General features: G+C 65.3%; 99 protein-coding genes (2 of these 99 only partly in view). 43 read left to right on the plus strand and 56 right to left on the minus strand.

Annotated elements, in window-relative coordinates:
* Nucleotides 1-892, minus strand: the start of a protein-coding gene (gene msbA / locus E4487_RS09395) for a lipid A export permease/ATP-binding protein MsbA (RefSeq protein ID WP_150607856.1). The gene continues 938 nt to the left of window position 1, outside the view; 892 of the gene's 1,830 nt are visible here — the first part of the coding sequence; the start codon lies at nt 890-892; the stop codon falls past the left edge of the window.
* A 35-nt stretch (nt 893-927) separates the two neighbouring features.
* Here msbA and E4487_RS09400 point away from each other — a divergent pair, with 35 nt between their 5' ends.
* Nucleotides 928-1,542 carry a lipopolysaccharide kinase InaA family protein gene (locus E4487_RS09400; RefSeq protein WP_175253205.1) on the plus strand — a complete coding sequence of 205 codons (615 nt, stop codon included), beginning with the start codon at nt 928-930 and terminating at the stop codon, nt 1,540-1,542.
* On the opposite strand, the gene E4487_RS09405 is transcribed toward E4487_RS09400, so the two are convergent.
* The 15 genes from E4487_RS09405 to glnE all read right to left on the minus strand — a co-directional run bounded on the left by E4487_RS09405 (nt 1,512) and on the right by glnE (nt 19,352).
* Nucleotides 1,512-2,348, minus strand: coding sequence for a lipopolysaccharide core biosynthesis protein (locus E4487_RS09405; protein ID WP_175253206.1), 837 nt, complete (start codon nt 2,346-2,348; stop codon nt 1,512-1,514). The genes E4487_RS09400 and E4487_RS09405 overlap by 31 nt on opposite strands.
* Nucleotides 2,349-2,350: 2 nt before the next feature.
* Complete coding sequence (locus E4487_RS09410; protein WP_175253207.1) at nt 2,351-3,451, minus strand: O-antigen ligase; 1,101 nt, start codon at nt 3,449-3,451, stop codon at nt 2,351-2,353.
* 91 nt (nt 3,452-3,542) lie between these two features.
* The gene (locus E4487_RS09415; RefSeq protein ID WP_218952900.1) at nt 3,543-4,292 is read right to left on the minus strand and encodes a glycosyltransferase family 25 protein; all 750 of its coding nucleotides are present in this window, start codon (nt 4,290-4,292) and stop codon (nt 3,543-3,545) included.
* A gap of 9 nt (nt 4,293-4,301) precedes the next feature.
* Complete coding sequence (locus tag E4487_RS09420; RefSeq protein WP_175253208.1) at nt 4,302-5,564, minus strand: capsule biosynthesis protein; 1,263 nt, start codon at nt 5,562-5,564, stop codon at nt 4,302-4,304.
* A gap of 7 nt (nt 5,565-5,571) precedes the next feature.
* The gene (locus E4487_RS09425; RefSeq protein ID WP_175253209.1) at nt 5,572-6,708 is read right to left on the minus strand and encodes a glycosyltransferase; all 1,137 of its coding nucleotides are present in this window, start codon (nt 6,706-6,708) and stop codon (nt 5,572-5,574) included.
* Entirely contained in the window at nt 6,695-8,449 is a 1,755-nt protein-coding gene (locus E4487_RS09430) for a carbamoyltransferase (protein WP_175253210.1), read from the minus strand. The genes E4487_RS09425 and E4487_RS09430 overlap by 14 nt, the downstream gene beginning before the upstream one ends.
* A gap of 12 nt (nt 8,450-8,461) precedes the next feature.
* Nucleotides 8,462-9,907: a lipopolysaccharide kinase InaA family protein gene (locus E4487_RS09435; protein ID WP_152487745.1), complete on the minus strand. Its 1,446-nt coding sequence runs from the start codon at nt 9,905-9,907 to the stop codon at nt 8,462-8,464.
* The gene (locus E4487_RS09440; protein ID WP_150607840.1) at nt 9,907-10,650 is read right to left on the minus strand and encodes a lipopolysaccharide kinase InaA family protein; all 744 of its coding nucleotides are present in this window, start codon (nt 10,648-10,650) and stop codon (nt 9,907-9,909) included. Before E4487_RS09440 ends, E4487_RS09435 begins: the two co-directional genes overlap by 1 nt.
* Nucleotides 10,647-11,381, minus strand: a complete 735-nt coding sequence (locus E4487_RS09445) for a lipopolysaccharide kinase InaA family protein (protein WP_175253211.1) — start codon at nt 11,379-11,381, stop codon at nt 10,647-10,649. The genes E4487_RS09440 and E4487_RS09445 overlap by 4 nt, the downstream gene beginning before the upstream one ends.
* Nucleotides 11,381-12,187 (minus strand): lipopolysaccharide core heptose(I) kinase RfaP, encoded by an 807-nt coding sequence (rfaP, locus tag E4487_RS09450; RefSeq protein WP_175253212.1) that lies wholly within the window; start codon nt 12,185-12,187, stop codon nt 11,381-11,383. Before rfaP ends, E4487_RS09445 begins: the two co-directional genes overlap by 1 nt.
* A complete protein-coding gene (locus E4487_RS09455; protein ID WP_037054916.1) occupies nt 12,184-13,308 on the minus strand; it encodes a glycosyltransferase family 4 protein in 1,125 nt (374 codons plus the stop codon). Before E4487_RS09455 ends, rfaP begins: the two co-directional genes overlap by 4 nt.
* A 9-nt stretch (nt 13,309-13,317) precedes the next feature.
* Nucleotides 13,318-14,322: a lipopolysaccharide heptosyltransferase I gene (gene waaC, locus E4487_RS09460; RefSeq protein ID WP_037054920.1), complete on the minus strand. Its 1,005-nt coding sequence runs from the start codon at nt 14,320-14,322 to the stop codon at nt 13,318-13,320.
* A gap of 2 nt (nt 14,323-14,324) precedes the next feature.
* Complete coding sequence (gene waaF, locus E4487_RS09465; RefSeq protein ID WP_175253213.1) at nt 14,325-15,368, minus strand: lipopolysaccharide heptosyltransferase II; 1,044 nt, start codon at nt 15,366-15,368, stop codon at nt 14,325-14,327.
* A 61-nt stretch (nt 15,369-15,429) separates the two neighbouring features.
* A complete protein-coding gene (locus E4487_RS09470; RefSeq protein WP_037054925.1) occupies nt 15,430-16,353 on the minus strand; it encodes a branched-chain amino acid transaminase in 924 nt (307 codons plus the stop codon).
* A gap of 56 nt (nt 16,354-16,409) precedes the next feature.
* Nucleotides 16,410-19,352, minus strand: coding sequence for a bifunctional [glutamate--ammonia ligase]-adenylyl-L-tyrosine phosphorylase/[glutamate--ammonia-ligase] adenylyltransferase (gene glnE, locus E4487_RS09475; RefSeq protein WP_175253214.1), 2,943 nt, complete (start codon nt 19,350-19,352; stop codon nt 16,410-16,412).
* Nucleotides 19,353-19,623: 271 nt separating this feature from the next.
* Between glnE and aceE the strand changes: the two genes are divergently transcribed.
* Both aceE and aceF read left to right on the plus strand, forming a co-directional pair.
* Nucleotides 19,624-22,269, plus strand: a complete 2,646-nt coding sequence (gene aceE / locus E4487_RS09480) for a pyruvate dehydrogenase (acetyl-transferring), homodimeric type (protein ID WP_047592756.1) — start codon at nt 19,624-19,626, stop codon at nt 22,267-22,269.
* Nucleotides 22,270-22,280: 11 nt separating this feature from the next.
* The gene (gene aceF / locus E4487_RS09485) at nt 22,281-24,254 is read left to right on the plus strand and encodes a dihydrolipoyllysine-residue acetyltransferase (RefSeq protein WP_175253215.1); all 1,974 of its coding nucleotides are present in this window, start codon (nt 22,281-22,283) and stop codon (nt 24,252-24,254) included.
* A gap of 170 nt (nt 24,255-24,424) precedes the next feature.
* Here aceF and E4487_RS09490 read toward each other — a convergent pair whose 3' ends face one another.
* Nucleotides 24,425-24,931 (minus strand): hypothetical protein, encoded by a 507-nt coding sequence (locus tag E4487_RS09490; RefSeq protein WP_175253216.1) that lies wholly within the window; start codon nt 24,929-24,931, stop codon nt 24,425-24,427.
* A 166-nt stretch (nt 24,932-25,097) separates the two neighbouring features.
* Between E4487_RS09490 and E4487_RS09495 the strand changes: the two genes are divergently transcribed.
* From E4487_RS09495 to E4487_RS09510, 4 genes are all read left to right on the plus strand, one after another.
* Nucleotides 25,098-27,803: an EAL domain-containing protein gene (locus E4487_RS09495; RefSeq protein ID WP_175253217.1), complete on the plus strand. Its 2,706-nt coding sequence runs from the start codon at nt 25,098-25,100 to the stop codon at nt 27,801-27,803.
* A 50-nt stretch (nt 27,804-27,853) separates the two neighbouring features.
* Nucleotides 27,854-28,507 (plus strand): peptide-methionine (S)-S-oxide reductase MsrA, encoded by a 654-nt coding sequence (gene msrA / locus E4487_RS09500; protein WP_175253218.1) that lies wholly within the window; start codon nt 27,854-27,856, stop codon nt 28,505-28,507.
* A 15-nt stretch (nt 28,508-28,522) separates the two neighbouring features.
* Nucleotides 28,523-28,720, plus strand: coding sequence for a putative motility protein (locus tag E4487_RS09505; RefSeq protein ID WP_134676063.1), 198 nt, complete (start codon nt 28,523-28,525; stop codon nt 28,718-28,720).
* A 61-nt stretch (nt 28,721-28,781) separates the two neighbouring features.
* On the plus strand, nt 28,782-30,035 hold the full coding sequence (locus tag E4487_RS09510) for an HD-GYP domain-containing protein (protein WP_175253219.1): 1,254 nt from the start codon (nt 28,782-28,784) through the stop codon (nt 30,033-30,035).
* 69 nt (nt 30,036-30,104) lie between these two features.
* Here the strand turns inward: E4487_RS09510 and E4487_RS09515 are convergent, their stop codons facing one another.
* Together E4487_RS09515 and E4487_RS09520 are read right to left on the minus strand one after the other, a co-directional pair.
* A complete protein-coding gene (locus E4487_RS09515; protein ID WP_037049794.1) occupies nt 30,105-30,959 on the minus strand; it encodes a 23S rRNA (adenine(2030)-N(6))-methyltransferase RlmJ in 855 nt (284 codons plus the stop codon).
* Nucleotides 30,960-30,985: 26 nt separating this feature from the next.
* The gene (locus E4487_RS09520) at nt 30,986-31,873 is read right to left on the minus strand and encodes a LysR substrate-binding domain-containing protein (RefSeq protein ID WP_175253220.1); all 888 of its coding nucleotides are present in this window, start codon (nt 31,871-31,873) and stop codon (nt 30,986-30,988) included.
* A 94-nt stretch (nt 31,874-31,967) separates the two neighbouring features.
* Between E4487_RS09520 and E4487_RS09525 the strand changes: the two genes are divergently transcribed.
* The 10 genes from E4487_RS09525 (at nt 31,968) to E4487_RS09570 (ending at nt 46,954) form a co-directional block, all read left to right on the plus strand.
* Complete coding sequence (locus tag E4487_RS09525) at nt 31,968-33,158, plus strand: YbfB/YjiJ family MFS transporter (protein WP_175253221.1); 1,191 nt, start codon at nt 31,968-31,970, stop codon at nt 33,156-33,158.
* Entirely contained in the window at nt 33,149-34,201 is a 1,053-nt protein-coding gene (locus tag E4487_RS09530; RefSeq protein ID WP_175253222.1) for a nitronate monooxygenase family protein, read from the plus strand. The genes E4487_RS09525 and E4487_RS09530 overlap by 10 nt, the downstream gene beginning before the upstream one ends.
* A gap of 121 nt (nt 34,202-34,322) precedes the next feature.
* On the plus strand, nt 34,323-36,128 hold the full coding sequence (locus tag E4487_RS09535) for an acyl-CoA dehydrogenase (RefSeq protein ID WP_175253223.1): 1,806 nt from the start codon (nt 34,323-34,325) through the stop codon (nt 36,126-36,128).
* 215 nt (nt 36,129-36,343) lie between these two features.
* A complete protein-coding gene (locus E4487_RS09540; protein ID WP_037049802.1) occupies nt 36,344-38,089 on the plus strand; it encodes a potassium/proton antiporter in 1,746 nt (581 codons plus the stop codon).
* A 114-nt stretch (nt 38,090-38,203) separates the two neighbouring features.
* Nucleotides 38,204-41,554 carry a mechanosensitive channel MscK gene (gene mscK, locus E4487_RS09545; protein ID WP_037049805.1) on the plus strand — a complete coding sequence of 1,117 codons (3,351 nt, stop codon included), beginning with the start codon at nt 38,204-38,206 and terminating at the stop codon, nt 41,552-41,554.
* 18 nt (nt 41,555-41,572) lie between these two features.
* Nucleotides 41,573-43,036 carry a protein adenylyltransferase SelO gene (gene selO / locus E4487_RS09550; protein WP_037049807.1) on the plus strand — a complete coding sequence of 488 codons (1,464 nt, stop codon included), beginning with the start codon at nt 41,573-41,575 and terminating at the stop codon, nt 43,034-43,036.
* A 177-nt stretch (nt 43,037-43,213) separates the two neighbouring features.
* Entirely contained in the window at nt 43,214-45,004 is a 1,791-nt protein-coding gene (locus E4487_RS09555; RefSeq protein ID WP_175253224.1) for an SLC13 family permease, read from the plus strand.
* 59 nt (nt 45,005-45,063) lie between these two features.
* Nucleotides 45,064-45,498, plus strand: a complete 435-nt coding sequence (trxC, locus tag E4487_RS09560; RefSeq protein ID WP_037049812.1) for a thioredoxin TrxC — start codon at nt 45,064-45,066, stop codon at nt 45,496-45,498.
* Between the two features lie 92 nt (nt 45,499-45,590).
* On the plus strand, nt 45,591-46,034 hold the full coding sequence (locus tag E4487_RS09565) for a PaaI family thioesterase (RefSeq protein ID WP_037049813.1): 444 nt from the start codon (nt 45,591-45,593) through the stop codon (nt 46,032-46,034).
* 122 nt (nt 46,035-46,156) lie between these two features.
* Nucleotides 46,157-46,954, plus strand: coding sequence for a universal stress protein (locus tag E4487_RS09570; RefSeq protein ID WP_037049814.1), 798 nt, complete (start codon nt 46,157-46,159; stop codon nt 46,952-46,954).
* 42 nt (nt 46,955-46,996) lie between these two features.
* Here the strand turns inward: E4487_RS09570 and E4487_RS09575 are convergent, their stop codons facing one another.
* Entirely contained in the window at nt 46,997-47,767 is a 771-nt protein-coding gene (locus E4487_RS09575; protein ID WP_037049815.1) for a ParA family protein, read from the minus strand.
* Nucleotides 47,768-47,912: 145 nt separating this feature from the next.
* Between E4487_RS09575 and E4487_RS09580 the strand changes: the two genes are divergently transcribed.
* Nucleotides 47,913-48,344, plus strand: a complete 432-nt coding sequence (locus tag E4487_RS09580) for a hypothetical protein (protein WP_037049817.1) — start codon at nt 47,913-47,915, stop codon at nt 48,342-48,344.
* A gap of 35 nt (nt 48,345-48,379) precedes the next feature.
* Here E4487_RS09580 and hemE read toward each other — a convergent pair whose 3' ends face one another.
* From hemE to E4487_RS09605, 5 genes are all read right to left on the minus strand, one after another.
* Nucleotides 48,380-49,447 carry a uroporphyrinogen decarboxylase gene (hemE, locus tag E4487_RS09585; protein WP_175253225.1) on the minus strand — a complete coding sequence of 356 codons (1,068 nt, stop codon included), beginning with the start codon at nt 49,445-49,447 and terminating at the stop codon, nt 48,380-48,382.
* A gap of 104 nt (nt 49,448-49,551) precedes the next feature.
* Complete coding sequence (cynS, locus tag E4487_RS09590; protein WP_037049821.1) at nt 49,552-49,992, minus strand: cyanase; 441 nt, start codon at nt 49,990-49,992, stop codon at nt 49,552-49,554.
* Nucleotides 49,985-50,893 (minus strand): ABC transporter ATP-binding protein, encoded by a 909-nt coding sequence (locus E4487_RS09595; RefSeq protein WP_150607788.1) that lies wholly within the window; start codon nt 50,891-50,893, stop codon nt 49,985-49,987. The genes cynS and E4487_RS09595 overlap by 8 nt, the downstream gene beginning before the upstream one ends.
* Before the next feature lie 4 nt (nt 50,894-50,897).
* On the minus strand, nt 50,898-51,734 hold the full coding sequence (gene ntrB, locus E4487_RS09600; protein WP_047591924.1) for a nitrate ABC transporter permease: 837 nt from the start codon (nt 51,732-51,734) through the stop codon (nt 50,898-50,900).
* The gene (locus tag E4487_RS09605) at nt 51,734-53,101 is read right to left on the minus strand and encodes a CmpA/NrtA family ABC transporter substrate-binding protein (protein ID WP_150607786.1); all 1,368 of its coding nucleotides are present in this window, start codon (nt 53,099-53,101) and stop codon (nt 51,734-51,736) included. Before E4487_RS09605 ends, ntrB begins: the two co-directional genes overlap by 1 nt.
* Nucleotides 53,102-53,368: 267 nt before the next feature.
* Between E4487_RS09605 and E4487_RS09610 the strand changes: the two genes are divergently transcribed.
* Nucleotides 53,369-55,291 carry a sigma 54-interacting transcriptional regulator gene (locus tag E4487_RS09610; protein ID WP_037049828.1) on the plus strand — a complete coding sequence of 641 codons (1,923 nt, stop codon included), beginning with the start codon at nt 53,369-53,371 and terminating at the stop codon, nt 55,289-55,291.
* Here E4487_RS09610 and E4487_RS09615 read toward each other — a convergent pair.
* The 10 genes from E4487_RS09615 to E4487_RS09660 all read right to left on the minus strand — a co-directional run bounded on the left by E4487_RS09615 (nt 55,276) and on the right by E4487_RS09660 (nt 69,710).
* A complete protein-coding gene (locus tag E4487_RS09615) occupies nt 55,276-56,694 on the minus strand; it encodes an FAD-dependent oxidoreductase (protein WP_175253226.1) in 1,419 nt (472 codons plus the stop codon). The genes E4487_RS09610 and E4487_RS09615 overlap by 16 nt on opposite strands.
* 118 nt (nt 56,695-56,812) lie before the next feature.
* The gene (gltB, locus tag E4487_RS09620; protein ID WP_175253227.1) at nt 56,813-61,261 is read right to left on the minus strand and encodes a glutamate synthase large subunit; all 4,449 of its coding nucleotides are present in this window, start codon (nt 61,259-61,261) and stop codon (nt 56,813-56,815) included.
* A gap of 239 nt (nt 61,262-61,500) precedes the next feature.
* Complete coding sequence (locus E4487_RS09625) at nt 61,501-63,075, minus strand: SPOR domain-containing protein (protein WP_175253228.1); 1,575 nt, start codon at nt 63,073-63,075, stop codon at nt 61,501-61,503.
* 10 nt (nt 63,076-63,085) lie between these two features.
* Nucleotides 63,086-64,189: a 3-dehydroquinate synthase gene (gene aroB / locus E4487_RS09630; protein WP_175253229.1), complete on the minus strand. Its 1,104-nt coding sequence runs from the start codon at nt 64,187-64,189 to the stop codon at nt 63,086-63,088.
* A 51-nt stretch (nt 64,190-64,240) separates the two neighbouring features.
* Entirely contained in the window at nt 64,241-64,759 is a 519-nt protein-coding gene (aroK, locus tag E4487_RS09635; protein ID WP_134676110.1) for a shikimate kinase AroK, read from the minus strand.
* 5 nt (nt 64,760-64,764) lie between these two features.
* Nucleotides 64,765-66,876, minus strand: coding sequence for a type IV pilus secretin PilQ (gene pilQ / locus E4487_RS09640; RefSeq protein ID WP_175253230.1), 2,112 nt, complete (start codon nt 66,874-66,876; stop codon nt 64,765-64,767).
* A gap of 56 nt (nt 66,877-66,932) precedes the next feature.
* Nucleotides 66,933-67,457, minus strand: coding sequence for a type 4a pilus biogenesis lipoprotein PilP (gene pilP, locus E4487_RS09645; RefSeq protein ID WP_175253231.1), 525 nt, complete (start codon nt 67,455-67,457; stop codon nt 66,933-66,935).
* On the minus strand, nt 67,457-68,077 hold the full coding sequence (gene pilO, locus E4487_RS09650) for a type 4a pilus biogenesis protein PilO (RefSeq protein ID WP_175253232.1): 621 nt from the start codon (nt 68,075-68,077) through the stop codon (nt 67,457-67,459). The genes pilP and pilO overlap by 1 nt, the downstream gene beginning before the upstream one ends.
* Nucleotides 68,074-68,646, minus strand: a complete 573-nt coding sequence (gene pilN / locus E4487_RS09655) for a type 4a pilus biogenesis protein PilN (RefSeq protein WP_175253233.1) — start codon at nt 68,644-68,646, stop codon at nt 68,074-68,076. The genes pilO and pilN overlap by 4 nt, the downstream gene beginning before the upstream one ends.
* Nucleotides 68,646-69,710, minus strand: coding sequence for a pilus assembly protein PilM (locus E4487_RS09660; RefSeq protein ID WP_037049850.1), 1,065 nt, complete (start codon nt 69,708-69,710; stop codon nt 68,646-68,648). Before E4487_RS09660 ends, pilN begins: the two co-directional genes overlap by 1 nt.
* A 184-nt stretch (nt 69,711-69,894) precedes the next feature.
* Here E4487_RS09660 and E4487_RS09665 point away from each other — a divergent pair, with 184 nt between their 5' ends.
* Entirely contained in the window at nt 69,895-72,303 is a 2,409-nt protein-coding gene (locus E4487_RS09665) for a penicillin-binding protein 1A (RefSeq protein WP_373921513.1), read from the plus strand.
* A gap of 84 nt (nt 72,304-72,387) precedes the next feature.
* Here E4487_RS09665 and E4487_RS09670 read toward each other — a convergent pair whose 3' ends face one another.
* The 4 genes from E4487_RS09670 to rpmE all read right to left on the minus strand — a co-directional run bounded on the left by E4487_RS09670 (nt 72,388) and on the right by rpmE (nt 76,232).
* Nucleotides 72,388-73,656: a malic enzyme-like NAD(P)-binding protein gene (locus E4487_RS09670; protein WP_037049853.1), complete on the minus strand. Its 1,269-nt coding sequence runs from the start codon at nt 73,654-73,656 to the stop codon at nt 72,388-72,390.
* A gap of 103 nt (nt 73,657-73,759) precedes the next feature.
* Entirely contained in the window at nt 73,760-75,196 is a 1,437-nt protein-coding gene (locus E4487_RS09675; RefSeq protein WP_175253235.1) for a M48 family metalloprotease, read from the minus strand.
* Nucleotides 75,193-75,993 (minus strand): thermonuclease family protein, encoded by an 801-nt coding sequence (locus E4487_RS09680; RefSeq protein WP_175253236.1) that lies wholly within the window; start codon nt 75,991-75,993, stop codon nt 75,193-75,195. The genes E4487_RS09675 and E4487_RS09680 overlap by 4 nt, the downstream gene beginning before the upstream one ends.
* A gap of 26 nt (nt 75,994-76,019) precedes the next feature.
* Nucleotides 76,020-76,232, minus strand: coding sequence for a 50S ribosomal protein L31 (rpmE, locus tag E4487_RS09685; RefSeq protein ID WP_003459015.1), 213 nt, complete (start codon nt 76,230-76,232; stop codon nt 76,020-76,022).
* A 158-nt stretch (nt 76,233-76,390) separates the two neighbouring features.
* Here rpmE and E4487_RS09690 point away from each other — a divergent pair, with 158 nt between their 5' ends.
* The 10 genes from E4487_RS09690 to E4487_RS09735 all read left to right on the plus strand — a co-directional run bounded on the left by E4487_RS09690 (nt 76,391) and on the right by E4487_RS09735 (nt 89,249).
* The gene (locus E4487_RS09690) at nt 76,391-78,610 is read left to right on the plus strand and encodes a primosomal protein N' (RefSeq protein WP_175253237.1); all 2,220 of its coding nucleotides are present in this window, start codon (nt 76,391-76,393) and stop codon (nt 78,608-78,610) included.
* A 136-nt stretch (nt 78,611-78,746) separates the two neighbouring features.
* A complete protein-coding gene (gene argS / locus E4487_RS09695) occupies nt 78,747-80,486 on the plus strand; it encodes an arginine--tRNA ligase (protein ID WP_175253238.1) in 1,740 nt (579 codons plus the stop codon).
* On the plus strand, nt 80,487-81,161 hold the full coding sequence (locus E4487_RS09700) for an SPOR domain-containing protein (RefSeq protein ID WP_037049868.1): 675 nt from the start codon (nt 80,487-80,489) through the stop codon (nt 81,159-81,161).
* Nucleotides 81,162-81,256: 95 nt separating this feature from the next.
* Nucleotides 81,257-81,787: an ATP-dependent protease subunit HslV gene (hslV, locus tag E4487_RS09705; protein WP_037049870.1), complete on the plus strand. Its 531-nt coding sequence runs from the start codon at nt 81,257-81,259 to the stop codon at nt 81,785-81,787.
* Nucleotides 81,788-81,830: 43 nt separating this feature from the next.
* The gene (hslU, locus tag E4487_RS09710; protein ID WP_037049871.1) at nt 81,831-83,171 is read left to right on the plus strand and encodes an HslU--HslV peptidase ATPase subunit; all 1,341 of its coding nucleotides are present in this window, start codon (nt 81,831-81,833) and stop codon (nt 83,169-83,171) included.
* 93 nt (nt 83,172-83,264) lie between these two features.
* On the plus strand, nt 83,265-83,636 hold the full coding sequence (locus E4487_RS09715) for a gamma-butyrobetaine hydroxylase-like domain-containing protein (protein ID WP_037049873.1): 372 nt from the start codon (nt 83,265-83,267) through the stop codon (nt 83,634-83,636).
* 296 nt (nt 83,637-83,932) lie between these two features.
* Nucleotides 83,933-85,612 carry a class II poly(R)-hydroxyalkanoic acid synthase gene (phaC, locus tag E4487_RS09720; RefSeq protein ID WP_037049875.1) on the plus strand — a complete coding sequence of 560 codons (1,680 nt, stop codon included), beginning with the start codon at nt 83,933-83,935 and terminating at the stop codon, nt 85,610-85,612.
* A gap of 144 nt (nt 85,613-85,756) precedes the next feature.
* Nucleotides 85,757-86,614, plus strand: a complete 858-nt coding sequence (gene phaZ / locus E4487_RS09725) for a poly(3-hydroxyalkanoate) depolymerase (RefSeq protein ID WP_037049877.1) — start codon at nt 85,757-85,759, stop codon at nt 86,612-86,614.
* 216 nt (nt 86,615-86,830) lie between these two features.
* Nucleotides 86,831-88,513 carry a class II poly(R)-hydroxyalkanoic acid synthase gene (gene phaC / locus E4487_RS09730; RefSeq protein ID WP_037049879.1) on the plus strand — a complete coding sequence of 561 codons (1,683 nt, stop codon included), beginning with the start codon at nt 86,831-86,833 and terminating at the stop codon, nt 88,511-88,513.
* Between the two features lie 121 nt (nt 88,514-88,634).
* The gene (locus tag E4487_RS09735; RefSeq protein WP_037049882.1) at nt 88,635-89,249 is read left to right on the plus strand and encodes a TetR/AcrR family transcriptional regulator; all 615 of its coding nucleotides are present in this window, start codon (nt 88,635-88,637) and stop codon (nt 89,247-89,249) included.
* Nucleotides 89,250-89,326: 77 nt separating this feature from the next.
* Here E4487_RS09735 and E4487_RS09740 read toward each other — a convergent pair whose 3' ends face one another.
* The 3 genes from E4487_RS09740 to E4487_RS09750 form a co-directional block, all read right to left on the minus strand.
* Complete coding sequence (locus E4487_RS09740) at nt 89,327-90,175, minus strand: phasin family protein (protein WP_175253239.1); 849 nt, start codon at nt 90,173-90,175, stop codon at nt 89,327-89,329.
* 10 nt (nt 90,176-90,185) lie between these two features.
* Nucleotides 90,186-90,632: a phasin family protein gene (locus tag E4487_RS09745; protein ID WP_037049887.1), complete on the minus strand. Its 447-nt coding sequence runs from the start codon at nt 90,630-90,632 to the stop codon at nt 90,186-90,188.
* Between the two features lie 210 nt (nt 90,633-90,842).
* Complete coding sequence (locus E4487_RS09750) at nt 90,843-91,118, minus strand: polyhydroxyalkanoic acid system family protein (protein ID WP_037049889.1); 276 nt, start codon at nt 91,116-91,118, stop codon at nt 90,843-90,845.
* Nucleotides 91,119-91,265: 147 nt separating this feature from the next.
* On the opposite strand from E4487_RS09750, the gene ubiE reads away from it, so the two are divergent.
* From ubiE to E4487_RS09795, 9 genes are all read left to right on the plus strand, one after another.
* Nucleotides 91,266-92,036 carry a bifunctional demethylmenaquinone methyltransferase/2-methoxy-6-polyprenyl-1,4-benzoquinol methylase UbiE gene (gene ubiE / locus E4487_RS09755; protein ID WP_047587328.1) on the plus strand — a complete coding sequence of 257 codons (771 nt, stop codon included), beginning with the start codon at nt 91,266-91,268 and terminating at the stop codon, nt 92,034-92,036.
* Nucleotides 92,036-92,653 carry an SCP2 domain-containing protein gene (locus tag E4487_RS09760; protein ID WP_175253240.1) on the plus strand — a complete coding sequence of 206 codons (618 nt, stop codon included), beginning with the start codon at nt 92,036-92,038 and terminating at the stop codon, nt 92,651-92,653. Before ubiE ends, E4487_RS09760 begins: the two co-directional genes overlap by 1 nt.
* Nucleotides 92,650-94,233, plus strand: a complete 1,584-nt coding sequence (gene ubiB, locus E4487_RS09765) for a ubiquinone biosynthesis regulatory protein kinase UbiB (RefSeq protein WP_175253241.1) — start codon at nt 92,650-92,652, stop codon at nt 94,231-94,233. The genes E4487_RS09760 and ubiB overlap by 4 nt, the downstream gene beginning before the upstream one ends.
* A gap of 70 nt (nt 94,234-94,303) precedes the next feature.
* A complete protein-coding gene (gene hisI / locus E4487_RS09770; RefSeq protein ID WP_175253242.1) occupies nt 94,304-94,702 on the plus strand; it encodes a phosphoribosyl-AMP cyclohydrolase in 399 nt (132 codons plus the stop codon).
* The gene (locus E4487_RS09775) at nt 94,695-95,027 is read left to right on the plus strand and encodes a phosphoribosyl-ATP diphosphatase (protein ID WP_037049903.1); all 333 of its coding nucleotides are present in this window, start codon (nt 94,695-94,697) and stop codon (nt 95,025-95,027) included. The genes hisI and E4487_RS09775 overlap by 8 nt, the downstream gene beginning before the upstream one ends.
* Before the next feature lie 30 nt (nt 95,028-95,057).
* Nucleotides 95,058-95,291 (plus strand): twin-arginine translocase TatA/TatE family subunit, encoded by a 234-nt coding sequence (gene tatA / locus E4487_RS09780; RefSeq protein WP_037049905.1) that lies wholly within the window; start codon nt 95,058-95,060, stop codon nt 95,289-95,291.
* Between the two features lie 3 nt (nt 95,292-95,294).
* A complete protein-coding gene (gene tatB / locus E4487_RS09785; protein ID WP_175253243.1) occupies nt 95,295-95,636 on the plus strand; it encodes a Sec-independent protein translocase protein TatB in 342 nt (113 codons plus the stop codon).
* A complete protein-coding gene (tatC, locus tag E4487_RS09790; protein WP_037049910.1) occupies nt 95,633-96,427 on the plus strand; it encodes a twin-arginine translocase subunit TatC in 795 nt (264 codons plus the stop codon). The genes tatB and tatC overlap by 4 nt, the downstream gene beginning before the upstream one ends.
* Entirely contained in the window at nt 96,424-97,134 is a 711-nt protein-coding gene (locus tag E4487_RS09795; RefSeq protein WP_175253244.1) for a 16S rRNA (uracil(1498)-N(3))-methyltransferase, read from the plus strand. Before tatC ends, E4487_RS09795 begins: the two co-directional genes overlap by 4 nt.
* Before the next feature lie 49 nt (nt 97,135-97,183).
* Here the strand turns inward: E4487_RS09795 and E4487_RS09800 are convergent, their stop codons facing one another.
* A complete protein-coding gene (locus E4487_RS09800) occupies nt 97,184-97,771 on the minus strand; it encodes a TetR/AcrR family transcriptional regulator (RefSeq protein ID WP_175253245.1) in 588 nt (195 codons plus the stop codon).
* An 89-nt stretch (nt 97,772-97,860) separates the two neighbouring features.
* Between E4487_RS09800 and E4487_RS09805 the strand changes: the two genes are divergently transcribed.
* Nucleotides 97,861-98,358: a DoxX family protein gene (locus E4487_RS09805; protein ID WP_175253246.1), complete on the plus strand. Its 498-nt coding sequence runs from the start codon at nt 97,861-97,863 to the stop codon at nt 98,356-98,358.
* On the opposite strand, the gene dtd is transcribed toward E4487_RS09805, so the two are convergent.
* Both dtd and pip read right to left on the minus strand, forming a co-directional pair.
* Nucleotides 98,321-98,758 (minus strand): D-aminoacyl-tRNA deacylase, encoded by a 438-nt coding sequence (gene dtd / locus E4487_RS09810; RefSeq protein WP_175253247.1) that lies wholly within the window; start codon nt 98,756-98,758, stop codon nt 98,321-98,323. The genes E4487_RS09805 and dtd overlap by 38 nt on opposite strands.
* Nucleotides 98,755-99,726 carry a prolyl aminopeptidase gene (gene pip / locus E4487_RS09815; RefSeq protein WP_037049918.1) on the minus strand — a complete coding sequence of 324 codons (972 nt, stop codon included), beginning with the start codon at nt 99,724-99,726 and terminating at the stop codon, nt 98,755-98,757. Before pip ends, dtd begins: the two co-directional genes overlap by 4 nt.
* A gap of 186 nt (nt 99,727-99,912) precedes the next feature.
* Here pip and E4487_RS09820 point away from each other — a divergent pair, with 186 nt between their 5' ends.
* A complete protein-coding gene (locus E4487_RS09820) occupies nt 99,913-100,350 on the plus strand; it encodes a hypothetical protein (RefSeq protein WP_037049920.1) in 438 nt (145 codons plus the stop codon).
* A gap of 37 nt (nt 100,351-100,387) precedes the next feature.
* Here the strand turns inward: E4487_RS09820 and E4487_RS09825 are convergent, their stop codons facing one another.
* From E4487_RS09825 to E4487_RS09855, 7 genes are all read right to left on the minus strand, one after another.
* Complete coding sequence (locus tag E4487_RS09825) at nt 100,388-100,930, minus strand: lipocalin family protein (RefSeq protein ID WP_150607730.1); 543 nt, start codon at nt 100,928-100,930, stop codon at nt 100,388-100,390.
* A gap of 12 nt (nt 100,931-100,942) precedes the next feature.
* Nucleotides 100,943-101,194 (minus strand): lipoprotein, encoded by a 252-nt coding sequence (locus tag E4487_RS09830; RefSeq protein ID WP_047590086.1) that lies wholly within the window; start codon nt 101,192-101,194, stop codon nt 100,943-100,945.
* 71 nt (nt 101,195-101,265) lie between these two features.
* Complete coding sequence (locus E4487_RS09835) at nt 101,266-101,880, minus strand: DUF924 family protein (RefSeq protein WP_037049927.1); 615 nt, start codon at nt 101,878-101,880, stop codon at nt 101,266-101,268.
* Between the two features lie 3 nt (nt 101,881-101,883).
* Nucleotides 101,884-102,891 carry a class 1 fructose-bisphosphatase gene (locus tag E4487_RS09840; protein ID WP_037049929.1) on the minus strand — a complete coding sequence of 336 codons (1,008 nt, stop codon included), beginning with the start codon at nt 102,889-102,891 and terminating at the stop codon, nt 101,884-101,886.
* A 62-nt stretch (nt 102,892-102,953) separates the two neighbouring features.
* Nucleotides 102,954-104,624, minus strand: coding sequence for a histidine kinase N-terminal 7TM domain-containing protein (locus E4487_RS09845; protein ID WP_175253305.1), 1,671 nt, complete (start codon nt 104,622-104,624; stop codon nt 102,954-102,956).
* 194 nt (nt 104,625-104,818) lie between these two features.
* Nucleotides 104,819-106,162 carry a DUF3999 domain-containing protein gene (locus E4487_RS09850; protein WP_175253248.1) on the minus strand — a complete coding sequence of 448 codons (1,344 nt, stop codon included), beginning with the start codon at nt 106,160-106,162 and terminating at the stop codon, nt 104,819-104,821.
* Entirely contained in the window at nt 106,159-109,794 is a 3,636-nt protein-coding gene (locus E4487_RS09855) for a DUF2339 domain-containing protein (RefSeq protein WP_175253249.1), read from the minus strand. The genes E4487_RS09850 and E4487_RS09855 overlap by 4 nt, the downstream gene beginning before the upstream one ends.
* Nucleotides 109,795-110,103: 309 nt before the next feature.
* Here E4487_RS09855 and E4487_RS09860 point away from each other — a divergent pair, with 309 nt between their 5' ends.
* A complete protein-coding gene (locus E4487_RS09860) occupies nt 110,104-110,499 on the plus strand; it encodes a YkgJ family cysteine cluster protein (protein WP_037049937.1) in 396 nt (131 codons plus the stop codon).
* Between the two features lie 7 nt (nt 110,500-110,506).
* Here the strand turns inward: E4487_RS09860 and E4487_RS09865 are convergent, their stop codons facing one another.
* The 4 genes from E4487_RS09865 to choX form a co-directional block, all read right to left on the minus strand.
* Nucleotides 110,507-110,983, minus strand: coding sequence for a thioesterase family protein (locus tag E4487_RS09865; RefSeq protein WP_175253250.1), 477 nt, complete (start codon nt 110,981-110,983; stop codon nt 110,507-110,509).
* A 112-nt stretch (nt 110,984-111,095) separates the two neighbouring features.
* The gene (locus E4487_RS09870) at nt 111,096-112,061 is read right to left on the minus strand and encodes an L-carnitine dehydrogenase (RefSeq protein WP_175253251.1); all 966 of its coding nucleotides are present in this window, start codon (nt 112,059-112,061) and stop codon (nt 111,096-111,098) included.
* A 105-nt stretch (nt 112,062-112,166) separates the two neighbouring features.
* Complete coding sequence (locus E4487_RS09875) at nt 112,167-113,054, minus strand: 3-keto-5-aminohexanoate cleavage protein (protein ID WP_037049944.1); 888 nt, start codon at nt 113,052-113,054, stop codon at nt 112,167-112,169.
* Nucleotides 113,055-113,152: 98 nt separating this feature from the next.
* Nucleotides 113,153-114,085: a choline ABC transporter substrate-binding protein gene (gene choX / locus E4487_RS09880; RefSeq protein WP_037049947.1), complete on the minus strand. Its 933-nt coding sequence runs from the start codon at nt 114,083-114,085 to the stop codon at nt 113,153-113,155.
* Between the two features lie 213 nt (nt 114,086-114,298).
* On the opposite strand from choX, the gene E4487_RS09885 reads away from it, so the two are divergent.
* On the plus strand, nt 114,299-115,060 hold the 5' portion of the coding sequence (locus tag E4487_RS09885) for a GlxA family transcriptional regulator (RefSeq protein ID WP_134676134.1). 189 nt of this gene lie beyond the right edge of the window; 762 of the gene's 951 nt are visible here — the first part of the coding sequence; it begins with the start codon at nt 114,299-114,301; its stop codon lies off the right edge, out of view.

A 115,060-nucleotide genomic window follows, 5' to 3' on the forward strand; every position in this document is an offset into this window, starting at 1 on the left:
CCGCCGACGAATCGCCGCGCAACCACAGGACGAGGAACATCAATACGGCCATGGCGCTGTAGATCACCAGTTGCAGCGATGGCGTATAGACGGCGCCTGTGCGGACCATCTTCAACTGCTTGCTCCGGTTCTCCTCGCTGGCATCGAAGAAGCGCTGTTTCTCGTAGTCTTCGCCACCGAAGCTGCGCACCACGCGATAACCCTGGATGCTCTCGGACGTCACATGCGTGACGTCGCCCATGCTGGTCTGAATCTTCTTGCTCTGCTTGCGAAACTTCTTGCTGGTACTGGTCACCATCAGGCCGATGATCGGCAGGATCGCCACCATGACCAGGGTCAGCTTCCAGTTCATCCACAGCAGCGTGGCGAACAGGAAAATGACCGTCATCCCCTCACGCACCACGACCTTGATCGCATCGGTGGCCGCACCGGTGACCATGGTCACGTTATAGGTGATCCGCGAGATCAGGTGCCCGGAGTTGTGGTTATCGAAATAGCGATTGGGCAGGGTTAGCAGGTTGTTGAACAGCGCGATACGCAGGTCCTGCACCAAGCCCATGGAAACCTTGGCCAGATAGTAGTTGCCCAGGAAGGAGCCGATCCCTTGCCACAGCGCGATCAGGACGATCAGCAGGGGCACCGCCTGCAGCAGCTTGAGATGCGCCAGCCAGGGCGCATGCTCGAGCATCCAGGGCACCCCGTCGAACAGGCTGGCCTCGGGGTTGGACAGACCATCGACGAAATACTTGAGGATATAGCCCAGCATCGGCTGGGTGGAGGCAAAAACCAGAAAGCCAAGAATACTGATGGTGAACAGGCCCCAGTAAGGAACCACGTAGCGCAGCAATCGCAGATAGACCTTCGTACTGGATTGCTGGGTAGAATTGACCATTCGATAAGCCCCGTACGACTGGCTAGAGAGATGAAATGCGGATTGTAACAGCGAACGAATTACAAGACTGGCTGAGCCAGGGGGATGTGCTGGAAAAAGACAGCCATGGCCCCAAGGTCATTCGCCTGCCGGAAGGCGAACTGCTGAAGATATTCCGCAGCCGGCGCACTCCGCTGCTGGCCCGCTTGCGTCCCGACGCTCTGCGCTTCGCCGAACGTGCCAGCCGCCTGCAAGCATTGGGCATCCAGACTCCACGGATTTGCGAGTGCGCCTGGATCGACAAGGACAAGATCATCAGCGCCTGCCTCTACCAACCCCTGCAGGGCCAGCCGCTGGACCAGCTGTTCCGCAGTCAGCGCAGCGAGTTCGATCTGCTGCTGCCACAGCTGGCCGCATACATCCTCAAGCTGCACCGCCTGGGCATCTACTTCCGCTCGCTGCACCTGGGCAATATCCTGCGCACGCAGGAGGGTGACTTCGGCCTGATCGATTTTCTCGATCTGCGCTTCAAGCGCCGTCCGCTGGGACGCATGCTGGTGCGCCGCAATTTCACTCATTTGCAGCGCTATCTGCAGCGGCGAAAAGTCGAGAATTTCCCCTGGGATGAACTCATGCGCCACTACGACGAAGCGAGCAGATCGTCCAGCTGATCCAGGCTCAAGCGAGGAACCAGGCTCGCAGGCAGGCGACTGTCGTTGGACAGTGTGAACATCCGGTAGTCCTCACAGACCACGCGCTCAGCGACCAGTTCGAAGCTGGGTAGGATGTAGTCGACGTAGTCCTCATCGAGTCGGCTGGGCAGCGCCGCATCACCCTGTTCGTAGAAACGCCCCTGCCCCCCCATGTCCAGCCCGACCAGGACCACGTTGCGAAAGCCGAGGTGGTAGGCCAGCTGCATGGCCGCGTAGGGAATGGTACGTCCGCCGAAATACCCCTTGGTCATGTTGCGGCTGAAACCGATGCGATTGGGTTTCTGCCGCAGCAGTGAAAAGCGGCACTCCAGATCGGGATCCTTGCGCACGCTCCATGCATATCGGCGATCGGACAATACCGCGCCATCCAGGGGCCGGTTGGTACGCCGCATCACGCAGACCGAGTGCCCCTCGATGGCTTCTGGAGCAGACTCCAGCAGCACTTCAAGCGCCCCGGTACCGAGCGCCGCATGCTCGGCCAACTCGATACCCTGACGCACCAGCGGGAGGCGCAAACGTACGAATCCGCGATCATCACAGAGGTAGAACAGCGGGCGAACACCCGCTTCGGCAAACCGCACGATGGAGCCGTTCACCGCCACCATCGGCACATGCCGGTAACGCTCGAGCGGGAAATCGGCGGCCGACGGTCCGGAGGCCAGCACGATCAACGTGCCCGAGTACTTCCCACGGCACGCCTCGAAGGGTTTCCCGTCATCCCAGATTTCGAGCAGACGCTGCTTGAGCAAAAGGCTGTTGTCCATATCTAGCCCCTTTGCTGGCCTGAATCCTGGCGCTGCAAAGCGACCCATGCCATGCACAGGAACAGCGGCAACCACAGGCAGAACCACTCCTCACGGGGTTTCACCCAAGGCCCCACACCGTCGGTGAACAACGCCAGCATGGCGAAGCAGAGCAAGGTGCAGAGCATGCGCCCGAATCCTGTATCCCGAGCCTGCCATGCCTTGATCAGCGCCAACCCGTGGAGCAGCAGCCAGGCGAACAAACCGGGCAAGCCCAATACCACGGCGATGTGCAGATAGATATTGTGGGCATGCTCGTAGGACGTGTGCAGAGCCTCCACCGGCAACAGGTAAGGCGTGCCGAAGCCCAGCCCCAGCCAAGGGCTGGACTCGATCTTGAGCAGCGCCTGGGCCATCAGCTCGGGGCGGTAGGAGAAACCGCGCTGCAGCACAAGCTCGGGGAACGCCCAGAGCAACGACGCCACAGCGACGATACAGCCCAGGCTCAGCAGCCATTGCCAACGCTGCCCGGACCACAGCGGCGATATCAGCAGTACCAGCAAGGCAGCGACCCACGGCCCTTTGGACTGGCTGAGCACCAGAATGGCGGCATAGCCCAGAAACGCCATGAACCAGAGCCCACCCTGCAACGGGTGCGGCAGATGACGCCGCAGATAGAGCAGCAGGATACCCATGACGCCGAATAGCTGGGCGCCGAGGATGGGGTGATTGACCAGGGCTGTACCGACAGCCCGTTCAGAGAAGCCTCGCCCCTCAACGCCATAGAACATGATCAGGCTTGCCCATGCCAGCATACCCACGAGCAGCGCCGACAGCGCCAGCAGACGCCAGAGCAGCACTGGCGCGATGCAGGCCAACGCCATCAGTGCATTGGCCGCCAGCAGCACATAGAGGAATATCTTCAGTTCCTTTGGAGCGACAGGCACGCCCGCCCAGGTGAAGGAGAGCGCCGACCAGGCTCCGAACACTATCAATACCGCGCTCATCGGCTGCAACCACGCACGGATGACGCGCGCGTCGCTGAGCAGGGCCAGGACGCCTGGCACCCAGAACAACAGGATCACGCCCTGCTGATAAAGCTTGCTGGTCGGCAGCAGCAGCATGCCGACCAGCCACCACAGCAGCCCGGCTCCCAGCCAGGTCTTCAGCCACCACTGCTTCTGCACGACTACCTGCATCACCGAACCTGTCCGATCAAAATGCTGCATAACGAATACGACTCCACAGACGACGCAGCGCTTTGCGTGTTTTGAACTCAGGTTTACGCTCCACGGCCTCGATATCGCTCATGTCCAGCAAGCGCTGATAGGCCAGCACAGGCGTGACCAGAAAGCTGCGAACCTCTGGATGCAGGGTTTCGGAGTAGTACCAGTCGATCGGCAGGCCCGAGCCCTCTGCCTCATCGAGAATGCGCTGATACAGACGCTCGTGTACCAGATATGCGTGTCCGAGCCGGATGCGTCCGGCATCCAGCAGGTTTGCGGAGAAACGGCGCAGGCGCCCGCCTTTCTTGTAGGTTCCGCCCAGGTAGAGCATGTCCCAATCGTGCGACTGCATCTGCCTGGCCACACGCCGCAGCACCGGTAGGCTGTAGGGCTCGAATTCACAGTCATCCTCGAGGATCAGCACATGTGGCCAGCCGGACGCCTGAGCAAGACGAATGATGCCCAGATGACTCTGGGTACACCCCCAGGTCGAACGCAGCTTGGCGGCCAAACGTTCGCTGTCGCCATCGACACGCTTGAGAAAGTCACGCAGGCCGGCCAACTGTGGCTGCTCGACAATGTCCGCCGGCGGCCGCACTGCGGAGAAACGCTGGATGTTGCCGTTCACGCCCATCCGCTCAAATTGCGCCTGCATGGCGGCCCAGCGATCGGTACGCGAATCCAGGTTTATCACCTGGACATGTTCGAAGAAGGGCCAGCGCTCTGCTACTTGGGTCAAAATCCGCTCCTAGAGGTTGGCAGGGTGTGCTTCAAGGGTGACAGTCCGGAGCTCCGCTGACAGTGAATTGCCGTCATGCAGCCGCTGCAGCGCATCCAGTGTGCTGGCGAGCCCGCCCGCCCCGTGCGCCAGGTGGAACTCGGCAAAGGCTCGCGACTGCTCCAGCGCCTGACCGAAGTCAGCTTCGATGCCCAGCAGACGCCGCTCGAGCTCATCCTCGGTGCGAATGACCGGGCCGAAGAAGCGCTGTTGCTGAAAGATGTCCTGCTGCCCGCCCAGGTCGACGCAGAGCACGGGGCGTCCAGCCAAGGCGGCCTCGATCACGGCATTGGAGAGGATGTTCACCACTACCGAAGCTCGCTTCAACGCCGCTGCCAGGCTGCAGTCGGCGCCGAGCAGTTCGACATTGGCAGTCGCTTGCACCACGCCCTGCCAGAAAGGTGCCTGGCTGCGCGGATGCGGCTTGACCAGAACCCGGTACTCGGGATGGCGGCGCGCCCAGCTGGCCAGCAGAGCGTAGGTCTGCTGATAGGCCGATTCCTTTTCCTTGTCCGGGCCCACGCCCAGAATCAGCAGGGTGCGAGTGGCCAGGTCCGGCGCAGGCATCACATAGCTATCGTCGATCATGTGCGAGCCCACCAGCACGGCAGTCGAGCTGCCGAAGCGCAACGTACGGGCCTGCAGAGCCTCCAGCGAACTCTGGCCGAACAAGAAGTAATAATCGTAGTCGTTCATGCCCAACCGGCGTGAGCGTTCTACCGTGGTGGCATGGGCCAGGTGCACCAGCAAGCCACCGCTGGCAGCGAGCGCGAGACGCAGAAAAGGCGCGTACAGACTGCCGTTGCGGTCATTGAGCAGGACACGCGGCTGATGATGTTGCACGAGCCATTCGGCATGCGCGGCCATGCCGAAGTATCGGGTTGGGACGGCATGGCGCGGCCTCTTGAGCAGGCGTTCCCGCAGGATCGCCCTGGGCGGGCGCAAGGCCGTTTCCAGCAGGTGATAGCCACGCCCCCGTACCCCCTCGATCAGCAGCTTCTTGCGCTGGAAGGCGATAACCTTGGGAGCGGACTGCAGCAGCAGGAAATCGCAGGAGTCGACCTCGACGGACGACGCCAGGCGGTACTTCGCACGCAGGCCGAACCACCAGTCACCCAGTGCCTCACGCGCGAACCTCAGGGCACTGCCGAGCAGGCTGTGGCGCTCGCGCAACAGCCTCCAGCGATATCGGTCCAGCGCACGGGCTTTGACGGCCCAGGGGTTGAGTGTCATATCGATCTCAGTAAAGCATCGCCCGCAACGACGGCAGGGACCAGAAACGTTCACGTACAACCGCATCGCTGAATCGCTGCTGCAAGTGCACGTGCATGCGCTCGCGCAACGCTTGCAGGTCGCCGATCCGTGCCTGACGCCCAAGCACCTCCGCCAGTTCGCTGGCAGCGCCGAGTGGAAACAGCTCGCCCACCTCCCGCAGCACTTCGCTCCCGCCACCGCAATCGGTGCCGACCACCGGCACGCCAGCCGCCATCGCCTCCAGCAACACCATGCCGAACGGCTCGTGGTCGGAGGTCAGGGCGAACACGTCGAACGCCTTGAAATAGCGCCGGCCGTTGGCCACCTGGCCAAGAAAGCGCACGGCATCGCCGACACCCAGTTCGGCTGCCAGGGCCTTGAGCTGGGCCTCCAGCCGGCCACTGCCCATGATCGCCAGCAAACTGCCGGCCGGCAGTTGCGGCAATGCCTGGGCGAAGCCGCGAATCAACGTGGCCTGGTCCTTGTCCGGATGCAGGCGACCGACGTTGCCGACCACCCAGGCATCCGCCGGCAAACCCAGATGCTCGCGAGCCTGCTCGCGGGAAACCTGTTCGGCCTGCACGGCCGCGATGTCGATGCGGTTGTACAGGGTCTCGATACGCTCGGCTGGCCAGGAGGGCAGGCAGGCGCGCATGTCGTCGCGTACGGCGTTGGACACGCCGAGCAGGCTCAGGCGCTTGCGCAAGCAGTTGGCGAACAGCTGCCGGGAGCGCCGCTTGTAGTCGCCGAACGCATGGTGCACGCCGATCACCGGCAACGCACTGCCCAGCAGCGCGACGTAGATCGGCTTGAAGCGGTGCGCGATGCACAGGGCGAAGTCGCGCGAGGCCGCGACGCGGCGGAAATCACGGATCGCCCCCAACTTGAGACCACGGACCTGCGCGCTGGAATAGTCGAGGAAGATCACCTCGTCGGAGGCCGAGCCGCGCTCGACCTCGGCCGAAGGCGCGCCGGTCAGGTAGACGGTGCAGACCTTGTACGGCGTGCCCTTGAACAGAACCGCGTATTGCCGCGCGCAATCCAGAAACGGGCCGTCATAGCCGTGACAGAACTGCAGGACCCAGCGCTGCGCCGGGCCCGGGGCCTGTTCAGATGCCGTCATACCAGTCCTTGCCGTCCTTGACCACGAGGATGTCTTCCATGATCAGGTACTGCAGGTCCGAGCCGTAGAACATGTTCAGGGCATCGGTCGGCGAGCAGATCATCGGCTCGCCGCGACGGTTGAGCGAGGTGTTCAGCGACACACCGTTGCCGGTGAGCTTCTCCAGCTCCAGCATCAGGTCGTACCAGCGCGGGTTGTACTGGCGCTCCAGCACCTGGGCACGCGAAGTACCGTCTTCGTGCACCACTTCACCCACACGCTCCTTCCACTCTTCGTTGACCTCGAAGGTGAAGGTCATGAACGGGCTCGGGTGATCGACCTTGAGCATCTTCGCCGCCACGCTGTCGAGCATCGACGGGCAGAAGGGTCTCCAGCGCTCGCGGAACTTGATCTGCTCGTTGATGCGATCGGCGACGCCCGGCACGCTCGGGCAGCCGATGATCGAACGCCCGCCGAGGGCGCGCGGACCGAACTCCATGCGGCCCTGGAACCAGGCCACCGGGTTGCCGTCGACCATGATCCGGGCGATGCGCTCCGGGGTGTTGTCGATGCGTTTGAACACCGGCTGGTGCGGGTGCCTGGCGCAGGCGGCGATGACGTCTTCGTTGGAATAGGAAGGGCCGAGGTAGACGTGCTCCATCTTCTCCACCGGTACGCCACGCTGGTTCGACACGTAAGCCGCCGCACCGACGGCGGTCCCGGCGTCGCCGGAAGCCGGCTGCACGAACAGCTCCTTGACGTCGTCGCGGGCGATGATCTTCTGGTTCAGCTTGACGTTCAGCGCGCAGCCACCGGCGAAGGCGATCTTGCCGGTTTCCTTGAGGATGTCGCCGAGGTAGTACTCCATCATCTGCAGTGCCAGCTTCTCGAACAGCGCCTGCATGCTGGCGGCGTAATGGATGTAGGGGTCGTCGGCGATGTCGCCCTCACGCTTCGGCCCGAGCCACTCGATCAGCTTGGGCGAGAAGTAGTAGCCCTTGTCGTTTTCCTTGTAGCGGCGGAAACCGATGACGTTGGCGTACTCGGTGTTGATGATCAGCTCGCCATTCTCGAACTTGGCCAGGCGCGAGAAATCGTACTTGGCGGCATCGCCGTAGGGCGCCATGCCCATGACCTTGAACTCGCCGTCGAGCATCTCGAAACCGAGGTATTCGGTGATCGCGCCATACAGGCCGCCGAGCGAGTCCGGATCGAAGAACTCCTTGATCTTGTGGATCTTGCCGTTCTCGCCGTAGCCGAAGAAGGTGGTGGCGTACTCGCCCTTGCCATCGATGCCGAGGATCGCGGTCTTTTCCGTGAAACCCGAGCAGTGGTAGGCACTGGAGGCGTGCGCCAGGTGGTGCTCGACCGGCTCTATCTTGACCTTCTTCAGGTCGAAGCCGAGCTGCACCAGGCACCACTCGATACGCTTCTTGTAGCGTTTGTAGCGGCGGTTGCCGAACAGGATCGCATCGAGGGCGCGATCCGGCGCGTAGGCGTAGCGCTTGGCGTACTGCCAGCGAGCCTTCTCGAAGATGCTGATGGGGGCGAAGGGAATGGCCACCACATCGACGTCAGAGGGCTTGATACCCGCCTGTTCCAGACAGAACTTGGCCGACTCGTAGGGCATGCGGTTCTTCGCATGCTTGTCGCGCACGAAGCGCTCCTCTTCCACCGCCGCGATCAGTTTGCCGTCAATGTACAGCGCGGCGGAGGGATCGTGACTGAGGGCGCCGGACAGGCCGAGAATGGTCAGTGCCACAGGTTTGAGCCTCTAATTCGGGCAGGTGCCGGGCACCTGCGGTAAACGTTGGTCGAGCAACTGGTGCAAGGCGGAGTCCGCCGGCCAGTTGCGCAGAAAACGGGCGCGGTCGCGGGCATAGGCCCGAGCGAAGCTGCGCGCACTGCGATGTTGACGCATGGCATCCAGGTCGATCAGCGACCAGGCGCCCTGCACCTCATCCCAGAACAGGTTGTGCCCCTTGAAATCGCCATGGCTGATGCGTTCACGCAGCATCGCCGCGAACAGTCGATCCAGCGCCAGCAGCTCGATTTCCGGGGGCGTTGCCTGCTGATATGCCTCGAAACGCGCGATTATATCCTGCCCACCACAATAGTCGGTAATCAGGTACGCACGTCCACGCAGCCAGCACCAGCGGCGCTCGATTACCGCCAGCGGCGTCGGCGTGACGATGCCCAGCAACTGCAGGCGATTGCCCTCGCGCCAGCTGTGCCAGGCACGGCTCGGACGCCAGAAGCGCTTGAACCAGTGCAGCAGGTTCTTCACGTTGTAACGCTTGACCACCAGCGGCCTGCCATCGACATCGACGCGCGCCACCGTGGCCGCGCCACCCGTCTTGTAGATATGCCCGCCCTCGATGCGTGCATCCAGCTCGGCCAGCAGCGGCTGCAGGGCCGGCTCGGCCTCACGACGTAGCACGCGCAGGCCGAAGGCGCCAATGCGCGCGGTGAACAGGCTGCACTCACGCGCCGCCTTTCTCAGGTAGTCACGCAGGCGCCAGCGGCGCACCTTGGCCACCTCGGCCTGGAGCATCTCCAGCGGCAGCGCGTGTTCGCCATTGGCCAGCAGGTAATGGATCAGCAGCTCCTCGAGGCAGGGCTCCAGCTCGGCTGGCAACTGGGCGAAGAACACTCCCAGGTTCTCCAGCACACGCGCCCGCGACAGCGGCTGGCCAGGCGTCTCGGCGCACACCCCGCCGCCGTCGATCAGGTACAGGCTGCCGTCATGACGCAACAGGTTGTCCAGATGCAGGTCGGCCTGCCACAGGCCTTGCGCATGCAGGCTGCCGACCGTCGCCAGCGCCTCCCCCAGCACCGCCTGCTGCGCATCCGTAAGCACCGGTTCGGCGGCGACGGCCTGCCAGGCCGACCACAGGCTTTGCGCCCCCGAGAGATACTCGAACAGCAACCAGCCGCCCTGCCCCTCGACGAAGCCATGCGCCAGCAGCGCCGGCGTCGGCAGCCCCTGCCCGGCCAGCAGGCGGGCGCCATCCAGCTCGCGCTGATAGTGGCGCTGCGCGCGACCACCAACCAGCAGCTTGGCCAGCACCTCGCGCCCTTGCCAGGTGGCCACGCCCACGTAACGCTGGCCCGGCAGCACCCGCAACCACTCGCTCACCTGCACGGTGGTATCGGCCATCTGCACCTGCAGCGGCAGTGCCGGCGTGCGTCCAGCCTGGCTCAGGTCCCGCAGCGACATCAGCGTGCCTCCTTGTAGCGCTTGCGCGCTTCCAGCTGATGCCACCAGGTGTCGACGCTGTCACTGTGGCCCAGGTACGCCGCCAGCAGGGTGCGGACGTTCGCCTCGCTCCAGACGCTCGCACGACGCAGCAGCGGTTCCAGGTCCTTGATCCGGTCGCGGCGGCCGAAAAGCAACGGGCGGGTCTTCTCCAGATCGATCAGTTGCGCATCGAAACCGCCCCCCTGCTCACGCAGGAAGATGTGCTTGGGGTAGAAGCAGCCATGCATCTGCCCTGCCCGGTGCAGGACGCCCGCCAGGTCGCCCGTGGCCCGTAGGATCGCATTCTGCTGCGCCGCACCCAGCGTCGGCCATTGCGCCAGCCAGCTGTCCAGATCCTGCCAGCCGTCCAGCGCACGCGTCAGCAGGATCGCGCGGCGCTCGCCGGGCATGCGCCGCTCGCCGAAGAAGGCGGCCTGCAACGCCGGAATCGCCAGCTCGGCGTAACGACGGATGTTGCGGAACTCACGGGCGAAGGTCGGCTCTCCCCATGGATGCAGGACGCTGCGCGTCAGGTGGTTGCTCTGCCGCTTGAGGTAGAACGCCCGCTCACCCAGGTCCAGCCGATAGACGCTGCTCCAGCCGCCCCGCTCGGTATTCGGTTCATCCACGGCCTCCAGCTTCAACGCCCAGAGCGCATCGAAACTGGCCAGACCATGCTGCTCGAGCAGCGCGCGATCCTGCTGCGAGACGAAATCCGTCATTCCCTACCCTCGAAAAATTTCAGCACCTGACGCAGGCGCCGCTTGTCGCGTGCGCCGAGGCGGTCACGGCCACGGTACTGCAGATAGAAACGCAGGCGCTGCGTTCGCGACAGCACGCGCTTGGCCACCTTGTCGAGGCAGGCCAGGTCCTTGACGATGCGATAGCGCAGCAGGGGCCCCCACCAGAAGCTGCCGGTGGGACAGTCGATGAAGAACAGCTCGGCCTTCTCGTTGACCAGCAGGTTGCGCCACTTCAGGTCATTGTGGGTGAAGTGGTGATCGTGCATCACCCGGGTACTGGCTGCCAGCTGCCGGCTGACCTCCCTGACCCAGGCGCCATCCTGCAGCCGCGAGTCACCCTGCTTGGCCATCAGCGCGAGGTCCTGGGTGTTCTCCAGCTCCCGGGTGACCAGCGCGCCGCGCACGAACGCGCCGGCGTTGCGCTCCAGGCCATGCGCGACGATCGGCGCCGTGGGAATGCCCCACTTGGCGAAGAGCTTGAGGTTCTGCCACTCCGCCTTGACCCTGGGCCGGCCGAGATAACGGCGCAGGCCCTTGCCTGCGCCCCAGTAACGCTTGACGTAGAAACGTACGCCCTCACGCTCGATCCGCACGACCTCGGACAGAGGGTCCTTGGTCAGTCGCTCCCCCTCGATCGCGAACACCGCCGCCAACGAACCGAAGTCCTTGGACAGGCCCTGATAGTCCCTTGCCAGGTTCCAGCCAGCCATCAGAGGGCATCTCCATAGCGCTGCTTGCGCTCATACAGTTTCGCCGCCTTGCGCTCCAGCCAGGCGAGCAGGCGCGCTTCGTCGCGCAGCACCTGGCGCAGCGGGCGCTGGAAGTAGGTGCGCAGGAAGCGCAGCTTGTCGCGGCGGGTCAGACCGATGTCCAGAGCCGAGAAATACAGGGCAGCCAGGTCCTTGTCGCGCCAGCGGCGCGGGGTTCGCTCGCGCACCTGGGCACGATGCAGGTCGATGACCGACAGGCGCAGGTCGCCCGCCTGGATCGGCCGGTCGGTGTGCAGCAGGAAGTGGCAGATATAGCAGTCGCGGTGATTGACCCCGGCACGGTGCATGGTACCGGTCATCTGCGCCACTTCACGGATCAGCGCCCACTTGAGTTCGGGCCGGGGTGGCTGCTGCACCCAGTTGAGGCTGAGCTGCTCCAGATCCACGGTCGGCGCCAGCTCCTCGGTGATGATGAACGAGTGCTGGCGCGCCGGGTTGCTGCCGCGCTCACCGTAGGCCACCGCCGTCATGGTCGCCACGCCGGCTTCGCCGAGGCGCTGGATCGCCTGCCACTCCTGAGCGGCACCCAGTACGGGGGCCTTGGCAGTCAGCAGGTTCTTGACGATCTCGCCCCAACCGATGCCGCGATGGATCTTGACGAAATAACCGCGTCCGTCGACTTCGGTGCGCAGCGTACGGCGCCCCTCCAGCTCGCGGTAGACCTGCCCCTGCAGCGCCTCGACGGCAGCGAAGGCGTCACGGTTCGCCCACAGGCGCTTGAAGGGTTCGGCGAGAATCAGCTTCACGGGCACCTCGGGGCCAGAATCACATCCGCAGCCTTCTGCGGCATGGAATAGAGGTCGGCACTGTCGGCATAGGCCAGGCCGTTGCGCCCCCAGAACGCGCGGCGCTCGGGGTCGGCCAGCATGTCGGCCAGGGTACGATTGAGCCGCTCCTGCTCGAAGGGGCTGGGCAGCACCCGCCCGCAATCGGCCTCGGCGATGTAGTGGGCGTAGCCACAGACATCGGTGACCAGCACCGGCAGACCGGAAACCAGCGCCTCCAGCAGCACGGTGCCGGTGTTCTCGTTGTAGGCCGGATGGATCAGCAGGTCGGCACCGAGCAGGAAGCGCGGGATGTCGCTGCGCCCCTTGAGTATCTGCACCTGATCGGACAGGCCCAGGGCCTTCACCTGCAGCAGGAACGGCCTGGGGTCGTCCTGGCCGATGGCGATCAGCCGGGTGCGCTTGCGCAGCTCCCGCGGCAGCGCGGCCAGCGCCTTGAGGCTGCGGTCCAGGCCCTTGGTCTTGAACCCCGAACCGATCTGCACCAGCAGCAGGTCGTCGTCGCCCAGCTGAAACTCGCGGCGGAAGTCCGCACGCATCTCGGCGGCGTTCGCCGGCGCCCGGCGATCCTGGGCAATACCGGGTGGCAGCAGGTGGAAACGCTGCAGCGGAGTCTTGTAGTGCTTGATGAACAGGGGCTGCTGCACCTCGGAGATCATCAGAATCTCGGTCTTCGACTCCGGCGCGAATACCGCGCGTTCGTAGTCGGCGAAGTGCTTGTAGCGCCCCCAGCGCCGGTAGATCGGATTGCGCAGGGTCTGCGCCTTGTCCTCGAAGCAACCATCGGCGGCGTAGTAGACGTCCAGCCCCGGCATCTTGTTGAAACCGATCACCCGGTCGACCGGATCACGCGCCAGGTCGGCCTGCAGCCAGGCGCTGAACTTCTCGTTGCGACGGTGATTGAACAGTGCCCGCACCGGCGCCACGCGCACGTCGAAGCCTGCGGGAGTCTCGCCTTCCCAGATCGGGGTGTAGACACGAATGGCGTGGCCGCGCGCCTGGCACTCCAGGGCGATGCGCATGAAGTCACGCTGAAGCCCGCCGAACGGGAAGTACTTGTAGAGAACGAAGGCCAGCTGCATAGCCGCTCCTTAAAGGGTGCCAGGAGGCGCCAGCAGCAGTGCCTCCAGTTCCAGGCCGACACGCTCGGCGCCCAGGCCGTCGAAGCAGGGCTTGTCGCGATCACCGCTGCCCGCGCCTGGGCCACTGGCACACAGATGAATCTGGCCACGGCCATAGGCGCCGACCTTGCCCGGCAAGGTCGGCCCGTAAAGGGAAATGTTGGGCACATCCAGCGCCGCCGCCAGGTGGCCCAGCCCGGTGTCGACGGACACGCAGGCACTGGCCCCGGCGATCACCTTGGCCACTCCGGCCAGGTTCAGCTTCGGCAGCACGGCCGCATGCGCGAGCCCGGCGGCGATGCGCTCGGCACGCGCCTTCTCGGCCTCGCTCCCCCAGGGCAGGCGCACCGCCCAACCCAGCTCGTCCATGCGTTCGGCCAGTGCGCGCCAGTCGGCCTCAGGCCAGTGCTTGCTGGCCCAGGTGGTGCCGTGGAGAAACACCAGATAGGGCGGCGCCACAGCGTCCATCAGCGCCGCTCGGTCGAGGCCGTAGTCAGCGCTGCCCGATGGCAGTGCATAACCCAGCGCCTTGGCGAACAGCTGGCGCACCCGTTCCAGGGCATGCTGGTCCTTGGCCACCGCGTAGCGACGGTCGTAGAAGCGGCTGGCCAACGGCTCCCGCGCCGAATCACGATCCAGCCCGGCCACGGGGGCCTGCACATAGCGTGTCAGCCAGGCGCTCTTGAGCAGCCCCTGGGCGTCGATCACCAGGTCGTAGCGGGTCTCGCGCAGGCGCTGCTTGAAGCGTGCCCACTCGCCACTGTGCCAGGTGCGCAGCGGGTGCTTGCGCCAACGGCGGATGGCCACCGGAATCACCTGGGCCACGGCCGGATGCCAGGCGGGAATCTCGGCGAAGCCTTCTTCCACGACCCAGTCGAAGCGGATACCGGGGATGGCGCGAGCCGCATCGGTCAGCGCCGGCAGGGTGTGTACCACGTCGCCCAGCGACGACGTCTTGATGATCAGTACCCGCAAGATCAGTCGCCCTCGACCAGGGTCAGGGTTTCACCGACCAATCGATCCAGCGCCTCGATCACCGGGCGCGGCTTGAGTTCGCGCAGGCAGTTGTAGTGCCCGTAACGGCAGGTACGTTCGAAGCAGGGGCTGCATTCCAGGCCCAGGCGGACGATCTCGACACGATCGGCCAGGGGCGGGGTGAAGCCTGGCGAGGTGGAACCGTAGACGGCCACCAGCGGGCGATTCAGTGCCGCGGCCACATGCATCAACCCGGAGTCGTTGGACACCACGGCGGTGGCGGCGGACATCAGGTCGATGGCCTCGGCCAGGCTGGTCTGCCCGGAGAGGTTGCTGACTTCCTCGCGCAGCCCGGGGATCAGGCGCATGCGGATGTCTTCGCCACCGGCATGGTCGTTCTTCGAACCGAACAGCCAGACCTGCCAGCCCTGGCGGATCTTGACCTCGGCGACCTTGGCGTAGTGCTCCGCCGGCCAACGCTTGGCCTCGCCGAACTCGGCGCCAGGGCACAGCGCCAGCACCGGACGATCCAGCTGCAGACCGAACTTGGCCAGCGCCTCGCCACGGCTGGCCTCGTCGATCACCAGGCGTGGCTGCGGATAGGGCTGCGGCAGCTCGGCGCCGGGCTCGAAGGCCAGCGCCATGAAGCGCTCGATCATCAGCGGATAGCGCGCCTTGTCCAGCGTGCGGATATCGTTGAGCAGGCCATAGCGCATCTCGCCCTTCCAGCCCGTGCGCCTGGCGATGCCGGCGAACCAGGGCACCAGGGCGGACTTCAGCGAATTGGGCAGCAGAATGGCCTGGTCGTACTGACCGGCCAGCGACTTGCCGATGCGTCGACGCGCGCCCAGATCGAGCACGCCATGGCCCAGCGGCAGGCTCAGCGCCGCACGCACCTCGGGCATGCGCTCGAGTATGGGCCGGCTCCAGTCCGGCGCCAGCACGTCGATCTCGCATGCGGGATGACGCTGCTTCAGGCACTGGAACAGCGTCTGCGCCATCACCATGTCGCCCACCCAACTGGGCCCAACGATCAGTATCTTCATATCCTTTCCAGAAACGACCGGGGAGGCTCAGCGCCTCCCCGTCATAGCCCAGATGACCGGCTTACTTGACCCGCGTACGCCACTCGGCGTGCGCACTGGTCTTGCCGGTTACCAGGTCGAAATAGGCTTTCTGCAGTTTTTCGGTAACCGGGCCACGACGGCCGATACCGATCTGACGGCCATCCACTTCGCGGATCGGCGTGACTTCGGCGGCGGTGCCGGTGAAGAAGGCCTCGTCGCAGATGTACACCTCGTCACGGGTGATGCGCTTCTCGACCACCTTGATACCCAGCTCGTCGGCCAGGGTGAGGATGGTGTTGCGGGTGATGCCGTTGAGGCAGGAGGTCACCTCCGGGGTGTACACCACACCATCCTTGACCAGGAAGATGTTCTCGCCCGAACCCTCGGCCACGTAGCCTTCCGGGTCCAGCAGCATGGCCTCGTCGGCGCCGCCGGAAATCGCTTCCTGCAGGGCCAGCATCGAGTTGATGTAGTTGCCGTTGGCCTTGGCGCGGGTCATGGAGATGTTGACGTGGTGACGGGTGTAGGAGCTGGTGCGCACCTTGATACCGGTCTGCAGGGCTTCTTCGCCCATGTAGGCGCCCCAGTGCCAGGCGGCGACGATCACGTGCACCTTCAGGCCGGCGGCACGCAGGCCCATGCCTTCGCTGCCGAAGAACACCATCGGGCGCAGGTAGGCGCTTTCCAGGCCATTCTCACGCACGGCGGCGCGCTGCGCCTCGTTGATCTCTTCCTTGGAGAAGGGGATCTGCATGTTGAAGATGTGCGCGGAGTCGAACAGGCGATCGGTGTGCGCCTGCAGGCGGAAGATCGAGGTGCCGTCCGGCGTGTTGTAGGCGCGCACGCCCTCGAACACACCCATGCCGTAGTGCAGGGTATGGGTCAGCACATGGGTAGTCGCTTCGCGCCACGGTACCAGTTCACCGTCGTACCAGATCACGCCATCACGGTCGGACATCGACATCTTGCCTGCTCCTCAATTCGCTTCGCGGTTCGATCATTCGTACGGCCCTGCGGCCATCAACCCAGTTCCAGCTGACGCCACAGCCGCATCACGGCGTGGCGCTCATCCTGGAACTGATCGCCCGGCACCACCCCGGGCTGCTTCTGCAGCGCCTGGCGGTGAGCGGCCGAGCGGTAAACCTTGTAGACCTCGCGGAGCAACCCGGCATCTTCCGCCGACATCAGACCGACCCTCTCGAGCCCCTCGAGGATGCGGATGTTGTCGGTGAATTCAAGCAGTTGCGGGTGTTGCCACGACCAGGCCAGAGCCGCGTATTGCACCATAAATTCGATATCGACGATACCACCGGCATCCTGCTTCAGATCGAAGGAGCTCGCCGCATCGAAGGCGTTTTCCCCGGTGCCGGCCGCCGTGGCGCGGGTACCGAGGTTGTCGCGCATCTTCGCGCGCATCTCGCTGACTTCGCCGCGCAGCGCGACCACGTCACGCTGGCGCCCGAGCACCTCGGCGCGCACGCGGGCGAACTCGCCCGCCAGGCGCGGGCAGCCCACCAGCACCCGCGCACGGACCAGCGCCTGGTGCTCCCAGGTCCAGGCTTCGTTTTCCTGGTAACGCTGGAAGGCCCCCAGCGAACTGACCAGCAGCCCGGCCGCGCCGGATGGACGCAGGCGCATGTCCACGTCGTACAGCGCGCCGGACGTGGTCTGGGTCGTCAGCAGGTGGATGATGCGCTGCCCCAGCCGGGTGAAGAACTGCGCCCCGTCGATGGGCTTGGCGCCGTCGGTCTCGGCCTGCGGGTCGCCGTCATGGATGAACACCAGATCCAGGTCCGAGCCATGGCCGAACTCCAGGCCGCCGACCTTGCCGTAGCCGACGATGATGAAATCCGGATCGCAAGGCGTGCCATCGGCACGCGACGGGCGGCCGTGGCGCTGCACCGTGTGCTGCCAGGCCAGCGCCAGCACCTGATCGAGAATCGCCTCGGCCAGCCAGGTCAGGTAGTCCGACACCTTCATCAGCGGCAGCGTACCGGCGATCTCCGACGCCGCCACGCGCAGGCTGTGCGCCAGCTTGAAGTGGCGCAGCGCTTCCATCTGCTGTTCGAGGTCCTCCTCGGGAATACGGATCAGCCGCTCGCGCAGCTCGGCGGCGAGCTCCGGCGCCAGCGGCGGCGAGTACAGCCGCCCCTCGTTGAGCAGTTCGTCGAGCAGCAGCGGGAAGCGCGCGATCTGCTCGGCAATCCACGGGCTGGCCGCACACAGGGTGATCAGGCGCTCCAGCGCGCCGGGGTTCTCGCTGAGCAACACCAGGTAGGCGGAACGCCGCGCCACCTTTTCCACCAGCGGCAGCACGCGCTCCAGCACCAGGTCGGGGCTGTCGTGCTCGATGGTCTGGGCCAGCAGGCGCGGAATGAAGGCATCCAGCCGCTCACGCCCGAGGCGCTGCATGGCCCGCACCTGCGGGCCATTGCGCAGGTCGACCAGGCGCCGGAAGGCCGCTCCGGCCTCGCCGAACCCGGCCTCCTGCAACTGCTGCACGGCGGCCTCCTCATCCAGCGCGCCTTCCCAGAGCGGCAGCCATTCGGCGCCGACACAGGCCTCGCTGCCCTGCGCCTCATCCTCGTCGGGATCGGCGATCACCTGCTGGAAGTGCCACTCGATGCGCCCACGCCAATGCATCAGGCGCTCGTGGAAACTCGCCCAGTCGGCGAAGCCCATGATCGCCGCCACGCGCGCCTGGTCGAGCGGGTCCGCCGGGAGCATCTGCGTCTGCCGGTCACCGATGCCCTGCAGGGCATGCTCGGCGTAACGCAGGAACTCGTAGCCCTCCTTCATTTCAGCGACCACCGCCGGCGGCAGGTAGCCCTGCCCCTCCAGCGTGGCCAGCACCTTGAGCAGCGGTCGCTGCTGCAGGCTGAGATCGCGCCCGCCATGGATCAGCTGGAAGGCCTGGGCGATGAACTCGATCTCGCGGATACCGCCGGCGCCGAGCTTGATGTTCTCGCTCATGCCCTTGCGCCGCACCTCCTGCTGGATCAGCTGCTTCATCGAGCGCAGTGCCTCGATGGCGGAGAAGTCCAGGTAGCGGCGATAGACGAAGGGCCGCAGCATCTCCAGCAGCTCGGCGCCCGCCTGCTGGTCACCGCCGACCACGCGCGCCTTGATCATCGCGTAGCGCTCCCAGTCGCGCCCCTGATCCTGGTAGTACTGTTCCAGGGCATTGAAGCTGAACACCAGCGCACCGGACGAACCGTAGGGGCGCAGGCGCATGTCGGTACGGAAGACGAAGCCGTCGACGGTGATCGCGTCCAGCGCCTTGATCAGCTTCTGCCCCAGGCGGATGAAGAACTCCTGGTTGTCCAGCGGGCGCTTCACGCCCTCGGTCTCGCCGCCCTCCGGGTAGCCGAAGATCAGGTCGATGTCCGAGGACAGATTGAGCTCGTGCGCGCCGAGCTTGCCCATGCCGAGGATGACCATGTGCTGCGCCTGGCCGCTGCGCCGGCCGGTCGGGGTGCCGAACTGCTCGCAATGGCGCGGATAGAGCCAGTGGTAGGCCAGGTCGATGCAGGCGTCGGCCAGGTCGGAGAGGTCGCGGCAGGTTTCGCCGAGCGCCGCCTGACGGCTGAAGTCACGCCAGATGATGCGCAACTGCTGGCGGCTGCGGAAGCGCCGCAGGCAACGCCCCAGCGCCTCCTCATCGGCACAGTCGGCCAACAGCGCCTGCAGCTGCTGACGCAGCTCGCCCGGCGCCAGGCTGCGCTCCAGCTCCCCCGACTCGGCAAGCGCGCTGAACATCTGTGGATCACGCTGCGCCTGCTCTGCGACGAAATCACTCAGGGCCGCGACCTGTCGCCAGGCGTCATGCCGCGCCTGCGGCCAGGCGGCGAAGCGCGCAGACAGCCCCTCATGCTCGGCCAGCGCGGCCTGCAGCGACTGCTCGGCGCGTTCGGACAGAGCGATCAGGGAAGGGGGCAACTCGACCAGCAACGGCAGGCTCATGGTCTATCCTTTTGGCGGACTGCCGGACGCACGGTGCAAACGCCCGGAACCCCGCTCCTGCGGGGCACGCGCGGCCGGCAGCGCCGCGAATTGTAGTTTTACTACTAAAGAATTGTATCCAGAGGGCTGAATCCGCCGTCGAAATGTAGTAAAACTACAAGCGGCCGGTCCTACCCCCGGTAAATCCAAGAATTTCAACTTGCCCGCCCAAAAAGCCGGCGAGACCCAACTGGCCTCCGATTCTGGAAGCCTTTCCGCCCTGGAGCAAGCCATGCAAGACCTCGATCCGATCGAAACCCAGGAATGGCTGGACGCCCTTGAATCCGTCCTTGACCGTGAGGGTGAAGACCGAGCCCATTACCTGATGACCCGTCTGGGCGAGCTGGCCACCCGTAGCGGTGCGCAACTGCCCTACGCGATCACCACGCCGTACCGCAACTCCATTCCGGTTACCCATGAAGCTCGCATGCCCGGCGACCTGTTCATGGAACGCCGCATCCGCTCGCTGGTGCGCTGGAACGCCCTGGCCATGGTGATGCGCACCAACCTGGACGACCCGGATCTGGGCGGCCACATCTCCAGCTTCGCCTCCTCGGCGACGCTCTATGACATCGGTTTCAACTACTTCTTCCAGGCCCCGACCGACGAGCACGGCGGCGACCTGGTGTTCTATCAGGGCCACGCCAGCCCTGGCGTCTACGCCCGCGCCTTCATGGAAGGCCGCATCGACGAAGACCAGATGAAGAACTTCCGTCGCGAAGTCGACGGCAAGGGCCTGTCCTCCTATCCGCACCCCTGGCTGATGCCGGACTTCTGGCAGTTCCCGACCGTATCCATGGGTCTGGGCCCGATCCAGGCGATCTACCAGGCGCGTTTCATGAAGTACCTGGAAGCGCGCGGCTTCATCCCGGCCGGCAAGCAGAAGGTCTGGTGCTTCATGGGCGACGGCGAGTGCGACGAGCCGGAATCCCTCGGTGCCATCTCCCTGGCGGGCCGCGAGAAGCTGGACAACCTGATCTTCGTCATCAACTGCAACCTGCAGCGCCTCGACGGCCCGGTTCGCGGCAACGGCAAGATCATCCAGGAACTCGAAGGCGTGTTCCGTGGCGCCCAGTGGAACGTCAACAAGGTGGTCTGGGGCCGCTTCTGGGACCCGCTGTTCGCCAAGGACAAGGACGGTGCCCTGCAGCGCCGCATGGACGAAGTGGTCGATGGTGAATACCAGAACTACAAGGCCAAAGACGGCGCCTACGTACGCCAGCACTTCTTCAACAGCCCCGAGCTGCAGGAGATGGTCAAGGACCTCTCCGACGACGAGATTTGGAAGCTCAACCGTGGCGGCCACGACCCGTACAAGGTCTACGCGGCCTACCATCAGGCGGTCAACCACAGCGGCCAGCCGACCGTGATCCTGGCCAAGACCATCAAGGGCTACGGTACCGGCGCCGGTGAAGCGAAGAACACCGCGCACAACACCAAGAAGGTCGATGTCGACAGCCTGCGCCAGTTCCGCGACCGCTTCGACATTCCGGTCAAGGACGAAGAGCTGGAGAACCTACCGTTCGTTCGTCCGGAGCCGGGCAGCCCCGAGTACAAGTACCTGCACGAGCGCCGCAACGCGCTGGGCGGCTTCGTACCGCAGCGTCGCCAGCAGAGCTTCAGCATCCCCACCCCGCCGCTGGATACCCTCAAGGCCATCCTCGACGGTTCGGGCGATCGTGAAATCTCCACCACCATGGCCTTCGTGCGCATCCTCGCGCAGCTGGTCAAGGACAAGGAACTCGGCCAGCGCATCGTCCCGATCATTCCGGACGAGGCCCGTACCTTCGGTATGGAAGGCATGTTCCGCCAGCTCGGCATCTACTCCTCGGTCGGTCAGCTCTACGAGCCGGTCGATAAAGACCAGGTGATGTTCTACAAAGAGGACAAGAAAGGTCAGATCCTCGAGGAAGGCATCAACGAAGCCGGCGCCATGAGTTCCTTCATCGCCGCAGGCACCTCGTACTCCTGCCACAACCAGCCGATGCTGCCGTTCTACATCTTCTACTCGATGTTCGGCTTCCAGCGTATCGGCGACCTGGCCTGGGCCGCTGGCGACAGCCGCACCCGTGGCTTCCTGATCGGCGGCACCGCCGGTCGTACCACCCTCAACGGCGAGGGTCTGCAGCACGAAGACGGTCACAGCCACATGCTGGCGGCGACCATTCCCAACTGCCGCACCTACGACCCGACCTACGGCTACGAGCTCGCTGTGATCATCCGCGAAGGCATTCGCCAGATGACCGAAGAGCAGCAGGACGTCTTCTACTACATCACCGTGATGAACGAGTCCTACCAGCAGCCGTCCATGCCGGAAGGTGTCGAGCAAGGCATCATCAAGGGCATGTACCTGCTCGAGGAAGACAAGAAGGAAGCCGCGCACCACGTGCAGCTGCTGGGTTCCGGCACCATCCTGCGCGAAGTCCGCGAAGCGGCGAAGATCCTCCGCGACGAGTTCAACATCGGCGCCGATGTGTGGAGCGTCACCAGCTTCAACGAACTGCGTCGCGACGGCCTGGCCGTGGAGCGCAGCAACCGCCTGCACCCGGGCCAGAAGCCCAAGAAGACCTACCTCGAAGAGTGCCTGAACGGTCGCAAGGGGCCGGTCATCGCCTCCACCGACTACATGAAGCTGTTCGCCGAGCAGGTTCGTCAGTGGGTCCCGAGCAAGGAATACAAGGTCCTGGGCACCGACGGCTTCGGCCGCAGCGACAGCCGCAAGCAGCTGCGCCACTTCTTCGAAGTGGACCGCAACTGGGTCGTGCTGGCCGCCCTGGAAGCCCTGGTAGACCGTGGCGAGATCGAAGCCAAGGTGCTGGCAGATGCCATCGCCAAGTTCGGCATCGACGCCGATAAAGCCAACCCCCTGGACTGCTAAGGAGCGTAGCGATGAGTGAGTTGATTCGCGTACCCGACCTCGGCGGTGAAGGCGAGGTCATTGAACTGCTGGTGAAGGTCGGCGACCGTATCGAAGCCGACCAGAGCGTACTGACCCTGGAGTCCGACAAGGCCTCCATGGAAGTGCCCTCGCCCAAGGCCGGCGTGATCAAGGAACTGAAGGTCAAGATCGGTGATCGCCTGAAGGAAGGCGACGAGCTGCTGGTGCTGGAAGTCGAAGGTGCCGCGCAAGCGGCGCCTGCGCCGAAAGCCGCGGCAGCTCCGGCCGAGGCCCCGAAAGCGGCCGCTCCGGCTGCTGCCCCGGCGGCTGCGACCAGCAGCAGCGTGCAGGACGTGCACGTGCCGGACATCGGTTCCGACGCCAAGGGCAAGGTCATCGAGATCATGGTCAAGGTCGGCGACCGCATCGAAGCCGACCAGAGCCTGCTGACCCTGGAGTCCGACAAGGCCTCCATGGAAATCCCCGCGCCGGCCGCCGGCGTGGTGGAAGCACTGCTGGTCAAGCTGGATGACGAGATCGGCACCGGCGACCTGATCCTCAAGCTCAAGGTCGAAGGCGCCGCCCCGGCTGCCGCAGCGGCTCAGCCGGCTGCCGCGAAAGCCGAAGCCGCTCCCGCTGCTGCTCCGGCAGCGGCCGCCGCGCCGACCGGCAGCAGCGTGCAGGACGTGCACGTACCGGACATCGGCTCCAGCGCCAAGGGCAAGGTCATCGAGATCATGGTCAAGGCCGGCGACAGCATCGAAGCCGACCAGAGCCTGCTGACCCTGGAGTCCGACAAGACCTCCATGGAAATCCCCGCGCCGGCTGCCGGCGTGGTGGAAGCAGTGCTGGTCAAGCTGGATGACGAGATCGGCACCGGCGACCTGATCCTCAAGCTCAAGGTGGCCGGTTCTGCCCCGGCAGCTGCGCCGGCGCAAGCCAGCCAGGAAGTGCACCGCGTGCCGGAAGGCGCCGCCCCGGAAGTGGCCGCCGAAGTGCGCGCCATTGCCTCGCTGTCGGCGGCTGCCGCCGAAGTCGCCAACGCGCCCAAACGCGACGGTGCCAAGGTGCATGCCGGCCCGGCCGTGCGTCAGCTGGCCCGTGACTTCGGCGTCGAACTGGCGGACATCGCCGGCACCGGCCCGAAAGGCCGCATCCTCAAGGAAGACGTGCAGGTTCACGTCAAGGCGATGATGCAGAAGGCCAAGGCCGCACCGCAGGCTGCTGCAGCCGCTGCCACCGGCGGTGCCGGCATTCCGCCGATCCCGACCGTGGACTTCAGCAAGTTCGGCGAGATCGAAGAAGTGCCGATGACCCGCCTGATGCAGGTCGGCGCCGCCAACCTGCACCGCAGCTGGCTCAACGTGCCGCACGTCACTCAGTTCGAGTCCGCCGACATCACCGACCTGGAAGCCTTCCGCGTCGCGCAGAAGGCCGTGGCCGAGAAGGCCGGCGTCAAGCTGACCGTGCTGCCGCTGCTGCTCAAGTCGTGCGCGCACCTGCTCAAGGAGCTGCCGGACTTCAACAGTTCGCTGGCCCCGAGCGGCAAGGCGATCATCCGCAAGAAGTACGTGAACATCGGCTTCGCCGTGGACACCCCGGATGGCCTGCTGGTACCGGTGATCAAGAACGTCGACCAGAAGAGCCTGCTGCAGCTGGCTGGCGAAGCCGCCGAACTGGCCGACAAGGCCCGCAAGAAGAAGCTCTCTGCCGATGACATGCAGGGTGCCTGCTTCACCATCTCCAGCCTCGGTCACATTGGCGGCACCGGCTTCACGCCGATCGTCAACGCGCCGGAGGTGGCGATCCTCGGTGTGAGCAAGGCCAGCATGCAACCGGTCTGGGATGGCAAGGCCTTCCAGCCGCGCCTGATGCTGCCGCTGTCGCTGTCCTACGATCACCGCGTGATCAATGGCGCCGCTGCCGCCCGCTTCACCCTGCGCCTGTCGCAGCTGCTGGCGGACATCCGCACCATCCTGCTGTAAATCGTTTCGAGCACGCCACGCTCGCATCCTCAACCCCGTCTGTTCAGGCGGGGTTTTTTTTGTCACCTACCACCCCTGGCAGGGACCCTTCGGGCCGTTGCAAGCAACGTCAAAAACTTCTCCCGGAAGTTTTTTGTCACCTGCCCTGGAGCTGATCCTTCCTCCCGTTCTCAGCCCTTCTGCACGTTGCGAATCAGAAAGCTCAGTGCCTTGGCCAGTTCGCCCGCGCCCTGGTGATCGCGCACGATCGTCAGCAACGGGCTGCCGTCAGCCGGGTTGAACAGCACGCAACGGATACCGCTGGTCGGGCATTCATAGCGGATGAACGGATCGACACCGAACACCGCGAGCCGCTGATTGTGCACGGCGATGGCGCTGCCCTCCGCCCCCCGACGCTCCTCGCGCAGGATCAGTTCACCGGTATCGGCGACGCTGAAGCGATAGAGCAGGTCCTCCGGCTGAGCCTGCCCGACCTGGTAGCCGGCGCGCAGGGCGTAGGTTTCAAGCAGTGCGTTGCTGTGCGCCAGCAGCGCCTGGCGTTCGTTGCCGGTGAGGTAGAGACGCTTGAGTCCGTCGAGGTAGACGACCTGCTCATCGCCTTGCAGCGCCTTGCTCTGGTCGGCGCTGGAAACAGCGGGCAAGGCGGCGAAAAGCGCCCCGCCCAACACGATGGCCATCAGTTTTCTTGTCAGTCTCGCTTGCATGATGCACCCTTGCCGAACGCTATAGTGAAGTAGGCCTGAGCCCTAGCCTCCGTCCATGTCACCGTGCCCTGCGGCGGTGGTGACTCTGTACCGAGAACGGATGCCTCGCCTGGTCAGCATACTGGAAGCCCAACGCCCAATGAAAAGCCATCCCGATGCCGGCCCCCGTTCGGCAGCCGAGGTTGTGACGCAGTTGCCAGTGCCATCACGGCTCGGCATGTTGCGTTTCGAGCGCTTGAACGAGCCAAGCTGGGCACTGCTGTTTCTCGACCCGGCCTGCGAACGCAAGCTGGGCATCAGCGCCGCCGATCTGTGCGCGCTGATCGACGCCCCCTACGCCAGCCTGATGGAGCCCGAGGCACGCTATCGCCTGCACGACAGCATCCAGCAACAGTTGCTGCAGGGACAGCACTACCTGGTGCGCTACACCCTGCACACGCCACAGGGTGCACTGAACCTGCTGGAGATGGGCGAGCCCTTCAGGCAGCACAACCGTCAGCTGCTGCGTGGCTACCTGCTGATCGCCGATGAAAGCCTCGCCGCCCATACCCCCGACGAGAGCGAACTGCGGGCGCAGAACCAGAACCTGCGCAACGCCTTGCAGCAGTATCAGCGCACTCAGCGCGACCACCTGCAGCACCTGGCCCGCTCGCATACCCAGCAGCAGCTGATCGTGCGCCTGTCGCGCCAGCGCTATGTCTCCAGCGATCCGCAGCAGGAGGCGGCCGAGCTCATCACCCAGGCTGCCTGCGAGGTATACGGCGTCGCCCGTGCGGGCATCTGGCACCTGAACAGCCAGAGCCTCGACTGCATCTCGCTGTACCGCCGCGACCTGGATCGCCACGAACAACTGCCGCCGATCGATGCGCGCAGCTTCCCCCACTACCTGGACGCGCTGCACAGCGGCCGCGCCATCGATGCCCACGACGCGCAACACGACCTGCGCACCCGCGAACTGAAGCCGACCTACCTGGAGCCGCTGGGGATCAGCTCCATGCTCGATGCCAGCATCCGCATCGAAGGCGAGGTGGTGGGCATCCTCTGCCTCGAGCACATCGGCGCCAAGCGCATCTGGCAGGCCGACGAGATCGCCTTCGCCGGGGAACTGGCCGACCAGTTCGCCCAGGTCCTGATCAATCAGGAGAAACGCTCCGCCACCAACGCACTGCACCTGTTCCAGCGCGCCGTGGAGCAGAGCGCCAGCGCCTTCCTGCTGGTCGACCGCGACGGCCGCGTGGAGTACGTCAACCCGAGCTTCACCGCCATCACCCTGTACAGCAGCGACGAAGTCTGCGGCCACCGCCTGTCCGAGCTGCCGGCGCTGTCCAACCTCAGCGACCTGCTGTTCGACGCCGATTCCAGCCTGGCCGAGCACAGCAGCTGGCAAGGCGAGTTCCGCAGCCGGCGCAAGAGCCAGGAGCCGTACTGGGGCCATCTGTCGATCTCCAAGGTCTACGGCGACGATGGCGAGCTGACCCACTACATCGGCATCTACGAAGACATCACCGACGCCAAACTGGCGCAGCAACGTATCGAGCGTCTGGCCTACACCGACAACCTGACCAACCTCGGCAACCGCCCCGCCTTCATCCGCAGCCTGGAAGAGCGCTTCGCGCGCCATGCCCGGCGCCCCATGGGGCTGCTGCTGGTGGACATCGACAACTTCAAGCGCATCAACGACAGCCTCGGCCACCAGACCGGCGACAAGCTGCTCTCGGCCCTGGCCCGGCGCCTGCGCAACAGCCTTGGCACCCAGGGCACGCTGGCGCGCTTCGCCAGCAACGAGTTCGCCATCCTCCTCGATGGCAGCGATCAGGACGGCGGTATGCGCATCGCCCAGCAGGTCCTGCAGACGCTGGACAAGCCGCTGTTCGTCGACAACCAGTTGATCAGCATCACCGGCTCCGTCGGCCTGGCCATCGCCCCGGAACATGGCGACGACCCACAGACCCTGATGAAGCATGCCGGCCTGGCCCTGCACAAGGCCAAGGCCAACGGCAAGCACCAGGTGCAGCTGTTCACCGAAGCCCTGAACGCCGAGGCCAACTACAAGCTGTTCGTCGAGAACAACCTGCGCCGCGCCCTGACCCAGAACGAACTGGAAGTCTTCTACCAGCCCAAGCTCTGCCTGAAGAGCGGGCAGCTGCTCGGCATGGAAGCGCTGCTGCGCTGGCAGCACCCGGAAAAGGGCATGATCCGCCCGGACCAGTTCATCAGCGTGGCCGAGGAAACCGGCCTGATCATCCCCATCGGCAAGTGGGTGGTGCGCCAGGCCTGCCGCATGAGCAAGCAGATCGCCGCCATCGGCCTGGGGCAGCTGCAGGTGGCGATCAACCTGTCGCCCAAGCAGTTCTCCGACCCCGACCTGGTCGGCTCCGTCGCCGCCATCCTCAACGAGGAACAGCTCGACCCTCGGCTGCTGGAGCTGGAACTGACCGAGAGTCTGCTGCTGGAAGCCACCGAAGACACCCGCCACCAGCTCGGCCGCCTGAAGAGCCTGGGCCTGACCCTGGCGATGGATGACTTCGGTACGGGCTACTCCTCGCTGAGCTACCTGAAGAAATTCCCCATCGACGTGATCAAGATCGATCGCAGCTTCATCAAGGACATTCCCGACAACCAGGACGACATGGAGATCACCTCGGCGGTGATCGCCATGGCCCACAACCTCAAGCTCAAGGTGGTCGCCGAGGGCATCGAGACCGGCGCCCAGCTCGGCTTCCTGCGGCGCCAGCAATGCGATGTCGGCCAGGGCTACCTGTTCGACAAACCGATCTCGGGCCGTGAGCTGATCGACAGCCTGCGCCGCTACCCCTGCCGTCCGCAGGCCGACCAGCGGCTGTAATACGCGGCGTCACATCGAGTCAAACACCTGCCCACCTTCAGGAGACCGCCATGGTTCTGCGTTCCCAGATACTCGTCCACAAGCTGGCCCTGCCGAGCGCCGAACAGGCTCTGCCGGGGCGCAACGAGCCGCTGCCGGTGGCCGATGTCCATCACCTCAATGGCCACCCGATCAAGCCCCCCTTCCCTGCCGGGTTGCAGCAGGCCGTATTCGGCCTGGGTTGCTTCTGGGGGGCCGAGCGACGCTTCTGGCAGCAGCCGGGCGTGTACAGCACGGCGGTGGGCTATGCCGGCGGCCTGACCCCCAACCCGACCTACGAGGAAGTCTGCTCGGGCCTGACCGGGCACACCGAAGTGGTGCTGGTGGTGTTCGATCCGCAGCAGACCAGCTTCGAGGCCCTGCTCAAGGTGTTCTGGGAAGCGCACAACCCGACCCAGGGCATGCGCCAGGGCAACGACCAGGGCACCCAGTACCGCTCGGCGATCTACTGCCACGACGCCGCGCAACTGAACGCGGCCCTGGCCAGCCAGGCGCGCTTCCAGGCCGAGCTGGACAAGGCGGGCCTGGGCACCATCACCACCGAGATCGGCAACGCGCCGACCTTCTACTACGCCGAGACCTATCACCAGCAGTACCTGGCGAAGAACCCCAACGGCTATTGCGGCCTCGGCGGAACAGGCGTATGCCTACCCCCTGACTCCTGAAACCGGTAGACCCTCGTGGAAGTCAGCAGCCTCGCCAGCCAGGTATCCACCCAGGCATCTGCGCAGATCTCCGCGCAGATGTCGCTTCTGCTGCTGCGCAAGACGCTGGACCTGCAGGCCGCCAACATCGCCGGCCTGGTGCAGTCGGCTGCGCCGGCCAGCGCGCCGAGCAATCCGCCCCACCTCGGCAACAGCATCGACGTGATGGCCTGATGACCGCCCGCGCCTGTCGGACTACACTGCCGGCAAATAGCCATCCTTGTGCGTACACGGCATGTCCGCCAGCCCTGTCTACATTTCTCCCGAGCAGTTGTGCATCGGCCTCTACGTTCAGCTGGAGCTGAGCTGGTGGGAGCACGACTTCGCCTTCAGCAACTTCAAGATCAAGGATGAAGCGCAGATTCGCGCCCTGCGCGCGCTGAACCTCGAACGGTTGCGCTACGACCCGGCACGCAGCGACTGCGCGCCGCTGGAGCCGGCCGACAGCCCCGGCGAAGCCGCAGTCGAGGCACCACCTGTCGACCCGCAGCATCAGGCCCGCCAGGAGCGTGCGCAGAAACTGCGTCACCTGCGCAGCCGCCTGGCGGAGGTCGACCGGCGCTTCAGCGAAGCCAGCCAACGCATCAAGACCCTCAACCAGACCCTGCGCAGCCGTCCCGAGGACGCCGTACAGCAGGCCGGCGCCATCGTCAGCGAAATGGTCGAGACACTCCTTGGCGCACCCGGCGTGGTGCTGCACGGCATCACCGGCAAGGCCGCCGAGGACAGCTACTTTCATGCCCTCAACGTCACCGTGCTGGCGCTGTTGCTCGGGCGCCAGCTGGGTCTCGACAGCGAGGCCTGCCACAGCCTGGGCCTGGGGGCGCTGCTGCACGACATCGGCAAGCTGGAGGTACCGAGCAAGGTGCTGCTCAAGCCGGAGCCGCTGACCCGCCCGGAACAGCAGCTGCTGCAGATGCACACCGATTTCGGCCTGCGCATGGGGCAGAAGCTCATGCTCGACGACGAGGTGCTGCGCATCATCCACGAGCACCATGAGCACTGTGACGGCTCGGGCTATCCGCGCGGCTTGCGCGAGGCGGGCATCGGCCGCCTCAGTCGCCTGGTGGCCATCACCAATCACTTCGACGGCCTGTGCAACCCGCTCGACCCGCGCCAGGCCCTGAGCCCGCACGAGGCGCTGGTGCAGATGTTCAAGCAGCAGCGCGAGCACTTCGACGAGGTGGCGCTGAAAGCCTTCGTCCGCGTCATGGGCATCTACCCGCCTGGCAGCCTGGTGCAGCTGGAAGACGAGCGCTACGCGTTGGTGCTGGGCATGAACCCGACCCAGGCACTGAGGCCGACGCTGATCCTCTACGACGCCAGCGTGGCCAAGCACGAAGCGCTGATCGTCGACCTGGCCGAAGACAGCGACCTGGCCATCGCGCGCAGCCTGCGCCCGTCACAGCTGCCGCTGGAAGTGCTGGAGTACCTCAGCCCGCGGCGCAACCTGAGCTATCACATCGAACCGAACCACGAGCGCGGCTGAGCCCTGGCAGCTCGGATGCACTCCGGGGTTCGGCGGCCGCGGGTCACGGACTTCATCCGGGCTACGCGTTCATGGCTTGCCGCTTGCCGCTTCTTCTACCAACCAGTCCAGACGCCAGCCGCCCTGACTCTGCCCGAGCGCATCGGCCAACCAGGGCAGCAGTTGCTTGAGCTCGTCTTCCAGGCCCCATGGCGGATTGCTGATCACCAGCCCGGAGCCGCTCAGGCGACTGGCATCGTCCGGGGCATGGACGTACAGCTCGGCACGCAGCAGCTTGGGCGCGTTGCTCTTGCTCAGGCCGGCGTAGAAGCGCGCAAGCTGGCGCTCATCCTTGATCGGATACCAGATCGCCACGATAGCCTGGCGCATGCGCCCATGCGCCTCGTTCAGCGCCTCGACGCAGCGCTGCAATTCGTCCGCCTGCTCGAACGGCGGGTCGATCAGCAGCAACACGCGCTTCTCGCGGGTGGGCATCAGGGCGCGGGGCACGTGCCAGCCCTCGCCCAGGTGCACGGCCACGCGGCGGTCACCACGCATGTTGTCCTTGAGCAGACGACCATCCTCGGGGTGCTTCTCGTTGAGCTGCAGGCGATCCTGCTCGCGGCTGAGCAGCCGCGCGAGCTCCGGCGAGCCAGGGTAGTAGCGCAGCGCGCCATCGGGGTTCATCGCCCGCACCACGTCCAGGTAGGCTTCGACCGCATCCGGCAACTGCTCGGCCTGCCACAGACGGCCGATGCCCTCCAGGTACTCACCGGTGCGATTGGCCTGATCGCCTTGCAGGTCGTACAGGCCGATCCCGGCATGGCTGTCGAGGTAGGCGAAAGGCGCCTCCTTCTTCGACAGCAGGGCGATCAGGCGGGTCAGCAGCAGGTGCTTGAGCACATCGGCATGGTTGCCGGCATGGAAGGCGTGGCGGTAGTTCATGAGGGTCTCCGAAACAGCCGTCGAGTTTACTCGTTGAGCGGACTTTGCGCGCGCATCAGCTCCAGCAGCAGGGACAACGGCGGGTGCTCGCCGGCATCGCGGCGCCGCGCCAGCAGCGTGGTGGTCGCCCCCAGCTGCGGGGCGATGGCCTGATACTGCACCAGGTGCACACGTGGATGGCGCTCGAGCAGGCTGCGTGGCAGCAGGCCGATGCCCATGCCCGCCGCGATACCGGCGAAGATCGCATCGATCGAACCATAGCTCTGCCGCGCCGCCACCTGCAGGTCGCTGGTGAGCGCCCAGCGCTCCAGGCGCTCGCGGTAGTGACAGCCTTCGGGAAAGCCGAGCAGCGTTTGCGGGCGCGCTCCCAGGCTGGCGGCGTCCTGGGCGGGTGGCAGGACCAGCATCAGCTCCTCCTGCCAGATCGGCAGGCAATCGAGCTGCGGATGCTCGAACGGCCCACCGATCAGGCCGGCATCCAGCTCCCCGGCCAGCACCTCCTCGACCAGGCGCCGACTCGGCCCGGTGCTCAGTTGCAGGTTGACCCGTGGCGCACGCTGATGGAACGCCGCGAGCAGCTCGGGCAGACGCACGGCAGCGGTGGTCTCCATGGAGCCCAGGCGCAAGTCACCACTCCACACATCCTCCTGTACGCTGCGCCAGGCCAGCTGGCAGAGCTGCTCGAGGTGTTCGGCATGCGGTCGCAGGCGCTCGCCCGCCTGGCTCAGGCGCAGCCGCTGGCCCTGGCGGCGGAACAGGCGCGTGTCGAGCTGCTGCTCCAGCTGGCGCACGCGCGCCGAGACGTTCGACGGCACGCAATTGAGCCGCACACCGGCGGCACTGAGGGAGCCCTCACGCGCGACGGCGAGGAAATAGCGCAGCAGTTGCGGGTTGAGACGTTGCCAGGCATCCATGATCTTTCACCAAAAGTGAAAACTAAGCGCAGTATTTTTCACTAACAGTCCATACAGAACAACGACTATGGTGCGCAGCACGACCGGAGGCCCGATGCTCAAACTCGACCGCGACTGCTTCCAGGCCATCCTCGCCGCCGCCCTGGCACTGGTGGCGGTACATGCCCTGGGCCGTTTCGCCTACACCCCGCTGCTGCCGCTGCTGCTCGACGATGGCCTGTTCAGTCTGGCCCAGGGCGCCCAGCTGGCCACCTGGAACTACCTGGGCTACCTGCTCGGCGCCTTGCTCGCCCTGCCCATGGCCAGCCCCCGGGGGCTGCGCCTGGGCCTGCCGGTCGCGCTGCTGCTCAACGCCGGGCTGACCCTGGCCCAGGTATTCACCCGCGACATCGACATGCTGGCCTTCCTGCGCCTGAGCAACGGCATCAGCAACGGCGTGGTCTTCGTCCTCGCCCCGGCACTGGTGCTGGAATGGCTCGCCGTGCGTCAGGCCACGGCACTGAGTGGCCTGGTCTACCTGGGCCTGGGAGGCGGCATGCTGCTGTGCGGCGCGCTGGTCGTGCTCACGCCCTGGCAGGGGCCGCTGCGCTGGCTGCCCATCGCGCTGGTCGCCCTGCCCCTTGCCCTGATCAGCGCCGGAATGTTGCGACGCCTGGCCCAGCAGCTGCCCGCCAGCGCCCAGGCCAGTGCGCCGGGGCGACTGATCGACCGTCGCAGCCTGCCGCTGCTGCTCGCCTACCTGGGCGCCGGCCTGGGCTACATCCTGCCGCTGACCTTCCTCCCCGCACTGGCCCGCGAACAGCTTCCGCCCGGCCATCCCCTGCTGATCGGCAACTGGTGGTGGACCGCCCTGGCCTGCCTGATCTCCGCGACGCTGTGGAATCGTGTCGGTGCCTGGCTCGGCGACCGCCGTGCCCTGCAGGTCAACTACGTGCTGCAACTGCTGGGGACCGCCCTGCCGGTCCTGCTGCCCGGCCCTGTCGGTGTGCTGGGCAGCGCCGTGCTGGTCGGCGGCACCTTCCTCGGCACCGTCCTGCTGACGCAGCGCCTTGCCCGCGCGCTCAAACCGAGCCAGGGACCGCGCCTGGCCGCGCTGTTGATCAGCCTCTACGGCGGCAGCCAACTGGTCGGCCCCTGGTTCGTCGAACACTGGACCGCCGCCGGTCACAGCCTGACCAGCAGCTTCTCGATCGGCGCCCTGGCCTTGCTCTGGTCATTGTTCTGGACCTGGCGGGCGCCCACCCCCGACTCACCTACCGAAAGGAAGCTCGCCCCATGCTCGTGAATGACCTGTTTGGCAGCCCGCTGCCACTGATCCAGGCACCCATGGCCGGTTCGCAGAATCACCGCCTGGCCGCCGCCGTCTGCGAGGCCGGAGGCCTGGGTTCGATCCCCTGTGCGATGCTCACGCCGGCCGCCCTGCGCCAGGAATTGGAGGCGTTGCGCGGCCTGACGCAGCGACCGTTCAACCTCAACTTCTTCAGCCACGTGCAACCTGAGCCGGATGCCGCCCGGGAAGCGACCTGGCGTGAGGCACTGGCCCCGTACTACCAGGAATTCGGCGTGGATCAGGCAACGATCGCAGGCGGCCCCGGGCGCCTGCCGTTCAATGCCGAGGCGGCGGAACTGGTCGAGGAGTTTCGCCCGGCCGTGGTGAGCTTCCACTTCGGCCTGCCGGACGACGCCCTGCTGCAACGGGTGCGCGACAGTGGCGCCAGGATCCTCTCCAGCGCCACAACGCTGGAGGAGGCCCTGTGGCTGCAGGAGCGCGGCGTCGACGCGGTGATCGCCCAGGGGCTGGAGGCCGGCGGTCATCGCGGGCACTTTCTCGATCATGACCTGAGCCGCCAGCTGGGGACTTTCGCCCTGCTGCCGCAGCTCGTGGATGCCCTCGACGTCCCGGTGATCGCCACGGGCGGCATCAGCGATGCACGTGGGGTGGCGGCGGCCATGGCACTCGGCGCCGCAGGCGTGCAGGTCGGCAGCGCCTACCTGCTGTGTCCGGAGGCGAGCACCAGCGCCCTCCACCGCGCGGCCCTGCAGAGCCCGGCAGCGCGGCACACGGCACTGACCAACCTGTTCAGCGGTCGGCCCGCGCGTGGCATCGTCAATCGCCTGATGCGCGAGCAGGGCCCGCTCAGTCCCCTGGCGCCCACCTTCCCCCTGGCAACGGCGGCCATCGCGCCGCTGCGCGCGGCCGCCGAAGCGCGGGGCGACAGCGACTTCTCGCCACTCTGGGCCGGGCAGAACGTCGCCAACTGCCGGCCGATGCCGGCCGCCGAGCTGACCCGCGCGCTGGCGCGGGGCTTCGAGTCCCATCGCGACTGAGGTCGCTCCTGCGATGGCGGGATCGCCAGGGTAGTGTGGCGCTTTATCACCGTGACTGATGATGCTGGGCAGTCGGGCAACGGACTGCCTAGACTCGGACGATCATCAGGAGACCCGTTCCATGTCCGAGACCCTGCTCAGCGCCCGCAACCTGGCCTTCGAACTCTATGAAGTACTCGACGCCGAAGCCCTGACCCAACGCCCACGGTTCGCCGATCACAACCGCGAGACCTTCGATGCGGCAATCAGCACCGCGCGCGGCATCGCCGAACAACTGTTCGCCCCGCACAACCGCAAGAGCGATGAACACGAGCCGCAGTACGTGGACGGCAGCGCCGTGCTGATTCCGGAGGTCGAGCCCGCGCTGCGCGCGTTCCACGAAGCCGGTTTCCTCAACGCCACACGGGATTTCGAGCAGGGCGGCATGCAGTTGCCCAACCTGCTGTCGCAGGCCTGCTTCGCTCACTTCCAGTCCGCCAACTGCGCCACCAGCTCGTACTCGATGCTGACCATGGGCGTGGCCAACCTGATCGAAGCCTTCGGCAGCGACGAGCAGAAAGAGCGCTTCCTGCAGCCGATCATCGACGGTCGCTTCTTCGGCACCATGGCCCTGACCGAGCCGCACGCCGGTTCCTCGCTGTCGGACATCCGCACCAGGGCCGAGCCGCATGCCGATGGCAGCTATCGCATCAAGGGCAACAAGATCTTCATCTCCGGCGGCGACCAGCCGATCTCCGAGAACATCGTACACATGGTGCTGGCCAAGCTGCCGGATGCACCGCCCGGGGTGAAGGGCATCAGCCTGTTCATCGTGCCCAAGTTCCACGTCGACGCCGATGGCAGCCTGGGCCCGCGCAACGACGTGACCCTGGCCGGGCTGTTCCACAAGATGGGCTGGCGCGGCACCACCTCCACCGCGCTGAACTTCGGCGACAACGGCGAATGCGTCGGTTATCTGGTAGGCAAGCCGCACGCGGGCCTGTCCTACATGTTCCAGATGATGAACGAGGCGCGCATCGGCGTCGGCATGGGCGCCATCATGCTCGGCTACGCCGGCTACCTCTATTCGCTGGATTACGCACGCAACCGTCCGCAGGGCCGCCAGCCGGACGGCAAGGACCCGTCCAGCGCGCAGATCTCGATCATCGAGCATGCCGATGTGCGGCGCATGCTGCTGACGCAGAAGGCCTATGTCGAAGGCGCCTTCGACCTCGGCCTGTACGCCGCGCGGCTGTTCGACGACACCCACACCCTGGAAACCGCCGAGGAGCGCACCCAGGCACTGGAGCTGCTCGACCTGCTGACCCCCATCGTCAAGTCCTGGCCCTCGGAGTTCTGCCTCAAGGCCAACGAACTGGCGATCCAGATCCTCGGCGGCCACGGCTACACTCGCGAGTACCCGGTGGAACAGTACTACCGCGACAACCGGCTCAACCCGATTCACGAGGGCACCCACGGTATCCAGTCGCTCGACCTGCTCGGGCGCAAGGTCTCGCAGAACGGCGGCGCCGCACTCAAGCAGTTGCTCAAGCTGATCAACGCATGCTGCCAGCGCGCCAGCCAGCACGAGTCGCTCACGCCCCTGCGCCAGCCGCTGGAGCAACTGGTGGCCCGCCTGCAAGCGGTCACCCTGGCACTGCTCGGCGACCTGATGAGCGGCAAGGTCAATCAAGGCCTGGCCAACTCGGCGCTGTACCTCAAGGTGTTCGGCCACACCGTGATCGGCTGGCGCTGGCTGGAGCAGGCGATTCACGCCGAACAGGGCCTGGCGCGCACCGACAACGCCGAGGAACAGGCCTTCTACCGTGGCAAGCTGCAGGCCGCGCGTTACTTCCTGACCTGGGAAGTGCCGGGCTGCCACCACGATCTGGCCGTGCTCGAGGCACGCGACGACACCTGCCTGGGCATGCAGGACGGCTGGTTCTAAAGAGCAGCCACAGGTTGCAAGCCTCAAGCGACAAGTGAAAGCAGCAGTGCACTCCGCTCAGGCTTGTGGCTTGTGGCTTGTGGCTTGTGGCTTGTGGCTTGTGGCTTGTGAAAATGTAATAACCTTTTTGACAGCGGTACGAAGGCTACGGTTAGAATCCCTGGCACGCGCCATGCATGACGGCGCTCCATCCACCCAGCCAGGAGTATGCGCATTTGGATGCCAGCGCCATCAACAATCTGTTCTTGATCGGCGCCTTGTTGGTAGCGGCCAGCATTCTGGTCAGCGCTTTCGGGACACGTTTCGGCATCCCCATCCTGGTGATCTTCCTGGGCGTCGGCATGCTCGCCGGCACCGACGGCCCTGGCGGCATCATCTTCAACAACTACCCCCTGGCCTATCTGGTCGGCAACCTGGCGTTGGCGGTGATCCTGCTCGACGGCGGCATGCGCACGCGGGTCTCCAGTTTCCGTGTGGCCCTGTGGCCGTCGCTGTCGCTGGCCACCGTGGGGGTGATGATCACCGCCGGCCTGACCGGCCTGGCGGCAGCCTGGCTGTTCGACCTGACCCTGCTGGAAGGCCTGCTGATCGGCGCCATCGTCGGCTCCACGGATGCGGCGGCGGTATTCTCCCTGCTCGGCGGCCGCGGCCTCAACGAACGGGTCAGCTCCACCCTGGAGATCGAATCCGGCAGCAACGACCCGATGGCGGTGTTCCTCACCATCACCCTGATCGCCATGCTCGCCAGCGGCCAGACCGGTTTCAGCTGGGACCTGCCGATCCAGCTGGTGCAGCAGTTCGGCCTCGGCACCCTGCTGGGCCTGGGCGGCGGCTGGCTGCTGCTCAACCTGATCAACCGCATGGAGCTGGCCACCGGCCTGTATCCCCTGCTGGTGGTCAGCGGCGGCCTGATCATCTTCGCCATCACCACGGCGGTGGGGGGCAGCGGCATCCTGGCCATCTACCTGTGCGGCCTGCTCCTGGGCAATCGCCCGATTCGCTCGCGCCACGGCATCCTGCACATGCTCGACGGTCTCACCTGGCTGGCACAGATCGGCATGTTCCTGGTACTCGGCCTGCTGGTCACGCCGCACGAGTTGCTGCCCATCGCCCTGCCGGCGCTGGCCCTGGCGCTGTGGATGATCCTCTTCGCCCGGCCGCTGTCGATCTTCCTCGGTCTGCTGCCATTTCGCGCCTTCCACGACCGCGAGCGGATGTTCATCGCCTGGGTCGGGCTGCGCGGCGCCGTACCGATCATTCTCGCCGTGTTCCCGCTGATGGCCGGGCTGCCCAACGCCCAGCTGTTCTTCAACGTGGCCTTCTTCATCGTGATCATCTCCCTGCTGCTGCAGGGCACCAGCCTGCCGCTGGCGGCCAAGCTGATGCGCGTCACCGTACCGCCGGAGCCGGCACCGGTGTCGCGCGCCGGCCTGGAAGTGCACCCGACCAGCCAGTGGGAACTGTTCGTCTATCGCCTGGGCGCGGAGAAGTGGTGCATCGGCGCCGCCCTGCGCGAACTGAACATGCCCGAGGGCACGCGTATCGCGGCGCTGTTCCGTGGCCGCGAGCTGCTGCACCCATCGGGCAGCACGCGCCTGGAAGCCGGTGACCTGCTCTGCGTGATCGGCCACGAACATGACCTGCCGGCCCTCGGCAAGCTGTTCAGCCAGGCGCCCAAGCGCGGCCAGGACCTGCGTTTCTTCGGCGATTTCGTGCTCGAGGGCGATGCCGAGCTGAATGCGGTGGCAGCGCTCTACGGCCTCAAGCTCGGCGAGGTCGAAGGCAACCAGCCGCTGGGCCGCTTCATCGCGCAGGAGATCGGCGGCGAACCGATCGTCGGCGACCAGGTGGAATGGCAGGGCATGACCTGGACCGTGGCCGCCATGGAAGGGAACAAGGTACGCAAGGTTGGCGTCAGATTCCCCGAAGGCGCTCGCCCAGGCCCTGGGCTGCACTTCTAGAAAACCGCTGCAAGGACTCTGCTAGCATCAGCAGCAGACACGGGCCTCAGGCCTGTGCCTGCGTCACGTCGCCAGCACCTTTCGTCGCCACCGCCATCGGTAGATCACTGCACCATGCACCTGTCGCGCCTGCCCCTCGTTGCCGTCCTGTTCGCCCTGTGCCTCGGCCTGCCGCCAGCGTTCGCCGACGAACCACCCAAAGCCGAGAACGTCCAGCAGAGCCTGGACAGCCTGGCCGACCGCAAGCTGCCGGAAGCCGAGCAACTGGCCATGAAGCAGACGCTGGAACAGACGCTGCGCATGCTCAGGGATCGCGATGACGCCGAGAAACGCCTGGGCGATCTGCGCAAGCAGCTGGACGAGGCGCCACGCCTCATCACCGAGTCCCAGCGCGAGCTGAGCAGGCTCAAGGCCAGCCCTGAACGGCCCATCGCCGAGCGCCACGCGCGTACCACCCTGCCCCAGCTGGAGCAGTTGCTGAACGAACGCTCCAGCCAGCTCAGCGACTGGAACAAGGCCATCATCGAGGCCAACAGCCTGGTGATCACCGCACAGACCCGCCCGGAGCGCGCACAAGCGGAGATCAGCCAGAACCAGGCGCGCAGCCAACTGATCAACGACAGCCTGAAGAGCGGCCGCTACGACGGCAAGTCGCTGAGCCGGGAACGCCGCGACCAGCTCAATGCGGAACTCGCGCTGCTCGCGGTGCAGACCCAGCTGCGCCGCCAGGAGCTGGCCGGCAACAGCCTGCTGCAGGACCTCGGCAGCGCCCAGCGCGCCCTGCTCGAAGAGCGCATCAACCGTGCCGAGCAGGAACGTCAGGCCTTGCAGAGCCTGATCAACGAACGCCGCCGCGCCGAGTCGGAACAGACCGTCGCCGAACAGTCGCGGGAGGCCGAACGCGCCAGCTCGGACAAGCTGCTGGCCAAGGAGAGCACGCTCAATCTCAAGCTTTCCGACTACCTGCTGCGGGCCACGGACCGCCTCAACCGCCTGACCGAGCAGAACCTGCAGACGCGCCAGCAGCTGGACAACCTGGCCCAGGCAGAACAGGCACTGGATGAACAGATCCGGGTCCTGCAGGGCAGCCTGCTGCTGTCGAAGATTCTCTATCAGCAGAAGCAGGCGCTGCCGCAGCTCAAGCTGGAGGACGGCTCGCTCGCCGATGAAATCGCCGACATCCGCCTGTACCAGTTCGAGCTGAACAAGCAGCGCGAAGAGATTCGCGACCCGTCGCGCTACGTCAACGATCTGCTGGACAACCAGCCGGGGGAGCAGGTCAGCCCCGAGCTGCGCAGCGCCCTGCTCGACCAGCTCGATACCCGCCGCGAACTGCTCGATCGCCTCAGCCGCTCGCTGAATGCGCTGCTCAACGAATCGATCACCCTGCAGCTCAACCAGAAGGAACTGCAGAGCACCTCCAGCAGCCTGCGCGCCACCATCGACGAGCAGATGTTCTGGATCCCGAGCAACAAGCCACTCGACCTCGACTGGCTGAAGTCGGCGCCGCACTACCTGCAACAGCAGCTCACCGACATGCCCTGGGCGATCGCCATCAGCGAACTGGGCGCGGGCCTGATCGACCGCCCCCTGGTGTTCCTGCCGCTGATCCTGCTCTGCGCCCTGATCCTCTGGCGCCGCCAGTACCTGTTCCGCAAGCTCGGCAGCCTGCACGGCGATATCGGCCACTACAAGCTCGACAGCCAGCTGCATACCCCACTGGCCCTGGGGCTGAACCTGATCCTGGCGTTGCCGGTGGCGCTGTTCCTCGCGCTCTGCGGCTATGCCTTGCTGCACGATGCACGCGGCCAGAATCTCTACCTGGGTGGCGCGCTGTACGAGATGGCGGAAGCCTGGCTGGTGTTCTACACCCTGCACCGGATTCTCTCGCCGGACGGCGTGGCCATCCTGCACTTCCACTGGCCACCGGCCAACGTCGCCTTCTTCCGCCAGCACCTACGCCGCCTGGGCCTGGTGGTGATGGCGCTGGTGGCGGTCGTGAGCATCGCCGAACACCAACCGGCGAGCCTCGCCAACGACGTGATCGGCATCGCCGTCGTGCTGACCTGCTACGCCCTGATGGCCTGGCAGCTGTTTCACCTGCAGTTCAGCGCGCCGCTGCGCAAGAACACCTCGGCGCTACGTACCGCTATCGGCCTGGCGTTCAACCTGCTGCCACTGGCACTGATCGGCGCCGTCGCCTTCGGTTACTACTACACGGCACTCAAGCTGACCGATCGCCTGATCGACACCCTCTACCTGGTGATCATCTGGCTGGTGCTGGAGGCGACACTGGTACGCGGCCTCAGCGTCGCGGCGCGGCGCCTGGCCTACCAGCGCGCGCTGGCCAAGCGCCAGACGCAGAGCAAGGACGGCCCGGAAGGCGAGGTGGCGGTGGAGGAGCCGACGCTCGACATCGAGCAGGTCAACCAGCAGTCGCTGCGCCTGATCCGCCTGGCCCTGCTGGGCGGCTTCCTGGTGTGCCTGTACTGGGTCTGGGCCGAGCTGATCGGCGTGTTCACCTACCTCGACACGGTCAACCTCTACGAATACAGCAGCGGCACCGGCGAGGCCGCCACCCTGGTGCCAATCAGCCTGATGGACGTGATCGGCGCGCTGATCATCGTCGCCATCACCGTGGCCCTGGCGCGCAACCTGCCCGGCCTGCTCGAGGTGCTGGTGCTTTCACGCATGCGCCTGGCCCAGGGCAGCGCCTACGCCACCACCACGCTGCTGTCCTATGCCCTGGTCGCCATCGGCATCGTCACCACCCTGTCCACCCTGGGCGTGAGCTGGGACAAACTGCAATGGCTGGTGGCCGCGCTCTCGGTCGGCCTGGGTTTCGGCCTGCAGGAAATCTTCGCCAACTTCATATCCGGCCTGATCATCCTGTTCGAGCGCCCGGTGCGCATCGGCGACGTGGTGACCATCGGCAACCTGTCCGGCACGGTGAGCAAGATCCGCATCCGCGCGACCACCATCACCGATTTCGACCACAAGGAAATCATCGTTCCGAACAAGACCTTCATCACCGGCCAGCTGATCAACTGGTCGCTGAGCGACACCGTGACCCGCGTCACCCTCAAGGTCGGTGTCGGCTACGGCTCGGACCTCGACCTGGTGCGCAAACTGCTGCTGCAGGCCGCCCAGGAAAACAGCCGGGTGCTGAAAGACCCGGCGCCGATTGCCTACTTCCTGAATTTCGGCGAAAGCACCCTGGATCACGAACTGCGCATTCACGTGCGCGACCTCGGCGACCGCAACCCGGCCACCGACGAGATCAACCGTTTCATCGACAAGGAATTCCCCAGGAACGGCATCAACATCGCCTTCCGCCAGGTCGAGGTGTACGTGAAGAACCTGGAGCATGGCGAGCAGAAGCTCGACCAGAAGGACCTGATCAAGGCTGCTGCGGCGGGTGCCGCAGCGGTGCAGGACACGCCCCCTCCCCCCGCCACGCCCTGACCCGCAGAGGAGCCCCAGGTGAAACGCCTCGACGCGCTGACCTTCGACAACCGCTTCGCCCGCCTGGGCGATGCCTTTTCCACCGAGGTGCTGCCCGAGCCCATCGAGCAACCGCGCCTGGTGGTGGCGAGCGAGTCGGCCATGGCCCTGCTCGATCTCGATCCGGCCGAGGCGCAGCGCAGTGAGTTCACCGAGCTGTTCGCCGGGCACAAGCTGTGGGGCGAGGCCGAACCGCGTGCGATGGTCTACTCCGGGCACCAGTTCGGCGGCTACACGCCACGCCTGGGCGACGGCCGAGGCCTGCTGCTGGGCGAGGTGCTGAACACGGCCGGCGAGCACTGGGACCTGCACCTCAAGGGCGCCGGCATGACCCCCTATTCGCGCATGGGTGACGGCCGCGCGGTGCTGCGCTCGTCGATCCGCGAGTTTCTCGCCAGCGAACACCTGCACGCGCTCGGCATCCCCAGCTCACGGGCGCTGTGCGTGACCGCCTCGAGTACCCCGGTGTGGCGCGAGAAGCAGGAAAGCGCCGCCATGGTCCTGCGCCTGGCCCGCAGCCATGTGCGCTTCGGTCACTTCGAGTACTTCTACTACACGCGCCAGCACGAGCAGCTGAAAGTGCTCGGCGAGCATGTGCTGAGCTGCCACTTCCCGCACTGCCTGGAGCAGGACGAACCCTGGCTGGCGATGCTGCGCGAGGTGATCGAGCGCACCGCGCAGATGATCGCCCACTGGCAGGCCTACGGCTTCTGCCACGGGGTGATGAACACCGACAACATGTCGATCCTCGGCATCACCTTCGACTACGGCCCCTATGCCTTCCTCGACGATTTCGATGCCCAGCACATCTGCAATCACTCTGACGACACTGGCCGCTACAGCTTCAGCAACCAGGTCCCCATCGCCCACTGGAACCTCGCGGCCCTGGCCCAGGCGCTGACCCCCTTCGTCGCCGTGGAGCGCCTGCGCGAGACGCTGGAGCTGTTCCTGCCGCTGTATCAGGCCCACTACCTGGACCTGATGCGCAGACGCCTGGGCTTCACCCGGGCCGAGGACGACGACGAGGCGCTGGTCCAGCGCCTGCTGCAGCTGATGCAGGCCGGCAAGGCCACCGACTACACGCTGTTCTTCCGCAACCTGGGGGAGCGTGCGCCCGCAGACGCGCTGCAGGTGGTGCGCGAGGACTTCGTCGACCTCGCCGGCTTCGACGCCTGGGGCGGCGACTACCTCGCCCGCTGCGCACGCGAGGGCGGCGAGCAGGCCGAGCGGCAGGCGCGCATGCAGGCGTGCAACCCCAAGTACATCCTGCGCAACTACCTGGCCCAGCAGGCCATCGAGGCCGCCGAACGAGGCGACTACGGCCCGGTACGTGAGCTGCACGCGGTGCTGTCACGGCCGTTCGACGAGCAGCCGGACATGCAGCGCTACGCCGAGCGCCCGCCGCAGTGGGGCAAGCACCTGGAGATCAGCTGCTCGTCCTGAGTGGCTGTCGAAGCCCCGGACAACCCCGCTGACTGCCTTATCTGTTAAATCGAAAAGGCATATCAATCTGCCCAAACATTCTTAGACTATCTAAGAGAAGCCCTCTATCTTGGCGCCCAGCCAGGCCGCCCCGTGCGTGCCCGATACCTCACACGAGATTCGCTGCCAAGGATTTTCATGCCCTGGGACTCCCTGCCCCTGCTGTTCGTCGGCGCCCTGCTGATCTGGGTGCTCTACGCCTTCGTGCGGGAAAAGTGGAGCCCGGACATCGTCGCCGCCATCGCCGTGGCCGCACTGCTGGTCAGCCAGTTGCTGACGCCGGGGGAAGTGCTCAGCGTGCTGTCCAACTCGGCACCGGTCACCATCGCCTGCATGTTCGTGCTCTCCGCCGCCCTGGAACGTACCGGCTGCATCGACGCGCTGGGCAACTGGCTGGGCAATCTGGTCGGCACCAGCCCGATCCGCGTGCTCTCCGGTCTCACCGTCACCGCGCTGGTGGTCTCGGCCTGCCTCAACAACACCCCGGTCGTGGCCATCCTCACCCCGGTGGCCATCGCCCTGGCGCGGCGCGCCGGCACCCAGCCATCCAAGCTGCTCATCCCGCTGTCCTATGCCACCATCCTCGGCGGCACCCTGACCATGATCGGCACCTCGACCAACATTCTGGTCGACGGCGTGGCACGCAAGGCGGGCCTGGAGCCCTTCGGCATCTTCGAGATCACGGGCGCCGGGCTGATCATGGCCGCGTTCGGCATGGCCTACCTGCTGACCATCGGCCGGCGCCTGCTGCCGGAGCGCGAGACCCTCTCGCGCCAGCTGCGCCCGGACCTGTCACGCACCTTCATGACCGAACTGCTGGTCCCGCACGACTCGCCGATGATCGGCAAGACCCTGCACGAGGCCAACCTCAACGGCGGCAGCGGCCTGCAGGTGCTCAAGCTGTTTCGCGACGAACAGGAGCTGACCGAGCCGGGCGCCAACACCCTGCTGGCCAGCGGCGATCGCCTGATGCTCCACGGCCAGGTGAAGAACGTGGTGGAACTGCGTGAAAGCGGTCACCTGAGCTTCAACCGCGGCGACGCCTTCGAGACCATCAGCAGCCACGACGTGATCCTCGCCGAGGCCATCGTCGGGCGTAACTCGCGCTACAGCCACCGGCCGATGCGCGACCTCGACCTGACCGCACGCTACGGCATCGCGGTCCTGGCGATCCACCGCCAGGACGAGAACGTGCAGGGCAACCTCGACGACTTCCAGCTGCAGTTCGGCGACGTGATGCTGGTGGAAGGCACGCCGGCGCAGATCAAGCGCTTCGCCGACAACGGCGAACTGATCAGCCTCAACGCCGTGCAGGAACGCGCCTTCCGCCGCGACAAGGCGCCGATCGCGATCATCGCCACGCTGGCGGTGATGCTGCTGGCCGCCTTCGGCGTGATGCCCATCGAGGGCCTGGCGATCATCGGCGCCGTCACCGTCCTGGCAACCCGCTGCCTCGACGTCGAGGACGCCTACAAGGCGGTGGACTGGAAGATCCTCAGCCTGATCTTCGGCATGCTGGCCATCAGCATCGCCATGGACAAGGTCGGCCTGGTCAGGCTGCTGGTGGAGAACGTCATGGGCTGGCTGCCCTGGGCCGGCCCCCTGCTGATGCTCAGCGTGATCTATCTGTTCACCTCGGTCCTCACCGAGATGCTGTCGAACAACGCCGTCGCCGTGCTGGTGACGCCGATCGCCATCGGCCTCGCCCAGCACCTCGGCGTCGACCCGCGCGCCTTCGTGGTCGCGGTGATGTTCGCCGCCAGCGCCAGCTTCGCCACCCCGATCGGCTATCAGACCAACACCTTCGTCTACAACGCGGGGGGATACCGCTTCACCGACTTCATGAAGGTCGGCGTGCCGCTCAATCTGCTGCTCTGGGCCGTGGCCACCGTGGTCATCCCCTGGTTCTTCCCGCTGACGCCGATCTGACTTGATATCCGCCGGCGGCGACTCCATCTGCTCGACATGTTCCTTGGAGCGTCGCCGTCATGTCCGATCCCCTGCTGATTCCCTGCCCGCACTGCAACGGGCTCAACCGCATCCCAGGCGAGCGCCTGCACGACAGCCCGCGCTGCGGCCGCTGCAAGGCGCAGGTGCTGCCGGCAGCCCCCATCGAGCTGACGCAGAGCAACTTCGCCAGCCAGCTCAAGGGCGACCTGCCCCTGCTGGTGGATGTCTGGGCGAGCTGGTGCGGCCCCTGCCAGGCGTTCGCCCCCACCTTCCAGCAGGCTGCGACGCAGCTGCAAGGACGCTGCCGCCTGGGCAAGCTGGATAGCGAGGCCAATGCCCAGCTGTCCGGCCAGCTGGGCATCCGCTCGATCCCCAGCCTCATCCTGTTCAGGGGCGGTGTGGAAGTGGCCCGCCAGAGCGGCGCCATGCCCTTGCCGCAACTGCTGGCCTGGCTGCGCCAGCAAGGCCTGTGAGCGCTTCGGTCAACGCGCTCGGGCGCTGAGGTCAATTGCAGGGCAGGGTCCAGCCTTTAGGCTGGGGCGATCATCGCCCATGGAGTCGCGCCATGCCTCTGCCCACGGAAATCGCTCGTCAGCTGACCGAAGAACAGATCGCCTTCGTCCACCGCAGCGGCCTCAAGGCCGAGGTTCTGGAGCCCGGCTTCGTGCGCCTGCGCATGCCCCTGCAAGGCAACCAGAACCACATCGGCAGCATGTACGCGGGCGCCCTCTTCACCCTGGCGGAAATTCCGGGCGGCGCCCTGTTCCTGACCAGCTTCGACACCCAGCGCTTCTATCCCATCGTCACGGAAATGAACCTGCGTTTCCGGCGCCCGGCCAGCGGAGACATCCAGGTCGAGGCGCGCCTGTCGGCCGAGGAAATCCAGGGTCTGGAGGAGCAGGCACGCCAGCAGGGCAAGGCGTCCTACCTGCTGGAACTGCAACTGACCGACGGCAACGGAGAAGTGGTCGCGGAAAGTCGCGGCCACTATCAATTGCGTTTACGCTGAACGACGCCGCCACCGGCATTCGCAATCGGTAACAGTTCCCGGCCTTGCCATAGGTCAAAAGAGCGGCTATCTGAACAGGCACAATAAAATTGCCGACGGGTATCGGCAGGAGAGCCGTCACCATGTTCAATCACATTCTTATCGCCCATGACCTGCGCGACACCGCCGACCTGGCCCTGTGCCGTGCCACACAACTGGCCAAGCAGCACAATGCCCGCCTGACCATCCTGCACGTCCTGGACCCGAGCCAGAGCAGCGAGCAGCACGAGAAGGCCCGCCAGGCCCTGGACCGCAGCCTGACCCAGTACGCACCAGCCGGGACCGCGCTGCGCATGCTCAGCGGCAAACCCTCGGAGGTGGTCTTGCAGCAGGTGCAGGAAACCGGCTGCGACCTGCTGGTGCTGGGCGGCCATCACCAGCGCCATGACTTCTTCTCCGGCACCAGCCTGGACCGCATCGCCCGCCGCTGCACCGTGCCGCTGCTGCTGGTCGCGCGCAATGACTTCGCCCCCTACCAGCGAGCACTGGCCGCCATCGACTTCTCGCTGTGCGCCTGCAGCGCCCTGGGCCAGGCGTATCGGCTGCTGCCCGAAGGCGCCGAGCTGCACGCGCTGCACGTCTTCGAACCGGACAAGGGCACGCCTCAGCAGGTCGAACAGCAGCTCGAGACACAGCGCGGCCTGATCGACCAGCTCCTGCACGACGAGTCGCAGAGCCTGCCACCAGGCGGCCCCTCGCTCAGCCACGAGGTGCTGCAGGGCGGCATCCTGCGCAGCCTGCAGGAGCAGATCAAGAGTCGCCGCGGCGAGCTGCTGGTCCTCGGCAGCCACGGCCGCAGCGCCTTCTCCCAGGCGCTGCTCGGCAGCCTGGCCCAGCACTTCCTGCACAAGGCACCGTGCGACGTGTTCGTAGTGCGCTGATGGACAAAAGGCGCCCAAGGGCGCCTTCTCTTTGCCGGATGATCAGGCCTGGTTGAGCAGGTCGTGCAGCTCGACGAACTGCTGAGTCAGCTTGTGCCGTGCATCCAGATGGATCAGCGGCGTGCACACCTGGTGCGACTCACGCATCTTCACCGAGCTCATCAGGTTGACCGGCAGCACCGGCAGCCCCTCGGCAAGCAGCTCGTCCAGCAGTTGCTGCGGCAGCGAGGCGCGCGGCTGGAACTGATTGACCACGATGCCCTCCACCTCCAGCGCCTCGTTGTGATCCTCGCGCAGCTCTTCGATCTCGGCCAGCAGGCCGTACAGCGCATTACGCGAGAAGCTGTCGCAGTCGAAGGGGATCAGCACCCGGTCAGCCGCGATCAGTGCGGACACCGTGTAGAAGTTCAGCGCAGGCGGCGTATCCAGGTAGATGTGGTCGTAATCCTCGGCCAGCTCGTCGAGCAGTTTGCGCAGCTTGTTGATCTTGTGCTTCTGCTCCAGCTTGGGCTGCAGCTCCGCCAGTTCCGCCGTCGCGGTGACCACATGGAGGTTGTCGAAGGGGGTTTCGTAGATGTCCACCTTGCCTTTCTTGGAGAACGGCCCGGACGCCAGGGTCTGCTTGAAGAAGTCGGCAATGCCAACGGGGATTTCCTCACCGGTCAGCCCGGTCAGGTAGTGGGTCGAGTTGGCCTGGGCGTCGAGGTCGATCAGCAACGTCCGATAACCCTGCGCGGCACTCACCGCAGCGAGATTGCACGCGATGCTGGACTTGCCCACGCCCCCTTTCTGGTTGAACACCACACGTCGCATCGTTGCTCTCCCTGAATGCTCTGGACTCCAGAGCTTATGCAAACCTCATGACAATCACGACAATAATGGCCAACTGACATCAATCGTGATAGTTTCCGCGCGCGCCAGCGGCGCATCAGGACAACATGCACAACAAGGAAATGCAATGCAGTACCTGCGTACACTTTTGATTGGCGGCCTTCTGGCCATCACCACCGGCTGTGCCAACGGGCTCAACTCCGTACAGAAAGCCGAGCTCGACGCATATGAAAGCCGTGGCATGGCCATCCGGGACAAGAGCCCCGGCGCGGCTGCCGCACTCGGCCTGCTCCCCGGTGGTGGTTCGTTCTACGGGCGCGAATATGGCTATGGCGTCGTCAACCTGCTGCTCTGGCCGCTGTCCATCCTCTGGGATCCGGTCAGTGGCTACGACGCAGCACGTGCGATCAACTACAACGTGACCAAGGCCCATGTCGCCAAACTGCACGAGCGAGAGCTGCAGGAACTGGACGATCAGCTGGGCAGCGGGCAAATGGACATTGCTCGGTACACACTGGAAAAGCGCAAGGTCGACAGCAAGTACCGCGCAGGTTTCTAAGAAAAAGCCCGGCAATGCCGGGCTTTTTCATGGTGCTACTGGTGATACTGCGCCGACAGCTCGTGCACGGCCTCGAAGAAGGCGCCGGCATGGGCCGGGTCGACTTCCGGGGTGATGCCGTGGCCGAGGTTGAACACGTGGCCGCTACCGGCGCCGTAGGCCGCCAGGATGCGCGCCACTTCGGCGCGGATCGCCTCGGGCTTGGCGTAGAGCACCGCCGGGTCCATGTTGCCCTGCAGTGCCACCTTGGCGCCGACGCGGGCGCGGGCGCTGCCGATGTCGCAGGTCCAGTCCAGGCCCAGGGCTTCGGCACCGCTGTCGGCCATCGACTCGAGCCACAACCCGCCGCCCTTGGTGAACAGGATCACCGGGACCTGGCGACCTTCATGCTCGCGGATCAGGCCAGCGACGATCTTCTTCATGTAGGCCAGGGAGAACTCCTGATAGGCCGCTGCCGACAGCGCGCCGCCCCAGGAGTCGAAAATCTGCACCGCCTGCGCCCCCGCCAGGATCTGCCCGTTCAGGTAGGCAGTGACCGACTGCGCCAGCTTGTCCAGCAGCGCATGCATGGCCTGCGGGTTGTCGTAGAGCATGGCCTTGGTCTTGCGGAAATCCTTGCTCGAGCCGCCTTCGACCATGTAGGTCGCCAGCGTCCACGGGCTGCCGGAGAAACCGATCAGCGGCACCCGAGCACCGAGTTCGCGGCGGATGGTGCGCACGGCGTCCATCACGTAACCCAGGTCCTTCTCCGCGTCGGTGACCGGCAGCGCCTCGATGTCGGCCAGGTTGCTGACCACCTTCTTGAAACGCGGACCTTCGCCGGTCTCGAAGTACAGCCCCTGCCCCATCGCATCGGGGATGGTGAGGATGTCGGAGAAGAGGATCGCCGCGTCCAGCTGCGGATAGCGATCCAGCGGCTGGATCGTCACTTCGCAGGCCAGCTCCGGGTTCTTCATCAGGCTCACGAAGTCGCCGGCCTTGGCCCGGGTCGCGCGGTATTCCGGCAGATAGCGGCCGGCCTGGCGCATCATCCAGATCGGCGTGACATCCACAGGTTGCTTGAGCAGGGCGCGCAGGAAACGGTCGTTCTTCAGGGCGGTCATGGCAGAGTCCTGGAAAAAAAGTGCGGGCATTTTCGCAGAGCGCAAAACAAAAGGCACGGCGGGTGCCGTGCCTTTCGTCCATCGCGACCATATGCCGCGCCGTTTCACCAGGCCTTGTAGGGCAGGAACTTGCCGTTGAGCACGATCTGCACGCGGTCACCCTTGGGGTCGGCGACGCGGGAAATGTCCATGCTGAAGTCGATGGCGCTCATGATGCCGTCGCCGAACTCCTCATGGATCAGTTCCTTGATGGTCTCACCGTAGACGTTGATCATCTCGTAGAAGCGATAGATCAGCGGGTCGGTGGGAATGGCCTTGTCCCAATGCTTGTGCGGGAAGGCCTGCAGCGCCGCCGAGACCTCCTCGGGCAGTTCCAGCATCTCGCACAGGGCGTCGGCCTGTGCCTTGGGCATGCTGTTCATGCCCAGGCACGCCGAGGTGGTCCACACCGGCGACATGCCGATACCCTGGCCAAGGGCTGCCCAGTCGAGACCGAGGCGCTCCCTGGCGGCGTTGATGGTGCTGCGCATCTGTTGTTTATCCATGGTGAAACTCCTTCACAGGGGTCAGAGGTACGACCCTGGTAGCAGCGGCTGGCTCCTCCAGGGCGGGATTGATCTCGGGCGGGAAGCCCTGCTCGTCGGCCAGGGTGCAGCCGCGCAATGCGTGCGAGCGGTTCACCAGGAAGTCCACGAGGTGATTGCGAATGCGGTAGTACGCCGGGTGGTGGATTACCTGGTCTCGCTGCCGTGGGCGTGGCAGGTCGATGCGTACCGACTCGGCGATGCGTGCCTGCGGGCCGTTGGTCATCAGCAGGATGCGGTCGGAGAGCAGGATCGCCTCGTCGACATCGTGGGTGATCATGAACACCGTCTGCCGGGTGGCACTCCAGATCTTGATCAGCTCGTCCTGGATCACCCCCCGGGTCAGGGCATCCAGCGCGCCGAACGGCTCGTCGAGCAGGAGCAGTTGCGGCTGGGTGGCGAAGGCGCGGGCGATACTCACGCGCTGACGCATGCCGCCGGACAACTGCGCCGGCTTGCGCGTCTCGGAGCCGCCCAGGCCGACCATCTCCAGGTACTTGCGACTGTGCGCGCGGCGTTGCTCCCTGGACCACTCTGGGAATCGTGCACGCACGCCGAACTCGACGTTCTCCAGCGCGCTGAGCCAGGGCAGCAGGCTGTAGTTCTGGAACACCACGCCGCGCTCCAGGCTCGGCCCGGCGACTTCCTTGCCGGCCATTTCCAGGGTGCCTTCGCTGAAGCTATCGAGCCCAGCCAGGGCGTTGAGGATGGTCGACTTGCCGCAGCCGGAGTGGCCGATGATGCAGACGAACTCACCCTGTTCGAGGCCGAAGCTGACATCCTCGAACACCGTCAGCGGCTCCGTGCCGGGTTGCGCGAAGCGCTTGGCCAGGTACCGCGCATCGAGAAAATAACGGGACATGGCATCACTCCTGATAGCTGACGAGACGGGCGACGCTGCCCAGCAGAAGATCGAGCAGCATGCCCACCACGCCGATCATCAGGATCGAGAAGATCACGCTGGACAGGTCCAGGTTGTTCCACTCGTTCCACACGTAGTAGCCGATGCCGGTGCCGCCGACGAGCATCTCGGCGGCGACGATCACCAGCCAGGCGATACCCACGGAGATACGCATGCCGGTGAGGATGGTCGGCATCGCGGCGGGCAGGATGACGCTGAACGCCGTGCGCAAGGGGCCGAGTTCATGGGTACGGGCGACGTTGATCCAGTCGCGGCGCACGCCGGCGACGCCGAACGCGGTGTTGAGCAGCATCGGCCATACCGAGCAGATGAAGATCACGAAGATCGCCGAGGTCTGCGAATCCTTGATCACGAACAGCGCCAGCGGCATCCAGGCCAGCGGCGAGATCGGTCGCAGGACCTGGATGAAGGGGTTGAGCGCGCGGTACATCAGTGGCGACATGCCGATGACGAAACCGAGCGGAATAGCCACCAGCGCCGCCAGCAGATAGCCGCTCAGCACCCGATAGAGCGAGTGCCCCAGCTGGATACCTATGCCCTTGTCGTTCGGCCCGTTGTCGTAGAACGGCTGGCTCAGCTCGGCGTAGGCATGCGCCAGCACCACCGAAGGCGGTGGCACGCTGGCGCGCTGCTCGGCCTCGCCCATGAGCAGCGCGTACTCGTCGTCGGCCGCCACCTCGGCGCTGGGCGGCACCCGGCACAACGCCTCCCAGATACCTAGCAGCAGCACCAGCAGCAGGACCGAAATGATCGCCGAGCGCAGTGGCAATGAAGCCTTCATCATGACCTCCGCAGGGCGAAGCTGGACAGGTAGCCCTCCGGGTCGGCCGGATCGAACGGCTTGCCCATCACGCTGAAGGACTTGTAGGCGTCACCCGGCACCGGCAAGCCGAGGTCTTGCATGACCTTGCCGGCGTCGGCGGCGAGGAACACCCGCTCGGCGATGGTGCGGTAGTCCACGTCGCCTTCCAGGTAGCCCCAGCGCTTCATCTGGGTGAGGATCCACACCGCCATCGACTGCCAGGGGAACGGATCGAAATCGATCCGCTCGGGCTCGTCGTGAATCTTGCCCAGACCATCGGCAAAGCGCCCGCTGAGCACCTGCTGCACCACCGCCACCGGCTGGTTGAGGTAGTTCTTGGTGGAGATCGCCTCGGCCACTGCCTTGCGGTTCTCCGCCCTGGACGAATACTGCGTGGCATCGACCAGCGCATGCAGCAGGGCGCCGTAGGTGTTGGGGTTGTCGCTGGCGAACTGCTGGCTGCAGGCGAAGGCGCAGCACGGGTGGCCCGGCCACAGGTCCTTGGTCAGCAGGTGGATGAAGCCGACCTTCTCCCACACCGCGCGCTGGTTGAACGGGTCCGGCGAGAGAAAGCCATCGAGATTGCCGGCGCGCAGGTTGGCAACCATCTCCGGTGGCGGCACGACGCGAATCTGGATATCGCGATCCGGGTCCAGGCCATGCTCGGCGACGTAATAGCGCAGCAGGAAGTTGTGCATCGAATACTCGAACGGCACGCCGAAACGCATGCCCTTCCACAGTTTCGGATCACGCTTGTCCTGGTGCTGCATGCCCAGCACGATGGCCTGGCCGTTGACGTTCTCCAGCGCCGGCATGACGAACGGCGTCTGCGTCGAGCCCAGGCCCAGGCTGATGGCCAGGGGCATAGGCGAGAGCATGTGCGAGGCGTCGTATTCTCCGGCCAGCGACTTGTCGCGCGCCACCGCCCAACCGGCGGTCTTGACCGTTTCCACCTCCAGCCCGTACTTGGCATAGAAGCCCATGGGGTCGGCCATGATGATCGGCGTGGCGCAAGTGATGGGCACGAAGCCGATCTTCAGCTTCTTCTTCTCCAGGGGCCCGAGGCTGTCCTTGACCGCCGCCTTGACGGCATCGAGGGGAATCATGCTGCCGAGGATCGCCGCCGCCACACCGCCGCCGATCATGCCCATGAAACTGCGCCGGGAAAATTCGTTGTGGCCGAACACGCCACGGACGATGGCACTTTCCACGGCGCGGTCGAGCATCTGCTCGCTGCTCTCCGGCAAGGCCGCCGCGCTCGGGGCGCAACGCTGACACTCGCAGCCGGCAGCATGGGCCAGCTCACTATCGGGGCTGAACGGATCGTCCAGGCTGTTGACGCTCATCGTGACTACTCCTGCTGTCGCGTGCCCCAAACTGGTGAGGCTGACGCTGAGTGGAATGACCGCTCTCGGCCGGTTCGACTCAGGTATTGCAGGAGCTGTACCACTTCATGAAACAGCACAACCTACTGATAAATATACGTTTTATCTAATAACGAGAACAACGGAATATCGTAATCAACGAGATATCGTCAGCAGCAGAAACGACAAGTCGTCAAATGGCACGCTGCTTGATTGCACCTTGAGCAGACAACCGCCTCGGACAACGCCATGCCTGACTCGACGACCGCCAGCCACCTGCTGGTGCAGCACATGCACAGCGCCAGCCTGCTCATCGACCCGGCCGCCGACCGTATCCTGCAGGCCAACCCGGCCTGCTGCGAGCTGCTCGGCTGGCCCATGCACGCCTTGCTGGCACAACGCGCCAGCCGTCTCTGGGCGCACGATCTGGGCGCCCTGGTGACCTTCACCGAGGAGGTCCAGGCACGCGGCCATGCCTGGCGCGACAGCCTTGGCCTGCTGAGTCAGGACGGTGAGCGCCGGGAAGTGGAAATCAGCGGCAGCCACCTGCAGCACGATGGCGTTGCGCTGCTCGGCCTGCTGATTCAGGAGCGCCGTCGCCTCGACGCACTGCGCGGGCTGGCCGAGGCCGAGCGTTATCAGCGCCGCGGCCTGCTGGAATGGCAGGGGGTGGAACGCATCTTTCGCCAGTTCGAGCGACAGAACCAGCTGATCCTCGGTGCCGCCGGCGAAGGCATCTACGGCGTCAATCGCAACGGCGAGACCACCTTCGTCAACCCGGCGGCCGAACGCATTCTCGGCTGGCGCGCCGAGGACCTGATCGGGCACAGCATCCATCAGCTGATCCATCACCACCACCCCGATGGCAGCGCCTACGATGGCCATACCTGCCCCATCTATGCCGCGTTCAACGATGGCGAGGTGCACCAGGTGGCGGACGAGGTGTTCTGGAACAAGGACGGCAAGCCCATCCCGGTGGAGTACACCAGCACGCCGCTGCGTGACGACGGTGAGCTGGTCGGCGCCGTGGTGGTGTTTCGCGACATCAGCGAACGCCTGGAAACCGAGCGCCGCCTGCGCCAGGCACTCAGCGAGGTGCAGCAGCTCAAGCAGCGCCTGGAACTGGAGAACGCCTACCTGCAGGAGGAGATTCGCGGCGAGTATGCACAGCACGACCTGGTGGGGCGCAGCGCGGCCATGCAGCAGGTCATCCACCAGATCGAACTGGTCGCCCCGACCGGCGCCAACGTGCTGATCAGCGGCGAGTCGGGTACCGGCAAGGAGCTGATCGCCCGCGCCATTCACGACAACAGCGGGCGCAGCCGCCGGCCGCTGATCCGGGTCAATTGCGCCGCGGTACCGCGCGAGCTGTTCGAGAGCGAGTTCTTCGGCCATATCCGTGGCGCGTTCACCGGCGCGCTGAACGACCGGGTCGGCCGCTTCGAACTGGCCGATGGCGGCACGCTGTTTCTCGACGAGGTCGGCGAGATTCCGCTGGAACTGCAGAGCAAACTGCTGCGCGTGCTGCAGGAGCAGCAGCTGGAACGGGTCGGCGATACCCGCACGCGCCAGGTGGACGTACGGGTGATCGCCGCCACCAACCGCGACCTGCGCCAGGAGGTGCGCGCAGGACGCTTTCGTGAAGACCTGTATTTCCGCCTCAACGTCTTCCCCATCGAGTCGGCACCGCTGCGCCAGCGAACGGACGACATCGCGCTGCTCGCCCAGCACTTCCTCGGCCGCGTCTGCCGCCAGTTGAACCGACCCGAACCGAGCCTGCGCCTGGCCGATATCCAGCGCCTGCAGGCCTACTCCTGGCCCGGTAACATCCGCGAACTGGAAAACCTGATCGAACGCGCGGTGATCATCTCACCCAGCACACGCCTGCGACTGGACCTGCCCAGCGACGCACCGGCGGAGCCGCTGACGCCAATAGCGAGGGAGCAGGAAGCACGCATCCTCACTCAAGGCGAACAGCGCAGACAGATGCGCGACAACCTGATCGCCGCGCTCAGTGCCTGCGCGGGCAGGATATCGGGTAAGGAAGGGGCGGCGCGGTTGCTGGAGCTCAAGCCCACCACCCTGCGCTCGCGCCTGGAGAGTTTCGCCATCGACCCGCGCGACTACCGACCGCAGCCGCGCAGGTCTCGGGCGAATCAGACGCCGAGGTAGTCGAGGATACCTTCGGCGGCGTTGCGGCCTTCGAAGATCGCGGTCACCACCAGGTCCGAACCGCGCACCATGTCGCCACCGGCGAAGATCTTCGGGTTGCTGGTCTGGTGCTTGAACTGACCCTGCTCGGGCGCCACGACGCGGCCCTGGCTGTCGGTCTGGATCTCGAACTGCTCGAACCAGGGGGCCGGGCTCGGGCGGAAACCGAAGGCGATCAGCACGGCCTCTGCCGGGATGACTTCCTCGGAACCCGGAATCGGCTCGGGGCTGCGGCGGCCACGGGCATCCGGCTCACCGAGACGGGTCTCGACCACCTTGATGCCTTCCACCTTGCCTTCACCGACGATGGCGATGGGCTGGCGGTTGAAGAGGAACTTCACGCCCTCTTCCTTGGCGTTCTTCACTTCCTTGCGCGAGCCCGGCATGTTCTCTTCGTCACGCCGATAGGCGCAGGTCACCGCCTTGGCGCCCTGACGGATCGAGGTGCGGTTGCAGTCCATCGCGGTGTCGCCACCGCCGAGCACCACGACGCGCTTGCCCTTCATGTCGATGAAGTCTTCCGGCGATTTCTCGAAGCCCAGGTTGCGGTTGACGTTGGCGATGAGGAAATCCAGTGCGTCGTAGACGCCCGGCAGGTCCTCGCCCGGGAAACCGCCCTTCATGTAGGTGTAGGTGCCCATGCCCATGAACACGGCATCGTACTCATCCAGCAGTTGCTGCATGGTCACGTCCTTGCCGACCTCGGTGTTCAGGCGGAACTCGATGCCCATGCCGCTGAAGACTTCGCGGCGGCGGCTGAGTACCGTCTTCTCCAGCTTGAACTCGGGAATGCCGAAGGTCAGCAGGCCACCGATCTCCGGGTTCTTGTCGAACACCACCGGGGTCACGCCGTTACGCACCAGCACGTCTGCACAGCCCAGACCGGCCGGGCCGGCACCGATCACGGCGACGCGCTTGCCGGTCGGCTTGACCTTGGACATGTCCGGACGCCAGCCCATGGCGAAGGCAGTGTCGGTGATGTACTTCTCCACCGAACCGATGGTCACCGCGCCGAAACCGTCGTTGAGGGTACAGGCGCCCTCGCACAGACGGTCCTGCGGGCACACCCGACCGCAGACTTCCGGCAGGGTGTTGGTCTGGTGGCTCAGTTCGGCCGCCGCGAGGATGTTGCCCTCCGATACCAGCTTGAGCCAGTTCGGAATGAAGTTGTGCACCGGGCACTTCCACTCGCAATACGGGTTGCCGCAGCCCAGGCAGCGATGTGCCTGGTCGGAGGCCTGCGCCGGCTTGAAGTTGTCGTAGATCTCGACGAATTCCTTCTTGCGCTGACGCAGCAGTTTCTTCTTCGGGTCTTTGCGCCCGACTTCGATGAACTGGAAGTCGTTGTTCAGACGTTCAGTCATTGCATTACCTCATAACAGCAGCGGCAAGCTTCAAGCTGCAAGCTGCAAGACGATCACGTTGGATCGGCAAGCCCGGAGCTGCTTCTGACTTGCAGCGTGGGGCTTGCCGCTTGCGGCTTTATTGCGGGTTGGCACGGGTGCTGGACAGCAGCGACTTCAGGCTGGCCGCTTTCGGCTTGACCAACCAGAACTTGCGCAGGTAGTCGTCCAGGTTCTCCAGCAGGTTATGGCCCCACTCACTGCCGGTTTCCGCGACGTACTCGGCCAATACGCTTTCCAGGTGGCTGCGATAAGCCTCCATCGCCTCGTTGTTGATGCGCTGGATTTCCACCAGCTCATGGTTGACGCGGTCGTAGAAGCCGTTGTCCAGGTCGAGCACGTAGGCGAAGCCGCCGGTCATGCCCGAACCGAAGTTGTAGCCGGTCTTGCCCAGCACGCAGACGAAGCCGCCGGTCATGTACTCGCAGCAATGGTCGCCGGTGCCTTCCACCACGGCGTGAGCGCCGGAGTTACGCACAGCGAAACGCTCGCCGGCGGTGCCGGTGGCGAACAGTTTGCCGCCGGTGGCGCCGTACAGGCAGGTATTGCCGATGATGGCGCTGTCCTCGGTGGCGAACGGGCTGCCAGCAGGCGGGGTGATGACGATCTTGCCGCCCGTCATGCCCTTGCCCACGTAGTCGTTGGCGTCGCCTTCCAGGCACAGGTTCAGGCCACCGGCGTTCCATACGCCGAAGCTCTGACCGGCAGTGCCCTTGAAGCGGAAGGTGATCGGTGCGCCGTTCATGCCCTGATTGCCGTGGGCACGGGCGATCTCGCCGGACACACGGGCACCGATGGAACGGTCGCAGTTGCCGATCTTCAGCTCGTACTCGCCGCCCGTCTTGCCGGCGATGGCGTCCTTGGCCAGTTCGACCATCTTCTCGGCCAGCAGGCCTTCGTCGAACGGCGGGTTCTTCGACACCTGGCAGTACTGCGGCTTGTCGGCCGGGATATGCGCACTGGCGAGCAGCGGCGACAGATCCAGGTTGCCCTGCTTGGCAGTCTCGCCCGGCAGCACCTCGAGCAGATCGGTACGCCCGATCAGGTCCTCGAGGCGGCTGACGCCGAGCTTGGCCAGCCACTCGCGGGTTTCCTCGGCGACGTAGGTGAAGAAATTCATCACCATCTCGACGGTACCGATGAAGTGGTCCTTGCGCAGCTTGTCGTTCTGCGTGGCCACGCCGGTGGCGCAGTTGTTCAGGTGGCAGATGCGCAGGTACTTGCAGCCCAGGGCGACCATCGGCGCGGTGCCGAAGCCGAAGCTCTCGGCACCGAGGATGGCGGCCTTGATCACGTCCAGGCCGGTCTTCAGACCACCATCGGTCTGCACCCGCACCTTGCCGCGCAGGTCGTTGCCGCGCAGGGTCTGGTGGGTCTCGGCCAGGCCCAGCTCCCACGGCGCACCAGCGTAACGGATGGACGTCAGCGGCGAAGCGCCGGTGCCGCCGTCATAGCCGGAAATGGTGATCAGGTCGGCGTAGGCCTTGGCCACACCGGCGGCGATGGTGCCCACCCCGGCCTCGGCCACCAGCTTGACCGAGACCAGCGCCTGCGGGTTGACCTGCTTGAGGTCATAGATCAGCTGCGCCAGGTCTTCGATCGAGTAGATGTCGTGGTGCGGCGGCGGCGAGATCAGGGTCACGCCCGGCACGGCATAGCGCAGCTTGGCGATCAGGCCGTTGACCTTGCCACCCGGCAGCTGGCCACCCTCACCGGGCTTGGCGCCCTGGGCCACCTTGATCTGCAGCACTTCGGCGTTGACCAGGTATTCCGGGGTCACGCCAAAGCGGCCGGTGGCCACCTGCTTGATCTTCGAACTCTTGACGGTGCCGTAGCGCGCCGGGTCCTCACCACCCTCACCGGAGTTGGAGCGGCCACCCAGGCGGTTCATTGCTTCGGCCAGTGCCTCGTGCGCCTCGGGCGACAGGGCGCCCAGGGAGATACCGGCGGCATCGAAGCGCTTGAAGATCGACTCCAGCGGCTCGACCGCATCGAGGGCAATCGGTGTGGCGGATTCCTTGACCTTGAGCAGGTCGCGGATCATCGAGGCCGGACGGGTATCGACCAGCGCCGAGTATTCCTTGTACTTCTCGTAGTTGCCCTGCTGCACGGCGTCCTGCAGCGTACGCACGACGTCCGGATTGTAGGCGTGGTATTCGCCACCGTAGACGAACTTGAGCAGACCGCCCTGCTGGATCGCCTTGCGGTTGTTCCAGGCTTCGAAGGAGAGCAGCTTCTGCTCGCTTTCGATGTCGACGAAACGCGCGCCCTGGATGCGGCTGGCGACGCCACGGAAGCACAGCCCGGTGACTTCATCGGCCAGGCCGACCGCTTCGAACAGCTGCGCGCCACGGTAGGACGCCACGGTGGAGATACCCATCTTCGACAGGATCTTCAGCAGACCCTTGGAGATGCCCTTGCGGTAGTGCTTGAACACTTCGTACAGGTCGCCCAGCACTTCGCCGGTGCGGATCAGGTCACCCAGCACTTCGTAGGCGAGGAACGGATACACCGCCGACGCACCGAAGCCCAGCAGCACCGCGTAGTGGTGCGGATCACGTGCCGTGGCGGTTTCCACCAGGATGTTGCAGTCGCAACGCAGACCTTTCTCGGTCAGGCGATGGTGCACGGCACCGGTGACCAGCGCCGCGTGCGCCGGCAGCTTGCCCGGGGCAATGTGACGGTCCGTCAGTACCAGCAGCACCTTGCCGGCGCGCACGGCTTCCTCGGCCTGGTCGGCCATGTTGCGCACGGCCGCTTCCAGTCCCAGCGCCTCGTCGTAGTTCATGTCGATGACATGGCGATCGAAGCCGGGGCGCTCCAGGTTCATCAGCGCGCGCCACTTGGCCGGCGAGATCACCGGGCTGCTGAGGATCACGCGGGTGGCGTGCTCGGGCGACTCGCTGAAGATGTTGCGCTCGGCGCCCAGGCAGATCTCCAGGGACATGACGATCGCTTCACGCAGCGGGTCGATCGGCGGGTTGGTGACCTGGGCGAACTGCTGACGGAAGTAGTCGTAAGGCGAACGCACGCGCTGGCTGAGCACCGCCATCGGGGTGTCGTCGCCCATGGAGCCGACCGCCTCCTGGCCCTGCTCGCCGAGCGGACGCAGCACCTGGTCACGCTCCTCGAAGGTGACCTGGAACATCTTCATGTACTGCTTGAGCTGATCCGGGTCGTAGAAGGCCGAACCATGGTCGCGGTCTTCCAGCGTCGCCTTGATGCGCTGGGCATGCTTGCGCAGCCACAGCTTGTAGGGGTGACGCGACTTCAGGCGGCTGTCGATGGACTCGGTGTCCAGCACCTGGCCGGTCTCGGTGTCGACCGCGAGGATCTGCCCCGGACCGACACGGCCCTTGGCGATGACGTCCTCGGGCTGGTAGTCCCAGACACCGATTTCCGAGGCCAGGGTGATGTAGCCGTTCTTGGTGGTCACCCAGCGCGCCGGGCGCAGACCGTTACGGTCGAGCAGGCACACGGCATGCCGACCGTCGGTCAGGACCACGCCGGCAGGGCCGTCCCACGGCTCCATGTGCATGGAGTTGTACTCGTAGAACGCACGCAGGTCGGCGTCCATGGTCTCGACGTTCTGCCAGGCCGGCGGAATGATCATGCGCAGGCCACGGAACAGGTCGATGCCCCCGGTGACCATCAGCTCGAGCATGTTGTCCATGCTCGAGGAGTCGGAACCAACGCGGTTGACCAGCGGGCCGAGCTCGTCCAGGTCGGGGATCAGTTCGTTGGCGAACTTGGTGCGACGCGCCTGCGCCCAGTTGCGGTTGCCGGTGATGGTGTTGATCTCGCCGTTGTGGGCGAGATAGCGGAAGGGCTGCGCCAGCGGCCACTTCGGCAGGGTGTTGGTGGAGAAGCGCTGGTGGAAGACCGCGATGGCGGTCTGCAGGCGCTCGTCACCCAGGTCCGGGTAGAACTGCTGCAGGTCCGCCGGCATCATCAGGCCTTTGTAGATGATGGTCTTGTGCGAGAAGCTGCAGATGTAGTGATCGCTGTCGTCGGCATTGGCCACCGAGGAGCGACGGCGCGCGCTGAACAGCTTGATGGCGAATTCCTGGTCGCTGAGACCCTCGCCACCGATGAACACCTGCTCGATCTGCGGCAGGCGCTCCAGCGCCAGCTGGCCGAGTACGCTGGTATCGACCGGCACCTTGCGCCAGCCGACCAGTTGCAGGCCGGCCGCGAGGATTTCGCGGTTCATGTTCTCGCGCGCGGCCTCGGCCTTGGCCGCATCCTGATTGAGGAACACCATGCCGACGGCGTATTGCGCGGGCAGATCGACGCCGAAATGCTCCTGGGCCATCGCACGCAGGAACTGATCAGGCTTCTGGATCAGCAGGCCACAACCATCACCGGTCTTGCCGTCGGCGTTGATACCGCCGCGGTGAGTCATGCAGGTGAGGGCCTCAATAGCGGTCTTGAGCAGGTGATGACTAGCCTCACCTTGCATGTGGGCGATCAAACCGAAGCCGCAGTTATCCTTGAACTCATCAGGACGGTACAAACCTGCTTTCATAGGGGAAACTCTCACCAGGCTGCCTAGACCTCAGGCAAATTACTTTCTAATTCAATTGCTTAAACCCGAAAAGCAGGCACGCGCCAGCTTTGCGTAGGCAAAAGGGAGGTCATTGTACATATCCACCCATGGCGTCACAAATTTTCGTGACGAGGGGGTGAAAATTAATGTCGCAAAAACGAAGGATGGGACCGCGAGGTCGTGCTAAAGACCAGGCGGTCACCTTGAAGGCGGGGGGCTTAGCGGCTCATTTCCTGCTGGATGCTGCCCAGGGTGCGCGGCCAGGGTTTACCCGCCTGCAGCTTGGCAGGCAGGGTTTTCACGGCAGCCTGGGCAGCGTCACGAGTGGCGAAGCTACCATAGGTCAGCACGTACAGAGGCTGGCCCTGGTGGATTTTCTTGAAGTAGCGGTACTCGCTCCCGCCCTCGCGCGCCAGCGCCTGGATATTCGACTCCGAACGCGAACCCACTACCTGCAATGCATAGCGCGATGCAGGCTGCTGGGCATACCAGCTACCCGCAGCATTGGCCGCAGCCACAGGCTTGGCAGGCTCTGGTTTGGCAGGCGCAGGCTTGGCTGCCGGCGCAGGAGCAGGAGCAGCAGGTTTGGATGCAACAGGCTCAGGCTGCTTCGCAGGTGCAGGTGCAGGTGCAGGTGCAGGTGCAGGTGCAGGTGCAGCAGGAATTGCAGCGGTTGGCGCCGTTACGGTCGAGGGGACAGTGGCAGCAGGCGGCTCGAAAGCGTCCAGTTCCTCTCCCGCAGCCTCGGCCAGTGGCTGACGAATGACGGCCTGCGACTCGCCGACCAGAGGCAACGGCAGCGGCTGGCTTGCACCGGCGAACTCGATGGCCGGCGCGTGCTCTTCCGTCGTCGCCAGCGGCGCTGGCGCCTCAGCCTCTACGGCAGGTGAAGTTTGCTGCAGCGGCAGTGACGCATTGCTGGCAACGGGCGCCGAGGAAGCGCTGTCACGCCCCTGCATGAACCAGGCAGCGGCGACACCGACAACAACCACTGCCAGGGCGAGCAGGTGCTTCTTCGGCAAGGCAAAGCCACCCCCTGCACCACGCTCGGCGGAACGCTGCGCGAGCATCTGCTCGACCAGCAGCTCACGGGCCTCCTGATTGATCGCTCCCGGCCAGCCTTGCGCCCGCGCATGGATATCCTCGACCTGATCGTCGCTGAGCAGGTCGATCCCCTGCCCGGCGCCTTCGAGGCGCTGCGCCAGGTACTCACGCGTCTCGTCCTCGGCATAGGGTTGCAGCTCGATCGCGTGATAGCACTCCTCGCCACCCGCGAGGGCCTCCAGCCGGGCCAGCAAGCCCTGCTCGGCAAACAGGAACAGATGGGGACGCCCCTCGCCATTGCCGGCCGCCAGGGCCAGAACCGCTTTCAGGGCAGCGTCATCCAGCTGATCGGCGTCATCGACCAGCAGATAGACCTCCTGCCCCGTCAGCGCCAGCTGCCCGACCTGAGCCAGGATCGCGCTCACATCGGCCTGGGCGACGGACAACCCCTGAGCCACCTGACGCAGCAATGCATCACTGCCCGTCACGCCCTGCGCAACGACCACCGTCTGCACGGCCTGCTTGTTGGTACTGGCGACCAACGCCTGACGCAGCAGCGTCTTGCCGCTGCCTTCCGGCCCGACAACGGCCAGCAGCAACTGGCTGTAGCGCGCCAGGTGGTGCAGCTGCCCCAGCACCGGCTTTCTCTGCGCCGGGAAGAACTTGAAACCGGGCACTCGTGGCGCGAAGGGGTCGTGACTGAACTGGTAATGCGCCAGGAAAGCTTCGTCAGCATGCAAACTGGTCATGAATCACTCTTCAAGAGTTGGACGACTGAGCCAGCGCCGCATAATCGCTACGCAGCGTGGCATCGAGAATTTCACGCGGGTAATCGGCGGTCACCACGGCCTCGCCCAGACGCCTGAGCAATACCAGGCGAAGCTGGCCATCGAGAACCTTCTTGTCCACCGCCATGTGTTCAAGGAATTGCTCGGGCGTCATGTCTTCAGGGGGGACGACAGGCAAACCGGCGGCCTGCAGCAGGCGCACGCCTCGATCCCGACCCGCTGCGGACAACCAGCCGAGACGATAGGACATCTCCAGCGCCATGACCGTTCCAGCGGCAACGGCCTCGCCATGCAGCCAGACCCCGTAGCCCTGCTCCGTCTCGATGGCATGGCCGAAGGTATGCCCCAGATTCAGGGTCGCGCGAATGCCGGACTCGCGCTCGTCGGCACCCACCACCCGCGCCTTGGCTGCACACGAGCGCTCGATGGCGTAACTCAGAGCCGCCCCATCCAGCGCGCGCAGAGCCGCCATGTTGTCCTCCAGCCAGCCCAGGAACGGCTCATCGCAAATCAACCCGTACTTGATCACCTCGGCCAGGCCGGCCGACAGCTCGCGCGCCGGCAAGGTGTTCAGGCTGGCCGTATCGATCAGCACCGCCCTGGGCTGATAAAACGCGCCCACCATGTTCTTGCCCAGCGGGTGATTGATCCCGGTCTTGCCGCCAACGGAGGAGTCGACCTGCGACAACAAGGTGGTCGGCACCTGGATGAAATCCACGCCGCGCTGATAGCAGGCAGCGGCGAACCCGGCCATATCGCCGATCACGCCGCCACCCAGCGCCACCACGGTGGTGCGCCGGTCGTGGCGCGCGCTCAGCAGCCCGTCGAAAATCAGCTGCAGGGTCTCCCAGTTCTTGAACGCCTCGCCATCGGGCAACACCACCGACGCGACCTTGAAGCCGTCCAGCGAACGCATCAAGGCATCGAGATAGAGCGGCGCGACCGTTTCATTGGTGACCACTGCCACCTGCCGACCGGCGATATGCCGGGCAAGCAGCTCAGGCCGGCCGAGCAGGCCGTCACCGATGTAGATGGGATAACTGCGCTCGCCGAGTTCAACGTGAAGAGTCTGCATGAGGCCCCCAGAATAAAAAGGCCTTAAGAATAGCGCAGTTCGCCCCGCGCTTTAACGGGGCGAAAGAGCTTCAAGACGCGAGAGAATTTCCTGCACCACCATACGCGGCGGACGCTCGTCCGTCTCGATGATGATATCGGCCACTTCCCGATACAGCGGGTCGCGCAGTGTCATCAGGTCTCGCAGCACCTGAGCAGGGTTGGCCGTGCGTAACAAGGGACGATTGCGGTCACGCGAGGTGCGATCGATCTGCTGATCGACCGAGGTATGCAGGTAGACCACACGCCCGCCGGCATGCAGTGCCTGGCGGTTCTCCGGGCGCATGACCGCGCCGCCGCCAGTGGCAAGCACCAGGCCATCCTGCATCGACAGCTCGGCGATGACGGCCTGCTCTCGCTCGCGAAAACCCTGCTCTCCCTCGACATCGAAGATCCAGGGAATATCGGCCCCCGTACGCTGCTCGATCTCCTTGTCGGAGTCCTTGAAGGGCACACGCAGTTCTTTTGCAAGCAGACGCCCGATGGTGCTCTTTCCAGCACCCATCGGGCCCACGAGGATTACATTCCGCACTTAGATCATCGATTCACGGCAATAGAATTGTTATTCATGATGCGCGGAGTGATGAAAACCAGCAACTCGGACTTCTCATCCTGCACGATGTCGCGACGGAACACGCGACCGATGAACGGCAGGTCACCGAGGAAAGGCACCTTCTCGGTCGCCTTGGTCTGGGTATTCTCGAATACCCCACCGATCACGATAGTTTCACCATCGTTGACCAGCACCTTGGCATTGACCTCGTTCTTGTTGATCGGCGGAACGCCGTTGATGGCGGCCTGGAAGTTCGGGGCGTCCTTGGTTACCTTGACTTCCATGATGATGCGGTTGTCCGGCGTGATCTGCGGCGTCACTTCCAGAGACAGAGCAGCCTCTTTGAAGGAGGTGCTGGTCGCACCACTGGAACTGGCCTCCTGATAGGGCACTTCCTGGCCTTTGAGGATCTTCGCGGTCTCCTTGTCGGAAGTCACGACCTTGGGCTGGGAGATGACCTCACCGTTACCAGTCGCTTCCATGGCAGAGAGCTGCAGATCCAGCACAATGCTGCTTCCCAGATAACCGATGGCAATACCCGAGGTGCTGTTTTCCACCCCCATATCGACGAACGGCAAGCTAGCCAGGCCATCCTCAAGGGTCGTAGTGCCGACGGTGTCCGTTCCGACAAAGACGCGCTGACCGGTATCCTCATCGAATGCCTGCACACCATCCTTACCACTCACATCCCAACGGCCATTGCGGACACTGCCACCCCAGCGAACGCCAAGTGCCTTGTTGTAATCAACATTGGCCTCAACGATTCGCGCCTCGATCATTACCTGACGCACCGGGATATCCAGCTGGGCAATGATACGGCGCAGCTCATCCAGACGCTCCTGGGTCTGATAAGCAATGATGCTGTTGGTGCGATCGTCCACCGTGATAGAACCACGGTCATCAGCTGCACCATCGGCACTGGTCACCGACTGGAACAGCTTGGCCATATCGGTCGCCTTGGCGTAGTTGACCTGAATCAGCTCACGACGTAGCGGAGCGAGCTCGGCGATCTGTTTCTGCGACTCGAGCTCCTGGCGCTCACGGGCGGCGATCTCGTCGGCCGGTGCGACCAACAGCACGTTACCCACCTTGCGCTTGTCCAGGCCCTTGGTCTTGAGCACCAGATCCAGCGCCTGATCCCATGGCACGTTCTGCAGGCGCAGGGTGATATTGCCCGCGACGGTATCACTGGCCACCAGGTTCAGATCGGTGAAGTCAGCGATCAACTGCAGCACGGAACGAACATCGATGTCCTGGAAGTTCAGCGAGAGCTTCTCACCCGTGTAGGCAAAACGATCCGCATTGCGACGCTCGACATCTTCCTGGGTCAGCGGCTTGACGCTGAGGGTCAACTTGTTCTCGGTCTGATAGGCAAGATAATCGTAAAAGCCTACCGGCTCGATGACGATGCTCGCCTTGTCAGCGCTGCCGGTAGCACTGACGAACTGAACCGGCGTGGCGAAATCTTTCACGTCCAGACGTACACGCAAGGACTCAGGCAACTCGGTCTTGGCAAAGTCGAGACGGATCTTGCCGCCCTGCTCCTGGATATCAGGTGCGACGGACTTGTCCGAAAGGGTAATGACGACGTTGCCTTCACCCTGCTCGCCACGCTGGAAGTCGATGTTGCTGATTGCCTTCGCCTGCGGACCATAGGTCTTCTTCGCAGGAGCCGGGGTCGCCGCGACAGGCGCAGCAACCGGACGCGGGGCCACAACGGAGTCACCGACAACGACGAACAGATCGTTACCATCGACACGCGTACTGTAAGGCGCCAGGCTGGTCAGATTGACGATCAGGCGCGTGCGATCCTTGGCCTCGACGATGGTGACGCTGCGCGCATTGCCGACACCCAGTTCCCGGTTCTTGGAACCAAGCTTGTTCGATACGCCCGGAAGGTCCAGGGCGATGCGAGCGGGCTGCTCGATGGTGTAGCCTCGCGGCGCCGTCACCGGCTCGTCGAAAGACAGTTTCAGCTCGACCCGGTCACCAGGCAGGCTGGCGACATCCAGGCCTTGCAGGTTGGCCGCCAGGACTACAGGCGACAGCAGCGCTGCCATGAAGGCGACACTAAGACGCGAAAGAGAGCCGTTCATTTTCGTATCCCGTTTGGCAGACAGATTATTTATAGTCATTTTTCACCTCGCCCCTGTCAGGAGCGCTCCTTCAAGGTCAGGCTGCGTGGTCGCTCAAGCCAGCCACCCTCGCCATCCGGAACAATTTCCATTACATCGACCTTGGACTCGTCGATCAGAATGATCTTGCCGTGGTTACGCCCCAGGTAGTCGCCTACTTTCACACGATGCACACCACCGGCGCCGTTAACCAATGCAAACAATTCACGGTCATTACGCAACGTGCCGACCATTTCAAAGGTTTCGATATTGAAGCCTTCGAGGAACTGCTTGACACGGCTCTCGTCCGGCTTGATCTCGGCCGAACCTTTCTGCCGAGCGACAATGTCGATCTTGACCGGCGGCTGGAACGGGCTACGCAACGAGGCTGCACGATAGGTAAAGCTCTCGTACGGCTGAAAAGTGGGCAGCGGCTCGATGGCGCCTTTCGGCTTGGCACGGACTTCGTCCATGTAGCTGCGCAGATCATCGAAATCGCCACTGGAGCCACAACCAGCAAGCGCCATGAGCCCTACCACCAGAAGAGAGCGAGAGAAACTCATCATTGAGCCCCCTTGTCGTTATAGCGATAGGTCTTCGCCATGATCTGCATGCTCAACCGAGTTGAACTATCGTCGCTGGCCGGAGCCAACTGAAAGTCATGCAAGGTCACGATACGAGGCAAACTGGCCACGCCGCTGACGAAAGTGGCCAGATCATGATAACTGCCACTCACTTTGATCTGGATCGGCAACTCGATGTAAAACTGCTGAGCGACCTCGGGCAGCAACTTGATTTCCTCGAACTCCAGGCCGCTTCCCAAGCCTGTGCGCGTAATATCTTCCAGAAGCCCAGGGACTTCGGTATCGCTCGGCAGTTGCCGCAGCAGCGCACCGAAGGACACTTCCATCTCCTCCATCTGCTCCTTGTAGGCTTCCAGATTCGCGGCCTGGAAGGCCTTGGTGGAAAACTGCTGCTTGAGCGTCACTTCCTCGTTCTGGCGCTGCTCCAGCATGCTCTGCAGGTCTTTCAGGTGAAAGTTGTAGCCGAGCCCGAGCACGATGATGAACAACAGCAAGCCGGCGATAAACCTGACCGCAGCCGGCCAGGAGCCGACATTGTTCATGTCGAGATCATTGAGGTCGATACTGCGCAGACCTTCCAGCGAACTCTTGATACTCATCGCACGGCCTCCGCTTTTTCCTGAGCAGGCTGGGTCTGTTGAACCGTCAGCTGGAACACGTTCGCCTGATCCAGAGCACCAGCCGTAACCGCCTTGACCTCGGTGAGGTTAGGCGCCGTCAACCACTCGGAACCGTCCATATTGCGCATGAGGTTTGAAACCCGGTTGTTCGACTCGGCAGCACCGACAATCGCGATGCTCTTGCCCGTCATCTTGACACTGGTGAAATACACACCGTCCGGCAGCGTCCTTACCAACTGATCGAATACGCGACCAATGATCGGCCGGTTGCCCTGCAAGTCCTGGATGATCTTCATCCGCTCCAGCAGTTGCTGACGACGCGTCTTGAGCTCACTGATTTCCTTGATCCGCGCATCGAGGACGGCGATCTCTTTCTTGATGAAATCATTCCGCGCGTTCTGATTGCTGATCGCAGAGTTGAGCATCTGATCGCCAAGGAACACCAGGCCGGCCGCGACAATGAACACGCCTGCAAGATTGACCAAAAAGCGCTGCTTGCGCTCCTCGCGCAGTTGCTCGCGCCAGGGAAGTAGGTTGATCCGCGCCATCAGTCGAAACTCCTCATCGCCAGGCCACAGGCAATCATCAGTGCCGGCGCATCACTGGCCAGCGCACCGGCGTTGACCTTGCTGCTGAGCGCCATATCGGCAAAGGGATTGGCTACCAGCGTCTGCGTACCGATCTTCTGCTGAATCAGTCGATCGAGATCCGGAATGGACGCGGTACCGCCTGCCAGGAGGATGTAGTCCACATCGTTGAACTGGCCGGCAGCGAAGAAGAACTGCAGCGAACGCGAGACTTGCTGAACCACCGCTTCCTTGAACGGCTGCAAGACCTCGCTGTCATAGTCATCCGGAAGACCGCCCTGCTTCTTGGCAAGACCAGCTTCCTCCACCGACAGACCATAGCGACGCTGAATTTCCTCGGTCAGCTGCTTGCCACCGAAGAGCTGCTCGCGGGTATAGATGGTGCGCCCGTTGTGCAACACGCTGAGCGTGGTCATGGTCGCACCGATGTCGACCACGGCGACCGTCAGTTCGTCATGACCACCACCGAGCTGCGCCTCCAGCAGGCCGTAGGCACGCTCGAGCGCATAGGCTTCGACATCGACCACCTTGGCGGTCACACCAGCCAGCGCCAGTGCCGCCTCGCGCACCTCGACATTCTCCTTGCGGCATGCCGCGAGCAGGACTTCGACCCGCTCCGGGTTACGCGGCGCAGGGCCCTGCACTTCGAAATCGATAGCGACTTCTTCGAGCGGATAAGGAATGTACTGATCGGCTTCGATCTTCAGCTGGTTTTCCAGCTCGTCCTCGGAAAGACCCGCTTCCATCTCGATGGTCTTGGTGATGACTGCCGATCCCGCGACGGCGACGGCCGCGGTCTTGACGCCGGTCTTGGCCTTGGCCAAAACGCGCGAGAGCGCCTGACCGACCCCCTCCAGCTCGGCGATGTTCTTTTCAACTACTGCGTTCGGCGGGAGTGGCTCGACTGCGTAAGCCTCTACCTTGTAGCGGCTTCCCGAGCGACTCAGTTCGAGGAGCTTGACCGAAGTCGAGCTGATATCGATCCCCAGCAGCGTATTCGCTTTCTTAGTGAAGAGCCCTAGCACGACCGTTTTCCTATTGGCATCCGCGACTTACGGACTATTTATGTTTTTCCACATTAAATATCAGTCTTGACAGAAGCGCAAATGGCTCCCCGGGAAAAAAAACGCTTATAATGTGATCAGCTTTTCCCTTTTTGCCACGACTCCTGCTTAACTCATTCTTTTACTTGGAATTCCAAACATTTTGATGCGCCTGCTGAAGTTCATCTGGTGGTCCTGCGTTGCCGTTTTTTGTGGGCTGTTGCTCAGTTTCAGCGGTGCGTTTCTTTATCTTAGCCCGACCCTTCCGTCCGTCGAGTCACTGCGGCAAGTGCAGCTGCAGATACCGCTGCGCGTCTACAGCAGCGATGCCAAGCTGATTGCCGAGTTTGGCGAGATGCGCCGCTCCCCCATTCGCTTCGACGAAATCCCCAAGGATTTCATCAGTGCGCTACTGGCAGCCGAAGACGACAATTTCGCCAATCATTATGGCGTCGATGTGACCAGCCTGATGCGCGCTGCCACGCAATTATTGAAAAGCGGGCAGATTCAGAGCGGCGGCAGCACCATCACCATGCAGGTGGCGAAGAACTTCTTCCTCACCAACGAGCGCAGCTTCTCGCGCAAGGCCACCGAGATTCTCCTGGCGCTGCAGATCGAACGCGAACTGAGCAAGGACGAGATCCTCGAGCTGTACGTCAACAAGATCTACCTCGGCCACCGCGCCTACGGCATCGAGGCGGCGGCGCAGGTCTACTACGGCAAATCGATCCGCGACCTGAGTCTGGCGCAAATGGCAATGATCGCCGGCCTGCCCAAGGCCCCCTCGCGCTACAATCCGCTGGTCAACCCGACCCGCGCCAAGGAACGCCGCGACTGGATCCTCGGTCGCCTGTTCCGTCTTGGCCGCATCGACCAGGCCAGCTACGAGTCCGCACTGGCCGAAGAGGTCGATGCTCGCTATCACGTGCCGGCACCGGAGATCAGCGCACCCTATATCGCCGAGATGGCACGTGCGGAGATGGTCGGTCGTTACGGCAGCGAGGCCTATACCGAAGGCTTCAATGTCACCACCACGGTACCGAGCAACCTGCAGGAAATGGCCAACACCGCCCTGCGCGACGGCCTGATGGCCTATGACCAGCGCCATGGCTACCGCGGCCCGGAAAGTCGTCTGCCGGGCATGACACGCGAAGCCTGGCTGGCCGAGCTGAGCAAGTTCCGTGGCATCGGCGGACTGGAGCCGGCCGTGGTCACCCAGGTGGAGAAAAGCGGCATCCTGGTGCTGCCGCGCAACGGCGAAGAACAGGCCGTGGCCTGGGACAGCATGAAATGGGCACGCCCCTTCCTCAGCACCAACAGCATGGGCCCTCGCCCGCAGCATCCCGCCGATGTCGTCCAGGTAGGCGATGTGGTCAGGGTGCAGCGCCAGGCTGACGGCAGCCTGGTCTTCTCGCAGATTCCGGCGGCACAGAGCGCGCTGGTCTCCCTCGACCCCTACAGCGGCGCCATCCAGTCGCTGGTCGGCGGCTTCTCCTTCGACCAGAGCAACTACAATCGCGCCGTACAGGCCAAGCGCCAGCCCGGCTCCAGCTTCAAACCCTTCGTCTACAGCGCCGCCCTGGACAGCGGCTACACCGCCGCGACCCTGGTCAACGACGCACCGATCATCCTCTCCGACGATTACCTGTCGCAGAAGTGGCGCCCGAAGAACGACAACAACACCTTCCTCGGCCCCATCCGCATGCGCGAAGCGCTGTACCGGTCGCGCAACCTGGTGTCCATTCGCCTGCTGCAGGACATGGGCGTCGACCAGACGGTGAACTACATCCAGCGCTTCGGCTTCGCCGAACAGGACCTGCCACGCAACCTGTCCCTGGCGCTGGGCACCGCCAGCCTGACCCCGATGGAGATCGCCGAGGGCTGGGCCACCTTCGCCAATGGCGGCTACAAGATCGAGCCCTATCTGATCGAACGCATCGACGATCGCAACGGCAAGCCGTTGTTCCGCGCCAACCCGGCACGCGTACCGGGCAGCAAACCGAGCGAGGAGAACGCCAATCTTGCCGTGAATGCAGCGGACGATCTGCCCCAGGAAGAACCCAAGGTCGCCGAGCAGATCATCGACGAGCGCACCGCCTACATCATGACCAGCATGCTGCAGGACGTGATCAAGCGTGGCACCGGCCGGCGCGCCCTGGCCCTGGGCCGCAACGACCTGGCCGGCAAGACCGGGACCACCAACGACTCCAAGGACAGCTGGTTCTCCGGCTACAACGCCGACTACGTGACCACCGTCTGGTCCGGCTTCGACCAGCCGGAAAGCCTGGGACGCCACGAGTACGGCGGCACCGTCGCCCTGCCCATCTGGATGAGCTACATGGGCGCCGCACTCAAGGACCACCCCAGCCACGTGCCCAAGGAACCCAAAGGCATCCTCACGCTGCGGGTCGATCCGGTCAGTGGCCGCGCCGCCACGCCGAGCACGCCGGACGCCTACTTCGAGCTGTTCAAGAGCGAAGACTCGCCACCACCGATGAGCGAGTTCGAGCCTGGCATGGGCATCCCCGGCAGCCCGCTGCCGGCTGACGAGATGGCACCGATCGATCTGTTCTGATCGGTGCGCCGCCCCCAGGGGAGGCATACGACAGACAACAAAAAACCCGCCTAGGCGGGTTTTTTGTTGTCTGCATCCAGGGGATCAGCCGTTGAACACGTCATCCACCGACTGCAGCGGGTAGTGCTTCGGATACGGCAGCGTCGCCACGCCGGACTCGATGGCAGCCTTGGCTACCGCATCGCAGACCACGGTGATCAGGCGCTGATCCATCGGTTTCGGAATGATGTACTCGCGACCGAATTCCAGCTTGATGCCACCGTAGGCGTCGCAGACGTCCTGCGGCACCGGCAGCTTGGCCAGGTCACGCAGCGCCAGCGCGGCAGCGATCTTCATTTCCTCGTTGATGCGGGTCGCACGAACGTCCAGCGCGCCACGGAAGATGAAGGGGAAGCCCAGCACGTTGTTGACCTGGTTCGGGTAGTCGGAACGACCGGTCGCCATGATCACGTCGTTGCGGGTCTCGTGCGCCAGCTCCGGCTTGATTTCCGGATCCGGGTTGGAGCAGGCGAAGACGATCGGGTTGGCCGCCATGCGCTTGAGATCTTCCGGGCTCAGCAGGTTGGCACCGGACAGGCCGACGAACACATCGGCACCTTCGAGCGCATCGGACAGGGTGCGCTTGTCGGTCTCGGTGGCAAACACCGCCTTGTACTGGTTCAGATCGTCGCGGCCTGCGTGAATCACGCCCTTGCGGTCGATCATGAAGATGTTCTCGACCTTGGCACCCATGCTCACCAGCAGCTTCATGCAGGAGATGGCGGCAGCACCAGCGCCCAGGCAGACGATCTTCGCCTCTTCCAGGCTCTTGCCGGCGATTTCCAGGGCATTGAGCATGCCCGCGGCGGTAACGATCGCGGTACCGTGCTGGTCATCGTGGAATACCGGGATATCGCACTGCTCGATCAGCGCGCGCTCGATCTCGAAGCACTCGGGGGCCTTGATATCTTCCAAGTTGATGCCGCCGAAGGTGATGGAGATGCGCTTCACGGTGTCGATGAAGGCCTGCGGGCTTTCCGAATCGACCTCGATATCGAACACGTCGATACCGGCGAAACGCTTGAACAGCACGCCTTTACCTTCCATCACCGGTTTGGACGCCAGCGGGCCGAGGTTACCCAGGCCGAGGATGGCGGTGCCATCGGAAATCACTGCCACCAGGTTGCCTTTACCGGTGTAGCGGTAGGCCAGCTCGGCATCGCGGGCGATTTCACGCACCGGCTCGGCGACACCCGGGCTGTAGGCCAGCGACAGGTCGCGGGCAGTGGCGGTGGCTTTGGTCAACTCGACGCTCAGTTTGCCGGGGCGCGGCTGGGCGTGATACTCGAGAGCGGCAGTTTTCAAATCAGACATAGTGGCATTTCCGCTTTTGTTGGCTGTTGAACGGGCAGCGGCCGAGGATACGCAAGTTGTATACAGCTGCACAAGACTGTTCGGTCGCGATTGAAGCGCCCCACTAGCGCAGCGTTTTCAACCATTGCCCTGCACGCGGCTCACCAGCGGGGTAGAGCCCGTTGAGCAAGCGCAGCTGCGCCTCGCCATCGCTCGGCAACGGTGAGTGGCGAGCGAGACTCGCCATGCCTTGCCCTGCCTTGGCCCGCACCAGATGCAGACGCACCGGCTCGGCCAGCTTGCGCTCGGCCGCCTTGAGCGGACGATAGCTGCGGATCACTTCAAGGAAACGCTCGTCTTCGCTCTCCAGCGAAGCGCGCCCCTTGACCGCGGCGACGAACAGATAGGCACTGTCGCCACGATAGATCACCGCCACCCGGCGCGCCGCCTGCCCCTGCAAGATGGCCGTGTAGCCGCGCAACGCCCCCAGGCGCAGCTCTTCACCAGCCACCAGGCGCTGATTGCCGACCCGCTGGCGCAGGTACTCGGCAGGCGCGAGCGCCTTGTCTGCCGGCTCCAGCGTCATGGCGATGAACGCCTGCCCATCCGGGGTATGGCCGATCAGCACATCGGCGCGATTGACCAGTTGCCAGCCCTGCGGGTAGGTCAGGGTGAAATCCAGCTCGCCATGGTAGAAGTGGCGCCCGCGACGAATCCCGCTGGCCGCCGAATCACCGAACACCAGACCATCGAGTCGCTGCAGGAACGCATCGCGCCCCACTTCCTGATTGCCACCGACCAGCGCCCGCGCCGGACCGATCACCTCCTGCAGGCGGCGATCGTTGTCAGGGTGGGTGTCGAACAGACCGTGATAGCCGCCCTGCGCGGGCGCCTCACCACGCCTGGCGGCCTGCTCGCGGGCGAAGTCCTCCTGACTCTTGAGCACCTTGACCACTTCGATCATCGCCTGCGGGTCATAGCCGCTGCGTGCCAGGTACTGTGCGCCGAGGCCGTCCGCCTCCAGCTCCATGTCGCGGCCATAGCCACGCACGAAGGCATTGCCCATGACGCTGGTCAGGTCGCCGACAGCGCCAACCCCGGTGCCGATGGCCGCCGCCTGGCCGAGCAGCCCCCAGGCGGTCGACTGGCTCTGCTGGCGCACGCTGTGGCGCGCCGTCACGTGACCGATCTCATGACCGAGCACGGCGGCCAGTTCCGCCTCGGAGTTGAGGTAGGCGAGCAGCCCACGGTGAATGTAGATGTAGCCGCCCGGCAGGGCGAAGGCATTGACGTCCGGGCTGTCGACCAGGGTGAAGACGTAGTTGAGCTGGTTGCGATGACTGTTGCGCGCCACCCGCTCGCCCACCCGCTGGATGTAGGCCTGCAACTTGGCGTCCGCATAAGGCGGGTTCTGCTTGAGGATTTCCTGGTTGTAGCGGGCACCGAGGTCGAGCTCCTGGCGCTCGCTCATCATCACGAAATCGGTGCGCCCCGTGGCAGGGTTGACGGCACAGCCCGTCAGCCAGGCGCAGAACAGGCACAGCGTCAATGCACGCATCATGGCAACACCTCCAGCATCGCCGAGTGGGTCAGTGGCAGCATCCAGCGCGCCTGGCCCGACTGCAGACCACCCCGTGACTGGCGGTCGATCACCCAGCCGCGGGCCTCGACTCTTCGCCCCGCGAGCGCCTGCATCGCCGGCAGATCGAATGCATCCAGGAGCGCCGGCGCCACGCGCAGCACGCGGCCACCGTCCAGCTCCAGCCACAGGCCGCCACGATTGCGCTGCACCCTGGCCACACGCCCACTCAGCAGGGCAAACCCGCCGCTGCGGACCTGCCCGGCCGAACGGACCCGGTAATCCCGCCAGAGCCCCAGGCGCCGATCACGCGCCTCGCGCTCGGCGACCGCCTGACAGCGTACCAGTTCGACATTCGGCGCCACCGCGACCATGAAACCCAGGCCTTCGCCGAGCAGCTGCGCCTCGAGATTACGTCCCTGAGCGTCGTAGAGGTGCGCCAGGGTGCGTCCATAGCGATCCTTGCGCTGCTCGCCGGGCAACAGGCCAACGCGCCCCTCACTGGCATCCACCAGCGCCTGCAGACGGCGCCTGGCCTGCACGGCATAGGGCTCGTCGCTGCGCCCCTTGCGCCCCAGCTCAGGGGCGTTGATGCCAATCAGGCGAATGCTGCGCCCATCGACCAGGCGCAGGGTGTCGCCGTCGACCACCTGGCGCACGGCGAAGCGGGGCAGATCCTCGCGCAGCGGGCAAAAGGCCTGCGCCAGCTCGACGCAGAACAGAGAAACGAAAAAGGCGCCCACCAGGGACGCCTTTTTCAGTAGCACGGAGTGGCGCATGCCAGATTCCGTCTTGCTTCGGCCGCTTACTTGGCGCCGAATACGCCGAAGCGCTGCTTGAAGCGATCGATACGGCCGCCGGTGTCCAGCACTTTCTGCTTACCGGTGTAGAACGGGTGGCACTCGGAGCAGACGTCGAGGCTCAGGTTCTTGCCCAGGGTGGAGCGGGTCTTGATGACGTTGCCGCAGGAGCAGGTGGCGTCGATCTCGACGTAGTTCGGATGGATATCGGCTTTCATGATGCTTTCCTCGGGGTAGTCGTGCCGCCACCCAACCAATGTCAGGCACCGCACAGAAATAGGCCGCGCATCTTACCAGACACGTGAAGCGATGCAAGCCAGACAGGGCACCGGCCGTCGCGTGTTACCATCGGCCACCTGTCATTGGAGCTTCCGGCTTGCCCGACCTGATCCTGCGCCTCGCCCTGCCCTCGCCCCTGCGCCGCCTGTTCGACTACCGCGCCCCTGCCGGTGTACCGCGTAGCGCGCTGCAGCCTGGCGCACGCCTGCGTGTGCCGTTCGGCCGGCGCGAGATGATCGGCGTACTGGTGGAGGTCGACAACCAGAGCGACGTGCCGGCCGACAAGCTCAAGCCTGCGCTGCAGCTGCTCGACGCCCGCCCGCCGCTGCCGGCAGCGCTGTTCAAGCTGTGCCTGTGGACCGCCCAGTACTACCAGCACAGCCTCGGCGACACGCTGAGCTGGGCATTGCCGGTACTGTTGCGCCAGGGCGAACCGGCCGAGGCGCGGCAGGAGCGCTTCTGGCTGGCCAACAGCGGCGCCAGCGTCGACGACCCGCGCCTGGCCAGGGCGCCGCGCCAGCGCGATGCGCTCAAGGCGCTGGCCCAGCACCCGCACGGCGTGGCCCACAGCCTGCTCAGTCAGTTGCAGCTCAACCGCGACAGCCTGCAGCTGCTGCATGAGAAAGGCCTGGTGCGCGTCGAGGTGCGCCGCAACAAACCACAGGCGAAGCCCGCCCACTGGCTGGCGCAACCGGAGCTGCCACTCAACGCCGAGCAACGCGCGGCGGTCAACGCTGTCGCCTCGGGCTGGGGGCAGTTCAACGCCTTCCTGCTGGCGGGCATCACCGGCAGCGGCAAGACCGAGGTCTACCTGCAACTGATCCATCAGTGCCTGGAAGCCGGCAAGCAGGCCCTGGTGCTGATCCCCGAGATCAACCTCGGGCCGCAGACCTTCGAGCGCTTCGCCCGTCGCTTCAACGCGCGCATCGCCCTGCTGCACTCGGCGGTGAACGACCGCGAACGCCTGGACGCCTGGCTGGCGGCCCGCGACGGCGAGGCGGACATCATCATCGGCACCCGCTCGGCGCTGTTCACCCCCATGCTGAACCCGGGGCTGATCATCGTCGACGAAGAACACGACGCCTCCTATAAACAGCAGGAGGGTTTGCGCTACCACGCCCGCGACCTGGCCCTGGTGCGGGCGCGCCAGGAAGACGTGCCCATCGTGCTCGGCTCGGCCACGCCGTCGCTGGAGAGCCTGCACAACGCCCATAGCGGCCGCTACGCCCTGCTCAAGCTCACCCAGCGGGCGGGTGGCGCCAGCCAGCCACGTTTCCTGCGCCTGGACGTGAAGAGCCGACCGCTGGACGCCGGCATCTCCGGGCCGATGCAGCAGGCCATCGCCCAGACCCTGGCGGCCGGCCAGCAGGTGCTGGTGTTTCTCAACCGCCGCGGCTTCGCCCCGGCCCTACTCTGCCACGACTGCGGCTGGCTGTCGGAGTGCCCGCGCTGCGATGCGCGCATGACCGTGCATCAGCGCTACCAGGAACTGCGCTGCCATCACTGCGGGCACGTCGAGCGCCAGCCGAGCAACTGCCCGAAATGCCAGCACGTCGACCTGCGCCCGGTCGGCGCCGGCACCGAGCGTGCCGAGGAGCGCCTGGCGGTACTGTTTCCCGATTACCCGGTGCTGCGCATCGACCGCGACAGCACCTCGCGCAAGGGCGCCATGGATCGCCTGTTCGCCACCATCAACAAGGGTGAGCCGTGCATCCTGGTCGGCACGCAGATGCTCGCCAAGGGCCATCACTTCCCACGGGTGACGCTGGTAGCGATCCTCGATGCCGACGGCGGCCTGTTCTCCGCGGATTTTCGCGCCAGCGAGCGCATGGCCCAGTTGATCGTTCAGGTCGCCGGGCGTGCCGGACGCGCCGAAGAGCCGGGCAAGGTGATCATCCAGAGCCACCTGGCCGACCACCCGCTGCTGGTGCAACTGACCGAGCAAGGCTACTTCGCCTTCGCCGAGCAGGCCCTGAGCGAGCGCCGCGCCGCCGGCCTGCCGCCGTTCTGCCACCTGGCCCTGCTGCGTGCCGAGGCGCACAAGCCGGGGCAGGCGGAAGGATTCCTCGATGAAGCCTGCAGCGAAGCGGAGCATCTGCTGGGCGAACTGGGCCTGTCCGGCATCGAGTTGCTCGGCCCCGTTCCTGCCCCGATGGAACGCCGTGCCGGGCGCTTCCGCGCGCAGCTGCTGCTGCAAGGCAGCACCCGCGCCGCCCTGCATCGCCTGCTCACCCCCTGGCTGCAGGCACTGGAGCAGATGCCCAGCGGCCGCGCGGTGCGCTGGTCGCTGGATGTCGACCCGATCGACCTTTTTTGAGCTTCTAGCTGCAAACCACAAGCTTCAGGCAAGAACGGCGACGTGCTTTTCCTTGCCGCTTGTGGCTTGCAGCTTGTCGCTGCTCTTATAATGCACAGTTTTCGACCAAAGCCCCCAAGGCAGCCCCGAGCCGAACATGAAAGACAGCATTCGCCACCTGATCCAGCAAGCCCTCGACCGCCTCACCGCCGAAGGCGTGCTGCCTGAAGGTCTGACGCCGGCCATCCAGGTGGAGAACACCAAGGACAAGAGCCACGGCGACTTCGCCAGCAACATTGCCATGATGCTGGCCAAGCCGGCCGCCATGAAGCCGCGCGACCTGGCGGAGAAACTGATCGCCGCCCTGCCGGCCGATGCGCAGATCGCCAAGGTGGAGATCGCCGGCCCCGGCTTCCTCAACTTCTTCCAGAACAGCGGCGCCCTCGCCCAGCGCCTGGAAGCTGCACTGGCCGACGCCAGGCTCGGCGTGCGCAAGAATGGCGCCGCGCAGCGCGTGGTGGTCGACCTATCGGCGCCCAACCTGGCCAAGGAGATGCACGTCGGCCACCTGCGCTCGACCATCATCGGCGATGGCGTGGCCCGTGTGCTGGAGTTCCTCGGCGACACCGTGATCCGCCAGAACCACGTCGGCGACTGGGGCACCCAGTTCGGCATGCTGCTGGCCTACATGCAGGAAAACCCGGCGGCCGCCGAGAGCGAGCTGGCCGACCTGGAAGGCTTCTACCGCGCCGCCAAGAAGCGCTTCGACGAGTCCCCCGAGTTCGCCGACCGCGCCCGTGAGCTGGTGGTGCAGCTGCAGGCTGGCGACGCCGAATGCCTGCGCCTGTGGAACCGCTTCAACGACATCTCCCTGAGCCACTGCCAGGCGCTGTACGACCGCCTCGGCGTCAAGCTGAGCATGGCCGACGTCAAGGGCGAGAGCGCCTACAACGATGACCTGCCGCAGGTGGTCGCGGATCTGGCCGCCAAGGGCCTGCTGACCGAGGACAACGGCGCGCAGTGCGTGTTCATGGACGAATTCAAGAACAGCGAAGGCAACCCGCTGCCACTGATCGTGCAGAAGGCCGGTGGCGGCTACCTGTACGCCACCACCGACCTGGCCGCCACCCGCTACCGCGCCGGCACGCTCAAGGCCGACCGCGTGCTGTACTTCGTCGACCAGCGCCAGGCCCTGCACTTCCAGATGGTCTTCGCCTGCGCCCGTCTGGCCGGCTTCGTGCCAGCCAGCATGGAGATGGAGCACATGGGCTTCGGCACCATGAACGGCCCAGACGGCCGCCCGTTCAAGACCCGCGACGGCGGCACGGTGAAACTGGTGCACCTGCTCGACGAAGCCGAGCAGCGCGCCTATGAGCTGGTCAAGAGCAAGAACCCGGAGCTGGGCGACGACGAGCTGCGCCAGATTGCCCGCGTGGTCGGCATCGCCTCGGTGAAGTACGCCGACCTGTCCAAGCACCGCGCCAGCGACTACAGCTTCAACTTCGACCTGATGCTGAGCTTCGAGGGCAACACCGCGCCCTACCTGCTGTACGCCTACACCCGCGTGGCTGGTGTATTCCGCAAGCTGGGCAAGGGCATCGAGGAAATCGGCGGGCAGATCGCCCTGGTCGCCGAGCAGGAGCAGGCCCTGGCCGCCAAGCTGGCGCAGTTCAATGAACTGCTGAGCAGCGTCGCCGAGAAAGGCACGCCGCACATGCTGTGCAGCTACCTGTACGACATCGCCGGCCTGTTCTCCAGCTTCTACGAGAACTGCCCGATCCTCGCTGCCGAAGACGAGGCCACGCGCGACAGCCGTCTGCGCCTGACCGCGCTCACCGGCCGTACCCTCAAGCAGGGCCTGGAGCTGCTCGGCCTGGACACCCTGGAGCGGATGTAAATGGCCGCGCGCAAGAAACCGGCGCCCAAGCGCGGCGCCAGTCGCTACCAGGCTCCGGCCAAGAAACCCGTACCGGGCTGGATCTGGCTGGTCTGCGGCCTGGTGGTCGGCGGTTTCTTCATGTTCCTGTTCAGCCTCGAACCCGGTCGCGACGAGATCAAGCGCGACCGTGGCGAGCAGGCGCGCAGCACCAAGCCGGAACCCAAGCCGAGCAAGCCGGAACCGGCCAAGCCCAAGTACGACTTCTACACCCTGCTGCCGGAGTCCGAGGTGATCCTGCCGCAGGCACTGGAAGAAACACCGCCGCCAACCGCCGCGCAGAAACCGGTCACCCCCGAGGAAGCCGCGAAGATCGACACCGCTCGCGCCGAGGCCGCACTCAACGGCCAGGTACCGCCGCCCCCGCCGCCGGTCATCGCCAGCGCACCGGTCACCACGCAGTTCTTCCTGCAGGCCGGCTCGTTCCGCAAGCGCGATGACGCCGACACCCTGCGCGCGCAGATCATCCTGCTGGGGCAGAACGTGCGCGTGGAGACCGGCAAGGTACGCGAGGAAACCTGGCACCGCGTGCTGGTCGGCCCGTTCGCCAGCCGCGAGCAGCTGGCGTCGGCGCAGAAGACCCTGGCCGGCAATGGTTTCAGCAACCTGCTGTTACAGCAGCGCCAGGTCCGCTGATCGTCGATTCGCCCGCTGCCGGTTGAAAAGCCGCAGCGGGCACCCCATCTGAGTTTCCATCCGGGCAATTCGCCCCGCAGCGTGGAGATTCACCCTTGACCACCATCGTTTCAGTGCGCCGTCATGGCAAGGTCGTGATGGCTGGCGACGGCCAGGTATCGCTCGGCAACACCGTCATGAAGGGCAACGCCAAGAAGGTGCGCCGCCTGTACCACGGCCAGGTGCTGGCCGGTTTCGCCGGCGCCACCGCCGATGCCTTTACCCTGTTCGAGCGTTTCGAAGGCCAGCTGGAAAAACACCAGGGCCATCTGGTACGCGCCGCCGTGGAACTGGCCAAGGACTGGCGTACCGACCGCAGCCTGAGCCGCCTGGAAGCCATGCTGGCGGTGGCCAACAAGGATGCATCGCTGATCATCACCGGCAACGGCGACGTGGTCGAACCCGAAGAAGGCCTGATCGCCATGGGCTCCGGCGGCAACTTCGCCCAGGCCGCCGCGCGCGCGCTGCTGATGAAGACCGACCTGTCCGCCCGTGAGGTGGCCGAGACCGCGCTGGGCATTGCCGGCGACATCTGCGTATTCACCAATCATCACCAGACCATCGAGGAACTGGACGCCGCCGAGTAGCGTCCACCGCCTCACCGTTTTCGTTTATTGCGAGCCAAATTCCATGTCCATGACGCCCCGCGAGATCGTCCACGAACTCAATCGCCATATCATCGGCCAGGACGACGCCAAGCGCGCCGTCGCCATCGCCCTGCGCAACCGCTGGCGGCGCATGCAACTGCCGACCGACCTGCGCCAGGAAGTCACGCCGAAGAACATCCTGATGATCGGCCCCACCGGTGTCGGCAAGACCGAGATCGCCCGGCGTCTGGCCAAGCTGGCCAACGCGCCGTTCCTCAAGGTGGAAGCGACCAAGTTCACCGAGGTCGGCTATGTCGGCCGTGACGTCGAGTCGATCATCCGCGACCTGGCCGATGCAGCGGTGAAAATGCTGCGCGAGCAGGAAATGGTCAAGGTCCGCCACCGCGCCGAGGACGCCGCCGAGGAGCGCATCCTCGACGCCCTGCTGCCACCGGCACGCCAGGGCTTCGGCGACGAGCCGGCGCGCAGCGAGGACTCCAACACCCGCCAGCTGTTCCGCAAGCGCCTGCGCGAAGGCCAGCTGAACGACAAGGAAATCGACATCGAGGTCGCCGAGTCGCCCATGGGCGTCGAGATCATGACCCCGCCGGGCATGGAGGAAATGACCAACCAGCTGCAGAACCTGTTCTCCAGCATGGGCAAGGGCAAGAAGAAGAGCCGCAAGCTCAAGGTCGTCGATGCGCTGAAGCTGGTGCGCGACGAGGAAGCCGCCCGCCTGGTCAATGAGGAAGAACTCAAGGCCCGCGCACTGGAGGCCGTCGAGCAGCACGGCATCGTCTTCATCGACGAGATCGACAAGGTCGCCAAGCGCGCCAACGCCGGCGGCGCCGACGTCTCCCGCGAAGGCGTGCAGCGCGACCTGCTGCCGCTGATCGAAGGCTGCACGGTCAACACCAAGCTGGGCATGGTCAAGACCGACCATATCCTGTTCATCGCCTCCGGCGCCTTCCACCTGAGCAAACCCAGTGACCTGGTGCCCGAGCTGCAGGGGCGTCTGCCGATTCGCGTCGAACTCAAGGCGCTGAGCCCGCAGGACTTCGAGCGCATTCTGCGCGAGCCGCACGCCTCGCTCACCGAGCAGTACAGCGAACTGCTGAAGACCGAGGGGCTGCACATCGAGTTCGCCGACGACGGCATCAAGCGTCTGGCCGAGATTGCCTGGCAGGTCAACGAGAAGACCGAGAACATCGGTGCGCGCCGCCTGCACACCCTGCTCGAGCGCCTGCTGGAAGAGGTGTCTTTCAGTGCCGGCGACCTGGCCGGGCAGCAGAACGGCGAACCGATCCGCATCGACGCCGACTACGTCAACGGCCACCTGGGCGAACTGGCCCAGGACGAAGACCTGTCGCGCTATATTCTCTGACAGTACTCACGCCACGTAGCCCGGATGACATCCGGGGACGTTTACGACAGCGTCCCGGATTGCATCCGGGCTACATCGTTTCAGGAGCCGCACATGCCCATCCCCAGCGCGATCAAACTGCACAAGGCCTCGAAGACCCTGGAGCTGCGCTATGGGGAAACGAGCTACCAGCTCAGCGCCGAATTCCTCCGCGTGCACTCGCCCTCGGCCGAGGTGCAGGGGCATGGCCAGCCGATCCTGCAGACCGGCAAACTTGGTGTCGGCCTGGAGCGCATCGAGCCGGCCGGCAACTATGCACTGAAACTGTGCTTCGACGACGGTCATGACAGCGGCCTGTTCACCTGGGACTACCTGCACGAACTGGCCACACGCCAGAGCGAGCTGTGGGCCGACTATCTGGCGCAACTGAGCGCGGCCGGAAAATCCCGCGACCCCAACGAATCAGTCGTCCGCCTGATGCTCTGAGGCGCCAGGCAAACCCTTGCCGCAGAGCGCCCGGCACCCTCACCACCGATCACGTTAGCGACAGTTAGGGCGAGTTTTCTAATCTATCGCGGCATACTCCTGCGCCATCGACTGGCTTGCTTAACTGCACAAACTCGGGTAACCAAGGAACTGGCAGGTTCCCTGCATTTGGCTGTGCCAGGTGCAACGAAATGTGCGGACTCGATCCGCCCCCGGTAACCCGAGCAGTACCAGGCCCTGTTCAGCCGCGCGCCTTCGCAGGCCGGTATTCGTCTCAGGACAATGGAGCGTCGTAGATGAGTGACAAGAACAACGATGACCTGAAACGCCAGGCCTCGGAAAATACGCTGGGACTCAACCCGGTGATTGGCATCCGCGGCAAGGATCTTTTGACCTCTGCCCGCATGGTGCTCGCTCAGGCACTCAAGCAACCCTTCCATAGTGCCAAGCATGTGGCCCACTTCGGCCTCGAACTGAAGAACGTCCTGCTCGGCCAGTCCGCGCTCCAGCCCGAAGACGGCGACCGCCGCTTCAACGATCCGGCCTGGAGCCAGAATCCGCTCTACCGCCGTTACCTGCAGACCTACCTGGCCTGGCGCAAGGAGCTGCACGACTGGATCGAGCACAGCTCGCTGTCCGAACAGGATGCCAGTCGCGGCCACTTCGTCATCAACCTGATGACCGAAGCCATGGCGCCATCCAACAGCATGGCCAACCCGGCCGCCGTCAAACGCTTCTTCGAAACGGGCGGCAAGAGCCTGCTCGACGGCCTCTCGCACCTGGCCAAGGACATGGTCAACAACGGCGGCATGCCCAGCCAGGTGAACATGGAAGCCTTCGAGGTGGGCAAGAACCTGGCCACCACCGAGGGCGCCGTGGTGTTTCGCAACGACGTGCTGGAGCTGATCCAGTACAAGCCGATCACCGAGAGCGTGCACGAACGCCCGTTGCTGGTGGTGCCACCACAGATCAACAAGTTCTACGTATTCGACCTGTCGCCGGACAAGAGCCTGGCGCGCTTCCTCCTGCGCAGCCAGGTGCAGACCTTCGTGGTCAGCTGGCGCAACCCGACCAAGGCGCAGCGCGAGTGGGGCCTGTCGACCTACATTGAGGCACTCAAGGACGCCATCGACGTCATCTGCGCCATCACTGGCAGCAAGGACGTCAACATGCTCGGCGCCTGCTCCGGTGGCCTGACCACTGCCTCCCTGCTCGGCCACTACGCGGCCCTCGGCCAGCAGAAGGTCAACGCCCTGACCCTGCTGGTGAGCGTGCTCGACACCCAGCTCGACACCCAGGTGGCCCTGTTCGCCGACGAGAAGACCCTGGAAGCCGCCAAGCGCCGCTCCTACCAGGCCGGCGTGCTGGAAGGCAGCGACATGGCCAAGGTGTTCGCCTGGATGCGCCCCAACGACCTGATCTGGAACTACTGGGTTAACAACTACCTGCTCGGCAACGAGCCGCCGGTGTTCGACATCCTCTACTGGAACAACGACACCACGCGCCTGCCGGCTGCCCTGCACGGCGAATTCATCGAGATGTTCCAGACCAACCCGCTGACCCGTCCGGGCGCCCTGGAGGTCTGCGGTACGCCGATCGACCTCAAGCAGGTCACCTGCGACTTCTTCGTCGTGGCCGGCACCACCGACCACATCACGCCCTGGGACTCGTGCTACAAGTCGGCGCACCTGTTCGGCGGCAAGTGCGAGTTCGTCCTCTCCAACAGCGGCCATATCCAGAGCATTCTCAACCCGCCGGGCAACCCCAAGGCACGCTACATGACCAACAGCGAAATGCCGCTGGACCCGAAAGCCTGGCAGGAAAGCTCGACCAAGCATGCCGACTCCTGGTGGCTGCACTGGCAGACCTGGCTGGCCGAGCGCTCGGGTGAAACCAAGAATGCCCCCAGGGCGCTGGGCAACAAGAAGTACCCGGTCGGCGAAGCCGCGCCGGGCACCTATGTACACGAACGCTGATCATCGACCTCAACCGCGGCGGCACCGGGAAGTGCCGCACGCCACGCCGGCCCTTGTGGGTGTGGTGAACCAGGCGCGTCCTGGTAACTCTGGAGGCGGCCCGGACGGCCCTCTCCAGCGCTCAACTCCATAGGGGCTGCGCCTATGCCGCAACCATTCGTATTCCGCACCATCGACCTCGATGGACAGACCATCCGTACCGCAGTGCGGCCGGGCAACAGCCAGCTGGTGCCGCTGCTGATATTCAACGGCATCGGCGCCAACCTGGAGCTGGTGATGCCCTTCGTCGCCGCACTCGACCCGGAGCTGGAGATCATCGCCTTCGACGTTCCCGGCGTCGGTGGCTCATCGACCCCCGCCACGCCCTACCGGTTTCCCGGACTGGCCAAGCTGGCGGCGCGCATGCTCGACTACCTGAACTACGGCCAGGTCAACGCCATCGGTGTGTCCTGGGGCGGCGCCCTGGCCCAGCAGTTCGCCCACGACTATCCCGAGCGCTGCAAGAAGCTGATCCTCGCCGCCACGTCGGCCGGCGCGGTGATGGTGCCCGGCAAGCCCAAGGTCCTCTGGCGCATGGCCAGTCCCAGACGCTACGTGCAGCCCTCCTACGGCGTGCGCATCGCCCCGGACATCTACGGCGGCGCCTTCCGTCGCGACCCCAAGCTGGCCATGGCGCATGCCAGCAAGGTGCGTTCGGGCGGCAAGATGGGCTACTACTGGCAGCTGTTCGCCGGCCTCGGCTGGACCAGCATTCACTGGCTACACAAGATTCGTCAGCCTACGCTGGTCATGGCCGGCGACGATGACCCGCTGATCCCGCTGATCAACATGCGCCTGCTGGCCTGGCGCATTCCCAACGCCGAGCTGCACGTCATCGACGACGGCCACCTGTTCCTGGTGACGCGTGCCGAAGCGGTGGCGCCTATCATCATGAAGTTTCTCGAGGAGGAGCGACAGCGTGCGGTGATGCACCCGCAGCCCACGCCACTACGCCAGCATTGACCGCACCAGCAGAGTGCGCAATGTTCGGCATGCTCGACGAAGGGGCGCAAGCCGCCCCGGGCAAATTCGACGCGGCTGTCTGGAATGCACCTCCTGCGCGTCTGGTACAGGGCTTGCTGCATCTCTGTGCAAGCAAGCGGCGCACCTGAGGCTTCGAGCGAGCCCGGCAGTCGGTGCCATGCAAGTCTCTAGACGGTTTGACGACGGAGTGTTGCCATGCGAGACAAGTCGACCCCGGCTACCCTGCCGGCACCTGCCAGTTTCATGAATGCCCAGAGCGCCGTGGTCGGCGTACGCGGCCGCGATCTGCTGTCCACGATGCGCCTGCTGGCCAGCCAGGGGCTCAAGAACCCCGTACGCAGTGGCCGCCACCTGCTGGCCTTCGGCAGCCAGCTGGGCCGCGTGCTCATCGGCGACACGCTGCACAAGGTCAACCCGCAGGACGCTCGCTTCGCCGACCCGACCTGGCACCTCAACCCCTTCTACCGGCGCAGCCTGCAGGCCTACCTGGCCTGGCAGAAGCAACTCGCCGCCTGGATCGACGACAGCGACCTGTCGCCTGACGACCGTGCCCGCGCGCGCTTTCTCGCCTCGCTGATGAGCGATGCGCTGTCGCCCTCCAACAGCCCGCTCAACCCGCAGGCGGTCAAGGAGCTGTTCAATACCGGTGGCAGCAGCCTGTTCAAGGGGCTGCGACACCTGTTCGACGACCTGCTGAACAACAACGGCCTGCCCAGCCAGGTCAGCCGGCACGCGTTCGAAGTCGGCCGCAACCTGGCCTGTACCCCCGGCGCGGTGGTGTTTCGCAACGAACTGCTGGAACTGATCCAGTACAAGCCGATGAGCGAGAAGCAGTACCTGCGCCCATTGCTGATCGTGCCGCCGCAGATCAACAAGTACTACATATTCGACCTGTCCAACGACAAGAGCTTCGTCCAGTACGCGCTGAAGAACGACCTGCAGACCTTCATGATCAGCTGGCGCAACCCGGACCCACGGCACCGCGAGTGGGGCCTGTCGACCTACGTGCAGGCGGTGGAAGAAGCCGTCGATGCCTGCCGGGCCATCACCGGCAGCAAGGACGTCAACCTGCTCGGCGCCTGTGCCGGCGGCCTGACCATCGCCGCCCTGCAGGGCCACCTGCAGGCCCGCCGCCAGCTGCGCAAGGTCGCCAGCGCCACCTACATGGTCAGCCTGCTGGACAGCCAGATCGAAAGCCCGGCGATGCTCTTCGCCGACGAGCAGACCCTCGAGTCGGCCAAGCGCCGCTCCTATCAGCAGGGCGTGCTGGACGGCCGCGACATGGCCAAGGTGTTCGCCTGGATGCGCCCCAACGACCTGATCTGGAACTACTGGATCAACAACTACCTGATGGGCAAGCAGCCACCGGCCTTCGACATCCTCTACTGGAACAACGACAACACGCGCCTGCCGGCGGCGCTGCATGGCGACCTGATCGACTTCTTCAAGCACAACCCGCTGACCCGTGCCGGTGCGCTGGAGGTCTGCGGCACCCCGGTGGACCTGACCAAGGTCACCGTCGACAGTTTCAGCGTGGCGGGCATCAACGACCACATCACGCCCTGGGATGCGGTCTATCGCTCGACCCTGCTGCTCGGCGGCAACCGCCGCTTCATCCTGTCCAACAGCGGCCATATCCAGAGCATCCTCAACCCGCCCGGCAACCCCAAGGCCAACTACTACGAGAACGCCAAGCTCACCTCCGACCCACGCGCCTGGTACCACGACGCCCAGCACCAGCAAGGCAGCTGGTGGCCACAATGGCTGGAGTGGATCCAGGCCCGCTCCGGCGAGCAGCGCGAAACCGTCATGGCGCTGGGCAACCAGCACCACCCGGCCATGGAGGAGGCGCCAGGCACCTATGTGCACATCCGTTGATGGGCATGCACGCCGCATCAGCAAGGCGTCGCCATACGACATTCAACTGACAAGCGATGGCCGGCAGGACGCCAGCCGGTTATCGTCACCTCTCCGCGCCAGATCGAACAAGAAGTAACGGATGAAGACCCGCGAGCGCATTCTGCAAACCGCCCTGGTTCTGTTCAACGAGCAGGGCGAACCCAACGTCTCCACCCTGGAGATCGCCAACGAGCTGGATATCAGCCCCGGCAATCTCTACTACCACTTCCACGGCAAGGAGCCGCTGGTGCTGGAGCTGTTCGAGCGTTTCCAGGCCGAGATGGCGCCACTGCTCGACCCACCGGCAGATGCCCGGCTCGACGTCGAGGACTACTGGCTGTTCCTGCACCTGATCGTCGAGCGCCTGTCGCAGTACCGCTTTCTCTTTCAGGACCTGTCGAACCTGGCCGGGCGCCTGCCCAAGCTGGCACGGGGCATCCGCCACTGGCTCAACGCACTCAAGCGCACCCTGGCGGCACTGCTGGCGCGCCTGATGGCTGATGGTCAGTTGAACAGCGGCACCCAGGCGCTGGGACAACTGGTCGAGCAGATCACCCTGACCCTGCTGTTCTCCCTCGACTACCAGCGCATCCTCGACCAGGAAGGCGAAGTGCGGCTGGTGGTGTTCCAGATCATGATGCTGGTCGCGCCACACCTGAATCAGCCCTCACGCGGCGCCGTCGAGCACCTCGCGCAACGCTACCTGGAAGCCTGAGACGCGGCACTTGCGCCTTTGCGGGCGCACAACGCAAACGCCCGGCACTAGGCCGGGCGTTCTTGATCCCGAGAAACTCAGGACGGGTTGGCTGGCGTTGCCGGAGCGGCAGCCGGGGCCGGTGCAGCAGCAGGCGCGACAGCAGCCGGGGCCGGGGCTGGTGCCGCCGGTTTCGCGGCAGCGGCCTTGGGCGCGGCTGGTTTCTTCGCTGCAGGCTTCTTCGCCGCCGCCGGCTTGGCGGCCGGTTTCGCTGCGGGTTTGGCCGCTGGCTTGGCAGCCGGTTTGGCCGCAGCTTTCGCGGCCGGCTTTGCCGCTGGCTTGGCGGCGGCCTTGGCAGGTGCCGGCTTGGCGGCTGCGGCAGGCTTGGCGGCCGGTTTCGCAGCGGGCTTGGCCGCTGGCTTGGCAGGCGCCTTGGCTGCAGGTTTGGCTGCGGCTTTCGCTGCCGGCTTGGCTGCTGGTTTCGGAGCGGCCTTGGCGGCAGGCTTGGCGACCGACTTGGCCGACACACCGGCGATCTTCTCCAGCTGCTTGGTCAGGCTGTCGACCTTGTCGTTCAACGCCTTCACTTCGTTGCGGCTGGGCACGCCCAGACGCGAGATGGCATTGTTCAGACGCTTGTCGAACGCTTCCTCCAGCTCACCCCACTTGCCGATCGCCTTGCCCCGGACCTCGTCAACCTTGGAGCGGGCGGAGCCGACCTTGGAACCGACGCCGGCTTTCACCGCATCGACCTGCTTGTCGACTTCGCTCTTGGCCTGCTTTTCGGCCTTCTCGCCATCCTTGACCAGCGAGTCGAACAGCTTGGTGCCGTCCTTGCTGACCTTGGAATAAGCGCCCAAGCCTGCCAACCAGATCTGGCGCGAGTATTTCTCGACCTCGCCGATCCAGGAGCTGGTCTGTTTCTCGGTTTTCTTCTTAACAGCCATCCTGATCTCCTTATTTGGTACGCGCGACGTGCTCGAGCAACGCGCTCAGCTCATCCAGCTTAGCAGAGAGTGCTTCAACATCCTGCTTGGACGGAATGCCGATGCGATTCAGCGCGGCAGCCACACGGGTGTCGAACGCCTTCTCGATCTTGTCGAGCTGAACTTCGACCTTGCCCTTGACGCTGGTGACGTTGCTGTTGACCGACTGCTTGACCGATTCGATCTGGCTGTTGGCGGCTTCTACCTGCTCGTCGACCAGTTTCTTGCCTTTGCTTTCGACGCCTTCACCGGTCTTGACCAGTTCCTTGAAGTACTCGGCCCCCTCGGCACCCGCCTTGGCATAAGCACCCAGGCCAGCGAGGTAGATCTTGCGGGCATAACCCTTCACGTCATCGAGCAGACCAGCCTTGTCTTCGACCACGGCTTCGACTTTTTTCTTCACGGCAACTTTCGACATGGTGCACCTCACGCGCTTTGACAGTTAGCGGAAACGCCCACGGAATGCAGGCTTGGGTACACCCTAAGGAGAAAAATTAGAAATCGCATACTAGGAGCAGCTGCAGCGGGTCGGAAGGAGCACGCGTCACCGATCCACCGGCCTGGTGGATGGAAACAGCGCCATCCACCCTACGCACTGACGTGAAGCTCGTGGCTTGCAGTTACTTTCTCAGGCCAGGGATTTGTCCAGCACCTGCTCGATCTCGCGCTGGATCATGCTGCCCATGGGCGAGAGCAGCAGGCCGAGCTTGAGTTCCACGCGCACGGTGTCTTCACCGACCGCGATGCTGCCATCGGCGCCGCTGCGCTTGAATTCCAGGGTGTCGCCGTTCCAGCGGTAGCGCACGTCGTACTCGCTGGCCAGGCGTTCGGCCAGGCGCTCGGCTTTTTCGCGGGCCCCCTCACGACCGAGAGAATGGGATCGTTCGACACGAATGCGGGACATGACAACTCCTTGAACTGGCAGCGCGCCGCAAGGCTGCGGCATGAGGTCGCGTCACTCTACCAGCCCACCGCACGGTGGGGCACCCAGGCAAGACAAAGACCGCACGCAGCTTTAGAATGGTGCGGTTTTCTACCCGGTGAGAGCGACATGAGCGATCCACGCAAGGCCCAGGAGCAGGAACCCACCACCCACTTCGGTTTCCAGGACGTGCCGGAAAGCCAGAAGGCGGACAAGGTGGCCGAAGTCTTCCACTCGGTGGCGGCCAAGTACGACCTGATGAACGACGTGCTGTCCGGCGGCCTGCATCGCCTGTGGAAGCGCTTCACCATCGAGCTGTCCGGTGTGCGCCCGGGCAACCGCGTGCTGGATATCGCAGGCGGCACCGGTGACCTGACCCGCAAGTTCTCCAGCATCGTCGGGCCGACCGGCGAAGTGGTCCTGGCCGACATCAACGACTCCATGCTCAAGGTCGGTCGCGACCGCCTGCTGGACAAGGGCGTGGCCGGCAACGTGCAGTTCGTTCAGGCCGATGCCGAGAAGCTGCCGTTCCCCGACAACCACTTCGATGTGGTCACCATCGCCTTCGGCCTGCGCAACGTCACCCACAAGGACGAGGCCCTGCGCTCCATGCTGCGCGTGCTCAAGCCCGGCGGCCGCCTGCTGGTGCTGGAGTTCTCCAAGCCCGGCAACCCGCTGTTGGCCAAGGCCTATGACACCTACTCGTTCAGCTTCATGCCGCTGGCCGGCAAGCTGATCACCAACGATGCCGACAGCTACCGCTACCTCGCCGAGTCGATCCGCATGCACCCGGATCAGGAAACCCTCAAGGCGATGATGGTCGACGCCGGTTTCGAACGCGTCACCTACCACAACATGACCGGCGGCATCGTCGCCCTGCATCGCGGCATCAAGCCCTGATGCTGATAACCGGCTTGCTGGCCAGCGTCGAAGCCGGCCTCAATCGTGTTCTGCGCCTCGACGGCACGGCCTTGCCGCGCCTGCAGGCGCTCAGCGGCAAGGTCATCGCCGTGCAGTGCCAGAGCCCGACGCTGGAGCTGTTCATCCTGCCCAGCGGCGACGGCCTGCGACTGGCCGCGCAGTGGCACGCCCCGGCCGATTGCACCCTCACCGCGCCGGCCGCCAGCCTGGCGCGTCTGGCCCTGAGCCGCGACAAGACCGCCGTGCTGCATCGCCCGGACGTGTCCCTCGACGGCGACAGCGCTGCGCTGCTGCAACTGGCCGAGATTCTCCAGGACCTGGAGCTGGACTGGGAATACGAAGTCTCGCGCTGGCTCGGCCCGGTGGCCACCACCCTGCTCGCCAGCCACCTGCGCAGCCGGGTGAGCCTGGCCAGCAACGGCGCCGCCAGCCTCAGGCAGGACCTGGCCGACTACCTGGCCGAAGAATCACGCACCCTGGTCGGACAGCGCGAAGCCGATGTGCGCTTCGCCGAACTGGACCGACTGAAACTCGCCCTCGACCGCCTGGAAGCACGCATCGAGCGCCTCACTTCTGCCCATAAGCCCGACGCATGAAGCTGCTTGCCGTTCGCCGCCTGTTCCGTATCCAGCGTGTCGTCGTCCGCTACCAGCTGGACGAGATGCTCCTCGAGTTGCCGTTGCCCATCTGGCTGCGCGCACTGTCCTGGCTGCTGCCCTGGCGCTGGCTGCCACGCAAGCCACTGGACCTGTCACGCGGCGCGCGCCTGCGTCTGGCCCTGGAAGACCTGGGGCCGATCTTCATCAAGTTCGGCCAGTTGCTGTCCACCCGCCGCGACCTGCTGCCGCCGGACATCGCCGATGAGCTGGCACGCCTGCAGGATCAGGTCCCACCCTTCCCCGAGGATCAGGCTATCGCCCTGATCGAGCGCCAGCTCGGCGCCCCGGTGAACGAAGTGTTCGCCCGCTTCGACAGCCAGCCGCTGGCCTCGGCCTCGGTGGCCCAGGTGCACGCTGCACAGCTGAAAAGCGGCGAGGAAGTAGTGGTCAAGGTCGTGCGCCCCGGCCTCAAGCCGATCATCCGCCAGGACCTGGCCTGGCTGTTCCTCATCGCCCGCATCGCCGAAAAGGCTTCGGCCGATGCCCGTCGCCTGCGCCCGGTCGAGGTGGTCAGCGACTACGAGAAGACCATCTTCGACGAACTCGACCTGCTGCGCGAGGCCGCCAACGCCAGTCAGCTGCGGCGCAACTTCGAAGGCTCGCCGCTGCTCTACGTGCCACAGGTGTACTGGGACCTGTGCCGCCACCAGGTACTGGTGATGGAGCGCATCTACGGCATCCCGGTCACCGACCTGGCGACCCTGGCCGACCAGCGTACCGACATGAAGCTGCTGGCCGAGCGCGGCGTGGAGATTTTCTTCACCCAGGTGTTCCGCGACAGCTTCTTCCACGCCGACATGCACCCCGGCAACATCTTCGTCAGCACGCGCACGCCGTGGAGCCCGCAGTACATTGCCATCGACTGCGGCATCATCGGCAGCCTCACCGACGAAGACCAGGACTACCTGGCGCGCAACCTGATCGCCTTCTTCAAGCGCGACTACCGCAAGGTCGCACAGCTGCACATCGACTCGGGCTGGGTGCCCGCCGACACCAAGGTCAACGAATTCGAAGCGGCGATCCGCACCGTATGCGAGCCGATCTTCGAGAAACCCCTGAAGGACATCTCCTTCGGCCAGCTGCTGCTGCGCCTGTTCCAGACCGCGCGGCGCTTCAACATGGAAGTGCAGCCGCAGCTCGTTCTCCTGCAGAAGACCCTGCTCAACATCGAAGGCCTGGGCCGCCAGCTGTACCCCGACCTCGACCTGTGGAGCACCGCGCAGCCGTTCCTCGAGCGCTGGATGCGCGAGCGTGTCAGCCCGCTGCATCTGCTGCGCAACCTGCAGCAGCAGGCCGAGCAGGTACCGCACCTGTCGCAGATCGCCCGCGACACGCTGGAGCGCCTGCAGCAACCGCAACAGGCGGAGCAGTCCCGCAGCGGCGACCACTGGCCGCTGCGTCTGCTGGGCGCTGCCCTGATCGGTGCCGGTGCCATGCAGGGGCTGGCGCCACTGCTGGCTACCTGGCCAGCCTGGCTGATGGTCGGTGGCGGGCTGTATCTGGTGTTGCGCCGATAGCCAGTTGGCCGTCGCACTGGCACACTTGGCGAATTCACGGGCCGCGAGGCCCGGCAGACTTGGAACACCGATGAACGATTGGCTCGACGAAATCCACTGGAGCGAAGACGGCCTGGTGCCGGCCATCGCCCAGGATCACAAGACCGGCCGTATCCTGATGATGGCCTGGATGAACCGCGAATCCCTCGCCCTCACCGTCAGCGAGCAGCGCGCCATCTACTGGTCACGCTCGCGTGGCAAGCTGTGGCGCAAGGGTGAGGAATCCGGCCACGTGCAGAAGCTGCATGAGCTGCGCCTCGACTGCGACGCCGACGTCATCGTGCTGATGGTCGAGCAACTGGGCGGCATCGCCTGCCACACCGGGCGCGAGAGCTGCTTCTATCGCGTCTATGAGAATGGCGGCTGGAAGACCGTCGACGCCGTGCTGAAAGACCCGCACGCCATCTATGCAGGACACAGCCATGAGTGACACCCTGACCCGTCTGGCCGAAGTACTGGAAGCGCGCAAGGGCGCAGCCCCCGACAGCTCCTACGTCGCCAGCCTCTATCACAAGGGCCTGAACAAGATTCTGGAAAAGGTCGGCGAGGAGTCGGTGGAAACCATCCTCGCCGCCAAGGACGCCGCTGCCAGCGGCGACTGCAAGGACCTCATCTACGAAACCGCCGATCTGTGGTTCCACAGCCTGGTCATGCTCGCCGCCCTCGGGCAGCATCCGCAGGCCGTGCTGGACGAACTCGACCGCCGTTTCGGCCTGTCCGGGCATGCGGAAAAAGCCGCACGCTCGCCACAATGACCTGACAACTACTACAACGGAGAACACATCATGGGATTCGGTGGTATCAGCATCTGGCAACTCCTGATCGTCCTGCTCATCGTCGTCATGCTGTTCGGCACCAAGCGCCTGAAGAATCTCGGCTCCGACCTCGGTGACGCGATCAAGGGCTTCCGCAAGTCGATGGACAACAGCGACGCCGACAAGCCGGCCGTGGAAGACGGCAAGGGGCAGACCATCGACGCCCAGGCACGCAAGGTCGAAGAGCCAGCGAAGAAAGACTGAGCCATGTTCGACATTGGCTTCACCGAACTGCTGCTGGTCGGCCTGGTCGCCCTGGTCGTGCTCGGTCCCGAGCGCCTGCCCGGGGCCGTGCGCACGGCCGGCCTGTGGGTCGGCCGAATCAAGCGCAGCTTCAACTCGATCAAGGCCGAGGTCGAGCGCGAGATCGGCGCCGACGAGATCCGTCGCCAACTGCACAACGAGCGGATTCTCGAGCTCGAGCGGGAGATGAAGGCGATGAAGCAGGACATCCTCGGTACGGGCACCGGCCAGCCTGCCACAGAGCAACGTGCAGAACCGAGCAGCGACGCTGCTCCGAGCGTTCAGGACAAGAATCCCCAACCATGAGCAGAAAGCCGGAAGAAGATCAGGAAATGCCCCTGGTCTCGCACCTGACCGAACTGCGCACGCGTCTGCTGCGCTGCGTGGTGATCATCCTGTTGATCTTCGCCGGCCTGTTCTACTTCGCCCAGGACATCTACGCGCTGGTGGCGGCGCCACTGCGCGCCTACCTGCCGGCCGGGGCGACGATGATCGCCACCGGCGTCGCCTCGCCCTTCCTCACGCCCTTCAAGCTGACCCTGATGTGCGCGCTGTTCCTCGGCATGCCGGTGATCCTGCACCAGGCCTGGGGCTTCATCGCGCCGGGGCTGTACACCCACGAGCGGCGCATCGCGGTGCCGCTGCTGATCTCGAGCATCTTCCTGTTCTACGCCGGGATGGCCTTCGCCTACTTCGTGGTGTTCCCGATCATGTTCGGCTTCTTCGCCAGCGTGACCCCGGAAGGCGTGGCGATGATGACCGACATCGGTCAGTACCTGGACTTCGTCCTCACCCTGTTCTTCGCCTTTGGCGTGGCCTTCGAGATCCCCATCGCCACCTTCCTGGTGATCTGGGTCGGCCTGGTGGACGTCGCCACCCTGCGCAAGAGCCGCCCCTACGTGGTGGTCGGCTGCTTCGTGATCGGCATGGTGCTGACGCCTCCTGACGTCTTTTCGCAGACGCTGCTGGCCTTGCCCATGTGGCTGCTGTTCGAGAGCGGCCTGCTGGCCGGCGCACTGGTCCGCCGCAAGCGCGACGACGAGCAGAGCGACGAACAAGCCGAGCCGGAAGACCAGCCCCCCGCGCCACAACCGTGAACCTTCTGCTGCTGGAAGACGCCGACTTCGTCGGCGTCGATCGTGTTCGCCTCAGTGGTCGGCGCCTCAAGCACCTGCACGAGGTGCATCGTGCCGAAGCGGGTGACCGCCTGCGCGTCGGCCGTCTCGGCGGCCTGATGGGCGAAGGTCAGCTGCTCAGCCTGGATGCCGAACAGGCCGAGCTGCAGGTCTGTCTCGACCAGCCGCCACCGGCCAAGCTCCCCCTGACCCTGGTGCTCGCCCTGCCCCGCCCGAAGATGCTCAAGCGCGTGCTGCAGACCGTCAGCGCCATGGGCGTGCCGCGCCTGGTGCTGGTCAACAGCTACCGGGTGGAGAAGAGCTTCTGGCAGACGCCGTTCCTGCAGCCCGACGCACTGCGCGAACAACTGATCCTCGGACTGGAGCAGGCGCGCGACACCGTGCTGCCCGATGTCAGCATCGAGAAGCGCTTCAAGCCCTTCGTCGAGGATCGCCTGCCGGCACTGGCCGCCAGTACGCTCGGCCTGGTCGGGCACCCCGGCGACTATCCGGCCTGCCCGCGCGCGGTCGACGGCCCGGTGACCCTGGCCATCGGCCCCGAAGGTGGCTGGATTCCCTACGAGGTCGATCTGCTGCAACAGGCCGCCGGCCTGCAGCCGGTGCAGCTGGGTGAGCGCATTCTGCGGGTGGAAACCGCCGTGCCGGTGTTGCTGGCCAGGCTGTTCTGAGGCGTCGAGCGCTGGACAGCGCTACAGGCTGCCTACCCTGCAAACGGCTCTAGGCGGGAGAGCGGCCTACCCGCAAGCCCTCGACGAACAGCCCGGTGACTGCGCGAGCCGTGACCGACACATCCTCGACCGGGCACTGCCCGTTGAGCAGCAGCTGACTGAGCCCATGCACCAGACTCCACGCCGCCAGGCTGGCCGTCTGTACCGACTCGTCCGGGCGCAGCGCTCGCACGCTGGCTTCGAGCTGGGCAAACAGCTGCCGGGCAACCTGTTGCAGCTCGGGATGCGCCGCCCTGTCGAGCTGTGGCCCGAACATCAGGGCGAAATGTCCGGGAAACTCCAGCGCATAGGCAACATAGCACTCGCCGCGCCGACCCAGATCGGCCACCGGCAGCGCCTCGATACGCCGGACCAGAACCTCGAACCCCTGCAGCGCCAGCGCCGCCAACAAGGCATCACGGTCGGCGAAATGACGGTAGGGCGCGTTATGCGAAACCCCCGCGCGTCGTGCGACTTCACGCAGGCTGATCGCCGCCACACCCACCTCGGCGAGTAGCGCAGACGCAGCATCGAGCAGCGCCTTGCGCAAATCGCCATGGTGATAGGCACGAATGCCCTCTTCACTCAGTGTTGACACAAGCAATATCTCCTTCAGAATGTTGACACCGCCTACATATTGCATCCAGCCAGTCCCCAGTGCCAGCCAGACAACCCGGAGATGCCCTCATGCTATTTGTCGCCCTGCTCATGCTCCTCACCCTCATCGCCGCACTCCCGCAGCGTCTGGGCCTGCCGTTGTTACCGTCATGGCGGGCACGCATGCGCCTGGCACTGAGCCTGGCGCTGTTGCTGATCGGTGTGGACCACTGGCTGACACCCGCTCGCTACCTGGCGATGATGCCGCCCTACCTGCCGCTGCACGAGCCTCTGGTGCTGTTCACCGGCGCCTGCGAGATCGCCGGCGCCATCGGTCTGATGTGGCCAGGTACACGCCGACTCGCCGGCATCATGCTGGCCGTCTACTTCGTCTGCGTGTTTCCGGCCAACCTGCACAACGCTCTGCATGGCCTCGATGCGCAGGGCTTGCCGAGTGCGCGCTGGTACTACTGGGCACGCCTGCCATTCCAGCCGCTGATCATCCTGTGGACACTCTATGCAGCGGGTGTCCTGAACGGGCGCGCAGCCCTCACAGGTCCAGGAGAAAGGTCACCGGCCCATCGTTGACCAGATGCACCTGCATGTTGGCTCCGAAGCGCCCGGTGGCGACCAGCCCATGCTCGCTGCGAGCACGCTCGACCAGCATGTCGAACAGGGCAGCCCCCTGCGAAGGTGGTGCGGCGCTGGAGAAGCTGGGACGCATGCCGCTCCTGGTATCGGCCGCCAGGGTGAACTGCGAGACCAGCAGCAGACCACCGCCAATATCCTTCAGCGAGAGATTCATCTTGCCGGCCTCGTCGCTGAAGACGCGGTAGCCCAGTAGCTTGTGCAAGGCGCGGCCGACGCTGGCCTGGTCATCGTGCGGTTCGACGCCGACCAGTGCCAGCAGGCCCTGGTCGATGCTGCCCACCACCTCACCTTCGACCTCTACCCGCGCCGCGCTGACGCGCTGGATCAGCAGCTTCATGCGTCCTCCGGGGGCAGGTCGAGCAGGCGCCGGGCCATCTCCTCGGCGGCACGCACCAGCGCATCGGTGATGCCCGGCTCGGCTGCCGAGTGGCCGGCATCACGGATGATCTGCAGCTCACTGTTGGGCCAGGCCTGGTGCAGCGCCCAGGCGTTGTCCAGGGGACAGATCGCGTCGTAGCGGCCATGCACGATGATGCCCGGCAGGTGGGCGATCCTGGGCATGTCGCGGAGCAGCTGATCGGGCTCGAGAAAGGCGTCGTTGACGAAGTAGTGACACTCGATACGGGCGATGGACAACGCGCGATGCGCCTCGCTGAAGCGGTCGACCACCTGCGGGTTGGGACGCAACGTCGCAGTGCGCCCTTCCCAGGTCGACCAGGCCTTGGCCGCGTGCATCTGGGCGATCTGGTCGCTCCCCGTCAGCCGCTTGTAGAAGGCGCCCATCAGATCGCCGCGTTCCTGCGGCGGAATCGGCGCAATGTAGTCTTCCCAGTAATCGGGGAACAGGCGGCTGGCACCTTCCTGGTAGAACCAGTGAAACTCCTGTGGGCGACAGAGGAAGATGCCGCGCAGGATCAGACCATGCACGCGCTGCGGATGTGCCTGGGCGTAGGCCAGCGCCAGGCTCGAACCCCAGGAGCCGCCGAACAGCACGAACTTGTCGACGCCCAGGTGTTCGCGGATGCGCTCGATATCGGCGACCAGCGCCTGGGTGGTGTTGTTCTCCAGGCTCGCGTAGGGCGTGGAGCGCCCGCAGCCGCGCTGGTCGAAGGTGACGATGCGGTACAGGTTCGGATCGAAATAGCGCCGGCTGGCGGCATCGCAGCCGGCGCCCGGGCCGCCATGGATGAACAGTACCGGCAACCCGTCCGCCGAGCCGCTCTCGTCGACATACAGCACGTGCGGTGGCTCGACCGCCAGCTCGTGGCGGGCGTAGGGTTTGATCTCCGGGTACAAAGTCTGCATCGTTGGGCTCCTTGGAATCCGCTTGCGAATGGCGCACCAGGGGCGGACGCTCGCGAAAACCACCTGGGTGATTTTCAACGCCGCCTGGGCGCCGCGCAGCAGATCGTGAACAGGCTCTAGGCTGGCGGGCTGCGACTACCGTATCGCACTCTGCCCGGCATCATAACCATGAAAAGGGAGTTCAGCATGTCAGCACGTTTTCTGCTCGCACCGTTGCTGCTGTTTGCCGCACTGATGCTGGGTGCCTGCGGCGCCAAGGACGACCCGCAGGCGGCGCTGGAAGCCGCCGTGCAGGCGCTGCAGGACAACATCGAAGGCAAGCGCAGCAACGCGGTTCTGGAACAGCTGCATGCCGATTTCAAGGCCCGCCAGGAGTTCGACCGCGACTGGGCCAGGCGCACCATGGCCCTGCTGTTCCTGCGCCACAAGAACGTCAAGGTGATCGCCCTCGGCGAAACCAGCTGGATCGACCCGGCGATCCCCAGCAAGGGCTACAGCGAGGCGCAGGTCGGCGTGAGTGGCGCCGAAGGCCTGATCCCCGACGCCGCACGGCACTATTCGGTGAAACTGGAGTGGTGGCGCGAAGGCGACGAGTGGAAGCTGGCCCGCCTGGACTGGGAGTGAGGCACGGCCCGCACGCGTCGGGCCACGCCACGGGCCATCAATCGGTCTTGCGCCAGATCAGCTCGCCGGTGGTGTAGCCCTGCTCGCGGGCAACAGAAAGCAGCTTGTCACGCGTTTCCTGATCGACCTCGGGGGTACGTGAGAGCAGCCACAGGTACTTGTGCTGCGGATGCCCGACCAGCGCCACGCGGTAGTCCTCGTCGTGGTACAGCACCCAGTACTCGCCCTTGATCGGCAGCAGCTTGCTGGCCCAGTTGTCGAAGCTGACCCAGAGCTTGTCGGTGCGCCCTTCGATCTGGGGTTCGGCGATGCCCCTGGCTTCAATCCACTCGCCGTCGTCATCGCGACAGCGATTGGTCACGTCGATACGCCCGTCGTCGCGCAAGCCATAGTGGGCTTCGGACTGCACGCAGTTGCGCTGGAAGAACATCGGCAGACGAGCCAGCTCGTACCAGGTGCCCTGGTAGCGCTGCAAATCGACCTGGACGGTTTCCGGCTCCGGCTTGGGGATGTTGCCAGTGCCGGAGTTGGCACAACCGACGAGGGCGAGAAGGGCACTGGCGAGTAGGATCGAACGCATGGAGGCTCCTGTCTATTTGAGTCCCTTGCCGGAGAACAGCATGACCTTGTCCCCGGCGTACTGGACGCTGATATAGGCCTTGTCGTCGCCCCAGGTGCAACTGGTCATGCCCAGCGCGCCGGCGCACTCGCCCGGTGCTCCGAGCAGGCTCTCGACCTCGGCCTTGCTCATGCCGGCTTCGAGTTTGGAATAGTTGTCCTGGTTGACCTTGCTACAGGCCGCCAACAGGCCGCAGGCGAACAGGGCGAGGAAACGCATCTTCATGGGGGTGACACTCCTGATGGGAAGATGCCAGCAAGCTTGGCATAGCCGGCGACGACTTGCCCGCTTGGAGTTCAGAAACGCGAGCCAGGTTCCCGCAGAAAGGCCTCTTCTTCGGCCGTGGAGACACGCCCGAGAATGGCATTGCGATGGGGAAAGCGAGCGAAGCGGGCAATCACCTGCTGGTGACGCTCGGCGAAGTCGAGGAAGCTGGCGAACTGCGCCCGGTCGTCCGCCGAGGCCTCGTCCAGCAGGCCACGGAACAGCTCGACGGCACGCTCCTGCAACGGCAGGTCCTCGGCATGCTCGAAGATCAGGTAGGCGAAGACCCGCTGGATCGGCGTCAACGCCTGGTCCAGACCGCGCGCCAGGCCATCCTGCAACAGAGGACGCGCCAGGGGATCGCCAGCGAAGGCACGCGGCGTGTCGCGGAAGATCATGCGTGGCAGCTGGTCGAGCAGGATCAGCTGGGCCAGCCAGCCCTGCGGGTCGCTGCTCCAGCCCGGCAGTTCACCGGCCAGGGCCTGCTCGACCTGAGCAGCGAAGCGCTGCTCGGCTTCGCGGTCCTGACTCTCGCGCTTGCCGAACCACAGGCCGTGGCGCGCCGCCGACACGGCACGGGCGCTGGCGGACGAACCGAGTTCGTCCGCAGCGAACCACCAGTCGAGCAGCGGCTGCCAGGGCTGCACCGATCAGCCCCGGTGGTAGGCGGTGATGCGCAGCACTTCTTCCTTGGAACCGAGGAAAACCGCGACACGCTGGTGCAGAGACTCCGGCTCGATCTCGAGGATGCGCTGCTGACCGTTGGTGGCGGCACCACCGGCCTGCTCGATGATCATCGACATCGGGTTGGCCTCGTACATCAGGCGCAGCTTGCCCGGCTTTTCCGGCTCGCGAGCATCGCGCGGGTACATGAACACGCCGCCGCGGGTGAGGATGCGGTGCACGTCGGCCACCATCGAGGCGATCCAGCGCATGTTGTAGTTGCGTCCCAGCGGGCCGGTCTCGCCAGCCAGCAGTTCGCCGACGTAGCGCTGCACCGGCGCTTCCCAGTGGCGCTGGTTGGACATGTTGATGGCGAATTCCTTGGTCGACTCCGGCACCTTGATGTCGTCGTGGGTGAGCACGAAGCTGCCCAGTTCGCGATCCAGGGTGAAGCCTTTCACGCCGTCGCCGAGGGTCAGCATCAGCATGGTCTGCGGGCCGTAGATCGCATAACCGGCGGCAACCTGCTGGGTGCCGGGCTGGAGGAAGGCCTCTTCGCCCAGGTCACCGGTTTCGCCCTGGCGGTCCGGGCAGCGCAGCACGGAGAAGATGGTGCCGACCGAGACGTTGACGTCGATGTTGCTGGAGCCGTCCAGCGGGTCGAACACCAGCAGGTAGGCGCCTTTCGGGTACTTGCCCGGAATCTGGTAGGCGTTGTCCATTTCCTCGGAGGCCATGCCGGCCAGGTGACCGCCCCACTCGTTGGCCTCGAGCAGGATCTCGTTGGAGATCACGTCGAGCTTCTTCTGCACCTCGCCCTGCACGTTCTCCGAACCCAGACTGCCGAGCACACCGCCGAGGGCGCCCTTGGATACCTGGTGGCTGATTTCCTTGCAGGCCCGGGCCACGACCTCGATGAGAAAACGCAGGTCGGCCGGGGTGTTGTGGCTGCGAGTCTGTTCGATCAGGTAGCGGCTGAGGGTGACGCGGGACATGGACGACTCCGGAAAGGAAAAAAATCGCGCGCAGTTTAACCCGAGTCGCCGCGTAATGCTGCCTAGCGGGATGGATGGCTGACTCGGGCACTCTCATCCAGGCAGCAGACACGGTTACGCCCCGTGCGCTTGGCCTGGTAGAGCGCCGCATCGGCGGCGTGCAGCAGCTCGTCGAGCGCCTGCCCCTGCTGGGGCCAGTACGCCAGGCCGGCGGACAGGGTCACGCGCTGGTCGCCACCGCGTGTGGCGATCTCGCGCGCCGCCAGTTGCGAGCAGATGCTCTGCAGGCGCGCGCTCGCCTCGTCGGGGTCGGCACCGGGCAGGATCAGCAGGAACTCCTCGCCACCGATGCGGAACACCGCGTCGGTGCTGCGCAGGTTGTCCAGCAGGTGCTGGGCGACGGCCTTGAGCACATCGTCACCGACCAGGTGCCCGCACTCGTCGTTGAGGCGCTTGAAGTGATCGAGATCGATCAGGGCCACCGCCAGCGGCAGGTTCTCGCGCTGGACCCTGGCCAGCTCGCGCGCGAAGAATTCGTCCAGGTAGCGGCGGTTGTACAGCCCGGTCAGCGGGTCGCAGAGCGCCTGCTCGCGCAGTTGCTCGTGCAGGCTGGAGATGGTGCGCAGACGCTCTTCGCTCAACGCCAGTGCCTCGGCCAGCTTCAGCTCGCTCAGGTGACGCTGGGTGACGTCGCGCACGTAGATCATGTGGCCGAGCAGTGCCGGACCATGGCGGGTGGCTCGCTCGATGGCGCGCAGACGCACCTCGTAGTAGCGCGCCGCGCTGGTCAGGGTCAGCGGCCGGTCGTGTTCACCGGCGTGCTCGAGCAGCAGCGCCTGCAGGTCCGCACCGAACACCGGCCATTGCTTCAGCTCGCGCCCCTGCCAGCCCTGCTGCAGCCCCGCCAGCTTCAGCGCCGCCGGGTTGGCCTCGATCACCCGCCGGCTGGGGTCGACCACCAGCACCGGATCGAGCAGGGCTTCGAGCAGCAGATGCCTGGCCACCGGCAACAGGTCGAACAGACGCACGCCCACGATCAGCCATGAGAAGGCGACGAGGGTGAAGGCGAAGCTGAACGGCGTCGGGTCGAAGCCGAACAGTGTCCAGCCGAACCCCACGTAGCCGACGTTGGCCACCCAGGGCACTGCGGTGACCAGCACGAAGGCCAGATAATGGCGGCGGTGCAGCCCCTGGCTGAGCGCCGCCGCGCGCGTCACCACGCCCATGCAGAAGGCCATGAACAGGTAGACGTACACCGCGGCGGCGTAGAACAGCGGGCCATGCTCGTAACGCACGGGTGCACCCAGGCTGTCGTCGATCGGCGCACTGCCCGCGCCATAGAACAGGCCATGCCAGGGGTTGCTCAGCGCCAGGCCCCAGACCAGCAGTGGCACCACGCTGAGACCGAGAATGCCCTTGCGCGGCAGCGGTTCACGCATGCTGTTGACGTACTGCCAGAGGAACACCGCCCAGAAGGTCGGCGTGGCAACGATGCCCGGCCAGGCCATGCTGGCCCAGAACATCTTGCAGTCGGCACCGAGAAAGCTCATCTCCAGTGCCGCGGCCCCCATCCACCAGAGGCTCGCCAGGTGCAGCAGGATGAAGCTGTCGCGTCCGGGAAAGTCGCGCTGACGCGTGACCCAGTGCGCCAGCATCACGACCCCGAAGCACACCAGCAGGGTCAGCAACACCGGCGACGACAGGCTCCAGCCGGAAGCCACGCACGCCTGAATCACCTGTCCCTCCTTGCATGCGGGGGACAGGCAAACGGGTCGAACACGGCGGCACCGACACAGAACGAACGGGCAATGACGCGAATCGAAATACGCAAGGGCCTTCCTGACCTCAAATGCTGGATTGGCGCAAGGCAGCTAAGATACTGCAAAAGCCCTGCCGCAGCAGCGCTTTGTTCGCCCTCCGCAGCCTGTCAGGCCCTCGGCTGGCCGCGCAACAGGCTCGCCGCCATCGCAGCGAGCAACCCAACTCCCAGTAGCAGTACAGCCCAGAGTCCCCAACGCTGCCAGTCGGATCGCGATTCGACCTGGCCGGTGGCAGCGGCGAGCAGCGGTTCAGCCAGCTCCGCCCGACCGAGACTGCTCAGGCGCTCTGCCTGGTATCCGGGGATCAGGGTGTGCAACGGCAGCGCCGCCGACTGCGCATGCGCATTGCCCAGCGCGAGCACGTAGGGCGGCTCGCCACGGGCCAGAAACACCAGCCGCGTGGCACGCAGCGCCACCTGGATGGCCACGCTGTCCTGGCCAAGGCCGCCGCCACGCGGGTCCAGCTGCATGCGCAGCTGGCGCAGCGGCCAGCCCGGCAGGCTCAGCTCATCGTTGAGCACCTCGCGCCCGCCCTCGGGGAGGCGATAGAGCACGGCATTGGCCAGCGGCTGCCAGCCCCCCTGGTCGCCAGTGCGTGATTCGAAGCGCACGGGGGCCAGCGTGTTGTCCTGCTCCAGGGCGACGCGCAGGCGCTGCAAGGGCAACGTCAGTGGCAGCTGCCACTGGAAGCGCCCATCGCCGCTCGCGCGGGCCGCCAGGGGCTCGGACCACACCAGCGGCGCCGGCTGCTGGTCCTGGCGGCGGCTGCGCAGCGTCACGCTCTGCAGTTGCGGGGCCGGCAGCGGGCTCTGCCAGAGCAGGCGCAGGTAGCGGGCACGCTGCCCTGGCAACTCGACCTGGCGCTGTTCGATACGCTCGTCGGCAAAGCTCAGGCGGGCCAGTTGTCCGTCGCCCCAGCGGCGCCAGTGCTGCAGGTCGTCACTGGCTTCGATGCTGAAGCGGTGGAACCCCTCCTCGGCACCGCTCCAGTCCAGGGTCAGGCGCACCAGCGGCGCCTCGATGGCACTGGCATCGAGCAACCAGCCGCGCAGTTGCAGCCCGGCGTCGGCCGGGGCGGCATCGCTCAGTTCGATCAGGGTGCCGCTGGTGTTGCGCTCGACGCGCAACGCCGGCACATCCTGCGTATCGGCAGGACCACGCAGCGGGAACCAGCGCACGCCATGTTCCTGCTCCTGGTCCACCCGTTCGCTGCTGGCGGGAATCAGCGCATAGGCCTGCGCCTGGCCATTGGCATCGAACACCCGCAGATCACGCAGGTCAGCATGGCTGGCGGCAAGGTGCGCGGCGAAGGGCAGCTCCAGGCGATACCAGGGGCCCGCGCCTGACAGCTGCAGGCCGGCGGTTTCATGAAAGTCGCGCAGCTGCTCTCCAGCCTGCGCGGCAGCCGCCATGGACAGGGCCAGCAGCAGGCCCGGAGCGGTCATCTTCATGCGCCAGACTCCTGTTCGTTGGGTGCGTCGCGCTCGGCCTGACGCGGCGGCAGCGGGGCGAAATAGCCCACCACCAGCAGCAGCACGCCCACGCCGATGAAGGACACGATACGTTCCAGTCCGCCGCGATTGCCCAGCTCGACGAAGAACAGCTTGGCCACCACCAGGGCGATCAGCGCCGCCCCGACCAGCCACAGCTCGCGGCGTGCACGCAGGTGCCCGAACAGCATCAGCGCCAGGGCGATCAGGGTCCAGACGATGGACAGCCCGGCCTGCACCAGCATCGACTCGAACAGCGCTGCACTGTGCCAGGGCACGCCGCCCCAGTGATGGGCGCTGCGCATCACCATCAGGGTGAACAGGGCGAACAGCGACACGCCGACCACGACCTGCAACAGCTGCAGCGCACGCCCCGGTTCCAGGCCCAGGCGCGGCAGCGCGGTACGCCCCCAGACGAACAACGCGCCCAGGCACAGCAGCAGGCCGATCTCCAGCGGATTGAGCAGCGGCAGGTACGGCAGCGGGTCGCTGTCGCCTGCACTGTTGGCATTGGCCAGCCAGAACCAGCCGAGCATCAACACGGCCAGGGGCGCAGCCGCCCACAGGCGGTATTCACGTTCGAAGCCAGCCACCGGCCAGGGCAGCCGACGCGCCTGCGCCATGGCCCAGAGATAAGCCGTCGGCAGCAGCGCCCAGCCCAGCCAGCGCCAGGCATTGTAGTGATCGGCCAGACTCAGCAGCAGGTAGCGCAGTTCCAGCGCCAGCACGCCGAGCAACAGCCAGCAGCCGAGCACGTGAGCGACACTGGCCGCCGTGGCCGGCAGCAGCCCGGCCAGGCGCCGCAGCGACCACAGGTGGGCGGCGAACACCAGGCCCCAGCCGAGCCAGCCCCACTGCGCCGCAGGGTGATAGAAGGGGTGCCAGGCATACAGCAGCAGCATGCCGGCCAGCGGGACCAGCAGGCCATCGAGCAGGGCCAGCTCGACCCAGCGGTTGCGGGTCGCCAGCCAGGCATACAGCGCCATGTTCAGCGCCAGCAGCACCAGCAGCACGCCGACCTGCAGCTCCGCCGCGACGAAACGCAGCACCTCGCTGGCCAGCGCCAGCGCCCACCAGGCGGCGCCCCAGGTCAGCAGCAACTGCCCCAGACGCTGCACGCTGACGCCATCGATCCCGCTGTCCCGCCCACTGCGCAGCAGCGCATGCAGACGCCAGGCGCCGATCTGCGCAGCCAGGCCGAGCACCGCAGGTGTCCAGAAACCGGTATGCGCCAGCGGCGACAGACCGACACCACTGATTCCCGACAGCAGCAGCGGCCCGGCTGCCAGGAAGGCCAGGCCGGCGAACAGCTGCAGCACCAGGCTGAACCAGAAGGCCGCACGTTGCTGCAGGTAGAGCGCCAGCCACAGGGTCAGCAGCCCGCTGGCTCCCCATACCGCCGCAGCGGCCACCCAGGGCAGCACGAACAGCACCGCCAGGTTGATGAACACCAGACCCACCAGCATCACCCAGGACAAGGCCGCAAGCTGGCGACGGTTGTCACGGATCAGCGGGTCGCGCGCTGCCAGCAGCATGCCCGCGATCAGGCCGAAGCCGACCACCGAGGCCGCCAGCAGACCGAACCAGCCGGCGTTGAAGCCGCCCCGCCCTTGCAGCGACTCCAGCGCCATCTGGCCGAGGAACAGCAGCCCGCCGAGCAGCTGGATGGCGAAGGCGGCGTAGACGAAAACGGGCGCGGCCAGACGCAGGCCGACGAACAGGGTGACCAGACCGGCCAGCGCCCAGGCGATGGCCGTGCCGGGCGCCTCGAAGGTCAGCGGCGCGATCAGGCAGAGGAAGGCCAGCCCCGCCAGCCCCAGCCAGGGCTGCAGACGCATCTCCCAGGGGCTGGCAGCCTGTGGCGCCTGGCGCAGTTGCCAGTAGCTGAACAACAGCGCCACGCCGAGCATCAGCGCGCCCAGCGCCGAGCCGTCGAGCAGGCTGGAGTCGCCCGGTTCCAGGCCTGTGGCGAACGCCAGGGCGGCACCCACCTGCAGCAACAGGGCGAAGCCACGCGCCAGTGGCCGCTGCTGCCGCAAGCCCAGCCAGTAGATCCCGGCACCCTCCACGGCCCAGGCAGCGGCTGTCCAGCTGGCGTCGAGGGCCAGTGGGATGGCCAGGCTGGCGAACACCACGCCCAGGGCCAGGCAGGTTTCCACCAGCAGCAGGGCACGTCCGCCGGCGCGCAGCTGCAGCACACGCGCCAGCAGCAGGTAGAACAGGCCCAGGCCGAGTGCACTGAACGCGGCGGCGAATTCGATATGGCGCACCAGCGCCACCTGCAGGCCGAAGCCGACCAGCGGTGGGCCGAACAGGGTGGTGGCATCGACATAATCGCCGCGCTGCAGCGACCAGCGCAGCAGTTCGCCACGCGCCTCAGGGGCATCCGCCGCGTCACGCAGGGTGCGGCGGGCGAAGAGCAGGCCGATGGCCACGTACATCAGGAAGAACAGCACCAGGAACGGCTCGGTGCTCCACAGCAGCTGCGGCTCGTAGGAACGCAGCCCCCAGGCGAAACCGATGCCGAAGGTGCCGACGAAGCCGATCAGGTTGAGCAGGCGCCAGGCCTTGAACCAGGCGATGGCGAAGATGCCGGCATTGAGCAGGGCGAAGTAGGAGAACAGCGCGACATGGTTGCCGCTGCCGGTGGAGGTGAGGATCGGCGCGGCAAAGCCGCCGAGTGCCGCGGCCGCCGCCAGGCCCAGGGCATTCTGCTGCACGGCGAGGATGGCCGAGAACAGCGTCACCGCCACCAGCAGGCCCAGCGCCATGCCCGGGTCGAGCAAGGGATGCAGGCGCATGGCAGCGAACACCGTCAGGTACAGCACGGCGATGCCGGTGCCCTGCAGCACCAGGGCATAGCTGCGGTTGCGCAGCCGCAGCCACCAGCCCAGCCCCAGCAGGGCCAGGGCACTGGCAGCCACGCCCATGTAGCGCAGCTCCACCGGCACCTCGACACCTTCGGTGGCGTAGCGCAGGAGGAAGGCGAGGCCGAGGAACAGCAGGACCACACCGACCCGCAGCACGGTATTGCCGCCGAACAGCCAGGCCTTCGCCGCGGCGATGCCGCGCTCGATCAGGTTCGGCTCGCGTGGCGCCTGTTCGCGCCAGGGACCTTGCTGCGGGGCAGGCGTCGGCTCATGTGCGAGCGATGCGGCAGCTGCCACAGGCTGTGGCGCCGGTTGCGGGGGAGCGATTTCCGGAAGCGGGTCCAGCGTCCAGTCCAGCTCGGGCTCTGGTTCGGGCTGTGGCTCGGGCTCTGGCCGAGGCGCCTCTGCCACCCAGGGTTGCGGTTCTGCCGTGGGCGGCGCGCTGACGACAGGTTCCGCCGCCACGGGAGCCGCTTCCGGCTCGACAGCCCCGCCCTGCTCGACCTTGACCAGGCGCTCGTGCATGGCCCGCGTGCCGCGCTCGAAACGCTCGGCGAAATCCTTGAGCTGCGCCGCCAGCTGCGCGTTACGCTTCTCGAGCCCCTGCAGGCGCAGCGCCTGGCCCAGGCTCAGGCCGATCAGCCCGCCCAGCAGCGCCCCGGTTAGCGATTCGCTGGCGCCCGTGCCGAGCACCAACCCGACCAGCATGAAAATCCATTGCATGCAGCATGTCCCGTTCCGATGAGAAAGTCGCCTCGCGTCCCTGCTGGCAGCCCGAGGTGGCCACAGGGTGCCTCCGAAAACCTCGGCAAGGTAGTCAGCTTGTTGCGAACGCAGCGCTGACCACGCAGGCCGTTTTTCAGAGTCGCCCGCCAGTATAGGAGTCGCGCCGTCCAACACCCAGAGAGACGATTGCCACCTCCATCACAGGCACAAGGAAAATCCGCCGCCGACCGGTGGTTCACAAATTCACCGCGCCCGCTATCATCGCCGCCCCGTGACCGATGCGGCGCAGACCGCCCCTAGCCAACCATGATCAAGCCCCGCCTGATAGCCGCTGCAGAAATCGACCGCCTGGAAACCTGGGCCAAATACAGCGCCGACATGTGCCACAGCTGCATATCCAGTTGCTGCACCCTGCCCGTGGAGGTGCGCCTGAACGACCTGATCCGCCTGGAGCTGGTGGATGAGTTCGAACGCAGCGAGCCGATCAAGAACATCGCCAAGCGCCTGCAGAAGGACGGCACCATCGAGCGCTTCAACCAGAAGTCGGGCATCTTCACCCTGACGCGCATGTCCAACAACGACTGCCTGTTCCTGGACCGCAAGACGCGCCTGTGCAGCGTCTACGAGAAACGCCCGGACACCTGCCGCCACCATCCCAGGGTCGGCCCGCGACCGGGCTATTGCGCGTACAAGCCGAAGTAGAGCGCCGTCAGCGGCGCAGGCCGATGACCCGCCCGACGCAGGCCGGCGTTGCCAGCTCATGGTGGTCTGCCGCCAGGCGCTGCACCTGCTCGGCCACCTGGGCATCGAAGGGCGCCGAACGGCCGGCGACGCTGTCGATGTTCATCAGCATCTGTTCGCTTTCCGCCAGGCTGTCGACCTCGGCCGGGCGATACAGCGCGTGATGGATATGCAGGCGCTTGGCGTCGTGGGCGAGCAACTGCGTACGCACTTCCACCGCTTCGCCGCCCTTCACTTCCGCCAGGAAGTTGAGATGGCACTCCAGGGTGTACAGGGTGTGGCCGGTACGGGCACGACCGGCCTCGTCCAGCCCCAGCGCATCCATCAGCGCATCGGTGGCATGACTGAAGATCAGCAGGTAGAAGGCATCGCGCAGATGGCCGTTGTAGTCGACCCAGTCGGCGTGGATGCGCGTGCGGTAGGTGGTCAGGGCTGCGTTGCACATGTCGATGTGGCTCCGGATGCATCCCCCCGCCCCTTCTCCCGCAGGCAGGAGAACGGTGGGCGGAGGGGTTGGATAGCGTAGCGCAGGGTTGCCCTGCGCAGAACGGACTCGGCTACTCGGCGAAATCGAAGCCGTGCTTGGCCTTGGTCTGGCGGATCGCCTCGAGTACCGCCAGCAGGCAGTCGTCGCGGTAGCGTTCCAGTGCATCCAGGCTGCGCTCGCCCTGCTGCACGGCAGTCCCTTCGACTACCGCATCGATCAGCCCCTCGGTCAGTTCCGGCGCTTCCAGGTAGGTCCAGGGCAGCTTCAGCGCCGGGCCGAACTGGGCCATGAAGTGGCGCATGCCGGCCGGCCCGCCGGCCAGGGTGTAGGTGAGGAAGGAGCCCATGAACGACCAGCGCAGGCCGGCGCCGAAGCGGATCGCGTCATCGATCTCGCCCGTGGTGGCCACACCGTCGTTGACCAGGTGCAGCGACTCGCGCCACAGCGCCTCGAGCAGGCGGTCGGCGATGAAGCCCGGCACCTCCTTGCGCACGTGCAAGGGGCGCATGCCCAGCGATGCATAGACCTGGATCGCGGCCTGCACGGCCTCCGCTGCGGTTTTCGCGCCACCGACCACCTCCACCAGCGGCAGCAGGTAGACCGGATTGAACGGGTGGCCGACCAGGCAACGCTCGGGGCGCACGGCATCGGCATAGAACTCGCTGGGCAGCAGGCCCGAGGTGCTGGAGCCGATCAGCACGTCGGGGCGCGCGGCGGCGCTGATCTTCGCGTGCAGCTCGCACTTGAGTTCCAGGCGCTCGGGCGCACTTTCCTGGATGAAGTCGGCGTTGGCCACGCATTGCTCGATGCTCTCGACGAAACGCAGCCGCTCCAGCGAGGCGCCGGGCGCCAGCCCCTGCTTCTGCAGCGCGGGCCAGGCGTTGGCCAGGCGCGTGCGCAGCGCCTGCTCGGCGCCTGGGGCCGGGTCCCAGGCGATCACGTCGAGGCCATGGGCCAGGGCGCGGGCGATCCAGCCGGCACCGATCACACCGGTGCCGAGGGCGGCGAAAGTCTTGATCTCGGTAACGAAGGTCATGCTTGAACTCCGGTAGCCCGGATGCAATCCGGGGGATGGCAAAGGTTTTCTCGGCTCTGGTTCAGAGTGAGGGGCGCTCGCAAGCGCCCCGGACGACGTGGCGCGTCAGCCACGCCGCTTGAGTTTCATCTTCTCGCGGCCCTCGGCCGGGGTCAGGGCACGGCCGCCAAGGCGTTCGATGATCTCGATGGCGCGCTCGACCAGTTGACCGTTGCTGGCATGCACGCCGCGATCGAGCCAGATGTTGTCCTCCAGCCCCACGCGTACGTGGCCACCCAGCAGCATGGCCTGGGCGACCATGGGCATCTGCATGCGGCCGATGCCGAAGCCGGCCCAGGTGATGCCGGGAGGCAGGTTGTCGACCATGGCCTTCATGCTGGTGGTGTCGGCCGGCGCGCCCCAGGGAATGCCCAGGCACAGCTGGATCAGCGGGTCTTCCAGCAGCCCCTCCTTGAGCATCTGCCTGGCGAACCACAGGTGCCCGGTGTCGAAGATCTCCAGCTCGGCCTTGACCCCCAGCTCGGTGATGCGTCTGGCGCCGGCACGCAGCTGCGCCGGGGTGGAGACGTAGATGAAGTCGCCGTCGCCGAAGTTCAGCGTGCCGCAGTCCAGCGTGCAGATTTCCGGCAGCAGCGCCTCGACGTGCGCCAGGCGTTCGATGGGCCCGACCAGATCGGTACCGGCGCCGAACTCGAGCGGCTGCTCGCCCGCGCCGATCTCCAGATCGCCGCCCATGCCGGCGGTGAGGTTGATGATCACATCGGTGTCGCTGTCGCGGATGCGCTCGACCACCTCGCGGTACAGCGCCACGTCACGGCTGGGCTTGCCGGTCTGCGGATCGCGCACGTGGCAGTGGGCGACGGTGGCGCCGGCCTTGGCCGCCTCGATGGCAGCGGCAGCGATTTCCTTGGGGGTGACCGGTATCGCCGGGTGCTTGCCGACGGTGTCGCCAGCGCCGGTCACCGCGCAGGTGACGATAACCTCGTAGTTCATCTTGAGCTGTCCTGTGCAGGGCATGAGGGTGCCTGCGGCATGGCCGCATGCGTTGGAGAAATGGGGATGGGCGCCGGCCGCAGGCCGGCGCCAGGGGCTCAGTTGCCGGCGACCAGGGCGGCGTTGGCCGGCTTGCCGTCGAGCGTGGTGACCCCGACGAGCCAGGCGTCGACCACCTGCGGGTTGGCCTTGATCCAGTCACGCGCGACCTGCTCCGGCGCCTTGCGCTCCATGATCGGCTGCATCAGCGCCGCCTCCTGGTCGCTGGTGAAGCGCAGGCTGGTCAGCAGGCGATTGGCATTCGGGCAGCGCTCGGCGTAGTCCGGCGCAGTCACGGTGGAGACGGTGGCGGCGCCATCGTTGGGGCCGAACACATCGTCGGTGCCGCTCAGGTAGGAGATCTTCATCGACAGGTTCATCGGATGGGGTTTCCAGCCGAAGAACACCACCGGTTTCTGGTTCTTCACCGCGCGACCGACCGCTGCGAGCATGCCCGCCTCGCTGGACTCGACGAGCTTGAAGCCGCCCAGGCCGAACTGGTTGGCATCGATCATCTTCTGAATCGCGGTGTTGGCCCCGGAGCCGGCCTCGATACCGTAGATCTTGCCGTCCAGCTCGTCCTTGAACCTGGCGATGTCGGCCAGGGTCCTGAGGCCCTTGTCGGCGGTGTAGCTGGGTACCGCGAGCACTGCCACGGCATCGCTCAGCGACGGCTCGGCGGCGACCTTGACCGCGCCGGCCTCGAGGAACGGCTTGATGTTGTCATCCATGATCGGCTTCCAGTAGCCGAGGAAGGCGTCGACCTGGCCCTTCTGGATACCGGCGAAGATGATCTGTTGCGATGCCTGGGTCTGCTTGGTCTCGTAGCCGAGCCCTTTCAGCAGCTCGCTGGCGACTGCGGTGGTGGCGACCACGTCGGTCCAGCCGACGGCGCCGAGGCGAACGTTCTTGCAGCTGGCATCATCGGCCAGCAGGGAGGTACTGAACAGGCTCAGGGTGCAGCACGCGGCCAGCGCGGTAAGACCTTTCATCTGGGTGCTCCTCATCGTGTCACAGCGGTTCTATTTCGTTCTTCTAGAGGCTCGTGGCCCCCACCGTGCTCGGGGATCTCGTCTCCCGATGACACCACCTTACGCCGGCCACTGGCAGAATATTCGAACTTATTCGACTATTACTTGACCTATGACGACCTGTTTTATGCGACATCTGCGCCTGCTTCCCTGGCGCAGACGCGCGGAGCGACGATGACCCAGACCTTCTGCTTCCTGCTCCTGCCCGGCTTTTCCATGATGGGCCTGATGTCGGCGATCGAGCCATTGCGCGTGGCCAACCGCTTTCGCGGCGACCTGTATCGCTGGCACCTGCTCAGCCGCGACGGCGCCGCCGTGGCGGCGAGCAACGGCATGTCGCTGAATGTCGACGGAGCACTGGAACTGGTGGAGGCGACCGAGGCGCTGTTCGTGGTCGCCGGTTTCGACCCGCTGGCCCACCACGACAGTCGCCTGACGCACTGGCTGCAACGCTGCGAAACGGAGCTCAAGGTGCTTGGCGGCATCGACACCGGCAGTTTCGTGCTGGCCGAGGCCGGGCTGTTCCAGCAGCAGCGCCTGACCCTGCACTGGGAAGCCATCGACGCCTTCCGCGAACGCTATCCGGCGCTGCAGGTGACCCAGGAGCTGTTCGAGATCGACGGCCGGCGCATCACCAGTGCCGGCGGCACCAGCAGCCTCGACCTGATGCTCGGGCTGATCGCCCAGGACCATGGCGAGCCCCTGGCGGTGCAGGTTTCCGAGCAGTTCGTGGTCAGTCGCATCCGCACGCGCCTGGACCACCAGCGCATGCAGGTGGCCAGCCGCTATGGCCTGCACAACCGCAAGCTGATCCGCGTCATCGGCGAGATGGAGCGCCACAGCGAGCAGCCGTTGAGCGGCGAGGTGCTGGCCGAGCGCGTCGGCGTCAGCGTGCGCCAGCTGGAGCGTCTGTTCCGCCACCACCTGGCGACCACG

This window comes from Pseudomonas sp. BMW13, assembly GCF_013357275.1.
GTDB classification, from domain to species: Bacteria; Pseudomonadota; Gammaproteobacteria; order Pseudomonadales; family Pseudomonadaceae; genus Aquipseudomonas; species Aquipseudomonas khazarica.

Excerpts from the sequence above, each read along its gene's own strand:
- E4487_RS09400 (WP_175253205.1), top strand. The coding sequence starts at position 928 with ATGCGGATTGTAACAGCGAACGAATTACAAGACTGGCTGAGCCAGGGG.
- E4487_RS09405 (WP_175253206.1), bottom strand. The coding sequence starts at position 2,348 with ATGGACAACAGCCTTTTGCTCAAGCAGCGTCTGCTCGAAATCTGGGAT.
- E4487_RS09410 (WP_175253207.1), bottom strand. The coding sequence starts at position 3,451 with ATGCTGCTGCTGCCGACCAGCAAGCTTTATCAGCAGGGCGTGATCCTG.
- E4487_RS09420 (WP_175253208.1), bottom strand. The coding sequence starts at position 5,564 with ATGACACTCAACCCCTGGGCCGTCAAAGCCCGTGCGCTGGACCGATAT.
- E4487_RS09425 (WP_175253209.1), bottom strand. The coding sequence starts at position 6,708 with ATGACGGCATCTGAACAGGCCCCGGGCCCGGCGCAGCGCTGGGTCCTG.
- E4487_RS09435 (WP_152487745.1), bottom strand. The coding sequence starts at position 9,907 with ATGTCGCTGCGGGACCTGAGCCAGGCTGGACGCACGCCGGCACTGCCG.
- E4487_RS09440 (WP_150607840.1), bottom strand. The coding sequence starts at position 10,650 with ATGACGGATTTCGTCTCGCAGCAGGATCGCGCGCTGCTCGAGCAGCAT.
- E4487_RS09445 (WP_175253211.1), bottom strand. The coding sequence starts at position 11,381 with ATGGCTGGCTGGAACCTGGCAAGGGACTATCAGGGCCTGTCCAAGGAC.
- E4487_RS09455 (WP_037054916.1), bottom strand. The coding sequence starts at position 13,308 with ATGCAGCTGGCCTTCGTTCTCTACAAGTACTTCCCGTTCGGCGGGCTT.
- waaF (WP_175253213.1), bottom strand. The coding sequence starts at position 15,368 with ATGAAGATACTGATCGTTGGGCCCAGTTGGGTGGGCGACATGGTGATG.
- E4487_RS09470 (WP_037054925.1), bottom strand. The coding sequence starts at position 16,353 with ATGTCGATGTCCGACCGTGATGGCGTGATCTGGTACGACGGTGAACTG.
- glnE (WP_175253214.1), bottom strand. The coding sequence starts at position 19,352 with ATGAGCCTGCCGTTGCTGGTCGAGTTGCCCCCTTCCCTGATCGCTCTG.
- aceE (WP_047592756.1), top strand. The coding sequence starts at position 19,624 with ATGCAAGACCTCGATCCGATCGAAACCCAGGAATGGCTGGACGCCCTT.
- aceF (WP_175253215.1), top strand. The coding sequence starts at position 22,281 with ATGAGTGAGTTGATTCGCGTACCCGACCTCGGCGGTGAAGGCGAGGTC.
- E4487_RS09490 (WP_175253216.1), bottom strand. The coding sequence starts at position 24,931 with ATGGCCATCGTGTTGGGCGGGGCGCTTTTCGCCGCCTTGCCCGCTGTT.
- E4487_RS09495 (WP_175253217.1), top strand. The coding sequence starts at position 25,098 with ATGAAAAGCCATCCCGATGCCGGCCCCCGTTCGGCAGCCGAGGTTGTG.
- msrA (WP_175253218.1), top strand. The coding sequence starts at position 27,854 with ATGGTTCTGCGTTCCCAGATACTCGTCCACAAGCTGGCCCTGCCGAGC.
- E4487_RS09510 (WP_175253219.1), top strand. The coding sequence starts at position 28,782 with ATGTCCGCCAGCCCTGTCTACATTTCTCCCGAGCAGTTGTGCATCGGC.
- E4487_RS09515 (WP_037049794.1), bottom strand. The coding sequence starts at position 30,959 with ATGAACTACCGCCACGCCTTCCATGCCGGCAACCATGCCGATGTGCTC.
- E4487_RS09520 (WP_175253220.1), bottom strand. The coding sequence starts at position 31,873 with ATGGATGCCTGGCAACGTCTCAACCCGCAACTGCTGCGCTATTTCCTC.
- E4487_RS09525 (WP_175253221.1), top strand. The coding sequence starts at position 31,968 with ATGCTCAAACTCGACCGCGACTGCTTCCAGGCCATCCTCGCCGCCGCC.
- E4487_RS09530 (WP_175253222.1), top strand. The coding sequence starts at position 33,149 with ATGCTCGTGAATGACCTGTTTGGCAGCCCGCTGCCACTGATCCAGGCA.
- E4487_RS09535 (WP_175253223.1), top strand. The coding sequence starts at position 34,323 with ATGTCCGAGACCCTGCTCAGCGCCCGCAACCTGGCCTTCGAACTCTAT.
- mscK (WP_037049805.1), top strand. The coding sequence starts at position 38,204 with ATGCACCTGTCGCGCCTGCCCCTCGTTGCCGTCCTGTTCGCCCTGTGC.
- E4487_RS09555 (WP_175253224.1), top strand. The coding sequence starts at position 43,214 with ATGCCCTGGGACTCCCTGCCCCTGCTGTTCGTCGGCGCCCTGCTGATC.
- trxC (WP_037049812.1), top strand. The coding sequence starts at position 45,064 with ATGTCCGATCCCCTGCTGATTCCCTGCCCGCACTGCAACGGGCTCAAC.
- E4487_RS09565 (WP_037049813.1), top strand. The coding sequence starts at position 45,591 with ATGCCTCTGCCCACGGAAATCGCTCGTCAGCTGACCGAAGAACAGATC.
- E4487_RS09570 (WP_037049814.1), top strand. The coding sequence starts at position 46,157 with ATGTTCAATCACATTCTTATCGCCCATGACCTGCGCGACACCGCCGAC.
- E4487_RS09575 (WP_037049815.1), bottom strand. The coding sequence starts at position 47,767 with ATGCGACGTGTGGTGTTCAACCAGAAAGGGGGCGTGGGCAAGTCCAGC.
- E4487_RS09580 (WP_037049817.1), top strand. The coding sequence starts at position 47,913 with ATGCAGTACCTGCGTACACTTTTGATTGGCGGCCTTCTGGCCATCACC.
- hemE (WP_175253225.1), bottom strand. The coding sequence starts at position 49,447 with ATGACCGCCCTGAAGAACGACCGTTTCCTGCGCGCCCTGCTCAAGCAA.
- cynS (WP_037049821.1), bottom strand. The coding sequence starts at position 49,992 with ATGGATAAACAACAGATGCGCAGCACCATCAACGCCGCCAGGGAGCGC.
- E4487_RS09595 (WP_150607788.1), bottom strand. The coding sequence starts at position 50,893 with ATGTCCCGTTATTTTCTCGATGCGCGGTACCTGGCCAAGCGCTTCGCG.
- ntrB (WP_047591924.1), bottom strand. The coding sequence starts at position 51,734 with ATGAAGGCTTCATTGCCACTGCGCTCGGCGATCATTTCGGTCCTGCTG.
- E4487_RS09605 (WP_150607786.1), bottom strand. The coding sequence starts at position 53,101 with ATGAGCGTCAACAGCCTGGACGATCCGTTCAGCCCCGATAGTGAGCTG.
- E4487_RS09610 (WP_037049828.1), top strand. The coding sequence starts at position 53,369 with ATGCCTGACTCGACGACCGCCAGCCACCTGCTGGTGCAGCACATGCAC.
- E4487_RS09615 (WP_175253226.1), bottom strand. The coding sequence starts at position 56,694 with ATGACTGAACGTCTGAACAACGACTTCCAGTTCATCGAAGTCGGGCGC.
- gltB (WP_175253227.1), bottom strand. The coding sequence starts at position 61,261 with ATGAAAGCAGGTTTGTACCGTCCTGATGAGTTCAAGGATAACTGCGGC.
- E4487_RS09625 (WP_175253228.1), bottom strand. The coding sequence starts at position 63,075 with ATGACCAGTTTGCATGCTGACGAAGCTTTCCTGGCGCATTACCAGTTC.
- aroB (WP_175253229.1), bottom strand. The coding sequence starts at position 64,189 with ATGCAGACTCTTCACGTTGAACTCGGCGAGCGCAGTTATCCCATCTAC.
- pilQ (WP_175253230.1), bottom strand. The coding sequence starts at position 66,876 with ATGAACGGCTCTCTTTCGCGTCTTAGTGTCGCCTTCATGGCAGCGCTG.
- pilP (WP_175253231.1), bottom strand. The coding sequence starts at position 67,457 with ATGAGTTTCTCTCGCTCTCTTCTGGTGGTAGGGCTCATGGCGCTTGCT.
- pilO (WP_175253232.1), bottom strand. The coding sequence starts at position 68,077 with ATGAGTATCAAGAGTTCGCTGGAAGGTCTGCGCAGTATCGACCTCAAT.
- pilN (WP_175253233.1), bottom strand. The coding sequence starts at position 68,646 with ATGGCGCGGATCAACCTACTTCCCTGGCGCGAGCAACTGCGCGAGGAG.
- E4487_RS09665 (WP_373921513.1), top strand. The coding sequence starts at position 69,895 with ATGCGCCTGCTGAAGTTCATCTGGTGGTCCTGCGTTGCCGTTTTTTGT.
- E4487_RS09670 (WP_037049853.1), bottom strand. The coding sequence starts at position 73,656 with ATGTCTGATTTGAAAACTGCCGCTCTCGAGTATCACGCCCAGCCGCGC.
- E4487_RS09675 (WP_175253235.1), bottom strand. The coding sequence starts at position 75,196 with ATGATGCGTGCATTGACGCTGTGCCTGTTCTGCGCCTGGCTGACGGGC.
- E4487_RS09680 (WP_175253236.1), bottom strand. The coding sequence starts at position 75,993 with ATGCGCCACTCCGTGCTACTGAAAAAGGCGTCCCTGGTGGGCGCCTTT.
- rpmE (WP_003459015.1), bottom strand. The coding sequence starts at position 76,232 with ATGAAAGCCGATATCCATCCGAACTACGTCGAGATCGACGCCACCTGC.
- argS (WP_175253238.1), top strand. The coding sequence starts at position 78,747 with ATGAAAGACAGCATTCGCCACCTGATCCAGCAAGCCCTCGACCGCCTC.
- E4487_RS09700 (WP_037049868.1), top strand. The coding sequence starts at position 80,487 with ATGGCCGCGCGCAAGAAACCGGCGCCCAAGCGCGGCGCCAGTCGCTAC.
- hslU (WP_037049871.1), top strand. The coding sequence starts at position 81,831 with ATGTCCATGACGCCCCGCGAGATCGTCCACGAACTCAATCGCCATATC.
- E4487_RS09715 (WP_037049873.1), top strand. The coding sequence starts at position 83,265 with ATGCCCATCCCCAGCGCGATCAAACTGCACAAGGCCTCGAAGACCCTG.
- phaC (WP_037049875.1), top strand. The coding sequence starts at position 83,933 with ATGAGTGACAAGAACAACGATGACCTGAAACGCCAGGCCTCGGAAAAT.
- phaZ (WP_037049877.1), top strand. The coding sequence starts at position 85,757 with ATGCCGCAACCATTCGTATTCCGCACCATCGACCTCGATGGACAGACC.
- phaC (WP_037049879.1), top strand. The coding sequence starts at position 86,831 with ATGCGAGACAAGTCGACCCCGGCTACCCTGCCGGCACCTGCCAGTTTC.
- E4487_RS09735 (WP_037049882.1), top strand. The coding sequence starts at position 88,635 with ATGAAGACCCGCGAGCGCATTCTGCAAACCGCCCTGGTTCTGTTCAAC.
- E4487_RS09740 (WP_175253239.1), bottom strand. The coding sequence starts at position 90,175 with ATGGCTGTTAAGAAGAAAACCGAGAAACAGACCAGCTCCTGGATCGGC.
- E4487_RS09745 (WP_037049887.1), bottom strand. The coding sequence starts at position 90,632 with ATGTCGAAAGTTGCCGTGAAGAAAAAAGTCGAAGCCGTGGTCGAAGAC.
- E4487_RS09750 (WP_037049889.1), bottom strand. The coding sequence starts at position 91,118 with ATGTCCCGCATTCGTGTCGAACGATCCCATTCTCTCGGTCGTGAGGGG.
- ubiE (WP_047587328.1), top strand. The coding sequence starts at position 91,266 with ATGAGCGATCCACGCAAGGCCCAGGAGCAGGAACCCACCACCCACTTC.
- E4487_RS09760 (WP_175253240.1), top strand. The coding sequence starts at position 92,036 with ATGCTGATAACCGGCTTGCTGGCCAGCGTCGAAGCCGGCCTCAATCGT.
- ubiB (WP_175253241.1), top strand. The coding sequence starts at position 92,650 with ATGAAGCTGCTTGCCGTTCGCCGCCTGTTCCGTATCCAGCGTGTCGTC.
- hisI (WP_175253242.1), top strand. The coding sequence starts at position 94,304 with ATGAACGATTGGCTCGACGAAATCCACTGGAGCGAAGACGGCCTGGTG.
- E4487_RS09775 (WP_037049903.1), top strand. The coding sequence starts at position 94,695 with ATGAGTGACACCCTGACCCGTCTGGCCGAAGTACTGGAAGCGCGCAAG.
- tatA (WP_037049905.1), top strand. The coding sequence starts at position 95,058 with ATGGGATTCGGTGGTATCAGCATCTGGCAACTCCTGATCGTCCTGCTC.
- tatB (WP_175253243.1), top strand. The coding sequence starts at position 95,295 with ATGTTCGACATTGGCTTCACCGAACTGCTGCTGGTCGGCCTGGTCGCC.
- tatC (WP_037049910.1), top strand. The coding sequence starts at position 95,633 with ATGAGCAGAAAGCCGGAAGAAGATCAGGAAATGCCCCTGGTCTCGCAC.
- E4487_RS09805 (WP_175253246.1), top strand. The coding sequence starts at position 97,861 with ATGCTATTTGTCGCCCTGCTCATGCTCCTCACCCTCATCGCCGCACTC.
- dtd (WP_175253247.1), bottom strand. The coding sequence starts at position 98,758 with ATGAAGCTGCTGATCCAGCGCGTCAGCGCGGCGCGGGTAGAGGTCGAA.
- pip (WP_037049918.1), bottom strand. The coding sequence starts at position 99,726 with ATGCAGACTTTGTACCCGGAGATCAAACCCTACGCCCGCCACGAGCTG.
- E4487_RS09820 (WP_037049920.1), top strand. The coding sequence starts at position 99,913 with ATGTCAGCACGTTTTCTGCTCGCACCGTTGCTGCTGTTTGCCGCACTG.
- E4487_RS09825 (WP_150607730.1), bottom strand. The coding sequence starts at position 100,930 with ATGCGTTCGATCCTACTCGCCAGTGCCCTTCTCGCCCTCGTCGGTTGT.
- E4487_RS09830 (WP_047590086.1), bottom strand. The coding sequence starts at position 101,194 with ATGAAGATGCGTTTCCTCGCCCTGTTCGCCTGCGGCCTGTTGGCGGCC.
- E4487_RS09840 (WP_037049929.1), bottom strand. The coding sequence starts at position 102,891 with ATGTCCCGCGTCACCCTCAGCCGCTACCTGATCGAACAGACTCGCAGC.
- E4487_RS09850 (WP_175253248.1), bottom strand. The coding sequence starts at position 106,162 with ATGAAGATGACCGCTCCGGGCCTGCTGCTGGCCCTGTCCATGGCGGCT.
- E4487_RS09855 (WP_175253249.1), bottom strand. The coding sequence starts at position 109,794 with ATGCAATGGATTTTCATGCTGGTCGGGTTGGTGCTCGGCACGGGCGCC.
- E4487_RS09860 (WP_037049937.1), top strand. The coding sequence starts at position 110,104 with ATGATCAAGCCCCGCCTGATAGCCGCTGCAGAAATCGACCGCCTGGAA.
- E4487_RS09865 (WP_175253250.1), bottom strand. The coding sequence starts at position 110,983 with ATGTGCAACGCAGCCCTGACCACCTACCGCACGCGCATCCACGCCGAC.
- E4487_RS09870 (WP_175253251.1), bottom strand. The coding sequence starts at position 112,061 with ATGACCTTCGTTACCGAGATCAAGACTTTCGCCGCCCTCGGCACCGGT.
- E4487_RS09875 (WP_037049944.1), bottom strand. The coding sequence starts at position 113,054 with ATGAACTACGAGGTTATCGTCACCTGCGCGGTGACCGGCGCTGGCGAC.
- choX (WP_037049947.1), bottom strand. The coding sequence starts at position 114,085 with ATGAAAGGTCTTACCGCGCTGGCCGCGTGCTGCACCCTGAGCCTGTTC.